The 115,343-nt window shown below is 73.1% G+C and carries 87 protein-coding genes and 1 pseudogene (1 of these 88 only partly in view); 55 read left to right on the top strand and 33 right to left on the bottom strand.

Translation table 11 applies throughout. The features are described from left to right. From ACZ4K2_RS25290 to ACZ4K2_RS25305, 4 genes are all read left to right on the top strand, one after another. Positions 1–2,050 carry the 3' portion of an ATP-binding protein gene (locus tag ACZ4K2_RS25290; RefSeq protein WP_467475982.1) on the top strand. It extends 569 nt beyond the left edge of the window, so the window shows 2,050 of its 2,619 coding nt (coding positions 570–2,619); its start codon lies off the left edge, out of view; its stop codon occupies positions 2,048–2,050. Further along, on the top strand, positions 2,044–2,763 hold the full coding sequence (locus tag ACZ4K2_RS25295; protein WP_467475981.1) for a response regulator: 720 nt from the start codon (positions 2,044–2,046) through the stop codon (positions 2,761–2,763). Before ACZ4K2_RS25290 ends, ACZ4K2_RS25295 begins: the two co-directional genes overlap by 7 nt. Before the next feature lie 129 nt (positions 2,764–2,892). Beyond that, on the top strand, positions 2,893–3,243 hold the full coding sequence (locus ACZ4K2_RS25300) for an OB-fold nucleic acid binding domain-containing protein (protein ID WP_467476088.1): 351 nt from the start codon (positions 2,893–2,895) through the stop codon (positions 3,241–3,243). A 3-nt stretch (positions 3,244–3,246) separates the two neighbouring features. Further along, positions 3,247–4,023 carry a DUF3159 domain-containing protein gene (locus ACZ4K2_RS25305; protein ID WP_467475980.1) on the top strand — a complete coding sequence of 259 codons (777 nt, stop codon included), beginning with the start codon at positions 3,247–3,249 and terminating at the stop codon, positions 4,021–4,023. 89 nt (positions 4,024–4,112) lie between these two features. Here ACZ4K2_RS25305 and ACZ4K2_RS25310 read toward each other — a convergent pair whose 3' ends face one another. Further along, on the bottom strand, positions 4,113–4,784 hold the full coding sequence (locus ACZ4K2_RS25310) for a potassium channel family protein (RefSeq protein WP_467475979.1): 672 nt from the start codon (positions 4,782–4,784) through the stop codon (positions 4,113–4,115). Then, positions 4,784–5,455 carry a potassium channel family protein gene (locus ACZ4K2_RS25315; protein ID WP_467476087.1) on the bottom strand — a complete coding sequence of 224 codons (672 nt, stop codon included), beginning with the start codon at positions 5,453–5,455 and terminating at the stop codon, positions 4,784–4,786. The genes ACZ4K2_RS25310 and ACZ4K2_RS25315 overlap by 1 nt, the downstream gene beginning before the upstream one ends. Before the next feature lie 371 nt (positions 5,456–5,826). Here ACZ4K2_RS25315 and ACZ4K2_RS25320 point away from each other — a divergent pair, with 371 nt between their 5' ends. Both ACZ4K2_RS25320 and ACZ4K2_RS25325 read left to right on the top strand, forming a co-directional pair. Continuing rightward, on the top strand, positions 5,827–7,881 hold the full coding sequence (locus ACZ4K2_RS25320) for an APC family permease (protein WP_467475978.1): 2,055 nt from the start codon (positions 5,827–5,829) through the stop codon (positions 7,879–7,881). Between the two features lie 120 nt (positions 7,882–8,001). Then, the gene (locus tag ACZ4K2_RS25325; RefSeq protein ID WP_467475977.1) at positions 8,002–9,321 is read left to right on the top strand and encodes a class I SAM-dependent RNA methyltransferase; all 1,320 of its coding nucleotides are present in this window, start codon (positions 8,002–8,004) and stop codon (positions 9,319–9,321) included. Positions 9,322–9,484: 163 nt separating this feature from the next. Here the strand turns inward: ACZ4K2_RS25325 and ACZ4K2_RS25330 are convergent, their stop codons facing one another. Then, positions 9,485–11,377, bottom strand: a complete 1,893-nt coding sequence (locus ACZ4K2_RS25330; protein ID WP_467475976.1) for a DNA/RNA helicase domain-containing protein — start codon at positions 11,375–11,377, stop codon at positions 9,485–9,487. A 416-nt stretch (positions 11,378–11,793) separates the two neighbouring features. On the opposite strand from ACZ4K2_RS25330, the gene ACZ4K2_RS25335 reads away from it, so the two are divergent. Next, positions 11,794–12,849 carry a beta family protein gene (locus tag ACZ4K2_RS25335; RefSeq protein WP_467475975.1) on the top strand — a complete coding sequence of 352 codons (1,056 nt, stop codon included), beginning with the start codon at positions 11,794–11,796 and terminating at the stop codon, positions 12,847–12,849. 51 nt (positions 12,850–12,900) lie between these two features. On the opposite strand, the gene ACZ4K2_RS25340 is transcribed toward ACZ4K2_RS25335, so the two are convergent. Further along, a complete protein-coding gene (locus tag ACZ4K2_RS25340; protein WP_467475974.1) occupies positions 12,901–13,371 on the bottom strand; it encodes an ATP-binding protein in 471 nt (156 codons plus the stop codon). 148 nt (positions 13,372–13,519) lie between these two features. Between ACZ4K2_RS25340 and ACZ4K2_RS25345 the strand changes: the two genes are divergently transcribed. The 3 genes from ACZ4K2_RS25345 to ACZ4K2_RS25355 all read left to right on the top strand — a co-directional run bounded on the left by ACZ4K2_RS25345 (position 13,520) and on the right by ACZ4K2_RS25355 (position 15,231). Further along, positions 13,520–14,392, top strand: a complete 873-nt coding sequence (locus ACZ4K2_RS25345; protein WP_467475973.1) for a helix-turn-helix domain-containing protein — start codon at positions 13,520–13,522, stop codon at positions 14,390–14,392. Between the two features lies 1 nt (position 14,393). Further along, on the top strand, positions 14,394–14,591 hold the full coding sequence (locus ACZ4K2_RS25350) for a DUF397 domain-containing protein (RefSeq protein ID WP_467475972.1): 198 nt from the start codon (positions 14,394–14,396) through the stop codon (positions 14,589–14,591). Positions 14,592–14,883: 292 nt separating this feature from the next. Further along, positions 14,884–15,231 (top strand): STAS domain-containing protein, encoded by a 348-nt coding sequence (locus ACZ4K2_RS25355; protein WP_467475971.1) that lies wholly within the window; start codon positions 14,884–14,886, stop codon positions 15,229–15,231. Positions 15,232–15,326: 95 nt separating this feature from the next. On the opposite strand, the gene ACZ4K2_RS25360 is transcribed toward ACZ4K2_RS25355, so the two are convergent. Next, on the bottom strand, positions 15,327–16,592 hold the full coding sequence (locus tag ACZ4K2_RS25360) for a cytochrome P450 (RefSeq protein WP_467475970.1): 1,266 nt from the start codon (positions 16,590–16,592) through the stop codon (positions 15,327–15,329). Between the two features lie 731 nt (positions 16,593–17,323). Here ACZ4K2_RS25360 and ACZ4K2_RS25365 point away from each other — a divergent pair. The 6 genes from ACZ4K2_RS25365 (at position 17,324) to ACZ4K2_RS25390 (ending at position 23,483) form a co-directional block, all read left to right on the top strand. Further along, positions 17,324–18,784 carry an aminotransferase class I/II-fold pyridoxal phosphate-dependent enzyme gene (locus ACZ4K2_RS25365; RefSeq protein ID WP_467475969.1) on the top strand — a complete coding sequence of 487 codons (1,461 nt, stop codon included), beginning with the start codon at positions 17,324–17,326 and terminating at the stop codon, positions 18,782–18,784. Positions 18,785–19,278: 494 nt separating this feature from the next. Beyond that, positions 19,279–19,764 (top strand): hypothetical protein, encoded by a 486-nt coding sequence (locus ACZ4K2_RS25370; protein WP_467475968.1) that lies wholly within the window; start codon positions 19,279–19,281, stop codon positions 19,762–19,764. A gap of 556 nt (positions 19,765–20,320) precedes the next feature. Further along, complete coding sequence (locus ACZ4K2_RS25375) at positions 20,321–20,860, top strand: DUF1360 domain-containing protein (RefSeq protein ID WP_467475967.1); 540 nt, start codon at positions 20,321–20,323, stop codon at positions 20,858–20,860. Positions 20,861–20,930: 70 nt separating this feature from the next. Continuing rightward, on the top strand, positions 20,931–21,476 hold the full coding sequence (locus ACZ4K2_RS25380) for a hypothetical protein (protein WP_467475966.1): 546 nt from the start codon (positions 20,931–20,933) through the stop codon (positions 21,474–21,476). Positions 21,477–21,741: 265 nt separating this feature from the next. Then, the gene (locus ACZ4K2_RS25385) at positions 21,742–22,446 is read left to right on the top strand and encodes a HEAT repeat domain-containing protein (RefSeq protein WP_467475965.1); all 705 of its coding nucleotides are present in this window, start codon (positions 21,742–21,744) and stop codon (positions 22,444–22,446) included. Continuing rightward, positions 22,440–23,483 (top strand): MerR family transcriptional regulator, encoded by a 1,044-nt coding sequence (locus ACZ4K2_RS25390; RefSeq protein WP_467475964.1) that lies wholly within the window; start codon positions 22,440–22,442, stop codon positions 23,481–23,483. Before ACZ4K2_RS25385 ends, ACZ4K2_RS25390 begins: the two co-directional genes overlap by 7 nt. 93 nt (positions 23,484–23,576) lie before the next feature. On the opposite strand, the gene lpdA is transcribed toward ACZ4K2_RS25390, so the two are convergent. The 5 genes from lpdA to ACZ4K2_RS25415 form a co-directional block, all read right to left on the bottom strand. Further along, positions 23,577–24,977 carry a dihydrolipoyl dehydrogenase gene (lpdA, locus tag ACZ4K2_RS25395; RefSeq protein ID WP_467475963.1) on the bottom strand — a complete coding sequence of 467 codons (1,401 nt, stop codon included), beginning with the start codon at positions 24,975–24,977 and terminating at the stop codon, positions 23,577–23,579. Between the two features lie 173 nt (positions 24,978–25,150). Beyond that, positions 25,151–26,146, bottom strand: a complete 996-nt coding sequence (gene meaB, locus ACZ4K2_RS25400) for a methylmalonyl Co-A mutase-associated GTPase MeaB (RefSeq protein WP_467475962.1) — start codon at positions 26,144–26,146, stop codon at positions 25,151–25,153. A gap of 5 nt (positions 26,147–26,151) precedes the next feature. Further along, a complete protein-coding gene (gene scpA / locus ACZ4K2_RS25405; RefSeq protein ID WP_467475961.1) occupies positions 26,152–28,326 on the bottom strand; it encodes a methylmalonyl-CoA mutase in 2,175 nt (724 codons plus the stop codon). Continuing rightward, entirely contained in the window at positions 28,326–30,131 is a 1,806-nt protein-coding gene (locus tag ACZ4K2_RS25410; RefSeq protein WP_467475960.1) for a methylmalonyl-CoA mutase family protein, read from the bottom strand. The genes scpA and ACZ4K2_RS25410 overlap by 1 nt, the downstream gene beginning before the upstream one ends. A 153-nt stretch (positions 30,132–30,284) precedes the next feature. Further along, positions 30,285–31,997, bottom strand: coding sequence for a hypothetical protein (locus tag ACZ4K2_RS25415; protein WP_467476086.1), 1,713 nt, complete (start codon positions 31,995–31,997; stop codon positions 30,285–30,287). Between the two features lie 274 nt (positions 31,998–32,271). Between ACZ4K2_RS25415 and ACZ4K2_RS25420 the strand changes: the two genes are divergently transcribed. The 10 genes from ACZ4K2_RS25420 to ACZ4K2_RS25465 all read left to right on the top strand — a co-directional run bounded on the left by ACZ4K2_RS25420 (position 32,272) and on the right by ACZ4K2_RS25465 (position 43,470). After that, positions 32,272–32,661, top strand: coding sequence for a cell division protein SepF (locus ACZ4K2_RS25420; RefSeq protein ID WP_467475959.1), 390 nt, complete (start codon positions 32,272–32,274; stop codon positions 32,659–32,661). A 276-nt stretch (positions 32,662–32,937) separates the two neighbouring features. Continuing rightward, entirely contained in the window at positions 32,938–34,134 is a 1,197-nt protein-coding gene (locus ACZ4K2_RS25425; protein ID WP_467475958.1) for an AAA family ATPase, read from the top strand. After that, positions 34,131–34,490, top strand: a complete 360-nt coding sequence (locus ACZ4K2_RS25430) for a nucleotide pyrophosphohydrolase (RefSeq protein WP_467475957.1) — start codon at positions 34,131–34,133, stop codon at positions 34,488–34,490. The genes ACZ4K2_RS25425 and ACZ4K2_RS25430 overlap by 4 nt, the downstream gene beginning before the upstream one ends. A gap of 187 nt (positions 34,491–34,677) precedes the next feature. Next, positions 34,678–35,163 (top strand): DUF6099 family protein, encoded by a 486-nt coding sequence (locus ACZ4K2_RS25435; protein ID WP_467475956.1) that lies wholly within the window; start codon positions 34,678–34,680, stop codon positions 35,161–35,163. A gap of 230 nt (positions 35,164–35,393) precedes the next feature. Beyond that, a complete protein-coding gene (locus tag ACZ4K2_RS25440) occupies positions 35,394–36,317 on the top strand; it encodes an LLM class F420-dependent oxidoreductase (protein ID WP_467475955.1) in 924 nt (307 codons plus the stop codon). Positions 36,318–37,035: 718 nt separating this feature from the next. After that, positions 37,036–38,883, top strand: a complete 1,848-nt coding sequence (locus ACZ4K2_RS25445; RefSeq protein WP_467475954.1) for a RiPP maturation radical SAM C-methyltransferase — start codon at positions 37,036–37,038, stop codon at positions 38,881–38,883. After that, positions 38,880–39,419, top strand: coding sequence for a DUF5825 family protein (locus ACZ4K2_RS25450; protein ID WP_467475953.1), 540 nt, complete (start codon positions 38,880–38,882; stop codon positions 39,417–39,419). Before ACZ4K2_RS25445 ends, ACZ4K2_RS25450 begins: the two co-directional genes overlap by 4 nt. A gap of 179 nt (positions 39,420–39,598) precedes the next feature. After that, positions 39,599–40,822: an arginine deiminase gene (locus tag ACZ4K2_RS25455; protein WP_467475952.1), complete on the top strand. Its 1,224-nt coding sequence runs from the start codon at positions 39,599–39,601 to the stop codon at positions 40,820–40,822. Positions 40,823–40,883: 61 nt separating this feature from the next. After that, positions 40,884–41,906, top strand: a complete 1,023-nt coding sequence (argF, locus tag ACZ4K2_RS25460) for an ornithine carbamoyltransferase (RefSeq protein WP_467475951.1) — start codon at positions 40,884–40,886, stop codon at positions 41,904–41,906. Between the two features lie 109 nt (positions 41,907–42,015). Further along, positions 42,016–43,470 carry an amino acid permease gene (locus ACZ4K2_RS25465; protein WP_467475950.1) on the top strand — a complete coding sequence of 485 codons (1,455 nt, stop codon included), beginning with the start codon at positions 42,016–42,018 and terminating at the stop codon, positions 43,468–43,470. On the opposite strand, the gene ACZ4K2_RS25470 is transcribed toward ACZ4K2_RS25465, so the two are convergent. Then, positions 43,430–43,867 (bottom strand): ATP-binding protein, encoded by a 438-nt coding sequence (locus ACZ4K2_RS25470; protein ID WP_467475949.1) that lies wholly within the window; start codon positions 43,865–43,867, stop codon positions 43,430–43,432. The two genes, ACZ4K2_RS25465 and ACZ4K2_RS25470, sit on opposite strands and share 41 nt — an antisense overlap. A gap of 184 nt (positions 43,868–44,051) precedes the next feature. Between ACZ4K2_RS25470 and ACZ4K2_RS25475 the strand changes: the two genes are divergently transcribed. Both ACZ4K2_RS25475 and ACZ4K2_RS25480 read left to right on the top strand, forming a co-directional pair. Then, entirely contained in the window at positions 44,052–44,879 is an 828-nt protein-coding gene (locus tag ACZ4K2_RS25475) for an enoyl-CoA hydratase family protein (protein WP_467475948.1), read from the top strand. 6 nt (positions 44,880–44,885) lie between these two features. Continuing rightward, on the top strand, positions 44,886–47,153 hold the full coding sequence (locus tag ACZ4K2_RS25480; RefSeq protein ID WP_467475947.1) for a bifunctional salicylyl-CoA 5-hydroxylase/oxidoreductase: 2,268 nt from the start codon (positions 44,886–44,888) through the stop codon (positions 47,151–47,153). Positions 47,154–47,203: 50 nt separating this feature from the next. Here the strand turns inward: ACZ4K2_RS25480 and ACZ4K2_RS25485 are convergent, their stop codons facing one another. Continuing rightward, positions 47,204–48,016 carry a PaaX family transcriptional regulator gene (locus ACZ4K2_RS25485; RefSeq protein WP_467475946.1) on the bottom strand — a complete coding sequence of 271 codons (813 nt, stop codon included), beginning with the start codon at positions 48,014–48,016 and terminating at the stop codon, positions 47,204–47,206. 15 nt (positions 48,017–48,031) lie between these two features. Next, entirely contained in the window at positions 48,032–49,624 is a 1,593-nt protein-coding gene (locus tag ACZ4K2_RS25490) for an AMP-binding protein (RefSeq protein ID WP_467475945.1), read from the bottom strand. A 213-nt stretch (positions 49,625–49,837) separates the two neighbouring features. Here ACZ4K2_RS25490 and ACZ4K2_RS25495 point away from each other — a divergent pair, with 213 nt between their 5' ends. Then, a complete protein-coding gene (locus ACZ4K2_RS25495) occupies positions 49,838–50,968 on the top strand; it encodes an acyl-CoA dehydrogenase family protein (protein ID WP_467475944.1) in 1,131 nt (376 codons plus the stop codon). After that, positions 50,965–51,363 (top strand): RidA family protein, encoded by a 399-nt coding sequence (locus ACZ4K2_RS25500; protein ID WP_467475943.1) that lies wholly within the window; start codon positions 50,965–50,967, stop codon positions 51,361–51,363. The genes ACZ4K2_RS25495 and ACZ4K2_RS25500 overlap by 4 nt, the downstream gene beginning before the upstream one ends. Positions 51,364–51,699: 336 nt before the next feature. On the opposite strand, the gene ACZ4K2_RS25505 is transcribed toward ACZ4K2_RS25500, so the two are convergent. Continuing rightward, positions 51,700–52,518 carry a GntR family transcriptional regulator gene (locus tag ACZ4K2_RS25505; RefSeq protein WP_467475942.1) on the bottom strand — a complete coding sequence of 273 codons (819 nt, stop codon included), beginning with the start codon at positions 52,516–52,518 and terminating at the stop codon, positions 51,700–51,702. 304 nt (positions 52,519–52,822) lie between these two features. On the opposite strand from ACZ4K2_RS25505, the gene ACZ4K2_RS25510 reads away from it, so the two are divergent. The 9 genes and pseudogenes from ACZ4K2_RS25510 (at position 52,823) to ACZ4K2_RS25550 (ending at position 63,054) form a co-directional block, all read left to right on the top strand. Continuing rightward, the gene (locus ACZ4K2_RS25510) at positions 52,823–54,100 is read left to right on the top strand and encodes an extracellular solute-binding protein (RefSeq protein WP_467475941.1); all 1,278 of its coding nucleotides are present in this window, start codon (positions 52,823–52,825) and stop codon (positions 54,098–54,100) included. 99 nt (positions 54,101–54,199) lie between these two features. Next, positions 54,200–55,198 carry a carbohydrate ABC transporter permease gene (locus ACZ4K2_RS25515; protein ID WP_467475940.1) on the top strand — a complete coding sequence of 333 codons (999 nt, stop codon included), beginning with the start codon at positions 54,200–54,202 and terminating at the stop codon, positions 55,196–55,198. Next, the gene (locus ACZ4K2_RS25520; protein WP_467475939.1) at positions 55,195–56,025 is read left to right on the top strand and encodes a carbohydrate ABC transporter permease; all 831 of its coding nucleotides are present in this window, start codon (positions 55,195–55,197) and stop codon (positions 56,023–56,025) included. The genes ACZ4K2_RS25515 and ACZ4K2_RS25520 overlap by 4 nt, the downstream gene beginning before the upstream one ends. Positions 56,026–56,033: 8 nt before the next feature. Beyond that, positions 56,034–57,545 carry a glycoside hydrolase family 3 protein gene (locus ACZ4K2_RS25525; protein WP_467475938.1) on the top strand — a complete coding sequence of 504 codons (1,512 nt, stop codon included), beginning with the start codon at positions 56,034–56,036 and terminating at the stop codon, positions 57,543–57,545. A 212-nt stretch (positions 57,546–57,757) separates the two neighbouring features. Then, positions 57,758–58,786, top strand: coding sequence for a phytanoyl-CoA dioxygenase family protein (locus ACZ4K2_RS25530; RefSeq protein ID WP_467475937.1), 1,029 nt, complete (start codon positions 57,758–57,760; stop codon positions 58,784–58,786). After that, the gene (locus ACZ4K2_RS25535) at positions 58,783–60,072 is read left to right on the top strand and encodes a DUF6271 family protein (protein WP_467475936.1); all 1,290 of its coding nucleotides are present in this window, start codon (positions 58,783–58,785) and stop codon (positions 60,070–60,072) included. Before ACZ4K2_RS25530 ends, ACZ4K2_RS25535 begins: the two co-directional genes overlap by 4 nt. Then, positions 60,069–61,358 carry a type III PLP-dependent enzyme gene (locus ACZ4K2_RS25540; protein WP_467475935.1) on the top strand — a complete coding sequence of 430 codons (1,290 nt, stop codon included), beginning with the start codon at positions 60,069–60,071 and terminating at the stop codon, positions 61,356–61,358. Before ACZ4K2_RS25535 ends, ACZ4K2_RS25540 begins: the two co-directional genes overlap by 4 nt. Continuing rightward, positions 61,355–61,849, top strand: a pseudogene (locus ACZ4K2_RS25545) (GNAT family N-acetyltransferase); the annotation flags it as partial. The gene ACZ4K2_RS25540 and the pseudogene ACZ4K2_RS25545, both read left to right, overlap by 4 nt. Then, positions 61,753–63,054: an MFS transporter gene (locus ACZ4K2_RS25550; protein ID WP_467476085.1), complete on the top strand. Its 1,302-nt coding sequence runs from the start codon at positions 61,753–61,755 to the stop codon at positions 63,052–63,054. The pseudogene ACZ4K2_RS25545 and the gene ACZ4K2_RS25550, both read left to right, overlap by 97 nt. Positions 63,055–63,081: 27 nt before the next feature. Here the strand turns inward: ACZ4K2_RS25550 and sbnA are convergent, their stop codons facing one another. From sbnA to ACZ4K2_RS25580, 6 genes are all read right to left on the bottom strand, one after another. After that, on the bottom strand, positions 63,082–64,110 hold the full coding sequence (sbnA, locus tag ACZ4K2_RS25555; protein ID WP_467475934.1) for a 2,3-diaminopropionate biosynthesis protein SbnA: 1,029 nt from the start codon (positions 64,108–64,110) through the stop codon (positions 63,082–63,084). Between the two features lie 36 nt (positions 64,111–64,146). Further along, positions 64,147–65,217 (bottom strand): 2,3-diaminopropionate biosynthesis protein SbnB, encoded by a 1,071-nt coding sequence (gene sbnB, locus ACZ4K2_RS25560; RefSeq protein WP_467475933.1) that lies wholly within the window; start codon positions 65,215–65,217, stop codon positions 64,147–64,149. Next, on the bottom strand, positions 65,214–66,218 hold the full coding sequence (locus ACZ4K2_RS25565; RefSeq protein ID WP_467475932.1) for a TauD/TfdA family dioxygenase: 1,005 nt from the start codon (positions 66,216–66,218) through the stop codon (positions 65,214–65,216). The genes sbnB and ACZ4K2_RS25565 overlap by 4 nt, the downstream gene beginning before the upstream one ends. Positions 66,219–66,265: 47 nt before the next feature. Next, positions 66,266–69,532 (bottom strand): non-ribosomal peptide synthetase, encoded by a 3,267-nt coding sequence (locus ACZ4K2_RS25570; protein ID WP_467475931.1) that lies wholly within the window; start codon positions 69,530–69,532, stop codon positions 66,266–66,268. A gap of 13 nt (positions 69,533–69,545) precedes the next feature. Next, the gene (locus tag ACZ4K2_RS25575) at positions 69,546–72,080 is read right to left on the bottom strand and encodes a Pls/PosA family non-ribosomal peptide synthetase (protein ID WP_467475930.1); all 2,535 of its coding nucleotides are present in this window, start codon (positions 72,078–72,080) and stop codon (positions 69,546–69,548) included. Positions 72,081–72,443: 363 nt separating this feature from the next. Further along, on the bottom strand, positions 72,444–73,973 hold the full coding sequence (locus ACZ4K2_RS25580; protein ID WP_467475929.1) for a helix-turn-helix domain-containing protein: 1,530 nt from the start codon (positions 73,971–73,973) through the stop codon (positions 72,444–72,446). Positions 73,974–74,177: 204 nt separating this feature from the next. Here ACZ4K2_RS25580 and ACZ4K2_RS25585 point away from each other — a divergent pair, with 204 nt between their 5' ends. Next, the gene (locus tag ACZ4K2_RS25585) at positions 74,178–74,690 is read left to right on the top strand and encodes a hypothetical protein (protein WP_467475928.1); all 513 of its coding nucleotides are present in this window, start codon (positions 74,178–74,180) and stop codon (positions 74,688–74,690) included. 222 nt (positions 74,691–74,912) lie between these two features. After that, a complete protein-coding gene (locus ACZ4K2_RS25590) occupies positions 74,913–77,708 on the top strand; it encodes an aconitate hydratase (protein ID WP_467475927.1) in 2,796 nt (931 codons plus the stop codon). Between the two features lie 422 nt (positions 77,709–78,130). On the opposite strand, the gene ACZ4K2_RS25595 is transcribed toward ACZ4K2_RS25590, so the two are convergent. Next, complete coding sequence (locus ACZ4K2_RS25595; protein WP_467475926.1) at positions 78,131–81,934, bottom strand: GH92 family glycosyl hydrolase; 3,804 nt, start codon at positions 81,932–81,934, stop codon at positions 78,131–78,133. 339 nt (positions 81,935–82,273) lie between these two features. On the opposite strand from ACZ4K2_RS25595, the gene ngcE reads away from it, so the two are divergent. The 10 genes from ngcE to ACZ4K2_RS25645 all read left to right on the top strand — a co-directional run bounded on the left by ngcE (position 82,274) and on the right by ACZ4K2_RS25645 (position 95,867). Next, the gene (gene ngcE / locus ACZ4K2_RS25600) at positions 82,274–83,719 is read left to right on the top strand and encodes an N-acetylglucosamine/diacetylchitobiose ABC transporter substrate-binding protein (RefSeq protein ID WP_467475925.1); all 1,446 of its coding nucleotides are present in this window, start codon (positions 82,274–82,276) and stop codon (positions 83,717–83,719) included. Positions 83,720–83,748: 29 nt separating this feature from the next. Beyond that, a complete protein-coding gene (locus ACZ4K2_RS25605) occupies positions 83,749–84,675 on the top strand; it encodes a carbohydrate ABC transporter permease (RefSeq protein ID WP_467475924.1) in 927 nt (308 codons plus the stop codon). Between the two features lie 4 nt (positions 84,676–84,679). Next, on the top strand, positions 84,680–85,609 hold the full coding sequence (locus ACZ4K2_RS25610; protein WP_467475923.1) for a carbohydrate ABC transporter permease: 930 nt from the start codon (positions 84,680–84,682) through the stop codon (positions 85,607–85,609). A gap of 223 nt (positions 85,610–85,832) precedes the next feature. Next, entirely contained in the window at positions 85,833–87,032 is a 1,200-nt protein-coding gene (locus ACZ4K2_RS25615) for an ROK family transcriptional regulator (protein WP_467475922.1), read from the top strand. Positions 87,033–87,165: 133 nt separating this feature from the next. Next, a complete protein-coding gene (locus tag ACZ4K2_RS25620; protein WP_467476084.1) occupies positions 87,166–88,275 on the top strand; it encodes a sugar ABC transporter substrate-binding protein in 1,110 nt (369 codons plus the stop codon). A 197-nt stretch (positions 88,276–88,472) separates the two neighbouring features. Next, positions 88,473–89,264 carry an ATP-binding cassette domain-containing protein gene (locus tag ACZ4K2_RS25625; RefSeq protein WP_467475921.1) on the top strand — a complete coding sequence of 264 codons (792 nt, stop codon included), beginning with the start codon at positions 88,473–88,475 and terminating at the stop codon, positions 89,262–89,264. Beyond that, positions 89,261–90,541 carry a sugar ABC transporter permease gene (locus ACZ4K2_RS25630; RefSeq protein WP_467475920.1) on the top strand — a complete coding sequence of 427 codons (1,281 nt, stop codon included), beginning with the start codon at positions 89,261–89,263 and terminating at the stop codon, positions 90,539–90,541. The genes ACZ4K2_RS25625 and ACZ4K2_RS25630 overlap by 4 nt, the downstream gene beginning before the upstream one ends. Positions 90,542–90,739: 198 nt before the next feature. Beyond that, positions 90,740–92,683: a 1-deoxy-D-xylulose-5-phosphate synthase gene (gene dxs, locus ACZ4K2_RS25635; protein ID WP_467475919.1), complete on the top strand. Its 1,944-nt coding sequence runs from the start codon at positions 90,740–90,742 to the stop codon at positions 92,681–92,683. 136 nt (positions 92,684–92,819) lie between these two features. Then, positions 92,820–94,343: an amino acid permease gene (locus tag ACZ4K2_RS25640; protein ID WP_467475918.1), complete on the top strand. Its 1,524-nt coding sequence runs from the start codon at positions 92,820–92,822 to the stop codon at positions 94,341–94,343. A 72-nt stretch (positions 94,344–94,415) separates the two neighbouring features. Further along, positions 94,416–95,867, top strand: coding sequence for an ArnT family glycosyltransferase (locus tag ACZ4K2_RS25645; RefSeq protein WP_467475917.1), 1,452 nt, complete (start codon positions 94,416–94,418; stop codon positions 95,865–95,867). Positions 95,868–96,715: 848 nt separating this feature from the next. On the opposite strand, the gene ACZ4K2_RS25650 is transcribed toward ACZ4K2_RS25645, so the two are convergent. After that, positions 96,716–97,108, bottom strand: coding sequence for a PIN domain-containing protein (locus ACZ4K2_RS25650; protein ID WP_467475916.1), 393 nt, complete (start codon positions 97,106–97,108; stop codon positions 96,716–96,718). 73 nt (positions 97,109–97,181) lie between these two features. On the opposite strand from ACZ4K2_RS25650, the gene ACZ4K2_RS25655 reads away from it, so the two are divergent. After that, positions 97,182–98,198, top strand: a complete 1,017-nt coding sequence (locus ACZ4K2_RS25655) for a PLL family lectin (protein ID WP_467475915.1) — start codon at positions 97,182–97,184, stop codon at positions 98,196–98,198. Between the two features lie 468 nt (positions 98,199–98,666). Here the strand turns inward: ACZ4K2_RS25655 and ACZ4K2_RS25660 are convergent, their stop codons facing one another. The 5 genes from ACZ4K2_RS25660 to ACZ4K2_RS25680 all read right to left on the bottom strand — a co-directional run bounded on the left by ACZ4K2_RS25660 (position 98,667) and on the right by ACZ4K2_RS25680 (position 105,386). Then, entirely contained in the window at positions 98,667–100,796 is a 2,130-nt protein-coding gene (locus ACZ4K2_RS25660; RefSeq protein WP_467475914.1) for a 3-hydroxyacyl-CoA dehydrogenase NAD-binding domain-containing protein, read from the bottom strand. Further along, complete coding sequence (locus ACZ4K2_RS25665; protein WP_467475913.1) at positions 100,793–102,010, bottom strand: thiolase family protein; 1,218 nt, start codon at positions 102,008–102,010, stop codon at positions 100,793–100,795. Before ACZ4K2_RS25665 ends, ACZ4K2_RS25660 begins: the two co-directional genes overlap by 4 nt. 288 nt (positions 102,011–102,298) lie before the next feature. Beyond that, complete coding sequence (locus ACZ4K2_RS25670; RefSeq protein ID WP_467475912.1) at positions 102,299–103,588, bottom strand: HRDC domain-containing protein; 1,290 nt, start codon at positions 103,586–103,588, stop codon at positions 102,299–102,301. Positions 103,589–103,733: 145 nt separating this feature from the next. Next, entirely contained in the window at positions 103,734–104,393 is a 660-nt protein-coding gene (locus ACZ4K2_RS25675) for a LuxR C-terminal-related transcriptional regulator (RefSeq protein ID WP_467475911.1), read from the bottom strand. Between the two features lie 315 nt (positions 104,394–104,708). Further along, positions 104,709–105,386 (bottom strand): DUF3000 domain-containing protein, encoded by a 678-nt coding sequence (locus ACZ4K2_RS25680; RefSeq protein WP_467475910.1) that lies wholly within the window; start codon positions 105,384–105,386, stop codon positions 104,709–104,711. 391 nt (positions 105,387–105,777) lie between these two features. Here ACZ4K2_RS25680 and hemE point away from each other — a divergent pair, with 391 nt between their 5' ends. Beyond that, entirely contained in the window at positions 105,778–106,836 is a 1,059-nt protein-coding gene (gene hemE / locus ACZ4K2_RS25685; RefSeq protein ID WP_467475909.1) for a uroporphyrinogen decarboxylase, read from the top strand. A gap of 21 nt (positions 106,837–106,857) precedes the next feature. Here the strand turns inward: hemE and ACZ4K2_RS25690 are convergent, their stop codons facing one another. The 3 genes from ACZ4K2_RS25690 to ACZ4K2_RS25700 form a co-directional block, all read right to left on the bottom strand. Next, entirely contained in the window at positions 106,858–107,682 is an 825-nt protein-coding gene (locus ACZ4K2_RS25690; RefSeq protein ID WP_467475908.1) for a rhomboid family intramembrane serine protease, read from the bottom strand. A 96-nt stretch (positions 107,683–107,778) separates the two neighbouring features. Beyond that, positions 107,779–109,182: an FAD-dependent oxidoreductase gene (locus ACZ4K2_RS25695; RefSeq protein ID WP_467475907.1), complete on the bottom strand. Its 1,404-nt coding sequence runs from the start codon at positions 109,180–109,182 to the stop codon at positions 107,779–107,781. 27 nt (positions 109,183–109,209) lie between these two features. Next, positions 109,210–110,202, bottom strand: a complete 993-nt coding sequence (locus ACZ4K2_RS25700) for a DUF4349 domain-containing protein (RefSeq protein WP_467475906.1) — start codon at positions 110,200–110,202, stop codon at positions 109,210–109,212. A 155-nt stretch (positions 110,203–110,357) separates the two neighbouring features. Here ACZ4K2_RS25700 and hemG point away from each other — a divergent pair, with 155 nt between their 5' ends. Then, a complete protein-coding gene (gene hemG, locus ACZ4K2_RS25705) occupies positions 110,358–111,767 on the top strand; it encodes a protoporphyrinogen oxidase (protein WP_467475905.1) in 1,410 nt (469 codons plus the stop codon). Between the two features lie 50 nt (positions 111,768–111,817). Then, positions 111,818–112,549, top strand: coding sequence for a hydrogen peroxide-dependent heme synthase (gene hemQ, locus ACZ4K2_RS25710; RefSeq protein ID WP_467475904.1), 732 nt, complete (start codon positions 111,818–111,820; stop codon positions 112,547–112,549). A gap of 9 nt (positions 112,550–112,558) precedes the next feature. Here the strand turns inward: hemQ and ACZ4K2_RS25715 are convergent, their stop codons facing one another. The 3 genes from ACZ4K2_RS25715 to ACZ4K2_RS25725 form a co-directional block, all read right to left on the bottom strand. After that, positions 112,559–112,771, bottom strand: a complete 213-nt coding sequence (locus ACZ4K2_RS25715) for a hypothetical protein (protein WP_467475903.1) — start codon at positions 112,769–112,771, stop codon at positions 112,559–112,561. Between the two features lie 192 nt (positions 112,772–112,963). Beyond that, a complete protein-coding gene (locus ACZ4K2_RS25720; RefSeq protein WP_467475902.1) occupies positions 112,964–113,746 on the bottom strand; it encodes a TIGR04222 domain-containing membrane protein in 783 nt (260 codons plus the stop codon). Between the two features lie 102 nt (positions 113,747–113,848). Next, positions 113,849–115,225 (bottom strand): MbnB/TglH/ChrH family RiPP precursor modification enzyme, encoded by a 1,377-nt coding sequence (locus ACZ4K2_RS25725; protein WP_467475901.1) that lies wholly within the window; start codon positions 115,223–115,225, stop codon positions 113,849–113,851. Between the last annotated feature and the right edge of the window lie 118 nt (positions 115,226–115,343).

Here is a 115,343-nt window from a genome sequence, read left to right on the forward strand (position 1 = left end):
CTTCCGGCCCGGCAACCTCACCGCCCTGCGCGAGCTGGCCCTGCTGTGGGTGGCCGACCGGGTCGACGAGTACCTGAACGCCTACCGCAGCGAACACCATGTCTCGCGGATATGGGGCTCGCGGGAGCGCATCGTGGTCGGGCTGACCGGCGGACCCGAGGGGCGCACCCTGATCCGGCGGGCCGCCCGGCTCGCCGAGAAGGGCGCCGGCGGCGAGGTCCTGGCCGTCTACATCGCCCGCAGCGACGGGCTGACCGCGGCCTCCCCGAAGGAACTGGCCCTCCAGCGCACCCTGGCCGAGGAGCTCGGCGGCACCTTCCACCACGTCGTCGGCGACGACATCCCCGCCGCCCTCCTCGACTTCGCCCGCGGCGTCAACGCCACCCAGATCGTGCTGGGCTCCTCGCGCCGCAAGACCTGGCAGTACGTCTTCGGGCCCGGTGTCGGGGCCACGGTCGCCCGGGACTGCGGACCCGACCTCGACGTGCACATCGTCACCCACGAAGAGGTCGCCAGGGGCCGGGGGCTGCCCGTGGCCCGCGGCGGCCGGCTCGGCCGGGCCCGCATCATGTGGGGCTGGGCCGTCGGCCTGGCCGGACCCGCCGTCCTCGCGGTGCTGCTGAACACCGTCGACCTCGGCCTCGCCAACGACATGCTGCTGTTCCTGGCCGTCACCGTCGCCGCCGCGCTGCTCGGCGGCCTGCTGCCGGCGCTGGCCTCGGCGGCCTTCGGCTCGCTGCTGCTGAACTACTTCTACACCCCGCCGCTGCACCGGCTGACCGTCGCCGACCCCAAGAACATCGTCGCCATCGCCATCTTCTTCGGGGTCGGCATGTCGGTCGCCTCGGTGGTCGACCTCGCCGCCCGGCGCACCCACCAGGCCGCCCGGCTGCGCGCCGAGTCCGAGATCCTCTCCTTCCTCGCCGGGAACGTGCTGCGCGGCGAGACCGGTCTGGAGGAACTGCTGGAGCGGGTGCGCGAGACGTTCGCCATGGAGTCGGCCGCCCTGCTGGAACGGGCGGACGAGGTCGCGCCCTGGACCTGCGCGGGCCGGGCCGGCTTCGGGCCGGCGCTGGAGCGCCCCGAGGACGCCGACGTCGACGTGCCGGTCGGGGACCACATGGCGCTCGCCCTCACCGGCCGGGTGCTGCCCGCCGCCGACCGCCGCGTGCTCGCCGCGTTCGCCGCCCAGGCGGCCGTCGTGCTCGACCGCAGGCGCCTGCGCGAGGAGGCCGACCGGGCCCGCGCGCTCGCCGAGGGCAACCGCATCCGCACCGCCCTGCTGGCCGCCGTCAGCCACGACCTGCGCACCCCGCTGGCCGGCATCAAGGCCGCCGTGTCCTCCCTGCGCTCCGACGACGTGGCCTGGTCCGAGGAGGACCGGGCGGAACTCCTGGAGGGCATCGAGGAGGGCGCGGACCGGCTCGACCACCTCGTGGGCAACCTGCTGGACATGTCCCGGCTCCAGACCGGCACGGTCACCCCGCTGATCCGCGAGATCGACGTCGACGAGGTCGTGCCGATGGCGCTGGGCGGCGTACCCGAGGACAGCGTCGTGCTGGACGTGCCCGAGACACTGCCGATGGTCGCCGTCGACCCCGGGCTGCTGGAGCGTTCCGTGGCCAACCTGGTGGAGAACGCCGTCAAGTACAGCCCGCCCGGGCGGCGCGTGCTGGTCGCCGCGAGCGGCATCGCCGACCGGGTGGAGATCCGGGTGGTGGACCGCGGGCCGGGCGTGCCGGACGAGGCGAAGGACCGGATATTCGAGCCGTTCCAGCGGTACGGTGACGCTCCGCGCGGAGCCGGCGTCGGTCTCGGCCTCGCGGTCGCCCGCGGCTTCGCCGAGGCCATGGGCGGCACCCTCGACGCCGAGGACACGCCGGGCGGCGGACTCACCATGGTGCTCAGCCTCCGCGCGGCGGGCAGCCGGGACCCGGCCGCCGTCACCGTCGCCGGCCCGGCCACCGCGGCACCCCCCGGCGGCACCGACACCCCACAGCCCCCCCGCGGGGCAGGCAGCGCAGAAACGGAAAGGCAGGCCCCATGCTGAGCCCGACTGGGGGGACCCCCCAGACCCCCACGAGGGTGCTCGTGGTCGACGACGAACCGCAGATCGTGCGCGCCCTGGTGATCAACCTCAAGGCGCGCAAGTACGAGGTCGACGCGGCCCCCGACGGCAGGACCGCCCTGGAACTCGCCGCCTCCCGCCACCCCGACGTGGTCGTCCTCGACCTGGGACTGCCCGACATGGACGGCGTCGAGGTGATCAGGGGCCTGCGCGGCTGGACCCGGGTGCCGATCCTGGTCCTCTCCGCCCGCCACTCCTCCGACGAGAAGGTCGAGGCACTGGACGCGGGCGCCGACGACTACGTGACCAAGCCGTTCGGCATGGACGAGCTGCTGGCCCGGCTGCGGGCCGCCGTCCGTCGGGCCGAGCCGGTCGGGCCGGGCGAGGACGACCTCACCACCGTCGAGACCGCGGGCTTCACCGTCGACCTCGCCGCCAAGAAGGTCAACCGCGACGGCAGGGACGTCCGGCTCACCCCGACCGAGTGGCACCTGCTGGAGGTGCTGGTCCGCCATACCGGCCGGCTGGTCAGCCAGCGGCAGCTCCTCCAGGAGGTGTGGGGGCCGTCGTACGGCACCGAGACCAACTACCTGCGGGTGTACATGGCCCAGTTGCGGCGGAAACTGGAGTCGGACCCCTCGCACCCGAGGCACTTCGTCACCGAGCCGGGCATGGGATACCGGTTCGAGAGGTGAGCCGTCTCCGCCGGGGACGAAGGTGCCCGCCCGGTAGGTGATCGGGCTTACAGCCCCCTCGGCGTCCCCCGGTACGCTTCAGATATGACTGTCCCTCGTTCCGAAAAGCCGGCCGGCCGGTTCCGGCGCATGCTCGACCGGCTCTCCTCCTCGCAGGAGGACCTGGAGTCGGAGGAGCTGCGCGAGGACTCCGAGACGGCGGGCTGCACGAAGATCGGCGATTGCCACGACCGGCAGATCGTCACCGTAACTGGTACCTTGCGCACGGTCACCCTGCGCCCGCGCGCAGGCGTCCCGGCCCTGGAGGCCGAGCTGTTCGACGGCTCCGCGGCGCTGGACGTGGTGTGGCTCGGCAGGCGCTCCATCGTGGGCATAGAACCGGGGCGCAAGCTGATCGCATCGGGCCGGATCTCGATGAGCCGGGGCCGCCGGGTGCTGTTCAACCCGAAATACGAACTGCGACCCCTCGGACGGGAGTAGCCGGTGACGTCCCTCGACAAGCCGACCGAAGACACCGACCAGACTCAGCCAGCCGACGCCCGGGCGGTGACCGAGGCGGCTCTGTTCGAGGCCTTCGGCGGGGTCCGCGGCATGGTCGAGACGGTCGTGCCGGGCCTGCTCTTCGTCACGATCTTCACGATCAACAAGGACCTGCACCTCTCCGCGATCGCCGCGCTCGCGGTCTCCCTGGTGCTCGTCGTGGTCCGGCTGGCCATGAAGGACACCGTCAAGCACGCCTTCAGCGGCGTCTTCGGCGTGGCCTTCGGCGTCGTGTTCGCCATGTTCACCGGCAACGCCAAGGACTTCTACCTCCCCGGCATGCTGTACACGCTGGGCCTGGCGCTGGCGTACATCGTCACCACCATCGCCGGGGTGCCCCTGATCGGTCTCATCCTGGGCCCGGTCTTCAAGGAGAACCTCTCCTGGCGCACCCGCAACCCCGGGCGCAAGAAGGCGTACGCCAAGGCCAGTTGGGCCTGGGGCTTGATCCTGCTCGCCAAGTGCGCCGTCCTCTTCCCGCTGTACTGGTGGGCCGACACCACCCAGCTCGGCTGGGTCCTGGTCGCCCTGAAGATCCCGCCGTTCCTGCTCGCCGTCTGGCTGACCTGGGTCTTCCTGGCCAAGGCCCCGGCACCCATCGACGTCTTCGCGGAGATGGAGGCGGCCGAGGCGGCGGAGGAGGCCGAGAAGGAGCGCAAGGCCGCGCTCGCCGCGGAGGGCGGCGAGGCGTCCGGCGGCCGGCACCGCCGGGACGCGTAGGCGGGACACGGGACCCGCGCGGACCGTACGAAAGCAGAAGGGCGCCCCCCGCAGTGGGGGCGCCCTTCCTTCGCGTACCGCCGCGGGCGTCAGCCCTCCGTGCGGCGCACCGACAGCAGTTCCTCCAACTGCTCCTCCCGGGCCTGGGCGGCCACGAAGAGCAGCTCGTCGCCCGCCTCCAGGGAGTCGTCCTTGGAGGGGGTCAGCACCCGGGTGCCGCGGATGATCGTGACCAGGGAGGTGTCCTGCGGCCACTCCACGTCCCCGACCTGGGTGCCGGCCAGGGCCGACTCCTCGGGCAGGGTCAGCTCGACGAGGTTGGCGTCGCCGTGGCTGAAGCGCAGCAGCCGGACCAGGTCGCCGACGCTCACCGCCTCCTCCACCAGCGCGGACATCAGGCGCGGCGTGGAGACCGCGACATCGACGCCCCAGGCCTCGTTGAACAGCCACTCGTTCTTGGGATTGTTCACCCGGGCCACGACGCGCGGAACGCCGTACTCCGTCTTGGCGAGCAGCGAGACGACCAGGTTCACCTTGTCGTCACCGGTCGCGGCGATCACGACGTTGCAGCGCTGCAGCGCCGCCTCGTCCAGCGAGGTGATCTCACAGGCGTCGGCGAGCAGCCACTCCGCCTGCGGCACGCGCTCGACCGAGATGGCGGTCGGCGCCTTGTCGATCAGCAGGATCTCGTGGCCGTTCTCCAGCAGCTCGCCCGCGATCGAGCGGCCGACCGCGCCGGCCCCGGCAATGGCGACCCTCATCAGTGACCGCCCCCCTCTTCCGGGCCACCGGCGAAGGCCGCCTCGACCTTGTCCACGTCGTCCGTCCGCATCATCACGTGCACGAGGTCGCCCTCCTGCAGCACCGTCTGGGAGGTCGGCAGGACCGCCTCGCCCAGGCGGGTCAGGAACGCCACCCGGACGCCCGTCTCCTCCTGCAACGTGCTGATCTTGTGGCCGACCCACTTGGGGGAGGCGTGCACCTCGGCGAGCTGCACCCCGCCGGTGGGGTCCCGCCACAGCGGCTCGGCGCCGGAGGGCAGCAGACGGCGCAGCATCTGGTCGGCGGTCCAGCGGACCGTGGCCACGGTGGGGATGCCGAGACGCTGGTAGACCTCCGCGCGGCGGGGGTCGTAGATGCGCGCCGCCACGTTCTCCACGCCGAACATCTCGCGGGCCACGCGCGCGGAGATGATGTTGGAGTTGTCACCGCTGGAGACGGCGGCGAAGGCGCCGGCCTCCTCGATGCCCGCCTCGCGCAGGGTGTCCTGGTCGAAGCCGACCCCGGTGACCCGGCGCCCCCCGAATCCCGGTCCGAGCCGGCGGAAGGCGGTGGGGTCCCGGTCGATCACGGCGACCGTGTGTCCCTGTTGCTCCAGGGTCTGGGCGAGAGCGGAACCCACTCTCCCGCAGCCCATGATGACGATGTGCACGACCGTCCTTCCGGTGTCCATAGTTACTGCTCAGCATCAGGGTCTCAGACCGGTGCCCAAAGCTACACACGGGCGCCGGGGGGCGGACAGCCCCGCATCCGGCCCGGTGGAAGCCGCCGGCGAGTGATGCTGCGCACGCTGCACGGGGTCAGGATTCCGAGGCCGGCCCGGGTGAGCGGGGCCCCGACGAGCACCGCGTTCGCGGGCACGGACCCTCCGAAGTGCGACGACGGCAAGGGGTTTGCCATCCGGGCACCCAGGGCAGACCAACCACGGATTCCGCAGTTACGCGCGCTCCCGATTTCACCCGTGAGGCAGATCGAGCACGCCGGGTGGGCGGGTGCCAGTTCGAAGGCCTACGATCCTCTCTCGTGTCCAAACTGACCGACGTGCCCAAACGGATCCTGATCGGGCGCGCACTGCGCAGTGACCGGCTGGGCGAGACGCTCCTGCCGAAACGCATCGCACTGCCCGTCTTCGCTTCCGACCCGCTCTCCTCCGTCGCCTACGCGCCGGGGGAGGTCCTGCTGGTCCTGTCCATCGCGGGCGTGTCGGCGTACCACTTCAGCCCCTGGATCGCCGTCGCGGTCGTCGTGCTGATGTTCACCGTGGTCGCCTCCTACCGGCAGAACGTGCACGCCTACCCGAGCGGTGGCGGCGACTACGAGGTCGCGACCACCAACCTGGGCCCCAAGGCCGGCCTGACCGTCGCCAGCGCCCTGCTCGTGGACTACGTCCTCACGGTCGCCGTCTCCATCGCCTCCGGCATCGAGAACCTCGGCTCCGCGATCCCCTTCGTGGTGGAGCACAAGGTGCTCTGCGCCACCGCCGTGATCGTCCTGCTCACACTGATGAACCTGCGCGGTGTGAAGGAGTCCGGCAAGCTCTTCGCGATCCCGACGTACGTGTTCGTCGGCGGCGTCTTCATCATGATCGCGTGGGGGGCCTTCCGGGGCCTGGTCCTCGGCGACACCATGCACGCCCCGACCTCCGAGTACCACATCAAGGCCGAGCACCAGGGCCTCGCGGGCTTCGCGCTCGTCTTCCTGATGCTGCGCGCCTTCTCCTCCGGCTGTGCGGCCCTCACCGGTGTCGAGGCCATCTCCAACGGCGTCCCGGCCTTCCGCAAGCCCAAGTCGAGGAACGCGGCCAACACGCTCGCGATGATGGGCCTGCTCGCCGTCACCATGTTCTGCGGCATCATCGGCCTCGCCATGGCGACGAAGGTCCGCATGGCCGAGCACCCGGCCACCGACCTGCTCAACAACGGCGTCCCGGTCGGCTCCGGCTACGTCCAGAACCCGGTGATCTCGCAGGTCGCCGAGGCGGTCTTCGGCAAGGGCAGCTTCCTGTTCGTCCTGCTCGCCGCCGCCACCGCCCTGGTGCTGTTCCTGGCCGCCAACACCGCGTACAACGGCTTCCCGCTGCTCGGCTCGATCCTCGCCCAGGACCGCTACCTGCCGCGCCAGCTGCACACCCGCGGCGACCGGCTCGCCTTCTCCAACGGCATCGTGCTGCTCGCCGGCGCGGCGGCGCTCCTGGTGGTCATCTACGGCGCGGACTCCACCCGCCTGATCCAGCTCTACATCGTCGGCGTGTTCGTGTCCTTCACGCTCAGCCAGATCGGCATGGTCCGGCACTGGAACCGCCACCTGGCCGCCGAGAAGGACCAGGCCAAGCGCCGCCACATGGTGCGCTCCCGCGCGATCAACGCCTTCGGCGCCTTCTTCACCGGCCTGGTGCTCGTCGTCGTCCTGGTCACCAAGTTCACGCACGGCGCCTGGGTGGCCCTGCTCGGCATGTGCATCTTCTTCGCGACGATGACCGCGATCCGCAAGCACTACGACCGGGTCGCCGAGGAGATCGCCGCGCCGGAGGGACCGCCCAGCGACGACCTGGTCCGCCCGTCCCGGGTCCATTCCGTCGTCCTGATCTCCAAGATCCACCGTCCGACCCTGCGCGCCCTCGCCTACGCCAGGCTGATGCGCTCGGACACCCTGGAGGCGCTGACCGTCAACGTCGACCCGGCCGAGACGAAGGCGCTGCGCGAGGAGTGGGAGCGGCGCGGCATCGACGTACCGCTCAAGGTCCTCGACTCGCCGTACCGCGAGGTCACCCGCCCGGTGATCGAGTACGTCAAGAGCCTGCGCAAGGAGTCGCCGCGCGACGCGGTCTCCGTGATCATCCCCGAGTACGTGGTCGGCCACTGGTACGAGCACCTGCTGCACAACCAGAGCGCCCTGCGCCTCAAGGGCCGGCTGCTCTTCACCCCGGGGGTCATGGTGACCTCGGTGCCGTACCAGCTCCAGTCCTCGGAGCGGGCCAAGCTGCGGGCCCGCAGGCGGCAGGAGTGGAACGCGCCCGGCGCGGTCCGGCGCGGTCCGGCGGTGGAACGGCCGAAGGAGACGTCGGCGGCCCAGGACTGAGGCGCCGCGGGAAGGCCGTAGACTGGTGGGCTGTTGTCCGGCCCGACCGGTACGCGGCCGTTCCCGCGGCGGCGCTTCCCTCCGCCCGGTCCCCCTTCTTCGATCTGGAGTCACCCCACCATGCAGGCAGAACCGACGAAGTCTCTGGTGGGCGAGGAGTACGAGGTCGAGATCGGCCCCGTCGCCCACGGCGGCCACTGCATCGCCCGCACGTCCGAGGGGCAGGTGCTCTTCGTCCGGCACGCGCTGCCCGGCGAGCGGGTGGTGGCCCGGGTGACCGAGGGCGAGGAGGGCGCCCGCTTCCTGCGCGCCGACGCGGTCGAGATCCTGGACGCGTCCAAGGACCGCATCGAGGCGCCCTGCCCCTTCGCCGGGCCCGGCCGCTGCGGCGGCTGCGACTGGCAGCACGCCAAGCCCGGCGCCCAGCGCCGCCTCAAGGGCGAGGTGATCGCCGAGCAGCTCCAGCGGCTCGCGGGCCTCACCCCCGAGGAGGCGGGCTGGGACGGCACCGTGGTCCCGGCCGAGGGCGACAAGCTGCCCGCCGGCCAGGTGCCCCAGTGGCGGACCCGGGTGCAGTACGCGGTGGACGCGGACGGCAACGCCGGCCTGCGCCGCCACCGCTCGCACGAGGTCGAGCCGATCGACCACTGCATGATCGCCGCGGCGGGCGTCAGCGAACTCGGCATCGAGGCCCGGGACTGGTCCGGCATGGCCGCCGTCGAGGCGATCGCCGCGACGGGCTCCCAGGACCGCATGGTGATCCTGGAGCCGCGTCCCGGCGCCCGGCTGCCGCTCGTCGAGCTGGACAAGCCCGTCTCCGTCATGCGCGTCGACGAACGGGACGGCGGCATCCACCGCGTCCACGGCCGCGCCTTCGTGCGCGAGCGCGCCGACGACCGCACCTACCGCGTCGGCAGCGGCGGTTTCTGGCAGGTCCACCCGAAGGCGGCCGACACCCTGGTCAGGGCCGTCATGCAGGGCCTGATGCCGCGCAAGGGCGAGATGGCCCTCGACCTGTACTGCGGCGTCGGCCTCTTCGCCGGCGCGCTCGCCGACCGCCTCGGCGAGAAGGGCGCGGTCCTCGGCATCGAGTCCGGCAAGCGGGCGGTGGAGGACGCCCGGCACAACCTGGCCGGCTTCCCCCGGGTCCGCATCGAGCAGGGCAAGGTCGAATCGGTCCTGCCGCGCACCGGCATCACGGAGGTCGACCTGATCGTCCTCGACCCGCCCCGGGCCGGCGCCGGCCGCCGCACGGTGGCCCACCTCGCCTCCCTGGGCGCCCGCCGCATCGCCTACGTCGCCTGCGACCCCGCCGCGCTCGCCCGCGACCTGGGGTACTTCCGGGAGGGCGGGTACCGGGTGCGGACGCTGCGGGCGTTCGATCTGTTCCCTATGACACATCATGTGGAGTGCGTGGCGATTCTGGAGCCTGTTAAGTAGGGGCGTCTGGGCTTCGGGTTTGCGGCCGGGTGCGCCAAGGCGCCCGGTGGCGGTCCGAGGGGCTCCGGGTCGCCGCCCGGGCACGCGGCGGGCGGCTGCGCTGGGTCATCCGATCGTATGGACTACCACTGACGACGGATGACCACTCTGCATACAGGCCCGACTACACGAACGCAGGCGTCTCGACTCTGGATGCGGGGTGGATCAGTGAGCGCAGTTTCTCTCGCGTCTCCGGGTCCGTCGAGTAGACGATCGTGCCGACCATGCCCCGTGTCAGCAGCACCTTGTAGGTGTTGCGGATGAGCCGGTCGATCTCACTGTCCGGCGTTGCCTTCGTGAAGATCGGGTCCTTCGAGGCCGACCGGTCCACGACCCATCGGTCTGTACGCCACACCAAGTCGGGCCCGATGATCACGCCGGACCAGTCGTACTCGAAACCCTGCGCGGTGTAGACGCAGCCGACTTGCCCGAACCCTTCCGGTTCCGTGGCCCACAGAGGCGCCGGCGGAGCCCCGAACACGGAACGGTCACCGTACACGTTCCACGGTCGTGCCCAGTCGCCGACGACGACATCCGAGGGAAGCGCCGTCATCTCCGGGGTCACCCTGGTCGTCCACTTCCAGCAGTAACCGGCCGACATCCGCGCGCCGAGGCCCTCCGCGCGTTTCGCGACGAGGAAGTCCTCCAGTTCCTGCGGGCTCTCGGCGGTCCGCAGCTCCAGCTTGCCGTCCGGCTCCCACGCGGTCGGCGTGCCGCCCTCGAGGCCGAGCAGATCGACGACCCACTTCTCGTACGCGTCGCTGCCGCCGCACCGGAACTGACCATCCAGCTCGATCACCGTGCAGTCGAGGCCCTCCGCGGCGGCGGCCCGCTGGATCTCCTCCTTGGTCCCCATCTCGCCGGGCCGCACCACCTGGTGCTGGTCGAGCAGGAACACCGGCACCCGGGCCGCGTCGATGAGTTCGGAGACCTGCGGCCTGCTGGTGCGCAGCTCGGCCCTGGTGTAGCGGTTGGCGGAGGTCTTCCGCAGCCGGTGCGCCTCGTCGCAGATCAGCACGTCGAGGTCGTTCGGCTCGGCGTCCATGAAGCTGTTGAAGTATTTGAAGAGCTGCTGCACTTCGCGCTGCCGGTGCCCGGCGACCTTGCGCATCGTCTTGGTGAACGACGCCGACCCGGTGGCGTGCAGGGCGGTCTCCCCGCGCCGGTACAGCTCGCCCAGCAGCGACATCGCGATGACGCTCTTGCCGGAGCCGGGGCCGCCGGTCACCACGATGACCTTCTTGTGATTGCCGCGCTTGGCCTTGCGTACGGCGGACATCACCATCTCGTACGCGACCCGCTGCTCGGCGAGAAGGACGAACTGCTCGCGATCGCGGATCTCGGCCGCCGCGACGGCCATCAACTGCTTGGACGGCCGGATCTTGGCGTCCCTCAGGATGTCGGCGGCCTCGGCGCCGGGCTTGGCGGCGAGACGAGACCGCAGGAAGTCCAGGAAGGCGCCTCGCTGGTCTGCCGTGTACATCCGGCCGTACTCGTCCTCCTTGACGTTCCGGAGCCCGGCGATCCGGGCCTCGGTCGCGTTGTGCAGGAAGGCCACACCGGCCAGCGACCCGGGCATCCGCTCCAGGGCCGCGTTGAAGGACAGCAGGTACTCGCAGTAGCCGCGGACCTGTTCGATCGGGTTGAGGACGGGCTGCGGGTAGGCGTCGAGCCGGCAGAGAAGGGGGTCCTCCTCGTCCGGGTGCGCCTCGCTCCACTGCTTTAGCTCCACGACGACGTACGACGGATGTCCTGTCGTCGGGTGCACGCCGGCCAGGACGGCGTCGGCACGCTTGCTGGTGAGGGGCAGGCTGTACTCGATGACGACCTCGACGTCGTCGAGCCCGGCCTCCATGAGGGCGTTGACGAGGGCGGGGAGGCTGCGCTCCCAGGACCGTATCTCCGCATGCGCGGGCTTCCGCCCGTGCAGGTGACGGAAGTTCTCGGTCAGGTGCAGCGCCAGCGACCCTTCGAGGATGCGGGCGGCCACGGACGCCGCGGACTCACGGAACAGCAAGGAAATGCCCCCAGGCAGCACGAAGAAGACTCGTGCGGGTGGGGGCATGTCCTCCGGTGTCCGCCGCGTGCCGCCGCGGGGCGGGTGCGTGACGGATCAGGAAGCCCGTCGGGCCGCTGAGATGTTCGGTCGCCATCTTAGGTGAGCGTGGCGATCAGGAGGAGGGGGTCCGAATGGAGTCGGCCGCGGCACCACCTTCCACGCGGAGCCCGCTTCGACGCCTCTCCCGCAGGGATCCGCCGCACCACGGGGAGAGCTCGTACGAGGCGTTGACGACGTACCCGCTCCGCTTCGGCTTCCCTCCCCGAGCGCAGCGGCGCCCTGCGTGGCCGGAATCGCCCTCTTTCCCTCCGCTTCGCGGTGAACGGACCCTTGCGGGAAGGGATGCGCACGGACGGTGCCGAGGGGGAACCGCGATGTCCGGACCGCTCTACGTTCCCGTTCTGCCGGCCAGGGCGCACGCGGCCGGGGTCTTCCGGCGGCTGTGGCCGGGTGTCCGGGCCGCGATCAGGCCGCTGTGGAACCTCCCGCCGTTGCCCGGGGTGGCTCCGGAGGCACTGGCCACGGCGGTCGGCAAGTACGCCGGTCCGGTGAGTGCCGTCAGCCGGCACGGCGGATGGATCGATGCTCCCTTCGGGGAGGACGCCCAGACCGGGGCCCTCGCCGAAGCGCTTGCTCTCTACTGCGAGTTGGGGCGGCTGCGGCCGGTCACCGGGCCGGAGAGGGCCGAGGCGCAGCAGGCGGCGGCCGTGGAGACGGCCAGGCGCTGCCTGCGTGGACTGGGCGTCCGGGTGCGGGTCGCGGGGGAGTGGGACGGTCGCGTCGGGGCGGGGGTCCGGGGACTGCTGGCCCGGACCGGTCCGGAGGTGCGCGTGGACCTGCTGGTCGACATGGGCGCGGTCCTGGCCGACCGGCCCGACGCGGGCAAGGAGGCGCTGCGCGCCCTCGACGCGCTGATGCCCCTGACCGTCTGGCGGAGCGCCGTTCTCCTCGGCGGGGGCTTTCCCCGGGTCACCGCCGACATGCTGGAGGGAGGCGCGTGGGAGGAGCCGCGGGCGGAGTGGCGCATGTGGCACGAGGTGCGCGCCATGGGGAGGGCCTACGCTCCGCAGCCCGGGTACGGCGACTACGGCGTGCAGCCCCCGCATGCCCTCGCGCAGGCCCCGGCACCAGGGAGGAAGGGCGGGCCGCCCTGGGGCGTGCTTCGCTACACCACCGGCAGCTCGTACCTGCTCTTCAAGACGTTGACCCGGGGGCCCGACCGGATCGCCGTCAATCGCGGTGCGGCCCGCCGGATCGTCGGACTGCCCGAGTTCCGGGGCGTGGGAGCCGGACCGGGTGAGGAGTGGCTGAGCGGCTGCGCGAACGGCCCGCTCTCGACGAGCGAGGGCGCGGGCGGCCCCAGGGAGTGGCTGCTCACGGGAAACCTCCAGCACATGACGTACGTCGTACGGAGCCTGTCCGGCGGCTGAGCGGGCCGCGCCGTCCCGGACGGTGCCGACGCGGACCCGGGCCCGTGCGTCTCACGGCAGGCGCAGTTCCGCCCAGACCGTCTTCCCCGGCGCGCCCTCGCGCGGGGCGACCGACCAGCGGGCCGCGAGCTCCGCGACGATCAGCAGGCCCCGGCCGCAGTCCGCGTCGCCGGGCGGTGCCAGGCCGGGGAGCACGGGGACGCGTTCCGTCCGGGTGTCGGTGACCTCGACGCGCAGGACGCCGGTGCCGTGGATGAGCCGCACGTGGAAGTCCCGTCCGGCGACGTGCCCGTGCCGTACGGCGTTGGCGGCCAGCTCCGCGGTGATCAGCGTGAGCGTGTCGTTGACCCGGCCGCCGTACGGGTGCCCCCACGTGTCGAGCCGGTGGGAGACCAGTCTGCGGGCCAGGCGTGCGCCGCGCGGGGAGGAGGTGAAGGCCATCGCGAACTCGCGCGGGGGCCCCACGGGTTCGCCCTCGGTGCCGGGTGCGTGCACCCGGGGGGTGGAGATTCGGCTGTTCATGTGGCCCACGCTGCCGGGGCCGTCCTAGCGTGACCAGATACGGCGCGCACACGGAGAGTCGCTGTAAGTGGCCGGTGCGCGGGTGTAGGCGGGACGGAGCGTGACGGCCGGCGCGGGAGTGCGTTGGCCGGGGGGAGGTGGTGCGGGGATGAGCGAACCGACGGGACCGGTGGACGAGGTGTCCGGGTGCGGCGACGGGGACGAGCGGCACCCTGAGCCGGACGCCGGCTCGGGCGTCCTGCGTGTCTTCGGGCGCCAGTTGAAGCGGTTCCGGCTGCGGGCGGGACTGGAGCGGTCCGAGTTCGGCTCGCTGACGGGCTACTCCGTCTCCACCATCGCCGCGTACGAGCAGGGGCGCCGGGTGCCGCCGCCGAGGTTCATCGACCAGGCGGACGAGGTGCTGGACGCGGGCGGGGTCCTCCTGGAGATGAAGGACGAGGTGGCCCGGGCGCAGTATCCGGCGTTCTTCCGGGACGCGGCCCGGTTGGAGAGCGAGGCGGTCGAGCTGCACGTCTATGCCAACCAAGCGGTGCCGGGGCTGTTGCAGACGGAGGAGTACATGCGGGCGGTGTTCGGCATGTGGCGTCCGTTGCTGGACGAAGAGACCGTAGAACAGCGGGTCGCGGCCCGTCTCGCGCGCCAGCACGTCCTCGAACGCAGGCCCGCGCCCCTGCTGAGCTTTGTCATCGACGAGGCGGTCGTGCGCCGGCCGTTGGGCGGCCGATCGGTCATGCGCGGTCAACTGGAGCACTTGCTGCTGGTCGGCGCGCTCCGCAACGTCGAGATCCAGATCATGCCGCTCGACCGGGAGGACAACGCGGGCGTGGACGGGCCGTTCACGTTGTTGTGCCGCTCCGGAGGCGATCAAGTGGCTTACCTGGAGGCGCAGGGACGCAGCACAATGGTGAGTGACCGGCGGGAGGTTCAGGGGGTCGCGTCGCGGTACGGCATCATCCGTGCGCAGGCCCTCACCCCGCGCGAGTCACTGGCCTGCGTTGAGAAGCTGCTTGGAGAGGTGTGATGTGAACGAGACCCCGGGTGCGGCGGGCGAACGGTTCTGGCGGAAGAGCAGTTACAGCGGTGGTGCGGGTGGCGAGTGCGTGGAGGTCGCCGCCTGCCGCGAGGTCGTACACGTTCGTGACTCCAAGGACACCGTCCGAGCGGTGGTCACGATAGACGGCGCCGCGTGGGCCGCGTTCGTGGACTTCGCGGCCCGATAGGTCGAGAGGTCTGCCCCTTGGCCCTGGCCAGGGGGCAGACCCGTGCGCCTGCCCCGTACCGGTTCACGGCGGCGAGGTGGTAAACACCGGCTGGTATGTGCGACGCTCGGGGGACAACCAGCCTGGTCTGGTGAGAGACCCCGTGCCGCCCTCTTGGGTCACCCTACGGTGACCGGGGCGCGGTCCGGGTTTGTCTTGCTCGGCTGTACGCGGCCCTAAGCCGTGTGCTTGATGCCCTCCCCACAGCCGGAGGGCGTGATGGGCTCGACCCCGGAAGACGAGGGGCGAACCAATGAGCGCTTTCACCGTGGTGACACAACAGCACGCCGACCGCACCGTGATCCGTGTGTGCGGGGAGATGGATCTGGAGACCTGCCCCGAGCTGGCGCAGGCCGCGCACGCCACCCCGCAGGACGGCAAGCCGCTGTACCTGGACCTGTCGGATGTGCCCTTCATGGACTCCAGCGGACTGAACCTGCTGGTCCTGCTGCGTGGGCGCCTGCACGCCGAAGATCGCCTCCTCGTCGTCACCGGCCTGCAACCGCAGCCCGCGCGTCTGCTGCAGATAACCGGGGCCTATGCATTGTTCGCGGCGGACACCACCACCGCGGCCGACTCCCTCGAGGCACTGCCCGCCTGATCGACCTCGGCAGGAGGGTCCGCCTCCTCGACGTACCTGTTCGCGGGCGTGGCCGCCGGTGCACTCGTCACCGGAGCCGCCCGGAGCAGCCTCGGTCACCGGGCCGCGGGTGCGCGCACGTCCGCGATGACGAAGCCGCTGCGGGGCCGTGCCGGGATGCGGCGCAGCGTGATGGAGAGGTCCTGCCGCGGGACGGTGTGGTCGAGCCGGGCCAGGCGGACGGCGAGGGCCTCCAGCAGTCCGACGGTGATGCCCTCGCCCGGGCAGCGGTGGCCGGCCGCGGGATCGTCGCCGCCCTGCGGGATCAACTCGTCCCGCTCGACCGGCCGTTCCAGGAACCGCCGCGGCCGGAAGGCGTACGGATCGCCCCACAGCTTCTCGTCGTGGTTCTGGCCGTAGACGTCGAGGAGTACGAGTCCGCCGGCCGGTACCCGCTCACCGCGCCAGGACAGGTCGGTGACAGCCAGGCCGCCCAGGAACGGGGCGAAGGGATAGAAGCGGCGGACTTCGTGCGTGAACGCCGTGGCGTACGCGGTCCCGCCCGCCCGCAGCCGCTCCCGGTGCTCGGGCCAGCGGTGCAGCGCGTGTGCCGCGAAGGCGACGAACCAGGCGACGGCGACGGTGGGCCGGATCACGTTGAGCAGTTCGACCGCTGCCGTCCTCGCGTCCAGCGGCTCGCCGGTACCAGGGCCGCCGGTGCCGTGGGGGTGGCGGCATACCCGGTCGAGGACGGAGTCGGGGGGAGCCGTGACCGTGCCGGACCGTACGTCCTCCACCAGCCGGGCCAGCCGCGCTTCCTGCCGGCTCCGGGCGCGCCGGGCCCGCCAGTGGCGCGGCCCGGCGGTGGCGAACCCGTCCACCATGGCGACCAGGTCCCGGGCCAGCGGTTCCGCCTCCGCATCGTCCAGCGGGATCCCGGCCCAGCGGCAGACCCCGCGGGTGAGCACCACGCTCGCCTCTTCGAGCAGCACGACCTGTGCACGCCAGGCCCAGAAGGGGACCGCCTCGTCCCAGGCGGCGGTGACGTGCTCGACGAGCGTGGCGATCCGGTCGGCGTGCAGCAGGGGGAGGAACAGCGCCTTGCGCTCGCGGTGGGCGTCCCCGTCGAGGGTGTGGACGGCTCCGTGGCCGAAGAGGGTGCTCCGTACCGGCTCGGGGAGGGCTCCGTCGCGGCGTACGTGCCGCTCGTCGTAGAAGAACCGCACCGCCTCCGGTCCCCGCACGGCGAGCGTGGGCCGGCCCATCAGCCGGGTCCGTACCACCTGGTCGGGGCTCTCCCTCATCCGGTTGGGCAACCAGGCGTACCCCTCGGCCAGTGCGGGCAACGTGCGGTCCAGGACCGGGCGGCGTGGTGCGTCCATGGCGGACGGGTTCCCCGGTTGCCCCGGCCGATGCCGCCGAAGATCACGCGTCCGGAGCCGCGCCGTACCCCGCACCGGGCGGTGACCGCGCTCATCCCCGTCCCGGCACGGCCGCGTCACCGCCGTCCGGCCGGCGGTCCCGGATCGCCTCCGGCGCGGGGGGCGGGGCCGCCGCCGGCCGTGTTCCGGCGTCGAAGGTGCACGGTCGTTCCGGGTCACCCGGAAGTTCCGCGTTCTCCCCGGCCGTGCGGTCCTTCCCGCCGCGGTCGGCGGGGACGCCTCCTCGTCCGGTGGAGCACCGGACCGCGCCGGGAGGGCGGCGAGCCGGGCAGGAGCGGAGACGATCGTGCGCGGCTCGTGGTCGACAGGCGGGCGTCCCGGAGCGACGGCTCGCGCGGACACGGTGGACACACGCCGGTGGCGAAAGGCCCCGCCTGGACCGACGTCGGCCCGGGGCCCCGCGTGTCGCCCAACGCCACCGCCTTCCGGGTACAGGCACTGCCGGAAGGGGCCGAGACGCCGGCCCATCTGCTCGAAGACCTGCCCGGCCGACCGCGCGTCCGAGGGCCAGCGGTAGACCGTGCGTCCGAGGGGTGGACCCTTCGGCGCCGAAGGCCGCCCTTTCCTCGTTTCGGCTCCGGCACCCGTGCAACCCGCCCCTGGTGCGGACCGGCGTCCGGCGGGTGACCGGGCCGGCCGTTCTTCCCGAGACATCCACGAGGAGGACAGTCATGGACCACTCACGTGTCCCCGTGCTGGAGGCGCTGCACGAGTTCCGCCGTCGTGGCGACGTGGTGTACGGGCCGCCGGGCCACAAGCAGGGCCTGGGGGCCGATCCCCGGGTCGTCGACGTCCTGGGGGAGGGCGTCTTCGCGTCGGACGTGCTCTCCCTGAACGGGCTCGACGACCGCCGTGAATCCCAAGGGGTGCTCACCCAGGCGGAGGAGCTGATGGCCGATGCCGTCGGCGCGGAGCGGGCCTTCTTCTCCACCTGCGGAAGTTCGTTGTCGGTGAAGACCGCGATGCTGGCGGTGGCCGGGCCCGGCGAGAAACTCCTCGTCTCGCGCAACGCCCACAAGTCGGTGATCGCCGGCGTGATCGTCAACGGTGTGCACCCGGTGTGGGTGCATCCGAAGTTCGACACCGAGCGGCACCTGGCCCACCCGCCGGAGCCCGATGACGTCCGGCGGGCACTGCGGGAGCACCCCGACGTCAAGGGCATGCTGCTGATCACGCCGACGGACTGGGGCTCGTGCGCGGACATCCGCGGTATCGCCGCCGTCTGCCACGATCACGACATCCCGCTCATCGTCGACGAGGCGTGGGGAGCCCACCTGCCCTTCCACCCCGCCCTGCCGGCCTGGGGCATGAACGCCGACGCGGACCTCGTCGTCACCAGCGTCCACAAGATGGGCGCCGCCATCGAGCAGAGTTCCGTCTTCCACCTCCAGGGCGACCGGATCTCGCCCGGCGTGCTCAAGCAGCGTGAGGACCTGCTCGGCACCACCAGCTCCTCCTCCCTGGTGTACGCCACCCTGGACGGCTGGCGCCGCCACATGGTCCAGTTCGGCCGCGACCTGCTCGACACGGCGCTGCACCGTGCGGAACGCGTCCGCAAGGAGATCACCGGCATGCCCGGCCTGCGCCTGATGGGCCCGGAAGTCGTCGAGCAGGGCCTGACCACGGAGCTGGACCCGCTGAAGATCACGGTCGACGTGCGCGAGCTGGGCATCAGCGGCATGCAGGCCACCGAATGGCTGCGCGCCCACTGCCACGTCGACATCGGCTCCTCGGACACCTGCCGGATCAGCGCGCAGATCACCCACGCCGACAACGACCGCACCGAGAAACTCCTCGTCAGCGCCCTGCAACGCCTCGTCGAGCACGCCGGGACCATCGAGCGGCGGCCCCCGGTCCGCCTGCCCGAGCCCCGCGCCCTCCAGCTCGAACAGGCCATGCTGCCCCGGGACGCCTTCTTCGCGAGCGCGGAGCACGTCCCCGCCGACCAGGCGGTGGGACGCGTCGCGGCCGAGACGATCAGCCCCTACCCGCCCGGCGTCCCCGTCGTCGCCCCCGGCGAGGTCATCACCCGGGAGGTCGTCGACTACCTCACCAGCGGTGTGGCCGCCGGCATGCTCATCCCCGACGCCTCCGACCCCGGTGCCGAGACCCTGCGGGTCACGGCCCGGTAGCCGGCCGACCCGCGGAACGGGAGCGCGCGAGCGAGAGTGACGGCGGCTTCCTCCTCCGCCGGAGCGGTTCCGGCGGAAGGCCGCGGACCGGTCGGCCCCGGGGCGCCGTGTCGTGGCTGCCGCGGGCGAATGAACCCACGGCACGGGCCCCGGTCCACCGGGCCCTCGCCGGACCGCTGACGAGCCCGTACCGGCGGGCGTGCCGTCGGCCGCGACCCGTCCGGTCCGGATCGGTTTTCCGGCGAGTCGCCCGACGGTCCGGGCCTCGACGGGCTTCGGCACGGCCGCTCCCGTGAGTGCGCCCGGGGAGGGGATCCCGGGGCGCTTCCGCGGCGCTTCCCGGATCTCTCTCGCCCACCCGGGTACCCGGGGACGGACCGGTAGGAAGCGGACACCGACCGAGGAGGGAAACGGGACCGCGGACCGGCGATGAACAGCGAAGTCTTTCCCATTCCGGCGCTGTCCGGCGCCGCCCCACCGGAGGAATCGTCGACATGCAGCCGCTCGGCATCTACCTCAACGACCACCTCGCCGGCGCCACCGCCGGCACCGAACGCGCCACCCGTCTGGTGCGCACCTCCCGCGGTTCCGCGCTCGGCCGGGCGCTGCGGCCCGTGGCGGCCGAGATCGCCGGGGACCGGACGGCGCTGCTGGAGATCATGCGGGATCTCGGCGTTCCCGTCCGCCGCTACAAGGTGTGCGCGGGCTGGACGGGCGAGAAGCTGGGCAGGCTGAAGCTCAACGGGCACCTGCTACGGCCCTCCCCACTCGGCACCCTGCTGGACCTGGAAGTCCTGCGGATGGCGGTCGAGGGGAAGGCGGCCGGCTGGGAGACCCTGCGCCGGCTCAGCGCGACCGACGACCGCCTGGACACCGCACGGTTCGACACCTTGCTCGAACGAGCCCGACGCCAGCAGGAGGCGATCGAGGAGTGGCGCGTCCGCCAAGCCGGGGAAGTACTGGCCACGGCGGCCGGCTGAACCTCTTCCCGCCAGGACGCGAGACCGCCCGGCCGCGGTGGCCGGCGGTCGTGCGTGTCCGGCGGGTTCGGTGCGTTCGGTGCGTTCGGCGCTCCGGCGGTGTCCGTCCGCCGCGCGGTCATCCGACGGCGGCCGGGTCCCGAAGCGGGCGACGGCGGCCGGGGCGGGGGTTTCCCCTCGCTGGGGCGCGGGCCCGGAAGTCCTGCGTTCCTCCCTACGTGACGGCGAAGGCCCTGCCGCACCGGGTAGCGGCCTCGCCGCCTCGCCCGAGCCGCGCGCCGGATCGGGGACAGGCACGTGTCCGGGCGCTCGGCGGTTCCCGCGGGATGTCAGCCGGAGCTCTTCCCGGACTCCCCGATCCGCCGCGCGGTGATCCGGCCGGGCGGCCGGCGTGGTCCACCGGGGGCCCTGCTCCGTTTGCCGTCCGCGCAGGTGGAGACCCGGACGGCCACGCACAGCACGTCACGCCGCCCCCGGACGCGGCAGAGCCGGGCCCGCGACGGGCAGGCGCCGGCCGAGGCCGCGGTGGGGCGGCGCCGCACGGGAACGGAACCTCATGGACAAAGCCGAAGGCCGCCTCACCCGACGCCTGCACGGGCTGCTGCGGCGGACCGGGAGGGAGTACGAGGCGGGCCACGACCGGCCGTTGACCGGATACCTCGCGGCCATCGCGGGCTTCGCCACCTACACGGCGGGCTGGGCCTGGGCCGTACGGCTCCGCGGCCGCCCGTTGCCCGACCGGCCCGAGCCGTGGGACGTGGTCCTGACCTCGGTCGCCACCTTCCGGCTCAGCCGACTGCTGACCAAGGCGTCGGTCACCAGCCCACTGCGCGCCCCCTTCACCCGGTACGTCGCCCCGCAGGGTCCGGCCGAACTGCACGAGGAAGCACAGCCCGAAGGCGGCAGGCACACCGTCGGGGAACTGGCGACCTGCCCCTTCTGCATGAGCGTCTGGGTGGCCTCCACCCTGACCGCGGGCCAGCTGCTCTGGCCGCATGCGACGCGCACCGCCATGGGCGCGCTGGCCGCTCTGGCCGGGGCGGACACGCTGCAACTGGCATACGGTGCGCTGGTCGAGAAGACGACCGGTGAGTGACCCGGGCACCGCGGCGGGACCAGGTCCCAGGCGCGGGTGAAGGCGGGTGCGTACGGGTACTCGCCGGGGCATGCTCAAGCGCGCGCTGTGGCAAGGACTGCTCGCCGGCACCGCCGGGGGCGTGGTGATGACCCTCGGTGAGAAGATCGAGCAGGCCGTCACCGGCCGGCCCGACTCCCACGTGCCCGCGCGGGTGCTCCAGCGGCTGACCGGTCTGCCCGAACGCCCCGGCAGACAGCCGCTGCCGGTCAACTGGACGATGCACTACGGCCAGGCCGCCCTCCTCGGGGTGCTGCGGTCCCTCATGGCCCAGGCGGGACTGCGCGGACCGATCGCCTCCGCCAAGTTCACCGTCGTCCGCCTCACCAACGACCAGATCCTGGAGAACGCGACCGGTGTGGGAGCCCCGCCCGCCACCTGGCCCCGCCGGGAACTCGTCGTGGACCTGCTCCACAAGGCCGTCTACGCCTTCACCACCGGCGCCGTCGCCGACGCCCTCGCCGCCCGTGACGGGCCCGGCCCCGGACAACGGCACGCCGCCGTACGCCCCGGTGGTCGTGCCGGTCACGGCCCTCTGCCCCGCGGCCGTGCCTACGGGGTGGGGGGACGCGGGTGAACGGTGCCGAGCGCGTCCGCCGGGGTTCCGGCTGATCCGCTCCGCCGACCGCATCGCAGCCGCCCGGGCCCTGCCCGGCTCGTCGTCCGAGGGTCCGTGCGTCCCAGGCGCGGCGCGTGCCGTGTCCCGACAGCCCGGACCGGGCTCGTCGGCCGACCCCTGCGGCTCGCGACCACTCGTACCAACGGATCTCCCGCGCGCCCTCGCCCCGGTGGCCGGGCGTCGGTGCCGCTTGACCTTGACACAGTGGCAAGGTGTGCCCTCGGTGCAGGAGGTGGTTGCGATCAACCCGACCAATGGAACCCCGCGGAACACCCGCCTGGTCCGGGCCCTCGGCGCCCTGGACCCCTCGGTGCGGCTCCAGGCGGCCCTGGCGGCCGGTTCGGACGCCGGGTCCGGGCTGCTGGAGGCGCTCGTCGAACGGTGCGCGGTCGAGCCGGACTTCTTCGTGCGGGACATGCTGTCCTGGGCGCTCACCCGCCTGCCGCCGGAGACCACCCTGCCCCGGATCCGCCGGGAACTCGGTTCCGGGCGGGCCCAGGCCCGCGGCCAGGCGCTGCACACGCTGTCCAAGATCGGCGACCCGCGCGCGTGGGCGTGGATCACCCGTGACCTGCTGCGCGACGCCGACGACGAGGTCGCGCGGACCGCGTGGCGCGTGGCGGTCGTCCTGGTGCCCGAGGAGGGGAAGGCGGACCTGGCCGGCGAACTGGTCGCGCAGCTCGGCCGCGGCGACCGCCAGGTGCGGCTGAGCCTGAGCCGGGCCCTCGTCGACCTGGGTGACGCGTCCCGGGCCGCCGTGGAGAGGGCCGCCGCCGATCCCGACCCGGCGGTGGCCACGCACGCCGCTGCGACCGAGCTGCTCCGGCGGAATCCGGAGACCGGATTCGACGCGGCCGTCGAGGAGGCGAAGCGCGTCGTGGCCCTCGGCACGGAACGCGCCGCCGCCGCGGAGAGCGCGGGATGCTGATCGGCGATGTCGCCCGCCGTTCGGGGGTGAGCGCCCGGATGCTCCGGCACTACGAGGCCCTCGGGCTGGTGCGGCCGACCGGCCGCACCGTCGGCGGCTACCGTGAGTACTCCGCCGAGGACGTCCGCAGGATCTTCCACGTGGAGAGCCTGCGCTCCCTCGGCCTCTCGCTGAAGCAGATCGGGCGCGCGCTGGAGGACCCGGCCTTCACCCCGTCCGCCCTCCTCGGCGACCTCATCCGGTGGACCGAGGACCGCCTGGAGCGGGAGCGGGAGCTGCTCGAACGGCTCCGCGCGATCGACGCGTCGGCGCCCACCGACTGGCCGGACGTCCTGCGCACCGTCGAACTCGTGCGGGGCCTCCGCTCGGCCAGCGCCGCTCACCGGCAGCAGGCCGTGCTGGCCCGGTCCGAGGGCGCGCCGGTCCCCGCCGAGCTGCTGGCCGGGGCGGTCCTCGCCGAAGCCGACCCCGTCGTCGCGGGCGCCCTGCGCTGGGCCCTCGCCCGGTCCGACGGGGACGTGGTGACGGCCCTGGCCGCCGGCGCGCACGCCGAGGACGTCCGCGTCCGGCGGCGCGCGGTGCGGGCGATCGCCGGGCTGAGCGGGGCGCCGGGCGCGGCCGCGGTGCTCGCGGACGCGCTGGGGGACCCGGACGCGGCGGTGCGCGGGCACGCCGCGCTGGCCCTGGGCAGGCGCGGCAGGACGGCGGCCGTACCGGCGCTCGTCGGCATGGTGGTCGAGGGCGCCCACGACGTCGACGCGGCGGAGGTCCTCGGCGCGCTGGCCCGGGACCACGGGTGCGCGGAGCGGATCACGGCCGCCCTGGCCGGGGAACTCGCCGCGCCCACCGCGGACACGGCGACGCGGATACGCCTGGTCCAGGCACTGGTGGAGCTGCCGGGAACCGCCGCGCGGGAGGTCCTGCGCGGGCTCGCCCACGACGACGACCCCGCCGTCGCCCTCGTCGCCGCGGCCTGCACCACGCTCCCCGCCGGGCGAACCGCCGGGGAGCCCGGGCGGCGAGAGCCCGGACGATGAGAGTCCGGGCGGCGCGGGGCCTGACGGGACCGGGGCGGTCCGACGGGGGCGGGTGGCTTGTCTGCGGTGCGTACGGCCGCCCGCCCCCGGTGATCACATGTTGATCATGTGGCCGGCCAGGCCGTGGACGGCCTCCTTGACCGCCTCGCCGAGCGTGGGGTGCGCGTGGACGTTGCGGGCGACCTCGTGGACCGTCAGGTCCCACTGCTGGGCCAGGGTCAGTTCCGGCAGCAGCTCGGTGACCTCGGGGCCGATGAGGTGGGCGCCGAGCAGCTCGCCGTGCGTCCCGTCGCTGATGATCTTGACGAAGCCCACGGGGTGTCCCAGGCCGTGCGCCTTGCCGTTGGCGGTGAACGGGAACTTCGCCACCTGCACGTCGAAACCGCGCTCCCGGGCCTGCGCCTCCGTCCACCCGAAGCTGGCCACCTGCGGCTGGCAGTACGTGGCCCGCGGGATCATGGTGTAGTCCAGCTCCATGGTCTCCGCGTCGGCAATGGTCTCGGCGGCCACGATGCCCATGGACTCGGCGGCGTGCGCCAGCATCAGCTTGGCGGTGACGTCCCCGATCGCGAAGATGTGCGGCACGCTGGTGCGGCACCGCCCGTCGACGTCGACGGCGCCGCGCTCGGTCAGCCGGACCCCGGTGTTCTCCAGGCCGTAGCCCTGGACGTTCGGCGCGAAGCCGATGGCCTGGAGCACCTTGTCGGTCTCCAGCACCCGGCGCTCACCGCCCTTGTTCACCGTCACCCGCAGCCGCGGGCCCGACTCGTCGATGCTCTCCACCGCCGTGCCGGTGAGGACCTGGATGCCGAGCTTGCGGTAGTGCTTCGCCAGCTCCTTGGAGATCTCCTCGTCCTCCAGCGGGACCATGCGGTCGAGGAACTCGACGATGGTGACGTCCACGCCGTAGCTGCGCAGCACATAGGCGAACTCCACACCGATGGCGCCCGCGCCCGCGATGACGATGCTGTCCGGCAGCGTGTCGCTCAGGATCTGGCTCTCGTAGGTGACCACGCGGTCCGACAGGGCGGTGCCCGGCAGCAGCCGGGGCGTCGCGCCGGCCGCGATGACGCAGTGGCCGAAGGTCACCGTCTCGGTGCCGCCGTCCGCGTGGGTCACCGTCAGGGTGTGGTCGTCGGTGAAGGCGCCCCGCCCCTCCAACTGGGTGATGGCGTTCTTCTTCATCAGGTAGTGGACGCCCTTGACGCGGCCGTCGGCGACCTTGCGGCTGCGCTCGTGGGCGACCCCGTAGTCGGCGGATACGTGGTCACCCACCGAGATGCCGTACGCCTTGGCCTCGTTGGTGACGAACTGCACCATCTCGGCGTTGCGCAGCAGCGCCTTGGAGGGGATGCAGCCCACGTTGAGGCAGACGCCGCCCCAGTACCGCTCCTCCACCACCGCTGTGGACAGGCCGAGTTGCGCGCTGCGGACCGCGGCCGTGTAGCCGCCCGGACCCGCTCCCAGAACAAGTACATCGAAATGTTGGCTCACAAGGAACCGATCCTCGTCCGGTGACGGCCCGGTACGCAACCCGGTACCCGCCGCGGCCCGGGTACGGCCCCCGGGGCGGCCCGGGTACGGCCCGCCCCGGACCGCTCACGGGCCGCCCGTCGCCCGGGGGCCGTGCTTCCGGGCCGTCCCTCAGGGGGCCGCCCGTAGACCGCTCACGCGCCGTCCGTGCGTCCCTCGAAGGCCGCCAGGATGCGGTCCGCCGCCAGGGTCGCCGTCAGGCGGCCCTCCCTGACCTGCCGTTCCAGGTCGGGCGCGGCCTCCCGCACCGCCGGGTCGGCGTGGAGCCGGCCGAGCAGTTCGTCCCGGACCATGGCCCAGGTCCAGCCGACCTGCTGGTCCCGGCGCTTGGCGGCCAGCCGCCCCGTGGAGTCGAGCAGCGTGCGGTGCTGCTCCAGCCGCTCCCACACCGTGTCCAGACCGGCCGACTCCCGGGCGCTGCAGTGCAGCACCGGCGGCGTCCAGAAGGCGTCCTTGCCGTGCATCAGCCGCAGGGCGCCCGCCAGTTCCCGGGCCGCGGCCCGGGCGTCGCGCTCGTGCGGGCCGTCCGCCTTGTTGACGGCGATCACGTCGGCCAGCTCCAGGACGCCCTTCTTGATGCCCTGCAACTGGTCGCCGGTGCGGGCCAGGGTCAGCAGCAGGAAGGAGTCGACCATGTCGGCGACCGCCGTCTCCGACTGCCCGACGCCGACGGTCTCCACGAGGACCACGTCGTAGCCGGCCGCCTCCATCACCACCATCGACTCCCGGGTGGCCTTCGCGACACCGCCCAGCGTGCCCGCGCTGGGGGAGGGGCGCACGAAGGCGTCCGGGTCCACCGCCAGGCGCTCCATCCGGGTCTTGTCACCCAGGATGGAGCCGCCGGTGCGGGTCGAGGACGGGTCCACGGCGAGGACGGCGACCCGGTGGCCCAGCGAGGTCAGCATCGTGCCGAACGCGTCGATGAACGTCGACTTGCCGACCCCCGGCACCCCGCTCACGCCGATCCGCCGCGCCCGGCCGCTGTGCGGCAGCAGCTCGGTGAGCAACTGCTGGGCCAGCGCCCGGTGCTGCGGCCGGGTGGACTCGACGAGCGTGATGGCGCGGGCCACCAGGGCCCGCCTCCCGTCGAGCACACCCTTCACGTACGTGTCGAGATCGATCGCTGCCATCGGCGCTACAGCTCGTGGCCGAGGTCGGCCGACAACCGCTTCACCAGGTCGTGGGCCGCGTCCGGGATCACCGTCCCGGGCGGGAACACGGCCGTGGCGCCCATCTCCAGCAGCGTCGGCACGTCCTGCGGCGGGATCACCCCGCCGACCACGATCATGATGTCCCCGCGGCCCTCCTCGGCGAGCCGCTCGCGCAGCGCCGGGACGAGCGTGAGGTGGCCGGCGGCCAGCGAGGACACCCCGACCACGTGCACGTCCGCCTCGACCGCCTGCCGGGCGACCTCCTCCGGCGTCTGGAACAGCGGGCCGACGTCGACGTCGAAGCCGAGGTCGGCGAAGGCGGTCGCGATCACCTTCTGGCCGCGGTCGTGGCCGTCCTGGCCCATCTTGGCGACCAGGATGCGCGGCCGGCGTCCCTCGGCCTCCTCGAACGCGTCCACCAGGGCCCGGGTGCGGTGCACGGACGGGGACTGGCCTGCTTCGTTGCGGTACACACCGGAGATCGTACGGATCTGGCTCGCGTGCCGGCCGTACACCTTCTCCAGGGCGTCCGAGATCTCGCCGACCGTCGCCTTGGCGCGGGCGGCGCGCACGGCCAGCTCCAGCAGGTTGTCCCCGCCGTCGGCTGCCCGGGTCAGCGCGTCCAGCGCGTCCCGGCACGCGGCCTCGTCCCGCTCCGCGCGCAGCCGCCGCAGCTTCTCGATCTGCTGGGCGCGCACCGAGGAGTTGTCGACCTTCAGGACCTCGATCTGCTCGTCGCTGTCCACCCGGTACTTGTTCACGCCGATCACCGGCTGCCGGCCGGAGTCGATGCGGGCCTGGGTGCGGGCCGCCGCCTCCTCCACGCGCAGCTTCGGGATGCCGGCGTCGATGGCCTGCGCCATGCCGCCGGCCTGCTCGACCTCCTGGATGTGCGCCCACGCCTTGCGGGCGAGGTCGTACGTCAGCCGCTCCACGTAGGCGCTGCCGCCCCACGGGTCGATGGACCGGGTGGTGCCGGACTCCTGCTGGATCAGGAGCTGGGTGTTGCGGGCGATGCGCGCCGAGAAGTCGGTCGGCAGCGCCAGCGCCTCGTCGAGGGCGTTGGTGTGCAGCGACTGGGTGTGGCCCTGGGTCGCCGCCATCGCCTCCACGCAGGTGCGCGTGACGTTGTTGAAGACGTCCTGGGCGGTCAGCGACCAGCCCGAGGTCTGCGAATGGGTGCGCAGCGACAGGGACTTGGCGTTCTTCGGGTCGAACTGCGCGACCAGCTTCGCCCACAGCAGCCGCGCCGCCCGCAGCTTGGCGACCTCCATGAAGAAATTCATGCCGATCGCCCAGAAGAAGGAGAGCCGGGGCGCGAACGCGTCCACGTCCAGGCCCGCCTCCCGGCCCGCGCGGATGTACTCGACCCCGTCCGCGAGCGTGTACGCCAGCTCCAGGTCGGCCGTCGCGCCCGCCTCCTGGATGTGGTAGCCGGAGATGGAGATCGAGTTGTAGCGCGGCATCCGCTGCGAGGTGTACGCGAAGATGTCGGAGATGATCCGCATCGACGGTTTCGGCGGATAGATGTAGGTGTTGCGGACCATGAACTCCTTCAGAATGTCGTTCTGAATGGTCCCGGCCAGCTTCTCGGGCGGTACGCCCTGCTCCTCCGCCGCCACGATGTACAGCGCCAGGATCGGCAGCACCGCGCCGTTCATCGTCATCGACACGGTCATCTTGTCCAGCGGGATGCCGTCGAAGAGCTGCCGCATGTCGTAGATCGAGTCGATGGCCACGCCCGCCATGCCGACGTCACCGGTCACCCGCGGGTGGTCGCTGTCGTAGCCCCGGTGCGTGGGCAGGTCGAAGGCGACCGACAGGCCCTTCTGGCCGGCCGCCAGGTTGCGCCGGTAGAACGCGTTGGACTCCTCGGCGGTGGAGAAGCCCGCGTACTGGCGGATCGTCCAGGGCTGGTTGACGTACATCGTCGGATAGGGGCCGCGCAGGTACGGCGCGATGCCCGGGTAGGTGCCCAGGAAGTCCAGGCCCTCCAGGTCGCGGCCGGTGTACAGCGGCTTGACCGCGATGCCCTCCGGGGTCTCCCACAGCGGCTGCCCGCCCCCGGTGGCCTGCTCGACGGCGGCGCTCCACGCATCGAGGGTGCCGCCGGTGACGGGGGTTCCCAGCTCGATGCCGGAGAAGTCGGGGATTCCCATCAGGACACTCCCATGCGGTCGAGGGTCGAGGACAGCACGTCCACGGCGTCGCAGCCGGCGAAGACGTACGAGTCGATGCCGGGCCGGTCGCCCCGGCCCGCCAGGAACACGTGCCGGGCACCGGCCGCGCGCAGCGCCGCGGCGCTCTCCTCGGCCCGCTCGGCGTAGAGCGCGTCGCTGGAGCACAGCACGGCCTCGGTGGCGCCGCTGTCCTCGAAGCCGCCCTCGGTGACCGGTTCGATGCCGCCGGCCTGGAAGAGGTTGGCGGCGAACGTCGCCCGTGCCGTGTACTCGGCGGGCGAGCCGATCGTGGCGAGGAAGATCCGGGGCCGGGCGCCGGTCGCCGCGAGGTGGGCGTCGGAGCGGGCGCGCAGTTCCTCGTAGGCCTCGTCGCGGCGCACGCGCGGCAGACCGCCCGAGGGCGGCTCGGGCGCGGCGGCGCGCTCCACGGGCTTCTCGGCCAGCAGCGGGAACTCGCTGACGCCGGTGATGGGTTCGCGCCGCTTGGCGAGCCGTTTGGACCGCTCCGCCCAGGTCGTCGCCAGGTCGGTGCGGAGCCGCCCGGAGCGCAGCACGGCCGCCTGGCCGCCGTCGCGCTCCACCGAACGGAAGAACTGCCAGGCGGCCTCGGCGAGTTCGCCGGTCAGCCGCTCGACGTACCAGGAGCCGCCCGCCGGATCGACGACCCGGGCCAGGTGGGACTCCTCGATCAGGATGGCGGAGGTGTTGCGGGCGATCCGGCGCGCGAACGCGTCCGGCAGCCCGAGCGCGTGGTCGAACGGCAGCACGGTCACGGCGTCCGCGCCGCCCACCCCGGCGGCCAGGGTCGCGATCGTGGTGCGCAGCATGTTCACCCACGGGTCGCGGCGGGTCATCATCACCGGCGAGGTCACCGCGTGCTGCACCTGCGCGCCCGCGTCCGGCGCCCCGCAGACCTCGGCGACCCGCGCCCACAGTCGGCGCGCGGCGCGCAGCTTGGCGATCGTCAGGAACTGGTCGGCGGTGGCCGCGTAGCGGAACTCGAGCTGCGCGACGGCCTGTTCGACGCCGAGACCGGCCTCGGTCAGCTCGCGCAGGTAGGCGACGCCGGTGGCCAGCGAGGCGCCCAGCTCCTGGGCCGCCGAGCCGCCCGCCTCGTGGTACGGCAGCGCGTCCACGGTCAGCGCCCGCAGCCCCGGGTACCGCTCGGCGCAGTGTGCGGCCAGTTCGGCGTACGGCGCGAAGTCGAGCGGGGTGCCGGTGCGGGCCTCGTACCCGAGCGGGTCGCCGCCCAGGTTGCCGCGCGCGTCCCCGGCGGCCACGTCGGCCCGCGCGTACAGCTCCAGCAGGGCCCGCGCGGCCCGTTCGGTGTCGCGGCCCGCGTCCAGGACGACGGCGGCCAGGTCGAGGTGGACGCCGTCGAGGGCGCGGCCCAGGTCGGAGAGGGGGATGCCGCCCTCGCCCAGCGTCAGCCAGAGGGAGGTGCCGCCGTTCTCCAGGTCGGCGAGCACGGCGTCCTCCGTGAGCGCCGTGTGCCGCTGCCGTACGTCCCAGCCGCTCGTGCTGGTGCCCTCCGGACGGCTGCCCCGCACGAAGGGGGCGAAGCCCGGCAGGCCGGGGTCGGGCGCGCTGTCGCGCGCGGTGTACAGGGGCCGGGTGCGCAGCCCGTCTTCCAGCGTCGTGGACAGGGCGTCCTCCGCTGCCTCGCCGGAAAGCTCCTTGCCCGACTTGCGCAGCACGCCCTCGACCAGGCGTTGCCACTGCTCGTGCGTCGCGTCAGGGAACTCGGCGGCCAGGGAGAGCCCGTCGTCAGGCAGGACCGTCATGGTCGGATGCTAGGGCAGGGCACTGAACAGGTGATGGAGCTCGGGCTGTGAGGTTTCTCTTCTTGCGGTGGCGCCCGGTGCCGCTCCCGTCGCGCGGGGCGGGTGCCGCGGCGGCGATCGTCATCCGGCCGTCATCCGGCCATCGCCCGGCCGTCACCCCGCCGGCGGTGGGAGGTGCAGGTCGGCTCCCCGCATGTCCCGGGTGGACAGCGTCTGCGGGCCCGACGTGAAGGCGCGCAGCCGGAGCCGGGCGTGCGCGCCCGACGGTACCCGGGAACCGCCCTCCGGCGCCTTGAGTTCGACGACCGCCGTGGTGTGCGGGGGGATCGCGACCGGGCCGCGCACCGGAGTCCAGTAGCGGCCCATGCGGCCGCCGGTCAGCATGTAGTGCGGGGTGAGCGCGGTGCCGCCGGTGTTGGCGACCCGCAGGGTGATCCCGGACAGGCCGTCCGCCGCGTCGCGCCGCGCGGCGGTGACGTCCATCCGCAGCGGCGCGGTCCCCGTGGCCGCCAGGACCGCGCTCACCAGGGCGGGTGCCAGCAGCACGGCCACCGCGGCGGCCAGGGCGGCCCGGCGGCGCGGTCCGGCCGGCGTGCGGGGCCGCGGCTGCCAGGCGTGGGCGAACTCCGGCAGCGGCGCGGTGACCGCCGCGACCAGCCACAACGGCGTCATCATCAGGTAGTAGCCGTCCTGCGAACGGGTCGCCAGGTAGAAGGCGCACCAGGGCAGCACGGTCGCGGCCGGCCCGAGCCGCCGTACGAACAGGACGAACAGCGCCAGCAGGGCGGCGGCGAGGGCGGCGCTCGCGCGGCCGTACCAGTCGAGCCGGTCGCTGCCCGGCGTGAAGTACAGCGAGACGTCCACCAGGCCCTGGCCGTGCAGCACCGCGCCCTGGGTCAGCGGCAGGGCGACGCCGTCCAGCCACGGGCCGGGCTCGGTGACGATGAAGTACGCGCTGATCAGCAGCCAGGTGAGCACCGCGATGCCCGTGATCCGCAGCAGCACCCGGGCCGCCGCCCGCCGGCCCAGTTCGCCGCGCCGGACGGCGTAGATCCCGGCCAGCAGGAACGGCGTGACGAACCAGGGAAGTTGCTGTGCGGCGCAGGCGGCGCCGAGGCACGCGGCGCGCGCGATCCCGGTGGCGCCCAGCCGGCCGCGCGCGCCGAGCCGGGGCCAGCGCACCACCACCGGGATCAGCAGGGCCAGCCCGATGACGGCCGGATACCCCTGCCGCGCGTACTGCGGCAGGAGGCCGAAGCCCAGGCAGACCATGGTCGCCGCCGAGCGCCACGGCACCGGGAGCAGCCGCCACAGCGCCACCGTGCCGGCCAGCAGCGCCACCGTGGCCGCGGCGGTCGCCGGTGCGCCGCCGCCGCCCAGCCACAGCAGCGGCACGGTGAGCAGCGGGGCGAGCGGGGGGTAGCCGTAGGTGAGGTCGTACCCGCCGTCCATGGTCGCGGTCAGGGAGACGCCCTTGCGGAACAGCCAGGGCCAGGGGTGGTCGTACACCTGGTGCCCGGCGGCGATCTCCCGCGCGGCCTGGGTGGTCAGGGCGGCCTCGTCGCCGCCGGTGTGGTTCAGCGCCCAGGCGCACAGGGCGAGGACGACGGCGGTCACCAGCACCACCACGTCCAGCCGGGCCAGCGACCGGGTCCGACGCACCGACAGGGCGAGCACGCCGGTCACCAGGATCGAGACGTAGCAGACCGAGATGACGCCCGCGAGGACCAGGTGGTGCGAGACGGCCTGGGACCAGACCGAGCGGGTGCCGATGAACAGGCTCACGTCGGCGAGGAGCGTGAGCACGCGGTGCCACTGCGCGGGGCCGTCCGGGACCGCGGCACGGGGGCCGGGGTCCGGGGACACCGCCGGGGAGAACCGCCGGTCGGTCGTTGCCTGCTGTGTTTCTGCCGAACGCACGGCACCGGAGGCTAGTGGCGGCGGACGGGCGGTGGGGGCGGTCCGGGGGCGCGTCGGGCAGGAGCCCGGCGAGAATAGCCCCTTCGGGGCATGGCACTCGAACAGCCGCGCGGAGGAGGGGGAGGACGCGCATACCGTGTCGTTGTTGGGCCGAACGGGTGACTTGGCGTAAGAATTGGCTGGTGCAGGCATTGAATGCGAGTCAGGTCAGGGGGAGCCGGTGAGCCGTTACGACGTCACCGATGAACAGTGGGAAGGGCTCGCCCAGGTCGTGCCGCTGCGGGGCCGGGACTCCTGGCCTTCCGCGGTGGGCCACCGCTCGCTGCCCGACGCCGAGACCGAGAGCCGTCGCCGGTTCGTGGTCCTGCGCGTCAACGTCTTCGCGGACGCCCGGGAGGTCGCCGAGACCCTGATGTCCGGGGTGCCGGTGCTGCTCGACCTGTCCGGTGCGGAGGGCGACGTCGCCAAGCGCGTCCTCGACTTCAGCACGGGCGTCGTCTTCGGCCTGGGCAGCGGGATGCACCGCGTCGACCGCAACGTCTTCCTCCTCACCCCGCCCGGCACGGAGGTCAGCGGGCTGATGGCGGGCGCGGGGCTCTCGGGCGACTGAGGGCGGACGCGGGGGCCGGCCGGTGGTCGGCGGCTGGTGGCCGGTGCGGGGGTCCTGGGCGGCCGGTGGCGTGGGTGCCCGGGGGCGGTGTCCTCCGGGCGCTCCGCGCACGCTGGTCCGGTGCCGGTGCCGGTGCCGGTGCCGGTGCCGGTGCCGGTGCCGGTGCCTGTGCCGCTGTCGGTGCGGGGCCGCTCCGGGCGGGGGGCGTCCCCCGATCGTAGGAAGGTGCCGGGGGCGAAACGGTTCGGCGTGCGGGCGGGGTTCTACGGTCCGCACATGGCCGTGCCCTCCGTGTCCGCTGAGCCGCCTGCGGCCGACGCGTCCGCCGTGACCGTCCCCGCGCGGTCCGACCAGCCACTCGACATCCGCTCCCGGATCACCGAGCTGCGGCTGTCGGCCTTCGCCGGGCACCGCCGGGCCGGGTTCCCGCTGGGGTCGGTCACGCTGTTCGCGGGGCCGAGCGGGGCGGGCAAGACCACCGCGCTCACGGCGTACGAGGCGCTGGCGCGGCTCGGGGCCGGCGCCCCGCTGGCGGAGGCGTTCCCGGACCCGGCCTCCTGCGTGCCCGAGCGGGCACGCCCGGACGCCGGGGGACGCCGGGGTTTCCGCATCGGGTGCACGGCCGACGGCGCCCAGGGCCCGGTCCGGCTCGACGTGGCCGTCCAGGCGGAACCCGAGCTGCGGATCGTGGGGGAGCGGCTGACCGCGCGCGGGGTCGTCCTGCTGGAGACCGCGCTGCGCGACCCCGGGCGCCGTACCGTCCAGGCGGCCTGGCACACCGCCGGCACCGCCCCGGTGACCCGCGCACCGCTCCCCGACGACCGCCTCGGCACGCCTCTGCTGCCGCTGCGGGTGGCCGGCAAGACCGACGGGCAGCGCCGGGTGCTCGCCGCCGCCGAGCAGATGGTCGTCGCGCTGCGCTCGGTCTTCCCCTGCGACCCCCGGCCCGAGCACATGCGGTTCCCCGTCCCCACCGGGTCCGGCCGGCTGCTCCCCGGCTGCGACAACCTGGCCGACGTGCTGTGGCGCACCCGGGCCGAGTGCCACCGCCGGCACGGCATGCTGGTCGAGGCGCTGCGTGCGGGGTGTGCGGGCGGGGTGGCCGACCTGGTCGCCGAGCCGCAGGGCGACGGCACGGTACGGGCGCTGCTCGACCGCGGCGACGGCTTCCGCACCGACGTGGCCCGGCTCGGCGACGGCGAACTGCGCTACCTCGCGCTCACCCTGGTGCTGCTGACCGGGCCGGGGGTGCTGGAGGTGGACGTACCGGGCGAGGTGCCCGACGCGCTGCGCACCCTCACCGTCCTCGCCGACGGCTTCGACCGCGGCCTGGACCCCGTGCAGCGCCGGGAGTTGCTGCGGCTGGCCGCCCGCATGGGGGAGCGCGGGCACGTCCGGTGCGTGGCCGCGGTCAGCGACGCCTCCTGGGCCGCCGGGACCCCGGGCGTCGCGGTGGTACACCTGGACCCGTGACGGAACACCCCGACCTGCCCCGACTCCAGCACCGGCTCGCCGAGTTCGCCGCCGCGCGGAACTGGCAGCCCTACCACACCCCCAAGAACCTCGTCGCCGCCCTCTCGGTGGAGGCCTCCGAACTGGTCGAGATCTTCCAGTGGCTGACACCGGAGGAGTCGGCCCGCGTGATGGACGACCCCGGCACGGCGCACCGCGTCACGGACGAGGTCGCCGATGTCCTGGCCTACCTGCTCCAGTTCTGCGAGGTGCTCGGCATCGACCCGCTGGCCGCCCTGGCCGCCAAGATCGACCGCAACGAACACCGGTTCCCGGTGCCGGGCGCCGGGGGCGGGACGACCGCCGAGGGGGAGTGACAACGTTCGGAATCGATAATTCCGTTATTACTCTCCGGAGTCGGATCGGTCGCCGAATCCGAATTGTTGTCCAGTAATTTCCGTCTTCCTCTGGCTTTTCGTCTCACGGACCCTCACTCTGGGTAGTGGACAGGAGAGTTCGGATGGCCGTGCCGGAATGACGCGGCGGAGCGGACGGGGGCACCACATGGATGCGGTACGGCTCATCCTCGCGAGCAGGCGCGCTCTTGCGGGCGGCGCCGACGCGGCGGAGATGATGGCGGAGGTCTGGCAGGCACAGGCCCTCGCGCAGGCGGTCGGGAGCCGGCTCGCGGTCTCCGGACCGCCGGAGCTGCGCGGCGAGGCGCTCGGGCTGACGGAACTGGCGGGCCGGGGCTGCGGGGTCCTGGACCCACCCGAACTCGACCCCGGCGACCTGCGCGCCGCCCAGCTCACCGAGCTGGAGGACGCCCGCGAGGCGCTGCTCTGCCTCGGGGGCCTGCTCGGCGAGGTCGGCATATCCCTGGTCGGCATGGCCAGTGCGGCTGCCGACGAGACGACGTACTGGCAGTGCATGGAGGCGATCGACGCGGCCGACGAGTCCCGCGACCGCGTCCGCGAGATGCTGCGCAAGCTGGCGGCACGGGAGGAGCTGCTGCCGAAGGACACCCAGGACAGCCCGTCCGGGGTCTGACGGCCCGGTCCCGGTCCGGTCCCAGCTCCCAGCTCCCAGAGAGGCTGCGAGGGCACGCCGGCGCCCCGGGCCTTGACCGCCCGGTCGGCTCGGCCGGGTCGCTGCCCGGTCGGATCACCGGTTCGGAGTACGGTCCGCGCCCGGGGCGGACGTCCTTCACCCGGCCGGGGACGACCGAGCCGGAGGACACCGGCGCGGTTGGCCCGCCGGGCGCCGTGCAGGATAGGTGCATGGACCTTCGAATCTTCACCGAGCCCCAGCAGGGAGCCTCGTACGACACCCTCCTCACCGTGGCGAAGGCCACCGAGGACCTCGGCTTCGACGCCTTCTTCCGCTCCGACCACTACCTGCGCATGGGCAACGCGGACGGCCTGCCCGGCCCCACGGACGCCTGGATCACGCTGGCCGGCCTCGCGCGGGAGACCAAGCGCATCCGCCTGGGCACCCTGATGACCGCGGGCACCTTCCGGCTCCCCGGTGTGCTCGCCATCCAGGTCGCCCAGGTCGACCAGATGTCCGGCGGCCGGGTGGAGCTGGGCCTCGGCGCGGGCTGGTTCGAGGAGGAGCACAAGGCGTACGGCATCCCCTTCCCGAAGGAGAAGTTCGCCCGCCTGGAGGAGCAGCTCGCGATCGTCACCGGACTCTGGGCGACCGAGGTCGGCAAGACCTTCGACTTCCACGGCACGCACTACGACCTCACCGGGTCGCCCGCGCTGCCCAAGCCCGCGCAGAGCCGCGTCCCGGTGCTCATCGGCGGTCACGGCGCGACCCGTACCCCGCGGCTCGCCGCCCGGTACGCCGACGAGTTCAACATCCCGTTCGCCTCGGTCGAGGACAGCGAGCGGCAGTTCGGCCGGGTACGGGCCGCCGCGGCGGAGGCGGGCCGCGACGCGGACGAGCTGACGTACTCGAACGCGCTCGTCGTCTGCGTCGGCAAGGACGACCAGGAGGTGGCCCGCCGCGCCGCCGTGATCGGCCGCGAGGTGGACGAGCTGAAGGCCAACGGGCTGGCCGGCTCCCCGGCCGAGGTCGTCGACAAGATCGGCCGGTACGCCGGGATCGGCTCGCAGCGGATCTACCTCCAGGTCCTGGACCTCGACGACCTTGACCACCTGGAGCTGATCTCCGCCCAGGTCCAGTCGCAACTGTCGTAGCCATCCCGGCCGGGCCCTGCCCCGTGACCGGCCCGGCCGCACGACCGTCCACCACGCACCACGGCGGCGCCCGTCCCGGGCGGCCGGTGGATTCCGGGGCGGCCGGGACGCGGTGCCAGGCCGTCCGGTCCGGGATGGCGTCCAGCCGCACCGCGCAGCGGCCCGGTTGGCCTACGGGTCCCGCCCTGGCCGACCGACGCGGGTCGCGACTCGGCCCGGGAGGCCGTGGGCCCCGCGGGCTCCCGAGACGCGGCCCGGATGTGCCGCCCGGCCTCCCCTGCCCGGCCGCCCAGCCCGGGAACCGCCGGCTCGCACCTTGCAGCGGCCCGGCCGCCCCGCATGGCCGGGGAACCTGTCACCCCGGGCTCCGCCCGGCACTCCGGCACTCCCGGGGCGCGGCCCGGCCGCCCGCCCCGGGGTTCCGCTCGGCCCCCAGGACTCCCGGGGCATGGCCCGGACGCGCCGTCCGGCGCCCCCATCCGACCGCCCGGCCACCCCGCCCGGAACCCCGTCGACACGCCCCTCCGTCCCGTCCGGGCGTTCAACACCCTTGTGTCACAAGGAGGTTGGTTCATATCGTGGTCGGTTGTGCGGGGCGGGGGTGCCGTCCGGCGGGAGGGAGTGACGGCGTGGAGATCAAGAAGGTCGTGGTCCGCGAGGACCGGCGCGGCACCACGCGCAGGCCGGCGATCCTGGAGAAGCGGCCGACCCGCTGAGCATGCGCGTCCACCTGGTCACGATGCCGTGGCACCCGCTGGACCTGCCCTCGCTGCAACTCGGCCTGCTGAACCGGATCGTGCGCGGGGCCCGCCCCGGCGACGAGGTCACCGAGTTCCACGGCTCGCTCGGCTGGGCCGCCTTCCTGCTGGATCGTTCCGGCGGCCGGCTGCGGCCGGGCGACTACGTGGAGGTCGGCAGCGACGCGATCTTCCACGGGCTCGGCGACTGGGTGTTCTCCGGCGCCCTGTACGACGACCCGGACTGGGGCACGGGCCGGCTCCGGGAGTACGCGGCCGACCGGGACGTGTTCATCGACACGGCCCTGGCGATGCGGCCGCACGCGGCGCCCTTCGTCGCAGCCTGCGCCACCGAGATCCTGGCCGGCGAGCCGGACGTCGTCGGGTTCACCACCACGTTCATGCAGAACGTCCCGTCGCTCGCCCTGGCCCGCGAGCTGAAGCGAAGGCGCCCGGACGTCACGGTCGTCCTGGGCGGCAGCAACTGCGACGGGCCGATGGGCCACGCGCTGCACCGCAACCACCCCTTCGTCGACCACGTCGTCCGCGGCGAGGCCGAGTACGCCTTGCCGGCCCTGCTGCACCACCTGGACGCGGGGACGGAGCCCGTCGACGTCCCCGGCCTCTGCTGGTGGGACGGGTCGGTGTCGCGCGCCAACACCGAAACCCGGCGGACCGTGGCCCCGGCCGACATCCCCTCGCCCGACTACGACCAGTGGCAGGCCGCCCTGGACGCCTCCCCGGTACGGGAGTACATCCACCCGAAGCTGGTCGTGGAGGGCGCCCGCGGCTGCTGGTGGGGCGAGAAGCACCACTGCACCTTCTGCGGGCTGAACGGCACCGCCATGGCCTTCCGCGCCAAGCCGGGGGAGCGGCTGTGGGCGGAGATCGACCGGCTGGTGCGCCGCCACCGCCTCCTGGACGTGGTCACCGTCGACAACATCATCGACATGGCCTACTTCCGCGACTTCCTGCCCCGGGTCGTGGCGAGCGGCTGGGACCTGCGGCTGCACTACGAGGTCAAGTCCAACCTCACCGCCGCCCAGCTCCGGCTGCTCGGCGAGTCCGGGACGGTGCACATCCAGCCCGGCATCGAGAGCCTGGGCGGCCGGGTGCTGGACCTCATGGACAAGGGCGTCACCGGCGCGCGCAACGTGCGCACCCTGCGCGAGTGCGAGAACCACGCCCTGACCTGCTCCTGGAACCTGCTGTACGGCTTCCCCGGCGAGAGTGCCGAGGACTACGCGTCCGTCGTCGACCAGCTCCCCGCCCTGGTCCACCTCCAGCCGCCGAGCGGCGCCCACCGCATCCAGCTCGAACGTTTCAGCCCGCACTTCACCGACCCGGGCCTCGGCTTCGGCAAGCGCCGCCCGGCCGAGATGTACCGGCACGTCTACGACCTGCCCGAGGACGAGCTCGCCGACCTCGTCTACCTGTTCGACAGCGAGCCCGCGGGCATCACCGGGCCGGCCGAGCGGCGGCTGGCGGAGGCGGTGGCCGCCTGGCGGGCCGGGCACGCGCACTCCCGGCTGCTGTTCGAGGAGGACGGCGCGGAGCTGCTGGTGCACGACCGCCGGCACGGCCGTCCGGCCGCCACCCACCGCTTCACCGGCTGGCGCGCGGCGGCCCTGCGCCGGCTGGAGGACGGCCGTACCCTGCCCGCGCTGCGCCGCCTGCTCGGCGCCGACGGCCACACCTGTCCGGCGGGGGAGCCGGACGCCTGGCTCCGGGAGGCGACGGAGGCCGGCCTGGTCTTCCGGGACGGAGCCACGTACGTCTCGCTGCCCACCTGGGGCGAGCCGGTCCGGCTGGCCGAGGACGCCGGGTGAGCGCGCTGCCCGGCGCCGTGCCGCACCGGCTCACCGGTGACCGGGTGGTGCCGCGGGCGCCCCTGGACCTGAGCGGGTCCGGGCGCGCGACGGCGGAGGCGGTGCGGTTCCTGCGCGAGTGCGAGGGCCGCGGGCTGCGCGTGGACTGGCGGGGCACGGGCCCCGCGCCGTACGACACCGCCCTGCTCCGCCACCTGCCGCCGCCCGCCGAACTGGCCGCGATGCGCGCGGAGTCGGCCGCGTGGCGGGCCGCCTACCGGCACGGCACCCTCTACCACCGGCGCGGCCCGGACTTCGTCGCCGTCCTGGACCGGCGGGAGCGGGGCACGGCCGTCCGGCTCACCCTGGACCACCCCGTCCTGCACGGCACGTTCCTCCGGCTCCTGGAGCCCACGCCGGTCGACGCCCTGGACCCCGCCGGGCGCGAGGCGCTCGGCCTGCTCACCGCCGAGCGGCTGGTGCTGGCCGCGGGCGGCTGGGCGGTGGCCCTGCCGCCGCGGGTACGGCGGTGGCCGGTCCCCTGCACGGCGATCTGAACCGCCGCCCTCCCCGGACCGCGGCCGGACCGGAGCACGGCCGGACCGTCACCGGGAGTGGCCGACCGGGGACGGCGAGCGCGCGCCCGCGCGGGGGCGGGAGGCGGGGACGGGATCCGGCCGGCGCGGAAACCGCCGAGCGGAGGGTGAAGGGGGGTCCCTGTGGTCAGGATGGAGTCATGGGATTCCACGTCGACTCCGAGGCCGGGCGGCTGCGCCGCGTCATACTCCACCGGCCCGATCTCGAGCTCAAAAGGCTCACCCCCAGCAACAAGGACGCCCTGCTCTTCGACGACGTGCTCTGGGTGCGCCGGGCGCGCGCCGAGCACGACGGGTTCGCCGACGTACTGCGCGACCGCGGGGTCGCCGTGCACCTCTTCGGGGACCTGCTCGCCGAGACCCTGGCGGTGCCCGAGGCCCGCACGCTCGTCCTGGACCGGGTCTTCCACGAGAAGGAGTACGGTCCCCTCGCCACCGACCACCTGCGCGCCGCGTTCGACCGGATGACCCCGGACGAGCTGGCCGAGGCCCTGGTCGGCGGCATGACCAAGCGGGAGTTCCTGGACGCCCACGCCGAACCGGCCTCCGTCCGGTTCCACGTCATGGACCTGGACGACTTCCTCCTGCGCCCGCTGCCCAACCACCTGTTCACCCGGGACACCTCGGCGTGGATCTACGACGGCGTCTCCATCAACCCGATGCGCTGGCCCGCCCGGCAGCGCGAGACCGTCCACTTCGAGGCGATCTACCGGCACCACCCGCTCTTCCGGGAGGAGGCGTTCCGCGTCTGGTCCCGGGGGCAGGCGGACTACCCCTCCACCATCGAGGGCGGCGACGTCCTCGTGATCGGCAACGGCGCCGTCCTGATCGGGATGAGCGAGCGCACCACCCCGCAGGCCGTGGAGATGCTGGCGCACAAGCTCTTCGCGGCCGGCTCCGCCCGCACGATCGTCGCGCTCGACATGCCCAAGCGGCGCGCCTTCATGCACCTCGACACGGTGATGACCATGGTCGACGGCGACACCTTCACCCAGTACGCGGGGCTCGGCATGCTCCGCTCGTACACCATCGAGCCGGGCGCCGGCGACCAGGAGCTGAAGGTCACCGACCACCCGCCGGAGCACATGCACCGGGCCATCGCCGCCGCGCTCGGCCTCGGCGAGATCCGGGTGCTGACCGCCACCCAGGACGTGCACGCCGCCGAACGCGAGCAGTGGGACGACGGCTGCAACGTCCTCGCCGTCGAGCCGGGTGTCGTCGTCGCCTACGAACGGAACTCCACCACCAACACCCACCTGCGCAAACAGGGCATCGAGGTGATCGAGATCCCGGGCAGCGAGCTGGGCAGGGGCCGGGGCGGACCCCGGTGCATGAGCTGTCCCGTGGAGCGAGACGCTGTATAGAAATGTGAAGGATCGTATAGACTTCCAGCATTCCCCGTAACCGACGTATGGAGCGCCCGTCATGGCGACAGTCCCGACCGCCCTCGCGGGCCGCCACTTCCTCAAGGAGCTGGACTTCACCGAGGAGGAGTTCCGCGGCCTGGTCGAGCTGGCCGCGGAGCTGAAGGCCGCCAAGAAGGCCGGGACCGAGGTCCAGTACCTGCGCGGGCGGAACATCGCGCTGGTCTTCGAGAAGACCTCGACGCGCACCCGCTGCGCGTTCGAGGTCGCCGCGGCCGACCAGGGCGCCCACACGACCTACCTCGACCCGGCCGGCTCGCAGATCGGCCACAAGGAGTCGGTGCGCGACACCGCGCGCGTGCTCGGCCGGATGTACGACGGCATCGAGTACCGCGGCGACAGCCAGACCAAGGTCGAGGAGCTGGCGGCCTTCGCCGGTGTGCCCGTCTACAACGGTCTCACCGACGAATGGCACCCCACCCAGATGCTGGCCGACGTCCTCACCATGACCGAGCACTGCGCCAAGCCGCTGCGGGAGACCTCCTTCGCCTACCTCGGCGACGCCCGTTTCAACATGGGCAACTCCTACCTGGTCACCGGTGCCCTGCTCGGCATGGACGTGCGGATCGTCGCCCCGAAGTCCTACTGGCCCGACCCGCAGATCGTCGGCCGCGCCCAGGCCCTCGCCAACGCCCAGGGCGCCCGCGTCACCCTCACCGAGGACGTCGCCGAGGGCGTCGCGGGCGCGGACTTCGTCGCCACCGACGTCTGGGTCTCCATGGGCGAGCCCATGGAGGTGTGGGACGAGCGGATCGCCTCCCTCGCCCCCTACGCGGTGACCATGGACGTGCTGCGCGCCACCGGCAACCCGGACGTGAAGTTCCTGCACTGCCTGCCGGCCTTCCACGATCTCGGCACCACGGTCGGCCGGCAGATCCACGACACGCACGGCCTGAGTTCGCTGGAGGTCACGGACGAGGTCTTCGAGTCCGCCCACTCGGTCGTCTTCGACGAGGCCGAGAACCGTCTGCACACCATCAAGGCGGTGCTGGTGGCCACACTCGGCCGGGAAAGCCTTGCCTGACCCGCCTCACCAGGCCGTATCCTGACGGGCGGTCCGGAACCACCCATTCCGGACCGCCGCCGCAGCCGCACCACGGCTGCCCGCACCACCAGAATCGAGCACCACCCGCATGCCCGCTCCCCGCATCAAGTCCCCGTACCTGCTCGTCGCCGAATCCGGCGCCGACCGCGAGGGACACGGCCTGAAGCGCACGATGGGCCTCTTCCAGCTCATCTGCTTCGGCGTCGGAGCCATCGTCGGCACCGGCATCTTCGTCGGCCTGTCCGACTCGGTGGCCCAGGCCGGCCCGGCCGTCGTCGTCTCCTTCGTCCTGGCGGCGATCACCTGCGTCTTCACCGCCCTCTCCTTCGCCGAGCTGGGCGGCGCGATCCCGGTCTCCGGTTCCTCGTACTCCTTCGCCTACGCGGGCCTCGGCGAGTCCACCGCCTTCCTGGTCGGCTGGTGCCTGCTGCTGGAGTACGGCATCTCGATCTCGGCCGTCGCGGTCGGCTGGAGCCAGTACGTCAACGAGCTGCTGCACAGCCTCACCGGCCTGCAGCTCCCCGCCGCCCTGTCCGCGGGCCCCGGCGACGGCGGCGTCGTCAACCTCCCGGCCGTGATCGTCATCGCCATGGCCTCGGTGCTGCTGGTGCGCGGGGTGCGGGAGAGCGCCCGGGCGACGGCCGCCATGGCCGCGGTCAAGCTCGCGATCCTGCTCGCCTTCTGCGCCATCGGCTACAGCGCCTTCAAGCACGGCAACCTCACCCCCTTCTCGCCGGCCGGCCTCGGCGGCATCGGCGCGGGCACCACCGCCGCGTTCTTCTCGTACATCGGCTTCGACGCGATCACGACCGCCGGCGAGGAGGCGAAGAACCCGCGCCGGGACATCCCCGTCGCGATCCTCGTCTGCATGGGCCTGGTCACCCTGCTGTACTGCGCGGTCGCGCTCGCCGCGATCGGCGCCATCGGCGGCGGCCAGGTCGCCGGCCGCCCCGCCGCCCTCTCCTACGTCGTCAACGAGGTCACCGGCTCCGCCGTCGGCGGCGGCGTCATCGCGTTCGGCGCGGTCGTCGCCATCGCCTCCGTGGTGCTCGCCGTGATGTACGGCCAGACCCGCATCCTGATGTCGATGTCCCGGGACGGCCTGATCCCGCGGGTCTTCGAGAAGGTCTCCCCGAAGACGTCCACGCCGGTCGCGGGCACGCTGATCGTCGCCGTCGTCTTCGCGGTCCCTGCGGCCTTCGCCTCCCTCGACGCCGTGATGAACCTGTGCACCATCGGCACCCTCGCCATCATGGCCGTCGTCAACATCGCGGTGATCGCGCTGCGCCGCCGCGAACCGGGCCTCACCCGCAGCTTCCGGGTGCCGTTCTACCCGGTGGCCCCGCTGCTCGGCGTCGGCTTCTGCCTGTACCTGATGTACGAGACCGGCTGGCGCACCTGGGCGCAGTTCGCCGTGTTCCTCGCGGTGGGCCTGCTGGTCTACGGCGCCTACGGCCGCCGGCACTCCACCCTGGCCCGGGCGGCCGCGCCGGGCGCCGGGGTCAGGCCGGCCGCCGCTGAGCGGGAATCACAGGCAGTCTGAACCACACCGCCTTGCCCGACGGGGTCGGGCGGTGCCCGCAGGACGAACTGAGGGCGCGGATCAGCAGCAGCCCGCGCCCGCCCTCCTGCCACGGGTCGGGCTCCTCGATCACCGGCCGGGTCAGATGGCCGGGCGGCGCCGGGTCCGGATCGTGCACCTCGACCTGGCAGCCGCTCGGCAGCAGCTCCACCACCAGCTCTATCGGGCCGCGTCCGGCGGTGTGCTCCACCGCGTTCGCCACCAGCTCGGCGGTGAGCAGCTCCGCCGTGTCGCAGTCGGCCACGGGCTCCGCGTCGGTGAGGGCCGTGCGCACCAGGGCGCGCGCCACGGGCACCGCCGCCGCGGTGTGCGGCAGCGCGATGCGCCAGGAGGCCGGTCCGGCGGGGCGTTCGTACAAGGTGCATCCGTTCGTGGAGCAGGCTGTCCTGCTTTCGGCTACAGGAATGGTACGGGCCCGGCCCCCCGGGACCGTCGGCGGGCCCGCCGAGTCTGTCGCGTGACCGTGACGACGGTCACGAACAGGTGATAACTTCGTGAGGCAGAGCAACGTACGGCACGCCCTCCCTAGGAGGCCGCACGTCATGAGTCCCTTCACCGGCTCGGCCGCCCGCACCGCCGACTGGGCGCACCTGCGGGTGCGCACGGACGACGGGGTCGCCACCGTCACCCTCACCCGCCCCGACAAGCTCAACGCCCTGACCTTCGGCGCCTACGCCGACCTGCGCGACCTGCTCGCCGAGCTGTCCCGCGAACGCTCGGTGCGGGCGCTGGTGCTGGCCGGGGAGGGGCGCGGGTTCTGCTCCGGCGGCGACGTCGACGAGATCATCGGCGCCACGCTGTCCATGGACACCGCCGAGCTGCTCGACTTCAACCGGATGACCGGGCAGGTGGTCCGGGCGGTCCGCGAATGCCCGTTCCCGGTGATCGCCGCCGTGCACGGCGTGGCGGCCGGCGCGGGCGCGGTCCTCGCCCTCGCCGCCGACTTCCGCGTCGCGGACCCCTCGGCCCGCTTCGCCTTCCTCTTCACCCGGGTCGGGCTGTCCGGCGGCGACATGGGCGCGGCCTACCTGCTGCCCCGGGTCGTGGGCCTCGGCCACGCCACCCGCCTGCTCATGCTCGGGGACCAGGTCCGGGCTCCCGAGGCCGAGCGCATCGGGCTGATCAGCGAGCTGGCCGAGGAGGGCGGCGCGGACGCGGCGGCCCAGGCCCTGGCCCGCCGGCTGGCCGACGGCCCCGCCCTGGCCCACGCCCAGACCAAGGCCCTGCTGACGGCCGAGCTGGACATGCCCCTGGCGGCCGCGGTGGAACTGGACGCCTCGACCCAGGCCCTGCTGATGAACGGCGAGGACTACGCGGAGTTCCACGCGGCCTTCGGCGAGAAGCGCCCGCCGAAGTGGCGGGGGAGGTGAGCGGCCGTGCGCGTGGCGGTCATCGGCGGCGGTCCCGGCGGGCTCTACGCCGCCGCCCTGCTCAAGCGGCTCGACCCGGCGCGGGAGGTCACCGTCTGGGAGCGCAACGCCCCCGACGAGACCTTCGGTTTCGGCGTGGTCCTCTCCGACGAGACCCTCGGCGGCATCGAGCACGCCGACCCCGTCGTGCACGCCTCCCTCCGGCATGACTTCGTCCGCTGGGACGACATCGACATAGTGCACCGGGGGAACCGGTACCGCTCCGGCGGCCACGGTTTCGCCGCGTTGGGCCGCCACCGGCTCCTGCGGATCCTCCAGGAGCGCTGCCGCTCACTCGGCGTGGAGCTGCGGTTCTCCACCGGGGCGCCGGACGCCGGCCTGCTCGCGCGCAGCCATGACCTGGTCGTCGCCGCCGACGGTGCGGGCAGCGCCACCCGCGCGGCCCACGCCCGGGTGTTCGGCCCCCGGGTGACCGCACACCGCTGCCGCTACCTCTGGCTCGCCGCCGACTTCGCCTTCGACGCCTTCCGCTTCGAGATCGCCGAGACCGAGCACGGCGTGATGCAGCTCCACGGCTACCCGTACAGCAGCGGGGACTCCACGGTGATCGTGGAGATGCGCGAGGAGGTCTGGCGGGCGGCCGGCCTCGACGGGGCCGGGCCGCGGGAGTCCGTCGAGCGCTGCGCGAAGGTCTTCGCCGACGCCCTGGGCGGCCGCCCGCTGCGCTCGAACGACTCCGCCTGGACCACCTTCCGCACGGTGGTCAACGACCGCTGGTCGCACGGCAACGTCGTCCTCCTCGGCGACGCCGCGCACACCGCCCACTTCTCCATCGGCTCCGGCACCAAGCTCGCCGTGGAGGACGCCCTCGCGCTCGCCGCCTGCCTGCGGGAACAGCCGGACGTCCGCACGGCCCTCGCCGCCTACGAGGAGGAGCGCAAGCCCGTCGTCGCCTCCACCCAGCGGGCCGCCCGGGCCAGCCTGGAGTGGTTCGAGAACCTCGGGCTGTACCTCGGCCAGCGGCCCCGGCAGTTCGCCTTCAACCTGCTCACCCGCAGCCGCCGCGTCACCCATGACAACCTGCGGCTGCGCGACGCCCGCTTCACCGAGGCCGTGGAACGCGAGTTCGGCTGCCCGCCCGGCACCCCGCCCATGTTCACCCCGTTCCGGCTGCGCGGCCTGACCCTGCGCAACCGGGTGGTCGTCTCGCCGATGGACATGTACTCCGCCACCGACGGCGTCCCCGGTGACTTCCACCTCGTCCACCTGGGCGCCCGCGCCCTGGGCGGGGCCGGCCTGGTGATGACCGAGATGGTGTGCGTCAGCGAGGAGGGCCGGATCACCCCCGGCTGCGCCGGCCTCTACACCGGACGGCAGGCCGAGGCGTGGCGGCGCGTCACCGACTTCGTGCACCGGCAGGCGCCGGGCGCCGCGATCGGCGTCCAGCTCGGGCACTCCGGCCGCAAGGGGTCCACGAAACGGATGTGGGAGGGCATGGACGAACCGCTGCCCGCCGGCAACTGGCCCGTGGTCGCCGCCTCCCCGCTGCCGTACAAGCCGGGCGGCCAAGTCCCGCGCACGCTCTCCCGGGCCCAGCTCACCGACATCCGCGAGCAGTTCGCGGCCGCCGCCTGGCGGGCCGCCCGGGCCGGCTTCGACCTGCTCGAACTGCACTGCGCCCACGGCTACCTGCTCTCCGGGTTCCTCTCCCCGCTCACCAACCGGCGCACCGACGCCTACGGCGGCTCGCCGGAGCGGCGGCTCAGGTTCCCGCTGGAGGTCTTCGACGCCGTACGCGCGGTGTGGCCGGCCGAGCGGCCGATGACGGTCCGGATCTCGGCCACGGACTGGGCGGAGGGCGGGACGACCGCCGAGGACGCCGTCGAGACCGCCCGCGCCTTCGCCGCGCACGGCGCCGACGCCATCGACGTCTCCACCGGGCAGGTGGTGGCCGGGGAGCGGCCGGAGTTCGGGCGGTCGTACCAGACGCCGTTCGCCGACCGGATCCGCAACGAGGCCGGCGTCCCGGTGATCGCGGTCGGCGCGATCTCCTCCTGGGACGACGTCAACTCGCTGATCCTGGCGGGCCGCGCCGACCTGTGCGCGCTGGCCCGGCCGCACCTGTACGACCCCCACTGGACCCTGCACGCGGCGGTCGAGCAGGGGTACACGGGCCCCGGGGCGGTCTGGCCCGCGCCCTACCGGGCGGGCAGCCGGCGCCCGCGCACCGGCCGCACCGACGCCCCCGCCCCTCGCCTCACCCTGAGCGGCTGACCGCCCCGGCACCGCCCCGCGGTCCTGCCGCCGCCGGGGCGCGCGGGCGCTCACAGGCCGGCGAACTCCGCTCCCGCGTCCCGCAGCCGCCGGTGCAGTCCGCGGAAGACCTCGCCCGAGCGCACGCCCGGCCACCGGGCCGGGAGCAGGCCGGTGGGCAGGCCCGGATCGGTGTAGGGCAGGTGGCGCCAGGAGTCGAGGGCGAGGAGGTAGTCGCGGTAGGCGTCCGCGGGCGGGGTGTCCGGGCGGCGCTCCCAGGCGCGCAGCACGGGCCCGTGCGCGTCCAGGAAGCGCTCGTGCTCCTTGGCGAGCGCGGCCAGGTCCCACCAGCGGGCCACCGCCTCGGCCGTGGGCGTGAAGCCCAGGTGCTCGCCGCGGAAGAAGTCCACGTACGGCTCCAGGCGCAGCCGGCGCAGGGTGTGCTCGGCCTCCTCGTGCAGCCGGGCCGGGGCGATCCACACCCCGGGGGCCGCGGTGCCGAAGCCCAGCCCGGCCAGCCGGGAGCGCAGCACGTGCCGCTTCTGCCGCTCCGACTCGGGGACCGAGAACACCGCGAGCACCCAGCCCTCGTCCGCGACGGGCGTGCCGGCGTAGATCCGCCGGTCGCCGTCCTCCAGGAGCTGGCGGGCCTCGGGCGAGAGCGCGTAACCGGCCGCGCCGGACCCGGTGCGGGCCGGCACCAGCAGGCCGCGCCGCTTGAGCCGGGAGACCGAGGACCGCACGGAGGGCGCGTCCACGCCGACCGCGGCCAGCAGCCGGATCAGCTCGGCGACGGGCACCGGGCCTGGCAGGAAGCGGCCGTACGCGCCGTAGAGCGTGACGATGAGGGACCTGGGGGCGTGCTGCTCGGACACGTTGATCATTTTAGGTCGTCGGCATCACTGCCGGTCGCCCCCGGTGCGCAGGCGGAACCGCTGCAACTTGCCGGTGGCCGTGCGGGGCAGCGCGTCCAGGAAGACGAAGTCGCGCGGGCACTTGTAGGGCGCCAGTTCCGAGATGAGGAACGCGCGCAGGGCCTCGGGGTCGCGCGGGGCGCCGTCGCGCAGCACCGTGTAGGCCACGGCGACCTGCCCGCGGATCTCGTCCGGGCGGCCGACGACCGCCGTCTCGGTCACGTCCGGGTGGCGCAGCAGCGCGTCCTCCACCTCCGGCCCGGCGATGTTGTACCCGGCCGAGATGATCATGTCGTCGGCGCGTGCCACGTAGCGGAAGTAGCCGTCGGGATCGCGGACGTAGGTGTCGCCGGTGATGTTCCAGCCGTCCCGGACGTAGGCGCGCTGCCGCGGGTCGGCGAGGTAGCGGCAGCCGACCGGGCCGCGGACGGCCAGCAGTCCCGGCTCGCCGTCGGGCACGGGAGAGCCGTCGGCGTCCTGGACCCGCGCCTGCCAGCCCGGCACCGGCACGCCCGTGCTGCCGGGCCGTATCCGGTCGTTGGCGGCGGAGATGAAGATGTGCAGCAGTTCGGTGGCGCCGATGCCGTTGATGACGCGCAGGCCGGTGCGCTCCTGCCAGGCCCGCCAGGTGGCCACGGGCAGGTTCTCGCCGGCCGACACGCAGCGCCGCAGCGAGGAGACGTCGTGGGCGTCGAGGTCCTCCAGCATCGCGCGGTAGGCGGTCGGCGCGGTGAACAGGACGGAGACGCGGTGGCCGGCGATCGCGGGCAGCAGTTGCCGGGGGCCGGCCTGCTCCAGCAGCAGGGTGCTGGCCCCGGCCCGCAGCGGGAAGATCACCAGTCCGCCGAGGCCGAAGGTGAACCCGAGCGGGGGACTGCCGGCGAAGACGTCGTCCTGGTGGGGCCGCAGCACATGTCTGGAGAAGGTGTCGGCTGTCGCCAGCACGTCCCGGTGGAAATGCATGCACCCTTTCGGGCGACCCGTGGTGCCGGAGGTGAACGCGATCAGGGCGACGTCGTCGGCCGCCGTGTCCACGGTCGGGTAGGGGTCGTCGGGGGCCGGCAGGCGCAGCAGGTCCCCGGGGCCGTCACCGCCGTACGTCGTGATCCGCAGCCCGGGTATCGCGGCCCTGGCCAGGTCCTCCACCGCCCGGGCGTCGCACAGCGCGTGCCCGATGCGGGCGATCTCGCACATCGTCGTCAGCTCGTGCGGGCGCTGCTGGGCCAGCACGGTCACCGCGACCCCGCCCGCCTTCAGCACGGCCAGCCAGCAGGCGGCGAGCCAGGGGGTGGTGGGGCCGCGCAGCAGCACCCGGTTGCCCGGGACCACGCCCAGGGTGCCGGTGAGCACGTGCGCGATCCGGTCGACCCGGCCGCGCAGCTCGCCGTAGGTCCAGGCGGGGCCGTCCGGGAAGCGGAACGCGGGGCGGACCGGGTCGGCGTGCTCCAGCAGCTCCGCCGCGCAGTTGAGCCGAGCGGGATAGCGCAGCTCCGGCAGGTCGAACCGCAGCTCGGGCCACTCGTGCGGCGGGGGCAGGTGGTCGCGCGCGAAGGTGTCGACATGGGCCGAGAGGTGCATGGCGGTCCGCCCCCTTGCCGTGACAGCTGTCCGGACGGTCTTCCTGGTGGGCTCGCGCTCCCCCGAGCGGGGGATCCCAGCGTATCGTGTCGGTGACGGCAGTCAACTGTGCGCGATAACGTCGGCAGGGCAGGTGGGGAGGGGCCCGCCGCGGAGGGCGGCGGGCGAGGCGACGGGGAAGGCCGTGCCGGCCGCCCCGGAGGGAGGACGGCCGTGGTCGCATTCTCACTCGCACCGGAGCAGACCGCCTGGTGTGCCGAACTGCGGGAGCTGGCCGCCGAGCGGTTGCGCCCGCTCGCCGCCCGGGGCCGGCCGGGCCGGGTCAACCGGCCGCTGCTCGCCGAACTCGGCCGGCTGGGGCTGCTCGGGCGGCTGTTCGGCTCGGGCGCGCTGGACCTGTGCCTGATGCGGGAGTCGCTCGCCCAGTCCTGCACCGAGGCCGAGACCGCCCTCGCCCTCCAGGGCCTGGGCGCCCATCCGGTGCACGCCCACGGCAGCCCGGCCCAGTGCGAGCGCTGGCTGCCCCGGGTCATCGACGGCAGCGCGGTCGCCGCCTTCGCGCTGAGCGAGCCCGGCGCCGGGTCGGACGCGGCGGCGCTGGCCCTCGCGGCCGAGCCCGACGGCGACGGCTGGCGGCTCACCGGCGCCAAGTGCTGGATCTCCAACGCCCCCGAGGCCGACTTCTACACCGTCTTCGCCCGCACCACCCCGGGCGCCGGCTCCCGCGGGGTGACCGCCTTCCTGGTCCCCGCCGACCGGCCCGGGCTCACCGGCGACCCGCTGGAGATGCTCTCGCCCCACCCCATCGGCGCCCTGGACTTCGACGCCGTGCCCGTCACCGCCGCCGACGTGCTCGGCGGGCCCGACCGCGGCTTCGCCGTGGCGATGGGCACCCTCAACCTCTTCCGCCCCAGCGTCGGCGCCTTCGCGGTCGGCATGGCCCAGGCCGCGCTGGACGCCACCGTCGGCCACACCGGTCGCCGGGAGGCGTTCGACGGCAGGCTGATGGACCTCCAGGCGGTGTCCCACCAGGTCGCCGAGATGGCCCTGCGCACCGAGGCGGCCCGCCTGATGGTGTACGCGGCGGCCTGCGCGTACGACGCGGGAGCCCCGGGCGTTCCCCGGCGCGCCGCGATGGCCAAACTGCTCGCCACCGAGACCGCGCAGTACGTCGTCGACACCGCCGTCCAGTTGCACGGTGCCCGCGCCCTGCGCCGCGGCCACCTGCTGGAACACCTCTACCGCGAGGTGCGCGCGCCCCGCATCTACGAGGGGGCGAGCGAGGTCCAGCGGGGGATCATCGCCAAGGAGCTGTACACCGCCGCGCACCAGGAGGCCCGGTGACGACCGAGCGCGTCAACCCGCCCGAGCTGTCCCCGCCCACGGGCTTCAGCCACGCCGTCGTCGCCACCGGCTCCCGCGTGGTGTTCCTCGCCGGCCAGACCGCCCTCGACGCCCGGGGCAGGATCGTCGGGGACACGCTGCCCGAGCAGTTCGAGCGGGCCCTCGGCAATCTCCTCGCCGCCCTCGGCGCGGCCGGCGGCACCCCGGCCGACCTCGCCCGGGTCACGGTGTACGCCACGGACGTCGCCGCCTACCGCACCCACGCGCGCCGACTCGGCCGCCTGTGGCGGGACGCGGCGGGGCGCGACTACCCCGCGATGGCCGTCGTGGAGGTCGTGCGGCTGTGGGACGAGCGGGCCCTGGTGGAACTGGACGGGTTCGCCGTACTGCCGTAGCCCTCCGGGCGCCCGGCCCCGGCACCGGGGGGTGACGGTCACGTCCGCCGGTGAGGCCGCCCGGTACGAGGGGAGGGCCGCGGGTTCCGGGCCCGTGGAACCGGGAGGTACGCCACGGCCATCCGGCCCGTGCTCGCCACGGCCCGCGCCGCCGGGCCGGTGCCCGCCGGCTCCGGCACGGCAGGCGGCGGTACGCCCGGGTGGCGGCCGCGCACGGGAGACCGCGCCCCGCGGGCACCGTCCCGCCGCCCGCCCGCCACGCGGTGACCGGGCGGGACGGCACGCCCGTCCGCCGGTGACCCGCGTCCGCCGGAGCCGGACGCGGGCCGCCCCGGCTCAGGCGCGGCCGGAACCGTCCTTGTCCCGCGGTGCCATCCGGCGCCGGACCACGGGGGCGCCCGGCCGGCGCAGCGCGGCGACGAACTTGTAGCGCGAGCCGCGGTACACGGAGCGAACCCACTCCACCGGGGTGCCCGCCGCGTCACGCGAGTGCCGGGACAGCAGCAGCATCGGCAGCCCCACGTCGGTGGCGAGCAACTGCGCCTCCCGCGGGGTCGACAGGGACGTCTCGATGGTCTCGTCGGCCTCGGCGAGATGGACGCCGTACACCTCGGCGAGCGCCGTGTAGAGCGAGGGGCAGGTGGCCAGCGACCGGCGCAGGCCGGGGAAGCGGCGCACGGACAGGTGCGTCGTCTCGATCGCCATCGGGTCGCCGCTGGCCAGCCGCAGCCGCTCGATGCGCAGCACCCGCTCGCCGATCCCGATGCCGAGCAGTCCCGCCAGCTTCTCGTCCGCGGGCACCTCCCCGATGTCCAGCATCTGCGAGGCGGGGTCGAGACCCTGCGCGCGCATGTCCTCGGTGTGCGAGGTGAGCTGGAGCGTGCGGTACAACTTGGGCTGTGCGACGAAGGTGCCCTTGCCCTGGATACGGTTGAGCCGGCCTTCGCCGACCAGTTCCTGGAGCGCCTGCCGGACGGTGGTCCGCGAGGTGTCGAACCGGACGGCGAGCAGCCGCTCCGCCGGCATGACCGAACCGGGTTGCAGGTCCTCGGCCATGGAGAGGAGCTGCTGTTTGATCCGGTAGTACTTCGGCACGCGCGCGGTGCGGCCGGGCGCCCCCCTGTGCGGCTGGGCGCTGCTGACGTCGGTGGTCATGCCTGCCTTCCCGGCTGTGTCGATGGGCTCCCGTTATAGCGACCAACCGCCCTATGGTCTAGTCCAACTGAACGGTCCGGGGCGAAAGGGACGGAACGCGGACGGACGCGCTCCGGTGACTTTCTCGTAACGGCCCGGACCGGCTTCAGGAACCACCCTTGACACTCCAAAAGGTCTAGGCCAAGCTCCATCGTACTGGTCTACACCATTAGTGACCAGGTCCCGAGCCCTTACGTGCAACAGCGTCGTACGCAGGTCACCGCCGAGGGCGTGGGGGGTTAGAGGTATCCCTGAGGAGGGTGGCGTGAAGCGCAAGCTTGCGGCCGCGATAGTAATCGCGGGCATGATGGTCTCCGTGTCGGCGTGCGGAGGGGACGACAGCGACGACAGCAAGAAGGCGGGACCGGACAGCTTCAAGGGTCAGACGCTCACCGTCTGGGCCATGGACGGCTCGACGCCGGACCAGTGGACCAAGGACGTGACGGCGGCCTTCGAGAAGAAGACCGGCGCCAAGCTGAAGTTCGAGACGCAGAAGTGGGACGGGATCCAGCAGAAGATCACCACCGCCCTCTCGGAGTCCAACCCGCCGGACGTGATCGAGGTCGGCAACACCCAGACCCCGGGCTACGCGGTCACCGGCGGCCTGGCCGACCTGAGCGACCTGAAGAAGGAGATCGGCGCCGACTGGACGCCGTCGGTCTCGCAGTCCTCGGTGTACGAGGGCAAGCAGTACGCCGCCCCGTGGTACTTCGTCAGCCGCACGGTCATCTACAACAAGAAGATCTGGGCGCAGGCCGGCATCAAGGACACCCCGAAGACCCGGGACGAGTTCTTCAAGGACCTGGAGCTCATCGGCAAGAAGACCGACGCCGAGCCGCTCTACCTGCCCGGCCAGAACTGGTACTTCTTCGACGGCCTGACCATCGGCCAGGGTGCCGACCTGGTGAAGAAGGACGGCGACAAGTACGTCTCCAACCTCGGCGACCCCAAGGTCACCAAGGCCATGGAGCTCTACAAGAAGTACGCCTCCTTCTCCAAGGCCCCCAAGAACAAGGACGAGGCCACCCCGCAGCAGGCCGAGGTCTTCGCCAAGGGCAAGACCGGCGCCTTCATCGGCCTGGGCTGGGAGGCCGGCACGGCCGTCAAGGCCAACCCGGCCATCGAGAAGGAGATCGGCTACTTCACCATCCCGGGTGAGACCGCGGACAAGCCCGAGAGCGTCTTCCTCGGCGGCTCCAACCTCGCCGTCGCCCAGGGCAGCAAGAAGCAGGAGCTCGCCAAGGAGTTCCTGAAGATCGCCCTGTCCGACAAGTTCGAGGGCGACCTGGCCAAGCAGAACGGCGTCATCCCGAACAAGACGTCCCTGGAGTCCAACCTCAAGGGCAACGCGTTCGCCGAGGCCTCCGCCCCGGGCGCCGCGCAGGGCGGCACCACCCCGCTGATCCCCGAGTGGGGCGCGGTGGAGAACAGCCCGAACCCGATCAAGTCCTACATGACGGCCGTGCTGAACGGTAAGTCCCCGGCGGACGCCGCGAAGCAGGTCGAGGCCGAGATCAACAAGCGCCTGGCCCAGGACAACTGATGACCCGCCGGGGGCGTCGGCGCACGACGCCCCCGGCTCCATGCGCCGTCCGCACGCACGGCCATGGAGTTCGTACGGCCACGGAAGAGATGGCAACTCATGTCAGTGCAGACCGAAGGCACGGGCACGGCCGGGGGGCCCGCTGTCCGCAAGGCGCGGGTACCGGCGCCGCCGCTGGGTGAGAGCCCCGCCCCCGGCACCCCGTCCCGCCGCGGGGTCGCCGCTCCCTACCTGCTCCTGCTGCCCGCGCTGCTGGCCACCGTGGTCCTCCTCGGCTGGCCCCTGGTCAAGAACGGCATGCTGTCGTTCCAGAACCTCAACCCGCGGCAGCTCATCCAGCACATCACCGAGTGGAACGGCATCGACAACTACCGCGAGGTGCTGTCGGCGTCGGACTTCTGGCACGTCGTCGAGCGCTCGGTGTTCTTCACCGCCGCCAACGTCGTGCTCATCATGCTGGCCGGCACCCTCACCGGGCTGCTGCTGGCCCGGCTCGGCAAACGCATGCGGCTGCTGCTCATGATCGGCCTCGTCCTCGCCTGGGCCATGCCGGTCATCGCGGCCACCACCGTCTACCAGTGGCTGTTCGCCCAGCGCTTCGGCGTCGTCAACTGGGTGCTGGTCAAGCTCGGCTGGCACTCCATGGCCGAGCACGACTGGTTCCAGACCCAGTTCTCCACCTTCGCCGTGGTCACCCTGCTGATCGTGTGGCAGTCGATCCCCTTCGTGGCGATCAACCTCTACGCCGCCACCACCACGATCCCCAAGGAACTGTACGAGGCGGCCTCCCTGGACGGCGCCAACGCCTGGAAGAGCTTCACCTCGGTGACCCTCCCCTTCCTGCGGCCCTTCCTCTACGCCACGACCTTCCTCCAGGTCATCTGGGTCTTCAAGTCCTTCGCCCAGATCTTCGCCATGAACGAGGGCGGCCCCGACCACCTCACCGAGACCCTGCCCATCTACGCCTACGTCGAGGGCGTCGGCAACCAGCACTTCGGTCTCGGCTCGGCGATCTCCTTCCTGACCATCCTGGTCCTGCTCGTCATCACCTCGTACTACCTGCGCATGGTGCTCAAGCAAGAGGAGGACGAGCTGTGAAGCGCTCGATCTTCGGCCGTATCTGGCCCAACGCGGCCGCCGTCGTCCTCTTCGTCGGCTTCGTGTTCCCCGTCTACTGGATGTTCGCCACGGCCTTCAAGCCCAACGGCGACATCCTGTCCGACGACCCGGTGTGGTTCCCCGTCGACGCCACCGTCGAGCACTTCAAGAAGGCCGTCGACGCCGACCACTTCTGGACGCTGGTCCTCAACTCCGTCACCGTCACGGTCCTGTCGGTCGTCTGCTCGCTCATCATCGCCCTGTTCGCGTCCTTCGCGCTCGCCCGGATGCGGTTCAAGGGCCGGCGCGGGCTCATCGTGACCTTCATGCTGGCGCAGATGGCCCCCTGGGAGGTCATGATCATCGCCATCTACATGATCGTCCGGGACAGCGACATGCTGAACAGCCTGGTCCCGCTCACCGTCTTCTACACGATGATGGTGCTCCCCCTGACCATCCTGACGCTGCGCGGCTACGTCGCCGCCGTGCCGAAGGAGCTGGAGGAGTCGGCGATGGTCGACGGCTGCACCCGCACCCAGGCCTTCGTCAAGGTGATCTTCCCGCTGCTCGCGCCCGGCCTGATGGCGACCTCGCTGTTCGGGTTCATCACCGCGTGGAACGAGTTCCCGCTCGTCCTCATCCTCAACAAGGACATCGAGAAGCAGACGCTGCCGCTGTGGCTGTCCCAGTTCCAGACGGCCTTCGGTGACGACTGGGGAGCCACCATGGCCGCCTCGTCCCTGTTCGCGCTGCCCATCCTGATCCTCTTCATCTTCCTGCAACGCAAGGCTGTCAGCGGTCTGACCGACGGCGCCGTGAAGGGATGACACCGCCGATGACCACCATCGCCACCGCCGCGTCCGGCAGCGGCTCCGCCGCGGGCGACTCCCTCGCCCGGGACGCCCTCGCGGTGCTGCAACCGGGGTTCGACGGCACCACCGCGCCCGACTGGGTGCGCCGCCGCATCGCCGAGGGCCTCGCCTCCGTCGCCCTGTTCGGCCGCAACGTCGTCAGCGAGCGGCAGGTCACCGACCTGACCGCCCAGCTCCGCGCCGAGCGCGACGACCTGCTCGTCGCCATCGACGAGGAGAGCGGCGACGTCACCCGCCTGGACGTGCGCACCGGCTCCTCCTTCCCCGGCAACCACGCCCTCGGCGCCGTCGACGACCCCGACCTGACCCGGGCCGTCTCCCGCGAGCTGGGCCGGCGCCTGGCCGCCTGCGGTGTCAACTTCGACTGGGCGCCCTCCGCCGACGTCAACGCCAACCCGGACAACCCGGTCATCGGCGTCCGCTCCTTCGGCACGAGCCCCGACCTGGTGGCCCGGCACACCGCGGCCTGGGTCGAGGGCCTCCAGTCCACCGGCGTCGCCGCCTGCACCAAGCACTTCCCGGGCCACGGCGACACCAACGTCGACTCCCACCACGCCGTACCCCGCATCGACGTCGACGCCGACACCCTGTACGCGCGCGAACTGCCCCCGTTCCGCGCGGCCATCGCCGCCGGCACCCGGGCGATCATGAGCGCGCACATCCTCGTGCCGGCCCTCGACCCGGACCGCCCCGGCACCCTGTCCCGGCGCGTCCTCACCGAACTGCTCCGCGGCGAACTCGGCTACCAGGGCCTGATCGTCACCGACGGCATGGAGATGCGCGCCATCTCCGGGACCTACGGCCTGGAGCACGGCGTGGTCCTCGCCATCGCGGCCGGCGCCGACGCCATCTGCGTGGGCGGCGGACTGTGCGACGAGGGCACCGTGCTGGGCCTCCGGGACGCGCTCGTGGCCGCCGTGCACTCCGGCGAACTGCCCGAGGAGCGGCTCGCCGACGCCGCCGCCCGGGTGCGCGACCTCGCCGCCTGGACCGCCGCCGCCCGCGGCGACGGGGCGAAGACCACGCCCGAGCCGGAGGTCGGCCTGGTCGCGGCCCGCCGCGCGCTGGCCGTGACCCGCGCCGGCGCCGCCGCACCGGTCACCGAGCCGGCCTACGTCGCCCAGTTCAACCCCACCCCCAACATCGCCGTCGGCGACGAGACCCCCTGGGGCGTCGCCGCCGAACTGGAGCGGCTGCTGCCCGGCACCGCCTCCGGCTCCTTCGCCGGCGAGGACGCGGGTGCCGCCGTGCTCGCCGCGGCCGGCGGACGCCGGATCGTCGCCGTCGTCCGCGACGAACACCGGCACGACTGGATGCGTGCCGCCCTCGACACCCTGCTCGCCGCCCGCCCCGACAGCGTTGTCGTGGAGATGGGGCTGCCACAGGCCGCCCCGCGCGGGGCCGTCCACATCGCCACCTACGGCGCCGCCCGTGTCTGCGGCGTGGCCGCGGCCGAGGCCGTCCTGGCCGGCTGAACCACCCTCGCGCCCGGCCGCCCGCTCCTCCCCGCGGGCGGCCGCGCTCCTTCCTTTCTTTCCTTCCCGGCTTCCCCGGCCTTCCCGGCCGTTCTCCCCGCCACCCCCGCACACGACCCGGTGGCCGCTTCGCCGCGCCCCGGCTCCCGCCACCGGCACACGTCTCGTTCGACCCCAAGGTGTTGTCGTACCGACCGACCCGGAGTGAACGTATGCACAAGCCCACCCCCCACCTGCACCGAGCGGCGACCGGCCGCCCGTACTTCAGCGCCGACGGCGAGACCTACCTCGCCCCGACCCCGCTGCGCGACCTGGAGAAGACCCAGCCGCTGCGCGTGCTGTCCGAAGAGGACTTCGCCTTCTGGCAGAAGTACGGCTACGTCGTCGTACGCGAGGCCATCACCCCCGGCGAGGCCAAGGACCTGCTCGACTTCGCCTGGCGGTTCCAGGGCCTGGACCCCGACCGCCCCGACACCTGGTACGAGGAGCCCGAGTTCCGCTCGGAACTCGACCGGCACCTCTACATCTACGGCTTCGTCGAGGCGTACCACCACCAGCTCATCTGGGACAGCCGGCAGAACCAGCGCGTGTACGACGCCTTCGTGGACGTCTGGGACAGCCCGGAACTCTGGGTCACGCTGGACCGGCTCAACCTCAACCCGCCCAACCGCTCCACCCGTTCGCGCTCCCTGATCGAGCCCACCGACGAGGGCTTCGACATCGAGCTGCACTGGGACGTCGACACCACCCTCGCCGTGCTGCCGCAGCGCGTCCAGGGCATCATCGCGCTCACCGACACCCGCCCCGAACTCGGCGGTTTCCAATGCGCCCCGGAACTCTTCCACCGCTTCGAGGAGTGGCGGGTCGCCCAGCCGCCCGGCCGCGACCCCGTCCGGCCGGCCGTCGACCGCGCCGAGTTCCCGGTGGTCCGCCCCGACCTGCAGGCCGGTGACCTGCTCATCTTCAACGGGCTGCTCGCCCACGGCGTCGGTCCCAACCTCGCTGACAACGACGTCAGGGCCGTCCAGTACCTGTCGATGATGCCCGCCCTGGAGGAGCACACGGTCCTGCGCGACTCCCGCGTGCACTCCTGGCGCACCCTCGCCACCCCCGACTGGAACGGCACCCTGCTCGGCGACGCCCGCGAACCGGAGGCCCGGCGCTACGGCCCCGCCGAACTGAACGACCTGGGGCGCCGGCTGCTCGGCCTCGACTCCTGGGCCGCGGAAGGCACCCGGTGAACCGGATCTGCCTCTGCCTGCCCACCAACCGGGCCTGCTCCGCCACCATCACCGCCCTGCACGCGGAAGCCCGCTACGCCGCCCGCCACCACGGCGCCGACGTGCAGCTCCTGATCCTGGACTCCGCCGACGACCGGACCCGCGCCGAGCACACGCGCACCGTCGCCGCGCTGCCCCCGGAGCCCGGCGTGACCGTCCACCACCTCGACGAACAGCGGCAGCGCGACTTCCTGCGCCGGACCGTCCGGGCCGCCGGGCGGCCCGACCCCGACCGGCTGCTGGACCTCATGCTCCCGCCCGGCGTCTCCTACGGCGCCTGCACCAACCGCGCCTTCCTGCTGGCCGCCGCCCTCGGGTGCGACTCCGTGCACCGCCGGGACTCCGACAGCAGCTACCAGGTGCACGCCGGCGAGCCGGTGTTCCCCGTCCACCACGAACTGCCCTGGCTGGGCCGCCCCGCCGGCGAGGCGTCGCCCGCCGTCACCCGCACCGTGCTCGACCCGGCCCTCGCCGGCCGCCCGGTGTCGCTGGCCGGCGCCTCCTTCATCGGCGAACTCTCCGTGGACATCGGCGGGATACGGAGCCTGGACGAAGGCGTCTACCACGACGTGGTCGGCCTGTGGGCGCCCGCCGACGCCTCCCCGGAGGAACGGCGCGCGCTGGTCGAGGAGTCCTTCACCGGAGCGGGCACCGCCCCCTTCACCGGCGACGACTCCACCCTGGCCCTCGTCGACCCGATGCGGATCGACATGTGCAACATCGCCTTCCACCACGACGTGTACGAGCGGGTGCCGCTGCCCCCGGCGACCGACACCATCGGCAGCGACTACTTCCTCACCCACCTGATCCACGACGCCACGCTCCCCGGCATCCTGCACAACCGGCACATCGAGAACTTCTACACCCCCGAGCGCCGCACCGACGCCGGCTTCCTCGGCTACCAGAGACGCTTCGTGAAGTTCCTGCTGTCGATGCTCTACTTCCACCGGGTCTACGAGCGGATGGCCGCCGAGGGCGCCGGGCTGCTGGACGCCCGCCAGCACGTCCGGCCCGACCGGATCGCACGGCTGCTGCGGGAGAGCACGGACGCGGACCGCGCCGAGAACGTCTGGCGCCTGGACCGGGTGGACACGGCGTACCGGAAACTGGGCGGCCGGTACGCGCGGTTCGCCGACGAACTCGCCGGAGCACGCGAGCGGCTGCTCGACGAGGCGGAACAGGACATCCACGACTTCGCCCACCTGATCGACGCATGGCCCGCACTGATCGAGGCAGCCCGTACATGAACGCCCACACGACGCGCGGCGAACTGCGCGACCGGCCGCGCTGCACCCGCGGCCACCCGAGGACCGGACCCGGCACGTCCGCCGGCCCCCTCGGCGTCCCCCTCGGCCCCGCACTCGCCACCGCCGAGACCGACCGCATCGTCTACGACCTCACCGGCATCGAGCACCAGTACGACGCCCTGCTGGCCGAACTCCCGGGCGTCGACGTCCGCTTCGCCCTCAAGGCCTGCCCGGTCGACGAGGTCCTGCGCTCCCTCGCGCGGCGCGGCGCCGGCTTCGACGCGGCCAGCCCCGCCGAGATCACCCAGGCCCTCCGCGCCGGCGCACCGCCGGACCGCATCCACTACGGCAACACCGTCAAGTCCGACCACGACATCGCCGAGGCCCACCGCCTGGGCATCCGCACCTTCGCCACCGACAGCGCCGAGGACGTCGCCGCGATCGCCCGGCACGCCCCCGGCGCCCGGGTCTTCTGCCGCCTGACCACCAGCGGGGACGGCGCCCTGTGGGGCCTGAGCCGCAAGTTCGGCTGCTCGCCCGAGGACGCCGTCCGGATCCTCGGCACCGCCCGCGACACCGGGCTCGTCCCGGCGGGCCTGTCCGTGCACGTCGGCTCCCAGCAGATGACCGGCGAGGCCTGGCAGCAGGCCCTGGACTCGCTCGCCGGGACGCTCGCGGCCCTGGCCGGGCTGGGGATCGCGCCGGACCACGTCAACCTCGGCGGCGGGCTGCCCGCGCGCGGCTACCTCGACCGGCGCGGCGCCCCCCTCGACCCGCCGCTGGACAAGATGTTCGCGGTGATCCGGGAGGGCCGGGCACGGCTGAACGGCCTGGCCGCGGCCCCGCTCGGCCTCGTCATGGAGCCCGGGCGCCACCTGGTCGCCGACCACGGCGCCGTGCGCGCCCACGTCTACCGGCTGACCGAGCGGGCCCAGCCCGACGGCACCCGGGTCCGCTGGCTGTACCTGAGCGCCGGGAAGTACAACGGCCTGTACGAGATGGACCAGGTGCACCACCGGCTGGTCTTCCCCACGCACCCGGGCCCGGAGCACGGCGCCGGGGACCACGTGCCCGCCGTCGTCGCCGGTCCCACCTGCGACAGCGACGACGCCTACGGCGGCGGCCTGTACCCGGTGCGCGTCCCCCGCGCCCTGGCCTCCGGCGACCCGGTCTGGATCCTGTCCGCCGGCGCCTACGCCACCAGCTACACGACCCAGGGCTTCAACGGCTTCCGCCCGCTGCCGTGCGTGTGCACACGTGCCCCCGGAAGGACACCACTGACATGAGCGACCTCGTACGGGGCGTCGCCGAGGCCGACTGGCCCGGGCTCGTGGCCCTGGAGAGCGAGGCGTACGCCGGTCTCTCCCTCGCCGAGGGCGAGCACCTGCTGCGCTCCCGGGTGCGCGCCTCGGCCGGCACCTGCTTCGTCCTCGACCACGACGGCCGGCTCGCCGGCTACCTCCTCGCCCTGCCCTACCCCCGGTTCCGCTGCCCGGACCTGACCCGTCCCGAACAGACCGTCCACCACACCACCAACCTGCACCTGCACGACCTGGTCGTCAGCGAGCCGCTGCGCCGCCGGGGACTCGGCACCCGGCTCGTGCGCCACCTGGCCGGGGCGGCCCGCGCCCGCGGCTTCGAGACCGTCTCGCTGGTCGCCGTCGGCGACAAGGAGCCGTTCTGGCGCGCCAACGGCTACCTCGCCCACCCGGCGGCCCCGGTCCCGCCGGACTACGGCAGCGGCGCGGTCTACATGTCGGCCGAGGTCGCCGCCCTGTCCCACCCGTACGAGGCCCGGGAGGCCGTCTGATGCCCGAGCCGTCCTTCGCGCGGGCCAAGTGGTCCATCGCGGCGCTGTTCTGCTTCCTCGGCTTCCAGTACGGCACCTGGATCTCCCGGCTGCCCGCGCTGAAGACCCGGCTGGACCTGGGGGCCGGCGAGGTGGGGCTGCTGCTGATGGCCTGCGGGGCCGGTGCCGCGGTCTCCTTCCCGCTGGTCGCCGTCCTGATGCGCCGGCTCGGCTCCCGGCGGCTGTCCCTGCTCTCCGCCGGGTGCCTCGTCGCGGTCCTCGCGGCCCTGTCCGTCGTACCGGACTACCCGTCGGCCCTGCTCGCGGTGGCGGCCGACGGGGTCGCCGTCGGCTGCCTCAACGTCGCCATGAACGCGCAGGGCGCCGCGCTGGAGAAGGCGTACGACCGCACCGCGATGTCCCAGCTGCACGCCACGTTCAGCGCCGGGCTGCTCGCCGCCGCCCTGCTGGCCTCCGGCACCACCGCCCTGACCGGCTCCGTCCCGGCCCACTTCGCCGTCGCCGGGGCCCTGCTGCTGCTCCTGCTCGGCGTGGCCCGGCCGGGCCTGCTCGCCCACGACGGGCCGGGCTCGGCCGCCGCGGACGGGCCGAAGAGCAGCGTCCGCCGCGCCCTCACCTCCGGCACGACCCTCCTCATGGGCTGCGCCATGGCGTTCGGCACGGTCACCGAGGGGGCGATGAACGACTGGTCGACGCTCTACCTGAAGGACGTCGTCGAGGCGTCGGCGAGCGTCGCCCCGCTCGGCATCGCCGTCGTCTCGGTGATGATGCTGCTGGCCCGGGTGCTGGCGGACCGCTGGCGCACCCGCTGGGGCGACGGCCGGGTCGTGCGCGTCGGCAGCGCGGTGGCCGCCGCCGGTCTGGCCCTCGCCCTGCTCGCCGGCGGCGTGGTCCCCACCCTGCTCGGCTTCGCCTGCGTCGGCCTCGGCGCGGCGGCCGTCACCCCGTGCGTCTACGTGGCGGCGGCCGAACGCGGCCCGGACGCCCTCGCCCTGGTCGCCGCGATGGGCACCACCGGGCTGCTGGGCGGCCCGGCGCTGATCGGCTTCGTGGCGGGCGCGGCCAACCTCACCCTCGGGATGGCCACGGTGGCCCTCTCGGCCCTGATCGTCACGGTGACCGCCTTCTGGATCCCGTGGCGGTCCCGGGCCGCAGCCCTCGCCGAGACCTGAGCCCGGAGCCCTGAGCGGGGCAGGACCCTACGGCCTCCCGTGGCCCCCCGGCATCCGCGACGCGGGGTTCCCGTCCCAGCAGGCCCGGGGGTCCAGCCGGGCGGAGTCCAGGAGCTCCTCGCCGTAGAGGTCCTGGAGCCAGTTGGTCTGGTAGATGGTGTCGAGGTAGCGCTCGCCGAGGTCCGGCGCGACGGCCACCGCGGTGAGGCCGCCCCGGTCGTGCCGGGCCAGCCACTCCGTCGCCGCGCTGACCACGGTCCCGGTGGAGCCGCCGAACAGGAAGCCCCGCCGGGCCAGGCGGTGACAGGTGCGGATGGTGTCGGCCTCCTCCACCCGGATCACCTCGTCGACGTAGGACTCGTCGAGCAGCGGGGGCCGCATGCTCATGCCCAGGCCGGGGATCATGCGCCGGCCCGGCTTGCCGCCGAAGGCCACCGAGCCGACGCTGTCCACGGCCACGATCCGCACCGGCCGGTGCCACTCGCGGAAGTAGCGCGCGCAGCCCATCAGGGTGCCGGCCGTCCCCGTGCCGAGGAACAGCACGTCCAGGCGCGGGAACTGGCCGGCTATCTCCGGCGCCGTCGTGCGGAAGTGGGACCGCCAGTTCCCCGCGTTGGTGTACTGGCTGAGCCACACGTACCGCTCGTCGGACGCGCACAGCGACCGGACGTACTCCAGCCGCGTGCCCAGGAAGCCGCCGTTGGAGTCCAGGTCCGTCACGACGTGCACCTGGCTGCCCAGGGCCTCCATCAGCAGTTTCGTCGACAGGTTGCACCGGGAGTCCGTCACGCACAGGAACCGGTAGCCCTTGCTGGCGGCGATCATGCTGAGCGCGACGCCCAGGTTGCCCGAGGAGGACTCGACGAGGATGGAATCCGGCGTCAGGCTCCCGTCCCGCTCGGCGCTCTCCACCATCTCCTTCGCGGCCTTCAGCTTGATGGAGCCGGCGAAGTTGAAACCCTCGCACTTGAGGTAGAGGCGGTATCCGAATATCGACTCCAGATCGACGAAGAGACTTCCTTCGTTGAAAGCGTGGGGAGCGGTGATGACGGGCACGGCGGGCCTCCTGGAACCAGGGCTGAGGACGCGGCCTCAGCCGAACCGGCGCAGGTCGTGGAAGAAGTCGTCGATGAGGCGGAGCTCGCCCGCCCGGGCCACTCGGTCGTAGACGTACTTGCCGACGGCCAGGTCGAGGACGCCGAGGCCGAAGGGCGAGAAGATGACCGGCTGGTCCTGCGGCGGGGCGGCCCGGCCCAGCATCACGTCGTTGAGCGTGCCGTTGAGGAAGTCCCGGTTGCCGGTGCGCTGCTCGGCCAGGTGCGGCGAGGTGTCCGCCTTCAGGCAGTGGTCGACGTCGTCGACGAAGTTCGCCGAGGCGAGCAGGACCTCGGGGGCGAGGTCGCGCAGGGACACGTGCAGGACCAGCGGGTTGTGGCGGAACCAGCCCGGCGCCGAGACGTGCGGCCGGCCCGCGACGGTGGCGAAGACCACCAGGTCGCTGTCGCGCACGAGGCTCTCCGCGCTGTCGTGGACGACGACCGGCTCGGTGGCCCCGGACTGCCGCAGGTAGCCGCAGAAGCCCTCCGTGCTGTCCGCGGAGAGGTCGTGCACGCCGATCGCGTCGAAGGTGAAGCCGGTGCGCGCCAGGAAGGTGTGGATGTAGCGGGCGATCAGTCCCGTGCCGCAGAAGCCGACGCGGCGGGGCCGGGGCCGGTCGCGGCTGAGCCAGTCGGCCGCCAGCGCGGCGGACGCGGCGGTCCTGGTCGCGCTGATGATCGAACTCTCCAGGCAGGCGAACGGGTAGCCCGTGTCGTGGTCGTTGAGGATCAGCACCGCGGAGGCCCGGGGGAGCCCGGACCGCACGTTCTCCGGGAAGCTGGAGATCCACTTCAGGCCGTCCACGCGGACGGAACCCCCGATGGACGCCGGCAGCGCGATGATCCGCGCCGACGGCCGGTCCGGGAAGCGCAGGAAGTACGACGGCGGGTTCACCGAGTCCCCCGCGCCGTGCAGCCGGTAGGTGGCCTCGACCAGCTCCACGAGCTGCCTCTCGGACCCCTCCAGCGCCTTCTTCACCTGCTCGCCGGAGATCACGGCGAAGCCCGGCACGGCGGGCGGCCCGGACTCCTCCGCACGGGCGGTGGACGACAGCAGATCGGTCATCGCGGGCTCCCCTCGGGGGCGGGGCGGCCGTCGGCCGGGCGCAGCGGCTCGGCCATGCCGACCACCACCCGCCGGTCGCCGGTGAACGGCTCCCGGCTGTGCGCGGTACGGATGTTGTCCACCAGCATCAGGTCACCGGCCTGCCAGGGCTCGCGCCGGGTGTGCCGCTCGTAGATGGCGTTGACGGTCCGGACGACGTCCTCACCGATCGGGGTGCCGTCCCCGAAGCGGGTGTTGAACGGCAGGCCGTCCGCGCCGTACTCGTCCACCAGGTACTCGCGCACCTCGGGGGCCAGCGTCCACTCGTTGAGGAAGGCGATCTGGTTGAACCAGCAGCGCCGGCCCGTGACCGGGTGCCGTACGACGGCGGGGCGGCGCTGTTCGGTGCGCAGCGAGCCGTCGGGCAGCCAGGTGAAGTCGATGGCGTGGTCCCGGCAGTAGCTCTCGACGCCGGCGCGGTCGTCGGTGCCGAAGGACTCCGCCAGGGACGCCCCGATCTCCTCGTTGTAGGTGCGGGTGAGCAGCCAGCCCTCGCGCTCGAACCGTTCCGTCAGCTCGGCGGGCAGGGCCGCCAGGACCTGCTCGGCGTCGGCCACCGCCGTCGCCCCGCCCTGCTCGGGCGCGGTCAGGCAGGCGAACAGCATCAGGCCGGGCACCTCCAGCGGATAGCTCAGCTCGTGGTGCATGCACATCGGCTGGTTGGCCGGCCACGGCGTGGACGAGTACAGCCCGGGGCCCTCGGACTCGCGGGGCGCGAACGCCTCGGTCTCCGTCATGAGGGCGCCGGCCAGCCGCGTGAAGACGGCACCGGCCCGGTCGGTGTCCGTCAGGCCCAGACCGCGCACGAGCAGCGCCCCGTGCTCGGTGACCTGCGCCCGCAGCGCGTCGCGGTGCTCGGCCGCCCAGCTCGCGGGGTCGTCCGGCGGATCGACGCGCAGCAGCGCGGGCCGGTCCGGCCGCAGCTCCACGTCGAGTGGTGCTGCCAGGGATGAGGACGGCATCTCGGTTTCCTTTCGGGTAGGCCGTCGGATGGAGGGATACGGGCCTCTCAGGTGGAGGCCAGGGGCACGGCCGTGCTCAGCACGGCGCGCGCCGCCTCGGCCGGGCGGGTGCGGAGGAAGTAGTGGCCGCCGTCGGGCAGTTCGTGCAGGTCGACGTGGTCGGCCAGCAGCAGCCAGTCGCGGTGGCGTTCCGCGTGGCCGGCCGTGTGCGGGTCGTCGGCCGCGACGACCACGGTGACCGGCGCGGACAGCTTCACCGGCGGCGGGGAGGCGAGGGCGGCCAGGAACCAGCGGTGCGCGGCCACGCAGTCGTGCCGGTAGGCGGCGCCGATGTGCCCGGCGTGCCGCTCGTTCAGTTCGGCGAGTTCCGGGTAGCCGCTGTCCGCGGTCAGCCCCGCCGCGATCTCCGCGTCGGTGCGGGCCGTCAGCCCGGCGACGGCGGCGCTCCGCTCGGCGGCGGTGCCGAGGAGCTGTGCGCCGAGGAACACCCGCGTCACCCGCACGCCCCGCTCCTGGAGCCGCAGGGCGGTCTCCAGGGCCGGTGCCGCGCCCGACGAGTGGCCCCACAGCATGACCCGGGTCAGGCCGCGGGCCGCGATCTCGGCGGCGACCCGGCCGGCCACCTCCGCGATCGGCGCGAACGGCTCGCGGTGCGCCGCCGGGTCGTGACCGGGCAGGTCCACCGCGAGGACCGCCGGGCCGCCGGATGCCAGCGCGGCCGCCATCGGCCGGAAGTTGACCGCGTTGCCGCCCGCGTGCGGGAAGCACACCAGCGCCGTGTCCGGCGCGGCACCGCCCGCCTCCGACACGGGTTGCAGCAGCCCCGGGCGCCGCCGGGCGGTGCCGTCGAGGACGGCGGCCAGGTCGGCGAGGACCGGATGGCGGGTGATGTCCTTCAGCGACACCGCGCGGTCCAGGGCGACGCTGAGCTTGACGGCCGTCAGGGAGGTGCCGCCGGAGTCGAAGAAGTGGTCCGTCCGGCCGATCCGGTGCTCGGGCACGCCCAGCAGCTCCGCCCAGGCGGCCGCCAGCCGCCGCTCGGCCGGGCTCAGCGGCTCCTCGCGCGCATCCTCCGGCCCCGCGGTCCGCGCGGCCGGTTCGGTCCGTTCGGCCAGCGCGGTCAGCGCCTTGCGGTCGATCTTGCCGTTGGCGGTCAGCGGCAGCCCGTCCCGCCAGTGGAAGGCCGAGGGCACCATGTAGGCGGGCAGCGCCGCGGCGAGCGCCTCGCGCAGCACGTCCGGCTCGTGGCGCCGGCCGGTGTGGAAGGCGATCAGGTGCTTGTTCCCGCCGCCCCGCTCGACGACGACGACCGCGCCGTCCCGCACCCCGTCCACCCGCAGCAGGGTGTTCTCGATCTCGCCGATCTCGATCCGGAAGCCGCGGATCTTCACCTGGTTGTCCCGGCGGCCGAGGAACTCCAGCTTGCCGCCGGGGTGCCAGCGGCCCCGGTCGCCGCCCAGGTAGAGCCGCTCACCGGGCCGGTACGGGTCCGTGCGGTAGGCCTCCCGGGTCCGCTCGGGGTCGTTGACGTACCCCCGGCCCACGCAGACACCGGAGAAGGCGATCAGCCCCGGTGCGCCCAGGGGGACCAGCGCGAGCTGCTCGTCCACGACGTAGACCCGTACGTTGTTCACCGCGCGGCCGAGCAGCACCCGCTCCGGCACCGCCCGGAGGACCTCGTGGTTGGTGTCGTCCGACGTCTCGGTCAGCCCGTAGGCGTTGAGCAGCCGGATCCCCGGCTGGATCGCGAACCAGCGCTGGATCAGCTCCCGCTTGAGCGCCTCCCCGGTCACCGACACGCAGCGCAGGTCCGGCAGCGCGCGGGGGTGCTGCTCCAGGTAGGAGACCACGACCTCCAGGTAGGAGGGCACGACCTGGGCCACCGCGACCCGGCCGCGCTCCAGCGTGTCCACGAACCGCTCCACGTCCACGACCACGTCCTGGCCGACCAGCAGGGTCCGCCCGCCGACCAGCAGCGCGGACACGAGCTGCCACAGCGAGATGTCGAAGCACTGCGGGGCCGTCTGCGCCACCACGGAGTCCTCGCCGATCCCCAGGTCGTCGATCTTGGCGAATAGGTGGTTGAGCAGGCCCGCGTGCTCGCACATCGCCCCCTTCGGCTCGCCGGTGGAGCCGGAGGTGAAGTAGATGTAGGCCAGCCGGCCGGCGTCGATCCGCACCCCGGGGTCGGTGTCGCCGTGCGGTTCCGCGTACGCCGTCTCGACCGGCAGCCGCTCGGTCCCGGGCACGGTGGCCAGCGCCTCGTCCAGGGTCGCCGTGCTGCCGGCCTCGGTGAGGACCAGCCGGCACCGCGCCCGCGACAGCATGGCCGCGATCCGCCCGGCCGGGAAGTGCGGCTCGATCGGCAGGTACACACCGCCCGCCTTGAACACCGCGAGCGTCGCCGCCAGCCAGTCCAGGTTGCGTTCGGTGACGACGGCGACCACGTCCTCCGGGCCCAGCCCGCGGTCCAGCAGCGCCCGCGCCAGCCGGTTGGCGCGCGCGTTCAGCTCCGCGTACGTCCACGCGCGCTCGCCGTGCACCGCGGCCACCGCGTCCGGACGGGCCCGTACCCGCTGCTCGAACAGCTCGTGCGCGCGGGCGTCCGGCAGCGGCCGGTCCGGTCCCGCCAGCCCTTCGAGCTGCTCGCGCACCTCACCGGCCGACAGCAGGCTCTGCGGGCCGTGGTCGGCGTCCGGTCCCGCCGCGAGGAGCCGCAGGGCCTTCAGGTGGTAGCCGCCGACGCGGGCCGCGGCGTCGGCGTCCAGCACGTCCGTGCGGTGACGCAGGCGCAGCACCAGCCGACCGCCGCGTTCGCACCAGCGCACGTGCAGCACACCGTCGTCCGCGTGCGCCTCCTCGGCGCCCATGGGGCCGAACACCACCTCGTACGGCGGCTCGTCCGCCCCCGTCTCCCGGCGCAGCTCCGCCACCGGGAACTCGCGGTGCGCCAGCAGGTCCGCCTCGGCGCGCTCGGCCGCCGACACCAGCGTCCGCCAGGACCCCGGGGGGACCTCCAGGCGGCACGGCAGCGGCTCGCCGCGCACCCCGGCGGTGTACCCCGTCACCACCTCGCGCTCGCCGGACAGCGCGGCCAGCACCTTGGCGTGCGCCGCCAGCAGCAGGGAGCTGAGCGGCAGCCCCGAGCGCCGCACCAGGGCGCGTACCGAGGCCGTCACGTCCTCGGGCACCGCCACTTCCAGTTCCCCGGTGCCCGGCACCGGCTCCGCGGCGAAGCGCGGTACGGCGGTGACGCCCCCGGCGGCCAGCACCCGGTGCCAGTACTCCCGGTCAGCTTCCACGCGCGTTCCCATCGGATGGCCTTCCTCAACTCGTGGCGCCGGCGGTGGCGCCGGCCGCTCGCACGGTCCGGCCGGGGGTGCCGGGCCGGCTGTGGGTCTCGGGCATGTCCATGGCCGGGTTGCCGCCCCACTGCGCGCGCGGGGGGACCTCCTCGCCCTTCATGAGGAAGGAGTCGGGGGCCAGCACCGAGCCCTCGCCGACGGTCACGCCGTAGTGCACGTGGGCCGCGACGCCCAGCGTGCAGCCGGCGCGGAGCGTGATGGTGTCGGACTTGAAGGTGCCGTCCTCCTGCGAGTGGCACTGGATCTTGGTGCCGACGTTCAGGGTGCACTCGTCGCCGATGGCGGCGAGGGTCCGCTCGGTCACGAAGCAGCCGTCGTCGTAGACCCGCTTGCCCATGCGGACGCCCAGCAGCCGCCACACGAGGCTCTTGAAGGGGGTCCCGTTGAAGATGTTCAGATAGTGGACCGGCACCTTCCACAGCCGCTCGTGCAGCCAGAAGGTGCGGTCGTAGATGGAGCACAGCTGCGGGCGCAGCGGGCGGAACGCCGTCATGCAGCGCTCCAGCAGGATGTAGTAGGCGGTGGACAGCACGAGCGTCGCCGCCAGGTACAGGGCGATCACCACGTGGCCGACGAAGCCGTACAGGTCCACCGAGACCAGCGCGAGCAGCGTGAGCAGGAAGACGTGCAGCCAGCGCGCGAACAGCATCCAGGCCATCGAGCGCAGGTTGTAGCGGTTCTTCGCGGTGAGGTGGCGGCGCAGTTCCTCGCCCGTCCTGAGGTGGTCGAACCGCGCGTCCCGGTCCACCGAGCGGGGGATCTCGAAACACGGCGAACCGAGCAGGCCCACGCCCTCGCGGACCTCGCCGTCGAGCGGGACCATCACCTTGGTCGCGAGCAGGCAGTTGTCGCCCGTCCGGCCGCCCGAGGGATAGGCGATGTTGTTCCCCAGGAAATTGCGCGGACCGATCGAGACCCGGCTCACCCGGAAAGACGTACTGGAATATTCGGCATTGATCAGGGAAAGTCCGTCGGCGATCATCGTGCCGGTACCGACCGACACCAGGAAAGGCGTTTCGTGCTGCACCTCGGTACCGAAATTGGAACCGGTCTGCTCGACCTTCGACAGGTCGTATCCGAGTCCCTTGAGGTAATGCACGATGAACGAACTGTCCCCGAAGAGCCAGGCGTAGAACTTTATGTTGGTCACGCGGGCCGCCGCGCGGTGCAGTGTGTAGTGCAATCCGTAGAGCGGATAGACCCGGTCGGGCCGGATGGCCAGGCTCAGCAGGCGCGGCACGGCGTACAGGGCGGCCAGGCCGACGACGACGGCGCCGAGGAACAGCGTGAGCGAGACGGCCAGCGCGTCGGGGACCAGCTCCGGCCGGGACACCGCGGCCGTCTCCGGGTCGAGCCGCTTGCCGAGCGCCGGCACCTCCTTGAACAGCATGTAGATGCCGCCGACGGCGAGGGGCACGTAGACCGCGAGCAGTTGCACCAGCGTCGCGGTGCCGAACCAGGCCCGGCGGGCGGTGCCGCACCCGGCGGGCGGGATCCGCAGGTAGTCGATGCCGGTCGGCTCCGCCGGGGACCCGTGCCAGTGCGCGCCGGCGGGGACCGCCTGGCCCCGGTGCAGCGCGGAGGAGTGGCCGAGCTGCGCGCCGTCGCCCATCGCGGTGTCGATGTCCAGGACGGTCTTCTCACCGATGAACACGTCCCGGCCGAGGGTGACGTGCCCGGTCTCGATGCGGCCCGCGTGGGCCCGGTAGCCCTGGAAGAAGCACTCCTTGCGGATCACCGTCCCGGCGCCGATCGTCACCAGGTCGGTGCAGACCGGGACGGAGCGGGAGAGGATCGTGACCCCCTTGCCGATCCGCGCGCCGAGCGCCCGCAGGTACAGCACGTACAGCGGGGTGCCGGCGAGGAGCAGCATCGGATTCGCGTGCAGCAGCGCCTTGACCAGCCACAGGCGCATGTAGGCCAGGCTCCAGAGGGGGAAGTCGTCCGGTTTCCAGCGGCCGACGAGCAGCCATTTGGCGATCACCGGGAAGACGCAGAGCAGGACGAAGCCGCCGCTGCCGAAGACGAGCGACCGCAGGTATATCTCCAGCGCGCCCGAACCGGCGGCGATCCAGTCGTACCCGGCGGCGGTGACGAAGCCCCAGACCAGGGAGTAGAGGAGGAAGACCAGCAGCTGGGCGGTCCCGCACAGCAGGTGGCCCGCCCGGCTCGGCCGGGTCGGGGATGCCGCGGGCGCCGCGGGTACCGCCGGCGCCGGCCGGGGGCCGGTCCCGTCGACGGCGGCGGGCGCGGCCGGGGCCAGGGCCGCCGTCAGGCTCCGGACCGTGGGGTGCCGGTAGATGTCCCTGATGGACGGAGAGGGCAGATCGGGGTCTTTCCGCAGCCGGGCGCAGAACTGGGCCATGACCAGTGAATTGGCGCCGAGGTCGGTGAAGAAATGACTCTCGGCCGGTACGTGATCGGCGCCGACCAGTTCGGCCAGAGTGGCCGCGAGTCTGTTTTCGGTCTCCGTCCCGGTCGGACCGGTGTCGCTCATGGAGACGGCAGGTTCATCCGACCCTGATATGGGGACCTCGGAGGACTGCTCCACCATTGGATCTCCTGAGGACGTGTGGATGTCGGTGGCCGGCGGATCTCTGATCACGAGCCGCCTGTTTCAGTTTGGACAGGCAATCACCAGGCTGCCACTTCGCACCGGCCCGCCCGCCCGCCGCGAAAGCACGCCCGGTCCGTCGTTCCCGCATTTCCGGCGGTCCGGGCCGTTTCACGTTCACCCGATCAGCGGGCCCCGCACGCGGGTACGCCCCCGGCGCCCCGGCGGCGTCCCCGGACACGCCACCGCACCCCTCCCCGACCCGTCGCGACGCGGGCCTGGAAGGGGTGCGGTGGTGTTCGTGGGTCAGATGTCGCGGAAGATCTCGATCTGGGCGCCGACCGAGTTCAGGCGCTCGGCGAGGTCCTCGTAACCGCGGTTGATGACGTAGACGTTGCGCAGTACCGAGGTGCCCTCGGCCGCCATCATCGCCAGCAGGACGACCACCGCCGGCCGCAGCGCCGGCGGGCACATCATCTCGGCCGCGCGCCAGCGGGTCGGGCCCTCGACCAGCACCCGGTGCGGGTCGAGGAGCTGGAGCCGGCCGCCGAGGCGGTTGAGGTCGGTGAGGTAGATCGCGCGGTTGTCGTAGACCCAGTCGTGGATGAGCGTCTGGCCCGAGGCCACCGCCGCGATCGCCGCGAAGAACGGCACGTTGTCGATGTTCAGGCCGGGGAACGGCATCGGGTGGATCTTGTCGATCGGCGCCTCCAGCTTGGAGGGCCGGACCGTCAGGTCCACCAGCCGGGTCCGGCCGTTGTCCGCGCAGTACTCGGCGCCGCGGTCGTGGTCCAGGCCCATCTCCTCCAGGACCGCCAGCTCGATCTCCAGGAACTCGATCGGCACCCGGCGCACCGTCAGCTCCGACTCGGTGACCACGGCGGCGGCCAGCAGGCTCATCGCCTCGACCGGGTCCTCGGAGGGGGAGTAGTCCACGTCGGTGTCGATGTCCGGCACGCCGTGCACGGTGAGCGTGGTGGTGCCGATGCCCTCCACCCGGACGCCCAGCGCCTCCAGGAAGAAGCACAGGTCCTGGACCATGTAGTTGGAGGAGGCGTTGCGGATGACCGTCACGCCGTCGTGCCGGGCGGCGGCCAGCAGCGCGTTCTCGGTCACCGTGTCGCCGCGCTCGGTCAGGACGATCGGCCGGGTGGGCCGCACCGAGCGGTCCACCCGGGCGTGGTACTGGCCCTCGGTGGCCGCGACGTCCAGCCCGAACCGGCGCAGGGCGATCATGTGCGGCTCGATGGTCCGCGTGCCCAGGTCGCAACCGCCGGCGTACGGCAGCTTGAAGTGGTCCACGCGGTGCAGCAGCGGGCCGAGGAACATGATGATCGAGCGGGTGCGCACGGCGGCCTCCGCGTCGATCGCCGTCATCTCCAGCTCGGCGGGCGGAACGAGTTCCAGGTCGACGCCGTCGTTGATCCAGCGGGTGCGCACGCCGATGGAGTTGAGCACCTCCAGCAGGCGGTACACCTCCTCGATGCGGGCCACCCGGCGCAGCACCGTGCGCCCCTTGTTCAGCAGCGAGGCGCACAGCAGGGCCACGCACGCGTTCTTGCTGGTCTTCACGTCGATGGCGCCGGACAGGCGGCGGCCGCCGACCACGCGCAGATGCATCGGACCCGCGTAGCCCAGCGACACGATCTCGCTGTCCAGGGCTTCACCGATTCGGGCGATCATCTCAAGGCTGATGTTCTGGTTGCCGCGCTCGATGCGGTTCACGGCGCTCTGGCTGGTGCCGAGCGCCTCCGCGAGTTGCGCCTGTGTCCAGCCCCGGTGTTGCCGGGCGTCACGGATGAGCTTGCCGATGCGTACGAGGTAGTCGTCTGACATGAGACTGAGGTTATCTCAGATATGAGATGTTGACCTCCGGAGGCTTCCCCGCGTGGCGCGTGTGACGGCAAGTCAGCCCCGTTCGGCGCAGCGGAGGCCGGGTACCTCGCGGGGCCGGGGCGAATCCATCGGCGGGGCGGAGCCGGGCCGGCCGGGGAACCGCGTCCGGTGCGTCCCCCTCTCAGTGTCCGGAAAGGGATACACATGAAGATCCAGACGCGCCGGGCCCTCGCCGTGGCCGCGCTGCTCGCCGGCTGCTGTTCGCTCCTCTCCTGCGGAACGGACCGGGCGGACGCCGCGCGGGCCACACCGGCCGCGCCGAAGCCGTCCGCCCCGGCCACGACGGGGCCGTCCGCCCCGGACCGGGAGTGCGACGCCGGGGAGGCCCTGGCCGCCGCGGAGGGCGGCACGGCCCCGCCGGCGGCCCCGCCGAGCCGCTGGCTGCCGGTGGCCGGCGGGTTCCGCGCGTACCTGAGGGCGGACGCCCCCGAGGCGGACGCCGCCGTCGCCGCCCACGTCGTGCGGGCCTGCGCCGGCGTTCCCGGGGGCGGCGGCCGGGCGGAGGCCGTCGTCTGGGTGGACTACGGCGTGTGGGACGACGCCGGGCTGGTCCGCACCGCCGCGGCGTTCGCCCGCTGGCGGCAGTCGGTCCAGGGCGGCCACGGCCACGTGCGGGTGCTCGCCCCGGCCAAGATGGACGCCGAACGGTCCTGGTAGCCGTCGCCCGGCGGGTCCCGCGGTGCGCGCCGGGCCGGGTCGGGCATGACCGGGCGGCGCCCATGTACTAGTGTTATCTCGACATCGAGATATCTGCCGAGGTGCACCGTGGCCGCCGCGTCAGTTAGGCATACCTAACTTAGCCTGACCTCACTGGTTCGGCCAAGCCGGCGTGGCGGCACGATTGACGGTGGTACGCGCACATCAATGAAGGAGACTGTCGTGTCGGCGAACAGCTTCGACGCCCGCAGCACGCTGCAGGTGGGCGACGAGTCGTACGAGATCTTCCGGCTGGACAAGGTGGAGGGCGCGGCCCGCCTGCCGTACAGCCTCAAGGTCCTGCTGGAGAACCTGCTCCGCACGGAGGACGGCGCGAACATCACCGCCGACCACATCCGCGCCCTCGGCGGCTGGGACTCGCAGGCCCAGCCCAGCCAGGAGATCCAGTTCACGCCGGCCCGCGTGATCATGCAGGACTTCACCGGCGTGCCCTGTGTCGTCGACCTCGCCACCATGCGCGAGGCCGTGAAGGAACTCGGCGGCGACCCGGCGAAGATCAACCCGCTGGCCCCGGCCGAGCTGGTCATCGACCACTCCGTCATCGCCGACAAGTTCGGCACCAACGACGCCTTCAAGCAGAACGTCGAGCTGGAGTACGGCCGCAACAAGGAGCGCTACCAGTTCCTGCGCTGGGGCCAGACCGCCTTCGACGAGTTCAAGGTCGTCCCGCCGGGCACCGGCATCGTCCACCAGGTGAACATCGAGCACCTGGCCCGTGTCGTGATGGTCCGCGACGGCAAGGCCTACCCGGACACCCTGGTCGGCACCGACTCGCACACCACCATGGTCAACGGCCTCGGCGTCCTCGGCTGGGGCGTCGGCGGCATCGAGGCCGAGGCCGCCATGCTCGGCCAGCCGGTCTCCATGCTGATCCCGCGCGTCGTCGGCTTCAAGCTCACCGGCGAGCTGCAGGCCGGCACCACCGCCACCGACCTCGTGCTCACCATCACCGAGATGCTCCGCAAGCACGGCGTGGTCGGCAAGTTCGTCGAGTTCTACGGCGAGGGCGTCGCCGCCACCTCGCTGGCCAACCGCGCCACCATCGGCAACATGTCGCCGGAGTTCGGCTCCACCGCCGCGATCTTCCCGATCGACGACGAGACCCTGAACTACCTGCGCCTGACCGGCCGTTCCGACCAGCAGGTCGCCCTCGTCGAGGCGTACGCCAAGCAGCAGGGCCTCTGGCTGGACCCGGCGGCCGAGCCGGACTTCTCCGAGAAGCTCGAACTGGACCTGTCCACGGTCGTGCCGTCCATCGCCGGCCCGAAGCGCCCGCAGGACCGCATCGTCCTCGCCGAGGCCGCCCAGCAGTTCGCCAAGGACGTCCTCAACTACGTCGACGCCCCGGCCGTCCAGACGCCGGCCGCCGCGGCCTCCCCGGTCGACGAGGCGAGCGCCGAGTCCTTCCCGGCCTCCGACGCCCCGGCCTACGGCCACGAGGAGAACGGCGCGGGCGCCCCGCAGCACGGCCAGGGCACCGGCGCCGTCCCGTCCGACCCGGTCACCGTGACCGCCCCCGACGGCACGTCGTACGAGCTGGACCACGGTGCGGTGACGGTCGCGGCCATCACCTCCTGCACCAACACGTCCAACCCGTACGTCATGGTCGCCGCCGCGCTGGTGGCCAAGAAGGCGGTCGAGAAGGGCCTGACCCGCAAGCCGTGGGTCAAGACCACCCTCGCCCCGGGCTCCAAGGTCGTCACCGACTACTTCGAGAAGGCGGGCCTCACCCCGTACCTCGACAAGGTCGGCTTCAACCTCGTCGGTTACGGCTGCACCACCTGCATCGGCAACTCCGGCCCGCTGCCGGAGGAGGTCTCCCAGGCCGTCAACGACCACGACCTCGCGGTCACCTCGGTCCTCTCCGGCAACCGGAACTTCGAGGGCCGCATCAACCCCGACGTCAAGATGAACTACCTGGCGTCCCCGCCGCTGGTCGTCGCCTACGCCCTCGCGGGCTCCATGAAGGTGGACATCACCCGGGACGCCCTGGGCACCGACCAGGACGGCAACGAGGTCTTCCTGAAGGACATCTGGCCCTCCGAGGCCGAGGTCAACGAGGTCGTCGCCAACGCCATCGGCGAGGACATGTTCTCCAAGTCCTACAGCGACGTCTTCGCGGGCGACGCCCAGTGGCAGTCCCTCCCGGTCCCGACCGGCAACACCTTCGAGTGGGACGCCGAGTCGACCTACGTCCGCAAGCCCCCGTACTTCGAGGGCATGGAGATGGAGCCGGCCCCGGTCACCGACATCGCCGGCGCCCGCGTCCTGGCCAAGCTGGGCGACTCGGTCACCACCGACCACATCTCCCCGGCCGGCGCCATCAAGGCCGACACCCCGGCCGGCCAGTACCTCACCGAGCACGGTGTGCAGCGCCGCGACTTCAACAGCTACGGCTCCCGCCGCGGCAACCACGAGGTCATGATCCGCGGTACCTTCGCCAACATCCGCCTGCGCAACCAGATCGCGCCGGGCACCGAAGGCGGCTACACCCGCGACTTCACCCAGGCCGACGCGCCGGTGTCGTTCATCTACGACGCCTCCCGCAACTACATCGAGCAGGGCATCCCGCTGGTCGTCCTGGCCGGCAAGGAGTACGGCTCCGGTTCGTCCCGCGACTGGGCGGCCAAGGGCACCGCGCTGCTCGGCGTCAAGGCCGTCATCGCCGAGTCGTACGAGCGCATCCACCGCTCGAACCTCATCGGCATGGGCGTCCTGCCGCTCCAGTTCCCGGAGGGCCGGACGGCCGAGGACCTCGGTCTGACCGGTGAGGAGACGTTCTCGTTCTCCGGCGTCACCGAGCTGAACGAGGGCACCACGCCGCGCACGGTCAAGGTCACCACCGACACCGGTGTCGAGTTCGACGCGGTCGTCCGCATCGACACCCCCGGTGAGGCCGATTACTACCGCAACGGCGGCATCATGCAGTACGTGCTGCGCAGCCTGATCCGCAAGTAAGCGGCACAGGCGGGCGGTTCCGAGGGCCGCACCCCCGACCGGGGGTGCGGCCCTTCGCCGTACCCGGGCGGACACCCCGCGCCCCGCTCACCGGCCGGGGTACTCCGAGGCGACGGGGACGGCGGCGGCACCGGGGGGCTCCGCGGGGTCCGGGACGGCCGGTCCGGCCCAGATGACCATGCCGGGCGCAGGCGTCGCACAGCGGCTCCAGCCGCTCCGCACCGGGGTCTTCCGGCGCCGTCCGCCCCGGCAACGCCTCGGCGGCCGGGCGGACCCCGCGGCACGGGCCCGGCCGGCGCGCTGTCCTGCGTCGGTGGCGCGGTCCGTGCGTGTGCACCCTCGCCACGGACCGGGCCCGGCGCACGCGGAGGCGGCCCGTGCCCGGGACCCGGGCACGGGCCGCCTCCGCGGCCGGGCTCCGGTCAGGCCAGCAGCTCCACCTCCGCCAGGGTCGCCTCGCCGTCCAGGACCAACCGGTACCGCGCGTACGTGCCCGGTGCGGCGATGGTGAAGGCGCGGGTCTGGCGGTCCCAGGCGAACGCCTCACCGGAGCGGTGGTCCAGGGTGTGCCAGGCCGTGCCGTCGGCGGAGCCCTGGAGGGTCCAGCCGGCCGGCGCCCCGGTGTGGTCGGCCCCCGAGGTCAGGGTGTACTGGACGGGCCGTACGGCGCCCTCGACGGGCAGCTCGGCCGAGGTGACCTCCGCGGCGGTCGCCGACGTGTCGTCGAAGAGCGCGCCCGCGCCCCTCAGGACGTCCGCGCGGGGCGTCGGCACCCGGTCGTCCCGGGTGACGGATACCGGCGCCGCGTCCTCGCCGGAGCCCCAGGCCGAGGGCTGCGGCCCCATGCGGAAGTCCAGCACCCCGCCCCTGGACAGCAGCGAGTGCGGCAGGGACGTCGAGTTCCAGGGGCGCCCGTCGACCAGCACGCCCTGCACGTAGACGTTCCGCGCGCTGTTGTGCGGCGCCCGCACCACCAGGTCCCGGCCGTTCTCCAGGTGCACGGTCGCCTTCTTGAACAGCGGGGAGCCGATGGCGTACTCGCCGCTGCCCATGACCAGCGGGTAGAAGCCGAGCGCGGAGAAGAGGTACCAGGCAGACTGCTCGCCGTTGTCCTCGTCGCCGTGGTAGCCCTGCCCGATCTCGCTGCCGGTGTAGAGCCGGGAGAGCGCCTCGCGCACGTACGCCTGCGTCCGCCACGGCCGGCCGGCCGCGTCGTACATGTAGGCGACGTGGTGGGCGACCTGGTTGGAGTGGCCGTACTGGCCCATCCGGACGTCCCTGGCCTCGGTCATCTCGTGGATGACGCCGCCGTAGGAGCCCACCTGGTCCGGGGAGGCCGTCTCCGGGGTGGCGAAGTACGCGTCGAGCTTGTCGGCGAGGCCCCGCCGGCCGCCGTAGAGGTTGGCCAGGCCCCGGCTGTCCTGCGGGACGGTGAAGGCGTAGCCCCAGCCGTTGGTCTCCGTGTAGTCGTAGCCCCACACGCGCGGGTCGTACGCCGTGGAGTCCACCCGCCAGCGGCCCCGGGCGTCCCGTCCCTGGAAGAAGCCGGCCTCGGCGTCGAACAGGTGCACGTAGTCCCGCGCCCGGTCGAGGAAGTACGCCGACTCCTCCCGGTAGCGCTTCTCGCCGGTCTTCCGGTACAGGGCCTCGCCCATCTTCGCGATGCCGTAGTCGTTGACGTAGCCCTCCATCGCCCACGACAGGCCCTCGCCCGTGTCGGTACCGGTGTAGCCGAGGAACGGCGAGGTGCTCATGCCCTTGCGGCCGACACCGGGGGCGGGCGGGACGACGGTCGCGTTCTTCACGGCCGCCTCGTAGGCCGCCTTCGCGTCGAACCGCACGCCCTTGACGTAGGCGTCGGCGAAGGCCACGTCCGAGGAGGTGCCGGTCATCAGGTCGGCGTAGCCGGGGGAGGACCAGCGGGACGTCCAGCCGCCGTCCTCGTACTGCTGCACGAACCCGTCGACCAGCTCGCCCGCCTTGGTGGGGGTCAGGAAGGAGTACGCCGGCCACGTGGTCCGGTAGGTGTCCCAGAAGCCGTTGTTGACGTACACCCTGCCGTCGACGATCTTCGCGCCGGTACGGGTCGGGGTGTCCGGGCCCGGCATCGGGGAGAACGGCGAGGCGTACCGGTCCTTCCCGCCGGCCCGCTCGAAGCCGGAGTTGGGGTACAGGTACAGCCGGTACAGCCCGGAGTAGAGCGTCGTCAGCTGGTCCGGGGTCGCCCCCTCCACCTCGACCTTGCCGAGCAGCCCGTCCCAGGTCTGCCGGGCGCGCGCCTCGACGGCGGCGAAGGACGTGCCCCGCGGGATCTCCTGGCGCAGGTTGTCCCTCGCCTGGTCGGTGCCGATCAGCGAGGTGGCCAGCCGCAGGGTGACGGTGCGGTCGGCGCCCGCGTCGAAGCGCAGGTAGCCCTTCACCCCGCTCGACGCGCCGTCGGTGACCGGCCTGTCGAACTCGCCGTACACGAAGAGCCGGGTCGCGCCCGTGGACAGCCCCGACTTCACGTCCGAGTAGCCGGTGACGATGCCGTGCTCCTCGTCGAGCGTCAGGCCGGCCTGCTCGGTGACGTTGTCGAACAGGACGCTCGCGTCGTCGCCGGGGTAGGTGAAGCGGAGCACCGCCGCGTGGTCGGTCGGCGTCATCTCGGCCTTCAGGCCGTTCTCGAACCGCACCCCGTAGTAGTACGGCCGCGCGGTCTCGTTCTCGTGCCGGAAGGGCAGCTCACGCGCCGTGCGGCCGGTGTCCGGGGTGCCGGCCGCGGCCGACGGCATGAGCTGGAAGGTCTGCCTGTCGCCCATCCACGGACTCGGCTCGTGGCTCGCGCTGAACGCCTGGACCGTCGGCAGGTTGTCGGCGTTGTTCGCCCGGGCGTACTCGTAGAGCCAGCTCAGCGAGGACGCGTTGGTCACCGGCGTCCAGAAGTTGAAGCCGTGCGGCAGGGCCGTGGCCGGGAAGGTGTTGCCGCGCGAGAAACTGCCGCTGGAGTTGGTGCCCCGCGTGGTCAGCGCGTAGTCCGCGAGGTGCGCCTTCGGCCGCTCGGGCGCCACCGGCCGCAGCGAGACGTCGTCGAGCCAGCCGCGGAACTTCGCCGGGCCGCCCGGGGAGTCGTAGGCCAGCAGGATCCGGTCGACGGTCCGGCCGGCCGCCACCGGGCCGATCCGCGCGGCCACGTGGTTCCACTGGTTGACGTACAGCGCCTTCGACGCGCCCTGCCCGCGCGGGGAGAGCGGGAAGCCGTGCCGGTCCAGGGCGCCCAGGTCGCTCAGGTAGGTGCCGTCGGTGAACGCCAGGTCGACCGAGACGTTGGTGGCGTCGTAGTCGCGGTCGCCGTCGGCCATCGAGGGGAAGACGTCGTACGACAGCTCGGTGTCGCGGCCGACCGCCACGTTCACGTCGAAGACCTTGTCGGTCGAGTACGCGCGGCCGTCCGCGGTGTGCCGCCCGGCGTAGCGCAGCGCCCGCTTACCCGTGAACCCGGCGCGCGCCTTGGCCGTCGGGGAGCCGCTCGGCCCCTTGTCGACCAGGGTCAGCATGTCCTGCGGCACCGGACCGCCCCCGCCCCCGGTGGAGAACTGCACGTCGGCGAGTTGCAGGAGGCCCGGGGCGCCGTTGTTGCGCGTCACCTCCAGCCGGAAGTGCCGGTACTCGGCCGGTTCGGCGAGGTCGTACGTCGTCGTCTTGAACCGCTCGGAGAAGGTCTGGTCCGAGCGGGTGTCGACGGTCTTCCAGTCCTCGCCGTCGACGGAGCCGAGCAGGGTCCAGTCCGCGGGGTCGCGTTCGGCGTGGTCGTTGGCCGAGGTGAGCGCGTACGCCGCCGTCCTGACGGGCCGGTCGAGGTCGAACTCCACCCAGCCGGTGGGCTCGAACGCCAGCCACTTGGTGCCGGGCTCGCCGTCCACGAGGTTCTCCTTGACCTCGCCGGCGCCGGGGTTCTCCGCGCTCGCCCGCACTTCGGTGACGTGGTCGGTGGCGTTGCCCGGGATCCCGGTGCTGTAGCCGCCGTCGACGCCCGAGGCGCGCCGGTGGCCGTCCGGGCCGGTGTCGACGGTGTTCAGCCAGTCCGGCGCCGGCTCGCCCGCCTCGAACGAGGACGCGAACTCCCGGTCGGCCGCGGGGGCGCCGGCCGGCAGGGCGACCGCCGCGCCCGGTGCGCCGACGGCCATGACGAAGGCGGCCGTGAGCACGGCCGCCGGACCCCGTCTGTGCCGAGTTCTCCGCTGCATCTACGGATTCCCCTCCTGCGCCCGTCCGGACAACGTTGTCTGCTTCCGGGTGCGGAAACCAGTAGGTAGCCAAGTGTCCCGTGATGTCAAGGGTGTTGACTGCGCCATTCAGGGACTTATGCCGCCGAATCCTCCGGTACGGGCCTCTTCTCCGGCTCCTATTTCGGTGAGGTCTCAACTCGGAAAAGACCCATCGGGAACCTTGCATTCGATCTTGTCCGGTGACCGTAAGTGGACTATACCTGTCGGCGTTTCCCGCACGACCCTGCACTACCCGACAGCGGTGCCGGGGAGGATCCGGTTCACCGCCTGAGTCCTGGAGAAGGCGAGGACTTGAGCATGGGATCCACTGCGCACCACGGTTCTGAAGGCGTCGGCCGGCGTGATCTGATCAAGCGTTCGGCGGCACTCGGTCTGGTCGCCGTACCGGGGATGGGGCTGATGTCCGCCTGCGCGAGCAGCGGCGGCGACGGACAGGAGAAGGCCAAGGCGGGCAAGAAGACCGCCAAGAACCCGCTCGGTGTCAACGACGGCGCGGGCATGGAGTTCGTCCTCTTCGACGGCGGCTTCGGCAAGGAGTACGCCGAGGACGCGGTCAAGCTCTACCAGCACGACTTCCCCAAGGCCAAGGTGAAGTTCGCGGCCACCCAGAAGATCCAGTCCACGCTCCAGCCCCGGTTCAACCAGGGCAACCCGCCGGACCTCATCGACAACTCCGGTGCCGAGCAGATGGACATGGGCGTCCTCGTCGGCAAGAACCAGCTCGCCGACCTGACCCCGCTGCTGGACGCCCCGTCGTACGACGACCCGGGCAAGAAGGTCCGCGACACGCTGCGCCCCGGCATCGTGGAGATGGGCCAGTTCGACGGCGACCCGGTCTGGATCCTGTACTACGCCTACACGGTGTACGGCGTCTGGTACTCGCAGAAGGCCCTGGACTCGCTGGACGCGGCCTACCCCGAGACCTGGGACGAGATGCTCGCGCTGTGCGCGAAGGCGAAGAGGAAGGGCATCGCGGGCTGGACCTACGCGGGCAAGTACCCGTACTACATCCCCTTCTCGCTCTACCCGATGATCGGCAAGGTCGGCGGGCGCGAGGTGCTCGACGCCATCGACAACCTGGAGCCGAACGCCTGGAAGCACCCGGCGGTCAAGGCCTGTTTCGAGGCCTACTACGAGCTGTACAAGAAGGGCTACGTGCTCCAGGGCACCCCCGGTCTGGACCACATCCAGTCGCAGACCGCGTGGGCCAAGGGCAAGGCGCTGTTCCTCCCGAACGGCTCCTGGGTGGAGAACGAGTCGGCCAACGTCATCCCGCCCGACTTCGACCTCGCCGTCTCCGCGCCCTCCGGGCTCGACGGCTCCGACAAGCTGCCGTTCGGCACCATCTGGGCCTCGGGCGGTGAGCCCTTCGTCGTCCCGGCCAAGGCCAAGAACTCCGAGGGCGGGATGGAGCAGCTGCGCATCATGCTCTCCGAGGCGTCCTCGAAGAACTTCACCGCCAAGGTGAAGTCGCTGACCGCGTTCAACGGCGGCACCACCGGCATCGCCCTCACCCCGGGGCTGAAGTCGGGCGTGGCGGCCCTGGACAAGGCCGGGGACAACGTGGTGAACCCCCGGCTCCAGGACTGGTACGTGCAGCTCCAGAAGGAGAAGATCGGCGTCTCCGGTCTCGGCGAGATGATGGCCGGCCGGCTCACCCCGGCGGAGGCCATCAAGAAGATCCAGGGCTTCGCCGACGAGGCGGCCAAGGACAGCTCCATCAAGCACTACAAGCACCAGTAATCCAGCATTCTGACAGCACCGGAGTGGCGATGCAGCACGGCAAGTACCGGTTCATCGTGGGGTTTCTGGCACTGCCCCTGGGACTGTACGCGCTCTTCGTGGTATGGCCTTTCATCCAGTCCATCTACTACTCGTTCACGGACTGGACGGGCCTCAGCCCCGATTTCAAGATGGTCGGGTTCGACAACTACGAGAGGATGCTCGACGACGACATCTTCTGGAAGTCGTTGCAGCACAGTCTGCTGTTCGCCCTGGTGCTGCCGGTGCTGACGATCGGGCTGGCGCTGTTCTTCGCCTTCATGATCAATGTGGGCGGACGGCGGAGAAGGGGCGGCCCCGTGATCTCCGGGGTCCGGGGCTCGTCCTTCTACAAGATCGTTTATTTCTTCCCGCAGGTGCTCTCGATCGCGATCGTCTCGCTGTTGTTCGCCTTCGCGTACAACCCGGACAGCGGCGCGATCAACTCGCTCCTGCGCGGCATCGGTCTCGACGGCGTCCAGCCGCTGTGGCTGGGTGATCCGAACCTCGCCCTGTGGTGTGTGATGGCGGTGCTCGTGTGGTCCACGGTGGGCTTCTTCGTGGTGCTGTTCTCCGCGGGCATGGCCTCGATCCCGGCCGAGCTGTACGAGGCGGCGCTGCTGGACGGCGCGGGCCGCGCGACCACGTTCTTCCGGGTCACCCTGCCGCTGCTGTGGGACACCGTGCAGTCCGCCTGGGTCTACATGGGCATCCTCGCGCTCGGCGCGGAGTCGTTCGCGGTCGTGCAGATCATGACGACCGGGCCGGGCGGGCCCGACTACTCGACCACGGTGATGGTCCTGTACGTGTACCAGAAGGCGTTCCGGGACGGTCAGGCCGCCTACGCCACCACCATCGGCGTCGCCCTGCTGGTCGTCACCCTCGCGTTCGCGGCGATCGTGATGCGGCTGGGCCGTCGCGAGCGGCTGGAGTTCTGAATCGATGAAGACGACCGAGACCCCCGTCCCGCAGCCGGCCGAGTCCGGCGCGACCGTCTCCAAGGCGGACAGGCACCCGGCCGCCCGGCGGCCTCCCGGGCAGAAGAAGGAGGGCTCCGTCCTCAACGTCTTCTCCCACGGCGTCCTCGTGATCTGGGCGATCATGGTGGTGATGCCGCTGGTGTGGGCGGTGATGACGTCCTTCAAGGACGACGGCTCCATCTTCGGCTCGCCCTGGTCCCTGCCGGACAGGCTGCACTTCGACAACTGGGCGCGGGCTTGGACCGACGCCAACATGAGCGATTACTTCCTGAACACCGTCCTGGTGGTCGGCGGCTCGCTCGTCGGCACCCTGGTGCTCGGCTCGATGGCGGCCTACGTGCTGGCCCGGTTCGACTTCCCGGGCAACCGCTTCGTCTACTACCTGTTCGTCGGCGGCATGAGCTTCCCGATCATGCTGGCGCTGGTTCCGCTGTTCTACGTCGTGAACAACATGGGCATGCTCAACACGATCCACGGTCTGATCGTGGTCTACATCGCCTACTCGCTGCCGTTCACGGTCTTCTTCCTCACGGCGTTCTTCCGCACCCTGCCCGCCTCGGTGGCGGAGGCCGCCTTCGTGGACGGCGCTTCGCACACCCGTACGTTCTTCCAGATCATGCTGCCGATGGCCAAACCCGGCCTGATCAGCGTGGGCATCTTCAACTTCCTGGGCCAGTGGAACCAGTACATGCTGCCCACGGTGCTGAACACCGACCCGGACAAGAAGGTCCTCACCCAGGGCCTGGTCCAGCTCGCGGTGAGCCAGGGGTACAAGGGCGACTGGTCCGGCCTCTTCGCGGGGCTGGTCATGGCGATGCTGCCGGTGCTCGCGGCGTACATCGTCTTCCAGCGCCAGGTGGTGCAGGGACTGACCGCGGGGGCGCTGAAGTAACGGCCACCGGCGGGGACGACACCCCGCGACCCTGTGTGCGCACACCGCTGCCGGCCTCCGCAGCGGTGTGCGTCGCTGTGTCCGGGTACCCGGAAACGGTTCAACCTTTTGACGAAACGGCTCAACCTCTTGACGTAAGTCACCCCGAACGGCTCAGCTTAGAGTTCACTAGTTGGACATACACGGGGCCTCACTGAAGCGGCCCCGCGCTCAGGAGGTCGTCGTGGAGACTCCAGGGTCGCAGTCGTCACTGCACCGGGCCAACCTGGAGCGGGTCGTCCGGGCCGTACGCCTGGCCGGGTCCCTCACGCAGGCGGAGATCGCGCGGACGACCGGTCTGTCCGCCGCGACCGTCTCCAATATCGTGCGGGAGTTGAAGGACGGGGGGACCGTCGAGGTCACCCCGACGTCGGCGGGCGGGCGGCGGGCCCGCAGCGTCAGCCTCAGCGGGGACGCCGGCATCGTGATCGGCGTCGACTTCGGCCACACCCACCTGCGGGTCGCCGTCGGCAACCTCGCGCACCAGGTGCTGGCCGAGGAGGCGGAGCCGCTGGACGTCGACGCCTCCGCCGCCCAGGGCTTCGACCGGGCCGAACAACTGGTCGAGCGACTGATCGCGGCGACGGGGGTGGACCGGACCAAGGTGGCCGGCGTGGGGCTCGGCGTGCCGGGTCCGATCGACGTCGAGTCGGGGACCCTCGGCTCCACCGCGATCCTGCCCGGCTGGGGCGGCACGAGGCCCGCCGAGGAGATGCGCGGGCGGCTCGGCGTGCCCGTGCACGTGGACAACGACGCCAACCTCGGCGCCCTCGGCGAACTGGTCTGGGGCAGCGGGAAGGGCGTGCGCGACCTGGCCTACATCAAGGTCGCGAGCGGGGTCGGCGCGGGTCTGGTGATCGACGGGACCATCTACCGCGGCCCGGGCGGCACCGCCGGGGAGATCGGGCACATCACCCTGGACGAGTCCGGCCCGGTCTGCCGGTGCGGGAACCGCGGCTGCCTGGAGACCTTCGCGGCGGCGCGCTACGTGCTCCCGCTGCTCCAGCCCAGCCACGGCTCCGACCTGACGATGGAGGGTGTCGTGCGGCTGGCCAGGGAGGGCGACCCCGGGTGCCGCCGGGTGATCGCCGACGTCGGTCGGCACATCGGCAGCGGAGTGGCCAATCTCTGCAATCTGCTGAACCCGAGCCGGGTGGTCCTCGGCGGCGATCTCGCCGAGGCGGGCGAGCTGGTGCTCGGACCGATCAGGGAGTCCGTCGGCCGCTACGCCATCCCCAGCGCGGCGCGTCAACTGTCCGTTCTTCCGGGGGCACTTGGGGGTCGCGCCGAGGTGCTCGGGGCGCTCGCCCTCGCCCTCGGGGAGATGGGGGATTCAACCCTTTTGGACGGCGCGCTGCCGGTGGCCACCCCTGCCTTCACTTAGAGAACGGATGGCACCGTTGCCATCTCGTTAAGGATTTACTTCTTGACGTCGCACGTGTGGCCGAGTTGACTTCCAGCCACCTCGGCCGCAACGACGCGGCCTCGTCAGGGAGGTTTCCAGAGTGAACACGCGCATGCGTCGTGCCGCCTTTGCTTTCTGTGCCACCGCCATGGCCGTCTCGCTCGCCGCGTGCGGCAGCGCCAAGGAGTCCGGCGGCAGCGCCGACAGCGGGGAGACGAAGCCCGCCAAGGGCGACGACCTCACCGTCGGTCTGCTCCTGCCGGAGAACCAGACCGCCCGCTACGAGAAGTTCGACAAGCCGATCATCGAGAAGCAGATCTCGGAGCTGACGAACGGCAAGGGCAAGGTCGAGTACCTCAACGCCAAGCAGGACCCGACCCTCCAGTCGCAGCAGATCGACACGATGATCACCAAGAAGGTCGACGTGCTGATCCTGGACGCGGTCGACTTCAAGGCGGTCGCCCAGGGCGTCAAGAAGGCCAAGGACGCGGGCATCCCGGTCGTCGCCTACGACCGCCTGGCCGAGGGCCCGATCTCCGCGTACACCTCGTTCGACAACGTCGAGGTCGGCAAGACGCAGGGCGAGGCCCTGCTGAAGGCCCTGGGCGGCAAGGCCAAGTCCGGCAAGATCGTCATGATGAACGGCTCCGTGACCGACCCGAACGCCGCGCAGTTCAAGAAGGGCGCCCACGACGTCCTCGACGGCAAGGTGGACATCGGCAAGGAGTACGACACCAAGGAGTGGAAGCCGGAGAACGCCAACGCCAACATGGCGGGCGCCATCTCCTCCCTCGGCAAGGACAAGATCGTCGGCGTCTACTCCGCCAACGACGGCATGGCCGGCGGCATCATCACCGCGCTCAAGGGCGCGGGCCTCAAGACCCTTCCCCCGGTCACCGGCCAGGACGCCGAACTCGCGGGCGTGCAGCGCATCGTGACGGGCGAGCAGTACATGAGCGTCTTCAAGTCGTACCCGCAGGAGGCGGAGACCGTCGCCAAGATGGCCGTCTCGATCGCCAAGACCGGCAAGGTCGACGGCTCGCTCGGCGCGGGCACCGTCGACAGCGGCACCGAGAAGGGCATCCCGGCCGTCATCGTCCCGGTCGTCTCGCTGACGAAGGCCAACATCCAGGACACGGTCGTCAAGCAGGGCTACTACACGGTCGACGACATCTGCACGGCCAAGTACAAGGCCGCCTGCGCCAAGATCGGCCTGAAGTAACACCCCCGGGGGCCGCCTCGGCGGCCCCACCGGTCCGCACGGGAGCCGCGCGCCCACCGTTCGCGCGGACCGTGCCGGCGCGTCCGGCGCCCCGCCGCCGACAGCCCCGCAGCACAACGGCGGGGCGCCGGACGTCGCACCCCCCTCACTCTTCATGTTCAACCTCCCGCCGGGGCCAGGCCCGGGCGGCGAAGGAGATGGTTCACGTGTCCGCTACGCCCGTGCTGGCGTTGCGCGGGGTCTCCAAGCGATTCGGTGCCGTCCAGGCGCTCACCGACGTAGAGCTTGAGGTCCATGCCGGAGAGGTGGTCGCCCTCGTCGGCGACAACGGCGCCGGCAAGTCCACCCTCGTCAAGACGATCGCGGGCGTGCACCCCATCGATGACGGTGTCATCGAGTGGGAGGGCCGCCCCGTCACGGTCGGCCGGCCGCACGACGCCCAGCACCTGGGCATCGCCACGGTCTACCAGGACCTCGCCCTGTGCGACAACATCGACGTCGTCGGCAACCTGTTCCTCGGCCGTGAGATCAAGCGGTGGGGTGTCCTGGACGAGGTCGAGATGGAGCGCCGCTCCCGCGAACTGCTCCAGACCCTGTCCATCCGCATCCCCAGCGTGCGCATCCCGATCGCGTCGCTCTCCGGCGGCCAGCGCCAGGTCGTGGCCATCGCCCGCTCCATGCTCGGCGAGCCCAAGCTGGTCATCCTCGACGAGCCGACCGCCGCCCTCGGCGTCGAGCAGACCGCCCAGGTCCTGGACCTCGTCGAGCGGCTGCGCGAGCGCGGCCTCGCGGTCATCCTCATCAGCCACAACATGGCCGACGTGAAGGCCGTGGCCGACAAGGTCGCCGTCCTGCGGCTCGGCCGCAACAACGGGGTGTTCGAGGTCGAGACCACCTCGCAGGAAGAGATCATCTCCGCCATCACCGGTGCCACGGACAACGCCGTGACCCGTCGCGCGGCCCGCACCAACGCGGAGGCCCGGAAGTGAGTATCGACAAGTCCCAGGCAGCGCCCGTCGAGGCGCCCGCCGTCGCGGCCGACGCCGCGCCCGTCGTCGACCCCCGCCTGCTCGTGCGCGAGCAGGGCTTCGCCGGCTACGTCACGGAGTTCGGCCGCAAGATGCGCGCCGGCGACCTCGGCGCCCTGCCGGTCGTGGTCGGCCTCATCGTCATCTGCGTGATCTTCCAGAGCCTCGACTCGGCCTTCCTCGGGGCGGAGAACCTCAACAACATCTTCGTCGCCATGGTGGCCACCGGCATGATGTCGGTCGGCATCATCTTCGTGCTGCTGCTCGGCGAGATCGACCTCTCCGTCGGCTCCGTCTCCGGCGTCTCCTCGGCGATCACCGCCGTGATGAGCGTCACGCACGGCGTCAACGAGTGGCTCGCCGTCCTGGCCGCCCTCGCGGCCGGCGCGGTCATCGGCGCCCTGCACGGCTTCTTCTTCGCCCGGCTCGGCGCGCCCGCGTTCGCCGTGACCCTGGCGGGCCTGCTGTTCTGGAACGGCTTCATGCTCCAGATCCTGGGCTCGAACGGCACGATCAACCTCGACGGTGACGGCGTGGTCGGCAAGCTCACCACGTACTACTTCTCGGACGTGTCCGCCGCCTACCTGCTGGCCCTCGTCGCGGTCGCCGGGTACTTCCTGCCGGCCTTCCTCGGCAACCGCCGCCGCGCGGCCGCGGGCATCCCGTCCCGCCCGCTGGCCGACATCGTGCTGCGCACCGTGCTCCTGGCCGTCCCCGCGTTCGCCGTCGCGGTGATTTTCAACCAGTACAAGGGCCTGCCGCTCGCGGTGCTGCTCTTCGCGATCGTTCTGGTCGGCAGCGACTTCGTGCTGCGCCGCACCACGTACGGCCGCAAGGTCCTCGCGCTCGGCGGCAGCGTGGAGGCGTCCCGCCGCGCCGGCATCAACGTCACCCTGGTGCGCGTCTCGGTCTTCGCCGTCGCGGGCTTCTTCGCCTCGGTCGGCGGCCTGTTCTGGGCCTCCAAGATCGCCGCCGCCAACCAGAGCGCCGGCTCCGGCGACCTGCTGATGAACGTCATCGCCGCGGCCGTCATCGGCGGCACCAGCCTCTTCGGCGGCCGGGGCCGCACCTGGAACGCGCTGCTCGGCGTCCTCGTGATCACGTCGATCCAGTACGGCCTCGCCCTCCGGGGCATCGCCACCCCGATCCAGTACATGATCACCGGCGGTGTGCTCCTCGCCACGGTCGTCATCGACTCGGTCACCCGCAAGACCCAGAAGTCGGCCGGCCGCGCCTGAGCACGGCCGCCGCACCGCACGACCGCGCCCGGCACCGCCCCACGGTGCCGGGCACGGCCGTGTCCGAAGGCCGGCCGCGAGGGTACAGCCGTTCGCGTGGGCCGGGACCCGCCGCCCGGCCGCCGGGCGTGCGGGCGGAACATTAGACTCGTCCAAGCCCGGCAACAGCTCGATCAGCTCTACTGCAAGGAGGCACGGGTGCCGCTGCTGACCCGCATCACGGGACCGCGCGATCTGGACCGGCTCACCCTGGAGGAGCTGGACCGGCTGGCACAGGAGATCCGGACCTTCCTCGTCGAAGAGGTCGCCAAGACCGGCGGCCACCTCGGTCCCAACCTCGGTGTGGTGGAGCTGACCATCGCCCTGCACCGGGTCTTCCACTCGCCCAAGGACAAGGTGCTGTGGGACACGGGCCACCAGTCCTACGTCCACAAGCTGCTGACCGGCCGGCAGGACTTCTCCAGGCTGAAGATGAAGGGCGGCCTGTCCGGCTACCCCGCGCAGGGCGAGTCCGAGCACGACGTCATCGAGAACAGCCACGCCTCCACCGTCCTCGGCTGGGCCGACGGCATCGCCAAGGCCAACCAGCTCCTCGGCCGGGACAGCCACGTCGCCGCCGTCATCGGTGACGGCGCGCTGACCGGCGGGATGGCCTGGGAGGCGCTCAACAACATCGCCGAGGCGAAGGACCGCCCGCTCGTCATCGTCGTCAACGACAACGAGCGCTCCTACGCCCCGACCATCGGCGGCCTCGCCAACCACCTGGCGACCCTGCGCACCACCGACGGCTACGAGCGCTTCCTCGCCCGGACGAAGGACATCCTCGACCGCACCCCGGTCGTCGGCAGGCCGCTGTACGAGACGCTGCACGGCGCCAAGAAGGGGCTGAAGGACTTCATCGCCCCGCAGGGCATGTTCGAGGACCTCGGCCTGAAGTACGTCGGCCCGATCGACGGCCACGACATCGAGGCGCTGGAGTCGGCGCTGGCCCGGGCCAAGCGGTTCGGCGGCCCGGTCATCGTGCACTGCCTCACCGAGAAGGGCCGCGGCTACCAGCCCGCCCTCCAGGACGAGGCCGACCGGTTCCACGCCGTCGGCAGGATCCACCCGGACACCGGACTGCCCATCGCCTCCTCCGGCGCCGACTGGACCTCCGTGTTCGGCGAGGAGATGGTCCGGCTCGGCGAGGAGCGCGAGGACATCGTCGCGATCACCGCGGCCATGCTCCAGCCGGTCGGCCTGGACAAGTTCGCCAAGCGCTTCCCCGAACGCGTGTACGACGTCGGCATCGCCGAGCAGCACGGCGCCGTCTCGGCGGCGGGCCTCTCCCACGGCGGCCTGCACCCGGTCTTCGCCGTGTACGCCACCTTCCTCAACCGCGCCTTCGACCAGGTCCTCATGGACGTGGCCCTGCACAAGCGCGGCGTCACCTTCGTACTGGACCGGGCCGGCGTCACCGGCACCGACGGCGCCTCGCACAACGGCATGTGGGACATGTCGATCCTCCAGGTGGTGCCCGGACTCCGGCTCGCCGCGCCGCGCGACGCCGAGCAGGTGCGCGCACAGCTCCGGGAGGCCGTCGCCGTCGAGGACGCGCCGACCGTGGTGCGCTTCTCCAAGGGCGCCGTCGGCCCCGCCGTCCCGGCCGTGGGCCGCGTCGGCGGCATGGACGTGCTGCGGGAGCCCGGCACCGGCCGGCCGGACGTCCTGCTGGTCTCCGTGGGCGCCCTCGCCCCGATGTGCCTGGAGATCGCCGACCTGCTGGACCGGCAGGGCATCTCCACCACCGTCGTCGACCCGCGCTGGGTCAAGCCCGTCGACGAGGCCATGGCGCCCCTGGCCGAACGGCACCGGGTCGTCGTCACCGTCGAGGACAACAGCCGCGTCGGCGGCGTCGGCTCGGCCGTCGCCCAGGCGCTGCGCGACGCGGGCGTGGACGTGCCGCTGCGCGACTTCGGCATCCCGCCGCGCTTCCTCGACCACGCCTCCCGCGCCGAGGTCATGGCGGAGATCGGGCTGACCGCGCCCGACATCGCCCGCCAGGTCACCGGGCTCGTCTCCCGGCTCGACGGCCTCACCGGCCGGGACGCCGCCGTCGACGGCACGGCCGGTGCCGTGGACCCGGAGCCCGCGCGCGACTAGAAAACGCCCCCACGGGCCGGTTCCGCCGCTTCTCCCGGTGGCGGAACCGGCCCGTTTGCGTGAACCTGCCTGTGCCGGGGCATACGGACCCCGACCCTCTCGATCATGTCCATGACGACAAGCGTGGGAGGTCGGCGTGAGCAACGCGCTGTTCCGGACGAAGAACGTCGAGCAGTCCATCCAGGACACCGAGGAACCCGAGCACGCGCTCAGGAAGTCGCTGACCGCCCTGGACCTCACCGTCTTCGGCGTCGGCGTCATCATCGGCACCGGCATCTTCGTCCTCACCGGAACGGCGGCCAAGAACAACGCCGGCCCCGCCGTCTCCCTGTCGTTCGTCGTGGCCGGCGCCGTCTGCGCCCTCGCCGCGCTGTGCTACGCCGAGTTCGCCTCCACGGTCCCCGTGGCGGGCTCCGCGTACACCTTCTCCTACGCCTCGCTCGGCGAACTGCCCGCCTGGATCATCGGCTGGGACCTCGTCCTCGAACTCGCGCTCGGCACGGCGGTGGTGGCGGTCGGCTGGTCCGGCTACATCCACTCCCTGCTCGACAACGCGGGCTGGCACCTGCCCGCCGCGCTCGCCGGCAGGGACGGCGCCACGGGCTTCGGTTTCGACATCCTCGCCGCCGCCCTCGTCCTCGTGCTCACCGCCGTCCTCGTCATCGGCATGAAGCTGTCCGCGCGGGTCACCTCCGTGGTCGTCGCGATCAAGGTGGCCGTGGTCCTCGTCGTCATCGTCGCGGGCGCGTTCTTCGTGCACAGCGGCAACTACGACCCGTTCATCCCGAAGGCCCAGTCCGCGGCGGCGGGCGGGAACCTCAAGGCCCCCCTGATCCAGCTCATGATCGGCTGGGCGCCCTCCAACTTCGGCGTCATGGGCATCTTCACCGCGGCCTCCGTCGTCTTCTTCGCCTTCATCGGCTTCGACGTCGTCGCCACCGCGGCCGAGGAGACCCGCAACCCGCAGCGCGACGTCCCGCGCGGCATCCTGGGCTCCCTTATCATCTGCACCACCCTCTACGTCGCCGTCTCCATCGTCGTGACCGGCATGCAGAAGTACAGCTCGCTGTCCATCGACGCGCCGCTCGCCGACGCGTTCAAGTCCACCGGCCACCCCTGGTACGCGGGCCTGATCAGCTTCGGCGCCGCCATCGGACTCACCACGGTCTGCATGATCCTGCTGCTCGGCCAGTCCCGGGTCTTCTTCGCCATGAGCCGCGACGGGCTGCTGCCCCGGTTCTTCTCGCACACCCACCCGCGCTTCCGCACCCCGTACCGGTCGACCATCCTGCTGGGCGGGGTCATCGCGATCGTCGCGGGCTTCACCAGTCTGAGCGAACTCGCCGAACTGGTGAACATCGGCACGCTCTTCGCGTTCATCGTGGTCGCGATCAGCGTGGTCATCCTGCGCCGCACCCGCCCCGACCTGCCCCGCTCCTTCCGGACCCCGCTGGTCCCGCTGGTGCCGATCGTCTCGGTGCTCGCCTCGCTGTGGCTGATGCTGAACCTGCCCGCGGAGACCTGGCTGCGGTTCGCGATCTGGATGGTGATCGGCTTCGTCGTCTACTTCCTGTACGGCCGCACGCACAGCCGGCTCGCGGAGCGGGAGCGGGCCGCGGCGGGCGACGTCCCGCGGCCGCCGACCGGTAAATCCGTGTGACACCCCGCCGGCACCGCCGGCCCCGTATGTCCCGCTTCGGCAGGGGGTGCGGGGCCGGATAGCGTGCACCCCATGCTCGCCGCCCCGCTCGCCCCCGCACGGACCGCGGTCATCACCCGGACGGCGTACTGGACGCGCCTCGTCCCCCTCCTGGCGGCGCTGGCCTGCACCACCCGGATCCCGTCCTTCGTCCGGCCGCTGTGGAACCCGGACGAGGGCTTCCTCGCGGTCCAGGCGCGGCTCCTGGCCCAGGGCGGCGAGCTGTACGGCACGGTGGTGGACCGCAAGCCGCCGCTGCTGCCCTGGCTGTACCAGGCCGCGTTCGCGCTCTGCGGCTCCGGCTCGCTGGCCCCGCTGCGGGTGCTCGCCGTCCTCGCCCAGCTCGGCACCGCCGTCCTGCTGGCGTCCCTGGCCCGCCGCCGCTGGGGCGACCGGGCCGGCCGCACCGCCGGGGTGCTGTACCTGCTGATCTCCGTGGGGCTCAACCCCGAGGACGCGCAGGCCGCCACCTTCGAGGTGTTCATACTGCCGGGCACGGCCGCCGCCCTGTGGTGCGCGGACCGCGGGCGCCCCGGCGGGGCGGGGGCCGCCGTCGCCGCCGCCTTCCTGGCCAAGCAGACCGGGGGAGCGGTGCTGCTGCCGGTGCTCTGGCTGCTGCGCCGGCGGGGCGTCGCCGGGGCGGGCCTGCCGCGGCTGGTGGCCGGGTTCGCCGTGCCGGTGCTCGGCGCGGCCCTGGCGACGGACCCGGCCGGCTTCCTGTTCTGGACGGTGACCGGCTCCGCCGCGTACGCCTCCGTCACCGGCTCCGAACTGCACGTCGTGGCCCGGGCGCTGGCCAACGCCGGAGTCCTGGCGGTGGCCTCGGCGGGGCTGCTGCCCCCGGTCGTACGGGCCCTGCGCGGCGCCCGCACCCAGGTGCCCGAGGTGTGGCTGTGGCTGGCCTCCTCGGCCGCCGCCGTCGTCGTCGGCTGCCACTTCTTCGGCCACTACTACCTGCAGCTCATGCCGCCGCTCGCGCTGCTGGCCACCGCCGCGCTGGAGGTCCTGCCCGGGGAGCGGCGCCGGGCGGCCGTCCGCACGTCGGCCTGCTCCTGCGCCCTCTTCATCGCCTGGGGCCTGCTCGTCCCGCGCCCCGAACTCGCCCACGCCGAGCGGCTGGCGGACGCCCTCACCCGCCGCACGGCACCCGGCGACCGGGTCCTGGTGTGGGGCATGCACCCGGAGACGTACTGGCTGGCCGGCCGCACCCCCGCCACCCGCTACCTCACCGCGGGGCTGCTCACCAACTACAGCGGCGGCCGGGACGGCCCGCGGGTCGGCGAGGAGTACGCCGTCGCCGGCGCCTGGCCCGTCTTCCGCCGGGAGATGACCGAACACGCGCCCGCCCTGGTCGTCGACGACTCCCGCGGCGAGCCGTACGCCCCGGACCGCCTCCCGACCCTGCGCGGCCTGCTGGCGGCCGGCTACGCGGAGGTCGCCCGGATCGACGGCGCGATCCTCTACGCCCGCACCCCACCCCCGTGACCCCCCACGTGCCGCCCCGGGCCCAGATGTGCGACCCACCGCCCCCCGCCCGTCGGCTCCGGTCCGCCCCGGGCTCCGTCGCCCCCCGCCCGCCGTCACCGTCCGACCCGCCCGGCGGGCTCCGGCCCCTGCCCGCCGGTGCCGGGCCTCGCGGGCGGCCTGCCCTTGCACACCCGTGCCCAGGTGTGCCGGCCCACCGCCCCCCCGCCCGTCGGCTTCCGTCCGTCGTCGTCCGGCCCGCCCGGTGTGCTCCGGCCCGTGCCCGCCCGCGCCGGTCCTCGCGCGGGCGGGCCTGCCCCCGCACTCCGGGTTGGGGCAGACCCGTTCACAGACCCGCGTACACCGCACGGCCCCGTCCCGCACGCGTCGGGTCCCGTCTGCCCCAGGGCCTTTCGTCCGCCCCGGACGCCGTCGCCGTCCGGCGCCCGCTCCCGTGCGGCACCTGCCCGCCTGCTCCGTACCCCGCACGCGCCGCCCGGCCCGTCCCCCGCGCACCCGCCCGGCTTCCGAGCCGGAGCGGCGCCCGTCTCCGCACGCCCCGGCCTCCGGCGGGCCCGCAGCGTGCAGTCGGCTGGCCCCGGGGCGTGCCCGTGCCTGCGATCCGGCGCCGACCGGCACGGGCCGGCTCCGTCCGGCTTCCCGGCCGTCGCCGAGTGCGCCGTCGGGGCACCCCGGCCCCCTCCGCCGAGGGATGCACCGTGTGGTCCGTGCGCTCCGGCCCCTGCCAGCGAGCCCGCTGCCCGGCACCGACCCGTGCCGGCCTCGTGCGGCCCCGGCCGCGTCCGCCGTCCCGGCCGTCCGGCCGTCGTAGAGTCCGCCGGCCCGCAGGCCGGGCGCGACGGGGGCGGTCAGCCCCAGACGGCCCGTGGGCCCGTCACCTCCGCGCCCAGATTCGTGACGCGGTGGCGTAGTTCGCGGTCCGCGGTGATCACCAGGCGGGGGCGGTCCGGGCTGGCGGCGGTCAGTTCCACGATCCGGTCGTCCCCGCTGCCCGGCGCCTGCTCCACCCGCACGCCCGGCACCGACGTCACACCACGGGCCGCGCCCTCGACCACGAGCACGATCTCCACCGGCCCCGGACGCCCGGGCAGGCCCTCGGCCGCCAGCCGGTCCCGGAGCCGCTCGGCCGCCCCCCTGCGGTCCCGCCACCAGCCGTCCGGCCGGGCGCCGACGACGTTCGCGCCGTCCACGAGGACGAGCGGCGGACCGGGGGCGGAGGCGGGGGGAAACGGGTCGCTCATGCGGCAAGGGTGCCACGGGCGCCGGGCGGGGGCCGGGCCTCCCGGCGGGCGGCGGGCGGCTTAGAGTGAACCGGTGAACGGCGACTGGCTCCTCCGCGGCCGAGACGGCCGGCTCAGTGTGTACCGGCTGTCGGGCGACGCCGTGCTGTGCCGGGCGGAGCGCGGACCCGGCGGCCCGTGGTCCGACCCCCGCAGGGTGGGCGGCGAGCAGCGGCTGCACCCCGTTCTGGCGGCCGGTCAGGGCGCCGACGGCTACGCCCACCTGGTCTCCTGGCGGCCCACCGTCCCGGGCGAGTCCGGGCTGGTCCACTCCACGCACTACCGCCCGCACCTGGCGGCCCTCGACTGGCAACCGATCGGCCACCCGAACAGGAAGGGCGACCGCACCGGCACGCCCGCCGTCGCGGTGGACGCCCAGGGCCGCGCCCACGTCTTCGTGCCGAACCGCGGCGGCGGGGTGAGCATGATCATGCAGAAGGAGAAGGGCGGCTGGGACCCCTGGCGCGACCTCAAGGGCCGCGAGGTGCGGGACGGACTGGCCGCGGTCACCGCGGAGTCCGGCAGGGTCGAGCTGTACGCGGCCGTCCCGCGGGGCCTGCTGTACTGGCGTCAGGAGAAGCCGGGCGCCCAGCCCGTGCTCCAGGAGGCCCTCGAAGCGCCGGTCCGCCCGGGCACCCTGCGAGCCCTGGCCACCTCCGCCGACGGCACCACCGTCTTCTACACCGGCACCGACGGCGACGTGTGCGCCTGGCGGCCGGGCGGCAAGCCGGTCACCGTCCTGCCCGCGGCGGGCCCCGGCCCGGTGTCCGCGATCCGCTGCGAACTGGACGGCCACGACTGCACCTTGCTGGCCCAGCGCACGGAGAACCGCCGCGTGGCCTTCGCCGCGTACCCGACCGAGCGGGAGACGGCGGGCGCCTGGTGGACCGAGTCCGGCCCCGAACTGCCCCTGGACGCACTGGTGTCGCTGGCGGCGGACGAGACCGGCCGCGTGGTGGCGGCGACGCTGTCCCCGTCCACCGGCCGCTTCCTGCTCACCCGGCGCAAGGACGAGCAGGGGCTGGCGCTGGAGGCGTGGCGGGAGATCTGAGCCGGGCGCACGCCCCGGCGGAGGACGCTCGGGAGGGGGCGCGGTGCGGACGCGTGCACCGGGGTTCGGTCTCCACGCGGACGAGGAGCGGACGGCCCGGGCCGAGGGGATCGTCCGCCGGGCCGTGGCGGCCCACGGCGCCCGGACGCCGTGCCGGACCGTCTTCCCTACGGTCACCGGGGGCGGGACACCGGTCGCAGGCCCGCACGACCACCTCGTGGAGCAGCGGGCGACCGGGAACCCCGGCCGCGGCGGCGGCACGCGCCGGCCGGCCGGCCCGCGCGTCCGCCTGCTTGCCGCGGACCCGGCGCGCCCCCGCAAGGCGGTCATCGCGGCCCTGTGCCCGAAGGGCGAGGCCCCGCGCGCCGCCGGGTCCCTCGGAGCGCCTACCGACCCCGGGCCCGGAACGCCGGTGCCCGGCACCCCCTCCCAGGGGGTGCCGGGCACCGCGGAGCCGTGCGGACCGCCCTACGCGGGCACGCTCGCCACGCCGGGGGCGAGGAACCGCTTGCCGTTCACGCGCTCCGAGACGCCCTCACGGTCCAGGTACGGCGTGATGCCGCCCAGGTGGAAGGGCCAGCCGGCGCCCGTGATGAGGCACAGGTCGATGTCCTGGGCCTCGGCCACGACGCCCTCGTCGAGCATGAGCCCGATCTCCTGCGCCACCGCGTCCAGCACCCGGGCCCGTACCTGCTCCTCGGTGAGGACCACGTCGCCCTGCCGGAGCAGCGCGGCGACCTCCGGGTCCAGCTCCGGCTTGCCGCTGTCGTAGACGTAGAAGCCGCGCTTGCCCGCCTCGACGACCGCCTTGAGGTTCGGGGAGACCGTGAAGCGGTCCGGGAAGGCCCGGTTGAGGGTCTCGGAGACGTGCAGGCCGATCGCCGGGCCCACCAGCTCCAGGAGGACCAGCGGGGACATCGGCAGGCCGAGCGGCTCGATCGCCTTCTCGGCGGTCTCGACCGGGGTGCCCTCGTCGATGACGTTCTGGATCTCGCCCATGAAGCGGGTCAGGATGCGGTTCACGACGAACGCCGGGGCGTCCTTGGTGAGGACCGCGGTCTTCTTCAGCTTCCTGGCGACGGCGAACGCGGTGGCCAGCGAGGCGTCGTCGGTCTGCTCGCCGCGCACGATCTCCAGCAGCGGCAGGATCGCGACCGGGTTGAAGAAGTGGAAGCCGACCACGCGCTCCGGATGCCGCAGCTCGGCGGCCATCTCCGACACCGACAGCGAGGAGGTGTTGGTGGCGAGGATGGCGTGCGCCGGGGCGACCGCCTCGACCTCGGCGAACACCTTCTGCTTGACCGACATCTCCTCGAACACGGCCTCGATGACGAAGTCCGCGTCCGCGAAGCCCTCGGCCTTGTCCAGGACACCGGTCACCAGCGCCTTGAGGCGGTTGGCCTTGTCCTGGTCGACGCGGCCCTTGCCGAGCAGCTTGTCGATCTCGGCGTGGACGTAGCCCACGCCCTTGTCGACGCGCTCCTGGTCGATGTCGGTCAGCACGACCGGCACCTCCAGGCGGCGCAGGAAGAGCAGCGCGAGCTGGGAGGCCATCAGACCGGCGCCGACGACGCCGACCTTGGTGACCGGGCGGGCCAGGTTCTTGTCCGGTGCGCCCGCGGGACGCTTGGCCCGCTTCTGCACCAGGTTGAACGCGTAGATGCCGGACCGCAGTTCGCCGCCCATGATCAGGTCGGCGAGGGCCTGGTCCTCGGCGTCGTAGCCCGCCTGGAGGTCGCCGTCCTTGGCGGCGGCGATGATGTCGAGGGCGCGGTAGGCGGCCGGGGCCGCGCCGTGCACCTTGGAGTCCGCGACGAAGCGGCCCTTGGCGACGGCCTGGTCCCAGGCCTCACCGCGGTCGATCGCCGGGCGCTCGACCACGACGTCGCCCGTGAGCACCCGCGCGGTCCAGATCAGCGACTGCTCCAGGAAGTCGGCACCCTCGAAGAGGGCGTCGGCGATGCCCAGTTCGAAGACCTGCCGGCCCTTGAGCTGCCTGTTCTGGTTCAGCGAGTTCTCGATGACGACCGAGACGGCCTTCTCGGCGCCGATCAGGTTCGGCAGCAGGGTGCAGCCGCCCCAGCCGGGCACCAGGCCGAGGAAGACCTCGGGCAGGGAGAACGCCGGGATCGCCTGGGAGACGGTGCGGTAGGAGCAGTGCAGGCCGACCTCGACGCCGCCGCCCATCGCCGCGCCGTTGTAGTAGGCGAAGGTCGGGACCGCGAGGCCCCCGAGGCGCTTGAACACCTCGTGGCCGCCCTTGCCGATGGCGAGCGCGTGCTCGTGCTCCTTCAGCAGCTCGACGCCCTTGAGGTCGGCGCCGACCGCGAAGATGAACGGCTTGCCGGTGATGCCGACGCCGACGATGCCGCCGTCCGCGGCCTCCTTCTCGACCTGGTCGATCGCGGTGTCGAGGTTCGCGAGCGAGGCGGGCCCGAAGGTGGTCGGCTTGGTGTGGTCCAGGCCGTTGTCCAGCGTGATCAGCGCGAAGCGGCCGGCGCCGAACGGCAGGTCGAAGTGGCGCACGTGGGCGCTGGTGACGACCTCGTCGGGGAACAGGTCCGAGGCCTGCTTCAGAAGCTCGGCGGTGGTGCTCACTTGTCCCCCTCGAAGTGCGGGTTCTCCCAGATGACCGTCGCGCCCATGCCGAAGCCGACGCACATGGTGGTCAGGCCGTAGCGGACCTGCGGCTGCTCCTCGAACTGGCGGGCCAGCTGCGTCATCAGCCGGACGCCGGAGGAGGCCAGCGGGTGGCCGTAGGCGATGGCGCCGCCGTACTGGTTGACGCGCTCGTCGTCGTCGGCGATGCCGTAGTGGTCGAGGAAGGCCAGCACCTGGACCGCGAATGCCTCGTTGATCTCGAACAGGCCGATGTCGGAGATGGACAGCCCCGCCTGGGCGAGGGCCTTCTCCGTCGCCGGGATCGGGCCGTAGCCCATGACCTCCGGCTCGACGCCCGCGAAGGCGTACGACACCAGGCGCATCTTGACCGGCAGGCCGTTCTCGCGGGCGAAGTCCTCGCTCGCGATGATCGACGCGGTCGCGCCGTCGTTCAGACCGGCCGCGTTGCCCGCGGTGACCCGGCCGTGCACCCGGAACGGCGTCTTGAGACCCGCGAGGTTCTCCAGGGTGGTGCCCGGGCGCATCGGCTCGTCGGCGGTGACCAGGCCCCAGCCGGTCTCGCCGGCCTCGGCGTTCGTGCGGCGCACCGAGATCGGCACCAGGTCCTGCTGGATCTTGCCGTCGGCGTACGCCTTGGCGGCCTTCTCCTGCGAGCGCACCGCGTACTCGTCGGCGCGCAGCTTGGTGATCTGCGGGTAGCGGTCGTGCAGGTTCTCCGCGGTCATGCCCATGAACAGGGCGGACTCGTCGACCAGCTTCTCCGAGACGAACCGCGGGTTCGGGTCCACGCCCTCGCCCATCGGGTGGCGGCCCATGTGCTCGACACCACCGGCGATGACGGCGTCGTAGGCGCCGAAGGCGATCGAGCCGGCGGTGGTCGTCACGGCGGTGAGGGCGCCGGCGCACATGCGGTCGATGGAGTAGCCCGGGACGGACTGCGGCAGACCGGCCAGGATGCCGGCGGTGCGGCCGAGGGTCAGGCCCTGGTCGCCGATCTGCGTGGTCGCGGCGATGGCGACCTCGTCGATCTTCTTCAGGTCCAGACCGGGGTTGCGGCGCAGCAGCTCCCGGATCGCCTTCACGACGAGGTCGTCGGCGCGGGTCTCGTGGTAGACGCCCTTCGGGCCCGCCTTGCCGAACGGGGTGCGGACGCCGTCGACGAAGACGACGTCCCTGACGGTACGAGGCACGATGGCTCTCCTCCAGGTGCGGGATGGCACTGCTGCGTTGCGCTGAGCGCGCGCTCAGAACCCATGCTACTTATGAGTAACGTAGCTGCACAGTCCCGCCGGCCCAAGCGGTGAAGGTCACACGGACGCGCGGGGGCGCTCCGGCGGGACCCGGCCCCCTCGCGCGCCCCGCCGGTTCAGGATCTTGGCGCGATATCGACACCCCGCCACCCCCCGCCCGCGTGCCGCCGGCCGCCGTTTCGGGGGCGGCCGGCCGCGGCACCGGGCGCCCGGTCGGGCGCGCGGCCGTCAGGCGCCCTGCACGGTCAGGGCGTCCGCCAGCACCGGGGTCACCAGCTCCACCTGCCACGGGCGCGCCCCGTACCCGGCGAGGGCGTCCGCCACGGACTCGGCGCCACCGGGCCTGGGCGGCTCCCAGCAGATCCGCCGGACCGTGTCCGGGGAGATCACGTTCTCCTGGGGCATGCCGAGCCGCTCGGCGAGGGCGGTCACCGCGGCCCGGGCGGCGGAGAGGCGCGCCGCGGCGGCCGGGTCCTTGTCGGCCCAGGCCCGCGGCGGCGGCGGCCCGGTCACCGGCTGCCCCGGCTGCGGCAGCCCGGTGTCCGGCAGCGCCTTGGCCCGGTCGACCGCGGCCTGCCACTGCTCCAGCTGGCGCCGCCCCGTGCGGTGTCCGAAACCGTTCAGGGCGGCCAGGGCGTGCACGTTGGCCGGCAGCGCGAGCGCGGCCTCCACGATGGCCGCGTCGCTCAGCACCTTGCCGGGCGAGACGTCCCGGCGCTGGGCGATCCGGTCGCGCGTCTGCCACAGCTCCCGCACGACGGCGAGCTGCCGGCGCCGGCGCACCTTGTGCATCCCGGAGGTGCGGCGCCAGGGGTCCTTGCGCGGCTCGGCCGGGGGCGCCGTCGCGATCGCGTCGAACTCCTGGAGCGCCCACTCCAGCTTCCCCTGCCGGTCCAGCTCCTTCTCCAGGGCGTCCCGCAGGTCGACGAGGAGTTCGACGTCGAGCGCGGCGTACCGCAGCCACGGCTCCGGCAGCGGCCGGGTCGACCAGTCGACGGCCGAGTGCCCCTTCTCCAGGACGTAGCCGAGGACGCCCTCGACCATGGCGCCGAGGCCGACCCGGGGGAAGCCCGCGAGGCGGCCGGCCAGCTCGGTGTCGAACAGTCGGGTCGGGACCATGCCTATCTCGCGCAGGCAGGGCAGGTCCTGGGTGGCCGCGTGCAGCACCCACTCGACGCCGGACAGCGCCTGGCCGAGACCGGACAGGTCGGGGCAGGCGACCGGGTCGATCAGCGCGGTGCCGGCGCCCTCGCGGCGGAGCTGCACCAGGTAGGCGCGCTGGCCGTAGCGGTAGCCGGAGGCGCGCTCGGCGTCCACGGCGACCGGGCCGGAGCCGGCGGCGAAGGCGGCGGCCACCCGGGCGAGGGCCGCCTCGTCGGCGATCACGGGGGGAATGCCCTCGCGGGGTTCGAGCAACGGAGTCGGCGCCCCCGTCACAGAAGATCCGGCATCGTCCGGGGGAGTACTTCCGGTGGTGCGCAGGGAGCCGTCTGCTGTGGTGTCTTGGGCGTCGGTCACCTGTCAAGGGTATCCGTGTACGGACGGCGCCCGTCGACGGAACGTTCCGTCGACGGGCACGGGAGGGGCGTAAACCAGTCAGCTCGGGGGGCGGCTGGTCCACCCCGGCGGAGGGCGCGTTCCGCCGAAGGGGTGTCCGGTGCTCCTAGTGGATGATGCCGGTGCGCAGGGCCACGGCCACCATGCCGGCCCGGTCGCCCGTGCCGAGCTTGCGGGCGATGCGGGCCAGGTGGCTCTTGACGGTGAGGGCGGACAGGCCCATGGAGACGCCGATCGCCTTGTTCGACTGGCCCTCCGCGACCAGCCGGAGCACCTCGACCTCGCGTCCGGACAGCTCCCGGTAGCCGCCCGGGTGACTCGGGGCACCCGGGGGGCGGCGGTGCATGCGGGCGGCGGAGCCGAGGGGAGCGGCGCCCGGCCGGGTGGGGAGCCCGATGTTGGTGCGGGTGCCGGTGACGACGTAGCCCTTGACCCCGCCGGCCAGCGCGTTGCGGACCGCGCCGATGTCGTCGGCGGCGGACAGCGCGAGTCCGTTGGGCCAGCCCGCGGCGCGGGTCTCGGACAGCAGGGTGAGGCCGGAGCCGTCGGGCAGGTGGACGTCGGCGACGCAGATGTCGCGCGGGTTGCCGATGCGGGGACGAGCCTCCGCGACGGACGAGGCCTCGATCACGTCGCGTACGCCGAGCGCCCACAGGTGGCGGGTGACGGTGGAGCGGACGCGCGGGTCGGCCACGACCACCATGGCGGTCGGCTTGTTCGGGCGGTAGGCGACCAGGCTTGCGGGTTGCTCTAGGAGAACGGACACCAGGCCTCCTGGGTGGGGGACGGGGCCGGCTTGTGGGGAGGAAGCCGGGACGAACCGTGCTTTCAAGGTCACAGTCGTCTTCGGCAGCAAACTCGTCCGCCTTTAGAGAATGATCACGATCTAGTGAGTAACAATCTGTGCAATTCGGACACGCGATCGATCATCCGAAGATCGAGTCGGTTCGAGCCGGTGCGATTCGAGTGCGCAAAGTGGCCGTATCGACAAAGAGATGGTCAACGGGGCGTTTCGGGGTGATCGCCTCGGCGAGGTGATCACCCCGGCGTGGAGTGATCACCTTGGTGTGGCGTGTTCGCGTCAGCGGGAGTGCGGACCCCGGCGCTGCGGCAGGCTCACCACCGACGCGTCGCCCGGGCCGGCCGGCGGCAGACCCGCGACCTGCGCCAGCAGATCGCACCAGGAGAGCAGGTGGGCGGCGGTGTCCGGGACCCCGCCGAGGCCCTCGCGGGGCGTCCACGACGCCCGGATCTCGATCTGGGAGGCGGCCGGCCGCTCCGCCAGGCCGCCGAAGTAGTGCGAGCCGGCCCGGGTGATGGTGCCGCTCGGCTCGCCGTAGCCCAGTCCGCGCGCCTGCAACGCCCCGGTCAGCCACGACCAGCACACCTCGGGGAGCAGCGGATCGGCCGCCATCTCCGGCTCCAGCTCCGCGCGCACCAGGGTCACCAGCCGGAAGGTCCCCCGCCACGCCTCGTGCCCGGCCGGGTCGTGCAGCAGCACCAGCCGCCCGTCGGCCAGCTCCTGCTCGCCGTCGACCACCACCGCCTCCAACGCGTACGCGTACGGCGCGAGCCGTTGCGGGGCGGGGGTCGGCTCCACCTCGACCTGCGGCCGCAGCCGGCTGCCGCGCAGGGCCTCCACCGCGGCCCGGAAGGCCGGCGGCCCCGGCGTAGCGGAGCGCCGGTCCCCATCCTCGGTCTCCGTCACGTCACCCGTTCCATCAGCGCCGTCCGACATTCGTCCGTGAGCCGCAGCCATGCGGGGAAGAGTAAGGGGAACGGGGCCCGCGTGCAGGGCAAGACACCCGCCGCGCCGCACGCGGCCGACGCGGGCGGCGGTCCACCGGCCGCCCGCGGACGGCCTCTTGGCCCCGTGCGGCGCGCGGCCCCGCACCGCGGCCGGCCCCCGGCCCCGCCCACGCGCCGGGCGTCCCTCGTGCGGGCCGGCGCCGTGCCCCGGCCCGTACCGGGGCGGACGCCCCGCTCCCGCCGCCCCGGGGGCTCCGCCCCGAGCCGGACGGGCCGGCCGGCGGCCGACGAGCCGCAGGCCGCGTGCCCCCGCGGCGGCCGGGTACCGGGGCCGGTGCGGACCGGGTCCGGTGGGTGGTCACCGGGCGGGTGGTGATCCGGCGGCATGCGAAACTTGCCTCGTGACCGCCAAAGACACCACGCAGCCGACAGCGACGTACGACAGCGCCTTCCTCAAGGCGTGCAGGCGTGAACCGGTGCCGCACACCCCGGTGTGGTTCATGCGCCAGGCAGGCCGCTCCCTGCCCGAGTACCGCAAGGTGCGCGAGGGCGTCCCCATGCTGGAGTCCTGCATGCGGCCCGAGCTGGTCACCGAGATCACGCTCCAGCCGGTGCGCCGCCACGACGTGGACGCGGCGATCTACTTCAGCGACATCGTCGTCCCGCTGAAGGCGATCGGCATCGACCTCGACATCAAGCCCGGCGTCGGCCCGGTCGTCGAGCAGCCGGTCCGGACCCGCGCCGACCTGGCCCGGCTGCGCGACCTCACGCCCGAGGACGTGCCGTACGTCACTGAGGCCATCGGCATGCTCACCGGCGAGCTGGGCGCCACCCCGCTGATCGGTTTCGCGGGCGCGCCCTTCACCCTCGCCAGCTATCTGGTCGAGGGCGGCCCCTCGCGCACGTACGAGAACGCCAAGGCGATGATGTACGGCGATCCCGAACTCTGGGCCGACCTGCTGGACCGCCTCGCCGACATCACCTCCGCCTTCCTGAAGGTGCAGATCGAGGCGGGCGCGAGCGCCGTCCAGCTCTTCGACTCCTGGGCCGGCGCGCTCGCCCCGGCCGACTACCGCCGCTCGGTCATGCCCGCCTCCGTCAAGGTCTTCGAGGCCGTCGCCGGCTACGGCGTCCCGCGCATCCACTTCGGCGTCGGCACCGGTGAGCTGCTGAAGCCCATGGGCGAGGCCGGCGCGGACGTCGTCGGCGTCGACTGGCGCGTCCCGATGGACGAGGCCCGGCGCCGGGTGGGCCCCGGCAAGGCGCTCCAGGGCAACCTGGACCCGACCGTCCTGTTCACCGACAAGGACACCGTCGAGGCCAAGGCCCGCGAGGTGCTCGACGCCGCCGCCGGACTGGAGGGGCACGTCTTCAACCTCGGCCACGGCGTCATGCCGAACACCGACCCGGACGCCCTGACCCGGCTCGTGGAGTACGTCCACACGGCCACCGCCCGCTGACGCGCCGGCCGGCTCACCGGCTCACCAGGAGTAGTGGGGCCGCGCGCGCCTGCCGAACAGCAGGCCGGGCGGCTCCGGCGGCGGAGGCGTGCCCGCCTTGAGCGGCCAGGCGAGCAGCATGCCCGCGACGAAGCCGACCACGTGCGCCGCGTACGCCACCGTGCCGCTGCCGGACATCCCGTGCCCGGACGAGTACACCGCCTGGAGCCCGAACCAGAAGCCCAGCACCAGCCAGGCGGGCAGCCGGAGCGGCAGGAAGACCAGGAACGGCACCAGCACCCACACCCGGGCCTTCGGGAACAGCACCAGGTAGGCCCCGAGGACCCCGGCGATCGCGCCCGACGCCCCGATCAGCGGGTCGGTGGAGTCGGCGTTGAGCAACGCGAAGCCGTAGCTTGCCGCGTAACCGCAGACGACGTAGAAGAGGAAGTAGCGGATGTGGCCCATCCGGTCCTCGACGTTGTTGCCGAAGATCAGCAGGAAGAGCATGTTGCCCAGCAGGTGCAGCGTGCCGCCGTGCAGGAACATCGCCGTGAAGACCGACAGCGCGGGCGACTTGTCGTAGCCGGGCGGTCCCACGACGCAGCCCGGGCCGTGCGGGCCGAGGCCGACCTCGCCGGTCGGCACGAGCCGCGGGAGCCGCTGGTGGATCAGTTCCCGCGGCACCGCGGCGTAGTGGTCCATGAACGCCTGGAGGTGGCAGAGCTGCGCCAGGTGATCGGCGCCGGTCGCGGCGGCGGTCGCGCCGGGGGTGGTGAGGAACACCAGTACGTTGGCGGCGATGAGCGCGAACGTCACCCAGGGCGTGCCGCGCACCGGGGTCACGTCATGGACGGGGATGACCACACAGGAGTACTGCCCGCGAAACGGCGGGCGAACCGGCGCGCACCGCGGGGTGGCCGGGCGCGGGCCGGTGCCGCGGCCGGCCGCGCCCGGCGCGCGTCAGCCCGCCCGGCGCACCTGCGCCGCCGCCTTCCGCGCCGCCACCAGCACCGGGTCCCACACCGGCGAGAACGGCGGGGCGTACCCGAGGTCCAGGGCCGTCATCTGTTCCACCGTCATCCGCGCGGTCAGGGCCACCGCCGCGACGTCGACCCGCTTCGCCGCGCCCTCCCGGCCGACGATCTGCACGCCGAGCAGCCGGCCGGTGCGCGACTCGGCGAGCATCTTGACCGTCATGGGGGCGGCGCCGGGGTAGTAGCCGGCCCGGCTGGTCGACTCGACGGTGACCGACTCGAACCGCAGGCCCACCCGGCGGGCGTCCTTCTCCCGCAGACCGGTGCGGGCGATCTCCAGATCGCAGACCTTGCTCACCGCCGTGCCGACGACACCGGGGAACGTGGCGTACCCGCCACCGGCGTTGGTGCCGATCACCTGGCCGTGCTTGTTGGCGTGGGTGCCGAGCGGGACGTACTGCTCCTGCCCGGAGACCAGGTTCAGCACCTCCACGCAGTCACCGCCCGCCCAGATGCCGGCGTGGCCGCGCACCCGCATGGCGAGGTCGGTGAGCAGACCGCCGTGGGCGCCGAGCGGCAGGCCGGCCGCCCGGGCGAGGGCGGTCTCCGGGCGCACCCCGATGCCGAGGACCACCACGTCCGCGGGGTACTCGGCGTCCTCCACGGCCACCGCGCGGACCCGGCCGTCGTCACCGGTGAGGATCTTGGTGACCTCGGCGCCGTTCACCATGGTGATGCCGAGGCCCGTCATGGCCCGGCGCACCATCCGGCCCATGTCCGGATCGAGCGTCGACATCGGCTCCTCGCCGCGGTTGACGACCGTCACCTCGAAACCCCGGTTGATCAGCGCCTCGGCCATCTCGACGCCGATGTAGCCCGCGCCCACGACCACCGCCCTGCGGCCCCGCGCGCGGGACAGGGTGTCCAGCAGGGCCTGGCCGTCGTCCAGGGTCTGCACACCGTGCACACCGGGGGCGTCCGCGCCGGGCAGGTCCGGCCGGACCGGGCGGGCACCGGTGGCGATGACGAGCTTGTCGTACGGCGTCCAGGACTCGGCGCCGGAATCCAGGTCACGCGCGCGCACCCGCCGCCCGGCCGGGTCGATCTCCGTGACCTCCGTGCGCATCCGCAGGTCGATGTCGCGTGCGCGGTGCTCCTCGGGCGTGCGGGCGATCAGCCGGTCCCGCTCCTCGACCTCGCCGCCCACCCAGTACGGGATGCCGCACGCCGAGTAGGAGCTGAAGTGGCCCCGCTCGAAAGCCACGATCTCCAGTTCCCCGGGCCCCCGCAGCCGCCGCGCCTGGGACGCCGCGGACATGCCCGCGGCGTCGCCCCCGATCACGACCAGCCGTTCCCTGCCGCCGTCGCCCCGTCCACCGCTCATGCTCATGGGGACACGCTACGGGGCGCGGTCATGTCAGTCCCGGTGCCCCTCCCCGGTACCCGGGGTGTTCCCGGTCCCCCCGGCGGGGTCCGGCACCGGGCGGGCCGCGGGCAGCGGGCCGGGCACGGCCGCCGCGGGCACGGGTCCCGCCCGGCGCGGCAGCCGGGGGCGCACGACGCGCAGCCACAGCGCCACCAGGAGCGCGGCGAGGACGGCGAACGGCAGGGCGGCGCCGAGGGCGAGGGCGATCCAGCGCAGCACGGAGACGAACGCCCGCCAGCCGCCCGCGAGCGCGTCGGCGAAGTCCGGGGAGCCGTCCGTGTGCCGCTCGGCGGGCTCGGCCAGCGACAGGGTGACGGTGGCCAGGCTCGTGCGGTCCTTCAGGGACGCCTGCCGGGCCAGCAGCGACTCCAGATCGGCCTGGCGGCCGCTCAGTTCACCCTCCAGCGCCACCACGTCGCTCAGCTTCGCCGCCTTGTCCATCAGCGCGCGGAGCCGGTCCACACCGGCCCGCTGCGACCTGATCCGGCTGTCGACGTCCACGACTTGGTCGGTGACGTCGACGGCCCTGGCGGTGCGGGCGGTCAGCCGGCCCGTGCCCTGGAGGGCGGTGAGCACCTCGTCGTACCGCTCGGCCGGCACGCGCAGCACGACCTCGGTGTGCTCGCGGCCGTCGGTGTCCCGGGCCGTGGTCTCCTCGCCGACGTAGCCGCCCGCGCCCTCGGCGACCGCCCGGGCCCGCTTCAGGGCCCTCGGCACGTCCTCGGCCTCGACGGTGAGGGACGCGGTGCGGATGATCGCGTCCGGGACGAGCCGGGGGTTGCCGGACGGGGCCGCGGCGTGCCGGGCCCCGGCGCCGGGGACCGCGGCCGGGCCGGCCGCGCCGTCCCCGGCGGACTTGGCGGAGCCGTCGCCCGAGTCGCCGCCCGCGCCGCCGCACCCGGCGAGCGTGAGGGCGGCGGCGAGCAGGGCCCCGGCCAGGGCCCGGCGGGATCCGGTGGGACGGGTGGGGCGTGGTGTGCGCATGGGCGGACCCCCGGTCGGTGTGGTCTGGACGGTCCTTCGACGGCCCGGCCGGCGGGAACGTTCGGCCCGCCGGTCCCGATGCGGTCACGGTCCGGACTCGGCGCGGCCACCCGCCTGACCGGCGGCCCGCCGGCGCGGTTTGAGAGAGTGGGGACATGAGCGCAACGGGTAGGGGCTTGCAGCACGTCGTCGTCATCGGGGCCGGCATCGCCGGGCTGGCCGCCGCCCACCGGCTGCTGGGGCGCGGCGCGCGGGTGACCGTGCTGGAGGCCGGCGACCGGGTCGGCGGCAAGCTGCTGCCCGGCGAGATCGCCGGCGTGCGGGTCGACCTGGGCGCCGAGTCCGTGCTCGCCCGGCGCCCGGAGGCGGTCGGCCTCGCGCGCGAGGCGGGTCTGGGCGAGGACCTCCGGGCGCCGGCCACCGCGACCGCCTCGATCTGGACCCGGGGCGCCCTGCGGCCCATGCCCAAGGGCCATGTGATGGGCGTGCCCGGCACCGCCGCCGCGCTCTCCGGCGTCCTCTCCGCGGAGGGCCTGGCCCGCATCGGGCGCGACGCCGACCTGCCCCGCACCGAGACCGGCGACGACGTGGCCGTGGGCGAGTACGTGGCGGCCCGGCTCGGCCGCGAGGTCGTGGACCGGCTGGTCGAACCCCTGCTCGGCGGGGTGTACGCGGGCGACGCGTACCGCATCTCGATGCGCTCGGCCGTCCCGCAGCTCTTCCAGGCCGCCCGCGCCCACACCTCCCTCACCGAGGGCGTCCGGGAGATCCAGGCGAAGGCCGCCGCGCAGCAGCAGACCGGGCCGGTGTTCATGGGCATCGCCGGCGGCGTCGGGCGGCTGCCGCTCGCGGTCGCCGGGTCGGTGCGCGCGCGGGGCGGCGAGATCCTGACCGGCACGCCCGCCCGCGCGCTGCGCCGTACCGGGGACGGCGGCTGGCGGATCACCGCCGGCGAGCGGGAACTGCACGCCGACGCCGTGGTCGTCGCCGTGCCCGCCCCGGCCGCCGCCGCACTGCTGCGGGCCGAGTCCCCGGGGGCCGCCGCCGAGCTGGCCGCCGTCGAGTACGCCTCGATGGCCCTGATCACGCTCGCCTACCGGCGGGCCGGCCTGGGCCTGCCCGAGGGCAGCGGCTTCCTGGTGCCGCCCGTCGACGGCCGCACCATCAAGGCGTCCACCTTCGCCTCCCAGAAGTGGGGCTGGATCGCCGACGAGGACCCGGACGTGGTCGTGCTGCGCACCTCGGTGGGCCGCCACGGCGAGACCGGGATCCTCGGCCGCGACGACACCGAGCTGGTGGAGGTGTCCCGGCACGACCTGCGCGAGGCCACCGGCCTGGACGCGGTGCCGCTGGAGACCCGGGTCACCCGCTGGACCGACGGCCTGCCGCAGTACCCGGTGGGGCACCACGCGCGCGTGGCCCGCGTCCGCGAGCAGATCGCGAGGCTCCCGGGCCTCGCGGTGTGCGGCGCGCAGTACGACGGCGTCGGCATCCCGGCCTGCGTCGCGAGCGCGTACGCGGCGGTGGACGGACTGGACGCCGGCCCCGCGGGGGCCGCGAGCTGACGGGACGACCCGGTGCGGAGCCCGCACGGTGGCGCGGGAGAATGGGGACCATGAGTGACGACGCCTCCACCACCGAGCCCGGCCGCATCCCGAACAAGGGCAAGCTGGCCAAGGACCTCAACGAGGTCATCCGCTACACGCTCTGGTCGGTCTTCAAGCTGAAGGACGTGCTGCCCGAGGACCGCGCGGGATACGCCGACGAGGTCCAGGAGCTGTTCGACCAGCTCGCCGCCAAGGACGTGACGATCCGCGGCACCTACGACCTCTCCGGCCTGCGCGCCGACGCCGACGTCATGATCTGGTGGCACGCCGAGACCAGCGACCAGCTCCAGGAGGCGTACAACCTCTTCCGCCGCACCAGGCTGGGGCGTGCGCTGGAGCCCGTCTGGTCGAACATGGCGCTGCACCGCCCCGCCGAGTTCAACCGCTCGCACATCCCGGCGTTCCTCGCCGACGAGACGCCCCGCGCCTACGTGAGCGTCTACCCGTTCGTGCGCTCCTACGACTGGTACCTGCTGCCCGACGAGGACCGCCGCCGCATGCTCGCCGACCACGGCAAGATGGCCCGCGGCTACCCGGACGTGCGCGCCAACACGGTCGCCTCGTTCTCCCTCGGCGACTACGAGTGGATCCTGGCCTTCGAGGCCGACGACCTGCACCGCATCGTCGACCTCATGCGGCACCTGCGCGGCTCCGAGGCCCGGATGCACGTCCGGGAGGAGATCCCGTTCTACACGGGCCGCCGCAAGAGCGTCGCCGACCTGGTGGCGGGCCTGGCGTAGGGCTCCCGCTCAGGGCCGCGGGGAACCGCCGCGGCCCTGGGCCGCGTCCCGGCGGGTCTCCTCGCCGGCCGGGGCGCCGGAGGCGACCGGTTCCGGGCGCGGCGCGCAGGACGCGTGCCGCGCCGGGAGGCGGCCCGCCGGCGGGTAGGCGTCCAGGTGCGCGTCGACGCGGCGGTCGGGGCCACCCCCGATGCCGTGCGTGCCCGCGTCCCGCTCTGTCACCAACACCGGGCCGGCAGGCCGCGGTACGTCCGCGGTGGAGCACGGGCCGAAGCCGATGCCGGCCGCCCGGGCGCGGGGCCGATGGCACGGCTGCCACGGCCCGGCGACGACAGGAGGGATATTTCCTCCGGCCGCGGGGGAAGGCCGGCACCGGCGCCATCGCCCCGTGTGCGCCCCTCGAAGCCGCCGTCCTCACTCCCGCCAGGGCTGGTCGCGGTGGGTGAAGGCGGCGCGCAACCGCGGCTCGCCGATCGCGCGGATGCCGCGGACCGCGACGGAGGTGAGGAACGACCGCTCGTCACCGGCCGGCTGCCCGGCCAGCGTGCTCAGCAGGTGCTGCCCGGCGGGGGAGGCCCAGCGCGAGTACGGGTGCACCTCGAAGCGGGCGATGGCCAGGCAGCTCAGCGCCAGGACGAGGGGCAGGGCGAACCAGAGGCCCATCAGCAGGCGCGGTGTCCCGGCCTGGCCGGGCAGCAGCAGCGCGGTGACGCCCAGCACGGCCACGGCCGCCGCGGCGGCCCGCACCTGGCGCACGGCCGACCCGACCGTCGCGCCCGTGCCGTCCTCGGGCACCGCGAGCCCCGCGCGCACCAGCCCGTCGGCCAGCCGGCGCACCGCCTCGGCGCCGGCCGCCCGGGCCCGTACCGGCGCGATCCGCGCCTGTCCCCCGGGGCCGATCGCCCCTATGACGGACCGCTCCATCTCGTCGCGCCCCTGGGGGTCCACGACCGTGGCCCAGCCGGTGTGGGCGAGCAGCAGCCGCCGCTGGCGGGCCATGGAGACCATGGTCACCTCGGCGACGCGGGCGGGACCGCCGGACAGGAAGGCCGCCTCGTACAGCGTCAGACCGTGCTCCCGGTCCACGGGCGCGCCGTGCGCCTCCGCGGCCGCCGCGCGTACGGCGGCCAGGCACAGCCGGGCACCGGCCGTACCGGCGAAGGCCCAGGCCAGGAGCAGGAGTGGCACCCAGAACATGACGTGTTTGTATGCCAGGGGCCCGGCCGGACGCCATGCCCTGTTCACGATCCGGACGGAGCGTCGGCGGTACGTGACGTTCCGTTCGCGGGGCGGGCGGTCTCAGGCCCGGCGGCGCACGGCCCGCACGGTCCGCATCGCCCGTGCGGCGAGGCCCGGGGTCCGGGGCGCCGGGCCCGCGCGGTCCAGCCACCACTCCCGCAGCTCCCGCCGGGCCCGCGCGTCCCCCGGCCGTCCCAGCTTCAGCAGGTGCCCGGCGAAGTCCAGCGCGTCCCGCCGGTAGCCGCCGCTCATCGGCCGCTGCCGGGCGTACTCCAGGAACATCCCGCGGTAGCCCGCCCCCAGGATCACCGGGAGCTCGGGGGCCACCCCGGCCACCACGCCCGCCCGCTTCGCCGCGAGTGCCCGCGCCTGCACCGCCATCCGGGCCCGGTCGAACCCCTCCGGCACCGGGGTGCCCGCCACCAGGGACGACAGCACGGCGGCCTGGGCCACTCCCAGCCGCCCGCGCACGTCCGCCCCCAGCCGCCCGCGTACCTCCGCCACCGGCCGGGCGAGCACACCGACGCCCCCGGCCGCCGCGCCGGCGCCGCCCCCCGCCGTCGTACCGCCCGGGGCCGTGGGGCGCGGCGCCGTGCCGCGCGCCGCGCGGGCCCGGCCGGCCGCCACGGCCGCCCGGATCGCGTCCAGTTCACCCGCCAGCTCGGCCGGTCCGGGGAAGTCCTCGTCCCGTTCCAGGAGCACCCCGGGCGGTGCGACCCGTGCGGCGAGGCCGGTCAGGATGTCGAGCACCGGGCGCGGCACGGGGTGCGCGTGGCTGTCGTGCCAGACGCCGTCCCGCTCGAAGCCGCCCGCGACATGGACGTAGGCGATGGCCTCCAGGGGCAGCCCGGCCAGCGCCTCGGCCGGGTCCTCGCCCTGGTTGACGTGGTTGGTGTGCAGGTTGGCCACGTCGATCAGCAGGCGTACGCCGGTCCGTTCGACCAGCTCGGACAGGAACTGCCCCTCGGTCAGCTCCTCGCCCGGCCAGGAGAACAGCGCCGCGATGTTCTCCAGCGCCAGCGGCACCGGCAGCGCGTCCTGGGCGATGCGCACGTTCTCGCAGAGCACGTCCAGCGCGTCCCGGGTGCGCGGCACCGGCAGCAGGTGGCCGGCCTCCAGGCGCGGGGACGCGGTCAGTTCGCCGCCGGCCCGGACGAAGGCGATGTGCTCGGTGACCAGCGGGGCCCCGAGCGCCTCCACCCGCTCGGCGAGGGCCGCCAGCCGCCCCTCGTCGGGGCGTTCGGCACCGCCGAGGCCGAGGGAGACCCCGTGCGGGACCACCGTCACACCGCGCTCGCGCAGCCGCAGCAGCGACTGCGGGAGGTGGCCGGGGCAGACGTTCTCCGCCACGACCTCCACCCAGTCGATGCCCGGCATACGCTCCACGGTGTCCGCGATCTCCGGCCGCCAGCCGATGCCCGTCCCCAGTCGCCGCATGGCGCTCCCCCTCCTCGGCCTGTGTCCCGCGCGTCGAGTGAGGGGGATATGGCCCCGGCGGACGGCGCCGAACCCCGCCGCGGCGCCTTCAGAGCAACATTTGAGGTTCGGCGCGGGC

The organism is Streptomyces sp. NPDC025833, assembly GCF_055558055.1.

Bases quoted from the DNA above. Each gene is read 5' to 3' on its own strand.
- hemG (WP_467475905.1), top strand. From the start codon at position 110,358: ATGAGCGCAACGGGTAGGGGCTTGCAGCACGTCGTCGTCATCGGGGCC.
- ACZ4K2_RS25585 (WP_467475928.1), top strand. From the start codon at position 74,178: ATGAAGATCCAGACGCGCCGGGCCCTCGCCGTGGCCGCGCTGCTCGCC.
- ACZ4K2_RS25605 (WP_467475924.1), top strand. From the start codon at position 83,749: ATGCAGCACGGCAAGTACCGGTTCATCGTGGGGTTTCTGGCACTGCCC.
- ACZ4K2_RS25490 (WP_467475945.1), bottom strand. From the start codon at position 49,624: ATGCACCTCTCGGCCCATGTCGACACCTTCGCGCGCGACCACCTGCCC.
- ACZ4K2_RS25505 (WP_467475942.1), bottom strand. From the start codon at position 52,518: ATGACCACCGACGTCAGCAGCGCCCAGCCGCACAGGGGGGCGCCCGGC.
- meaB (WP_467475962.1), bottom strand. From the start codon at position 26,146: ATGGCAGCGATCGATCTCGACACGTACGTGAAGGGTGTGCTCGACGGG.
- ACZ4K2_RS25695 (WP_467475907.1), bottom strand. From the start codon at position 109,182: ATGAGCATGAGCGGTGGACGGGGCGACGGCGGCAGGGAACGGCTGGTC.
- ACZ4K2_RS25390 (WP_467475964.1), top strand. From the start codon at position 22,440: ATGCTGATCGGCGATGTCGCCCGCCGTTCGGGGGTGAGCGCCCGGATG.
- ACZ4K2_RS25440 (WP_467475955.1), top strand. From the start codon at position 35,394: ATGGACCTTCGAATCTTCACCGAGCCCCAGCAGGGAGCCTCGTACGAC.
- ACZ4K2_RS25680 (WP_467475910.1), bottom strand. From the start codon at position 105,386: ATGGCTGCGGCTCACGGACGAATGTCGGACGGCGCTGATGGAACGGGT.
- ACZ4K2_RS25345 (WP_467475973.1), top strand. From the start codon at position 13,520: ATGAGCGAACCGACGGGACCGGTGGACGAGGTGTCCGGGTGCGGCGAC.
- ACZ4K2_RS25465 (WP_467475950.1), top strand. From the start codon at position 42,016: ATGCCCGCTCCCCGCATCAAGTCCCCGTACCTGCTCGTCGCCGAATCC.
- ACZ4K2_RS25540 (WP_467475935.1), top strand. From the start codon at position 60,069: ATGAACGCCCACACGACGCGCGGCGAACTGCGCGACCGGCCGCGCTGC.
- ACZ4K2_RS25565 (WP_467475932.1), bottom strand. From the start codon at position 66,218: ATGCCGTCCTCATCCCTGGCAGCACCACTCGACGTGGAGCTGCGGCCG.
- ACZ4K2_RS25580 (WP_467475929.1), bottom strand. From the start codon at position 73,973: ATGTCAGACGACTACCTCGTACGCATCGGCAAGCTCATCCGTGACGCC.
- ACZ4K2_RS25300 (WP_467476088.1), top strand. From the start codon at position 2,893: ATGCTCGACCGGCTCTCCTCCTCGCAGGAGGACCTGGAGTCGGAGGAG.
- ACZ4K2_RS25380 (WP_467475966.1), top strand. From the start codon at position 20,931: ATGCTCAAGCGCGCGCTGTGGCAAGGACTGCTCGCCGGCACCGCCGGG.
- ACZ4K2_RS25570 (WP_467475931.1), bottom strand. From the start codon at position 69,532: ATGGGAACGCGCGTGGAAGCTGACCGGGAGTACTGGCACCGGGTGCTG.
- ngcE (WP_467475925.1), top strand. From the start codon at position 82,274: ATGGGATCCACTGCGCACCACGGTTCTGAAGGCGTCGGCCGGCGTGAT.
- ACZ4K2_RS25625 (WP_467475921.1), top strand. From the start codon at position 88,473: ATGGTTCACGTGTCCGCTACGCCCGTGCTGGCGTTGCGCGGGGTCTCC.
- ACZ4K2_RS25575 (WP_467475930.1), bottom strand. From the start codon at position 72,080: ATGAGCGACACCGGTCCGACCGGGACGGAGACCGAAAACAGACTCGCG.
- ACZ4K2_RS25365 (WP_467475969.1), top strand. From the start codon at position 17,324: ATGGACCACTCACGTGTCCCCGTGCTGGAGGCGCTGCACGAGTTCCGC.
- ACZ4K2_RS25375 (WP_467475967.1), top strand. From the start codon at position 20,321: ATGGACAAAGCCGAAGGCCGCCTCACCCGACGCCTGCACGGGCTGCTG.
- sbnB (WP_467475933.1), bottom strand. From the start codon at position 65,217: ATGACCGATCTGCTGTCGTCCACCGCCCGTGCGGAGGAGTCCGGGCCG.
- ACZ4K2_RS25475 (WP_467475948.1), top strand. From the start codon at position 44,052: ATGAGTCCCTTCACCGGCTCGGCCGCCCGCACCGCCGACTGGGCGCAC.
- ACZ4K2_RS25310 (WP_467475979.1), bottom strand. From the start codon at position 4,784: ATGAGGGTCGCCATTGCCGGGGCCGGCGCGGTCGGCCGCTCGATCGCG.
- ACZ4K2_RS25455 (WP_467475952.1), top strand. From the start codon at position 39,599: ATGGGATTCCACGTCGACTCCGAGGCCGGGCGGCTGCGCCGCGTCATA.
- ACZ4K2_RS25295 (WP_467475981.1), top strand. From the start codon at position 2,044: ATGCTGAGCCCGACTGGGGGGACCCCCCAGACCCCCACGAGGGTGCTC.
- ACZ4K2_RS25700 (WP_467475906.1), bottom strand. From the start codon at position 110,202: ATGCGCACACCACGCCCCACCCGTCCCACCGGATCCCGCCGGGCCCTG.
- ACZ4K2_RS25645 (WP_467475917.1), top strand. From the start codon at position 94,416: ATGCTCGCCGCCCCGCTCGCCCCCGCACGGACCGCGGTCATCACCCGG.
- argF (WP_467475951.1), top strand. From the start codon at position 40,884: ATGGCGACAGTCCCGACCGCCCTCGCGGGCCGCCACTTCCTCAAGGAG.
- ACZ4K2_RS25515 (WP_467475940.1), top strand. From the start codon at position 54,200: ATGTCAGTGCAGACCGAAGGCACGGGCACGGCCGGGGGGCCCGCTGTC.
- hemQ (WP_467475904.1), top strand. From the start codon at position 111,818: ATGAGTGACGACGCCTCCACCACCGAGCCCGGCCGCATCCCGAACAAG.
- ACZ4K2_RS25340 (WP_467475974.1), bottom strand. From the start codon at position 13,371: ATGAACAGCCGAATCTCCACCCCCCGGGTGCACGCACCCGGCACCGAG.
- ACZ4K2_RS25620 (WP_467476084.1), top strand. From the start codon at position 87,166: ATGCGTCGTGCCGCCTTTGCTTTCTGTGCCACCGCCATGGCCGTCTCG.
- ACZ4K2_RS25355 (WP_467475971.1), top strand. From the start codon at position 14,884: ATGAGCGCTTTCACCGTGGTGACACAACAGCACGCCGACCGCACCGTG.
- ACZ4K2_RS25525 (WP_467475938.1), top strand. From the start codon at position 56,034: ATGACCACCATCGCCACCGCCGCGTCCGGCAGCGGCTCCGCCGCGGGC.
- ACZ4K2_RS25485 (WP_467475946.1), bottom strand. From the start codon at position 48,016: ATGATCAACGTGTCCGAGCAGCACGCCCCCAGGTCCCTCATCGTCACG.
- ACZ4K2_RS25595 (WP_467475926.1), bottom strand. From the start codon at position 81,934: ATGCAGCGGAGAACTCGGCACAGACGGGGTCCGGCGGCCGTGCTCACG.
- ACZ4K2_RS25610 (WP_467475923.1), top strand. From the start codon at position 84,680: ATGAAGACGACCGAGACCCCCGTCCCGCAGCCGGCCGAGTCCGGCGCG.
- ACZ4K2_RS25360 (WP_467475970.1), bottom strand. From the start codon at position 16,592: ATGGACGCACCACGCCGCCCGGTCCTGGACCGCACGTTGCCCGCACTG.
- ACZ4K2_RS25335 (WP_467475975.1), top strand. From the start codon at position 11,794: ATGTCCGGACCGCTCTACGTTCCCGTTCTGCCGGCCAGGGCGCACGCG.
- ACZ4K2_RS25425 (WP_467475958.1), top strand. From the start codon at position 32,938: ATGGCCGTGCCCTCCGTGTCCGCTGAGCCGCCTGCGGCCGACGCGTCC.
- ACZ4K2_RS25720 (WP_467475902.1), bottom strand. From the start codon at position 113,746: ATGTTCTGGGTGCCACTCCTGCTCCTGGCCTGGGCCTTCGCCGGTACG.
- ACZ4K2_RS25370 (WP_467475968.1), top strand. From the start codon at position 19,279: ATGCAGCCGCTCGGCATCTACCTCAACGACCACCTCGCCGGCGCCACC.
- scpA (WP_467475961.1), bottom strand. From the start codon at position 28,326: ATGGGAATCCCCGACTTCTCCGGCATCGAGCTGGGAACCCCCGTCACC.
- ACZ4K2_RS25445 (WP_467475954.1), top strand. From the start codon at position 37,036: ATGCGCGTCCACCTGGTCACGATGCCGTGGCACCCGCTGGACCTGCCC.
- ACZ4K2_RS25410 (WP_467475960.1), bottom strand. From the start codon at position 30,131: ATGACGGTCCTGCCTGACGACGGGCTCTCCCTGGCCGCCGAGTTCCCT.
- ACZ4K2_RS25435 (WP_467475956.1), top strand. From the start codon at position 34,678: ATGGATGCGGTACGGCTCATCCTCGCGAGCAGGCGCGCTCTTGCGGGC.
- ACZ4K2_RS25530 (WP_467475937.1), top strand. From the start codon at position 57,758: ATGCACAAGCCCACCCCCCACCTGCACCGAGCGGCGACCGGCCGCCCG.
- ACZ4K2_RS25325 (WP_467475977.1), top strand. From the start codon at position 8,002: ATGCAGGCAGAACCGACGAAGTCTCTGGTGGGCGAGGAGTACGAGGTC.
- ACZ4K2_RS25650 (WP_467475916.1), bottom strand. From the start codon at position 97,108: ATGAGCGACCCGTTTCCCCCCGCCTCCGCCCCCGGTCCGCCGCTCGTC.
- ACZ4K2_RS25725 (WP_467475901.1), bottom strand. From the start codon at position 115,225: ATGCGGCGACTGGGGACGGGCATCGGCTGGCGGCCGGAGATCGCGGAC.